The sequence below is a fragment of the Azospirillum sp. NS33 genome (assembly GCF_059703765.1).
Genome location: NZ_BAAKJB010000001.1, coordinates 278,381 through 388,952 on the forward strand (window position 1 = coordinate 278,381; position 110,572 = coordinate 388,952).

Consider the following 110,572-nt stretch of genomic DNA (forward strand, 5'->3'; position numbering starts at 1 on the left):
ACGCCAGTGCCGGAGCAGGCAAGGACCTCGACCTGACCAGCCTCGCGCTGTCGGGCGCCCAGGCCGGGAACTACGACCTGCCCGCCGCGCCGGCCGCCATCACAGGCACCATCGACCGGCGCCCGCTCGACCTCGGCGGGGTTGCCGTCACCACCCGGACCTACGACGGCACGACCGGGGCCGATGTCACCGGCCTCGGCAACCTCATCGGCGCCGACGACGTCACCGCCCGAGGCCAGTACGCCGACGCCGACGCCGGCGTGGGCAAGACGGTGGACCTCGCCGGGCTCGTGCTCTCCGGGGCCCAGGCCGGCAACTACACCCTGCCCGCCACCCCCGGCACCGTCACCGGGACCATCACCCCGCGCCCCCTGTCCATCGGCGGCGCCCTGGCCGCCGCCGACAAGGTCTACGACGGCACCACCGCCACGACGGTGTCCGGCCTGGACGGCATCCTGCCCGGCGACGACGCGCTGGTGGAGGGCCGGTTCGCCGACGCCGGCGTGGGTGCGGACAAGACCATCGACCTTTCCACCCTGTCCCTGTCCGGCACCAGGGCCGGCAACTACGCCCTGCCCGCCACCCCCGGCAGCACCACCGCCAGCATCACGCCGCGCACCCTCGACCTCGCCGGTGCCGGCGTCGCCACCCGGACCTACGACGGAACGGCCGACGCCGCCATCACCGGCCTCGGCAACGTCGTCGGCGGCGACGACGTCACCGCCCGCGGCAGCTTCGCCGACGCCAATGCAGGCACGGGCAAGTCGGTCGATCTCGCGGGACTCGTTCTGTCCGGCGACCAGTCCGGGAACTACCAGCTCCCGGCCGCAGCGGGGTCCGTGGCCGGCACCATCGACCCGCGCCCCCTCGACCTGGGCGGTGCCAGCGCCGTGACGAGGGTCTATGACGGGACGACCGACGCCACCCTGGCCGGTCTTGCCAATGTCGTCGGCGCCGATGACGTCGTGGTGCAGGGGCACTACGTCGACGCCGACGCCGGCACGGGCAAGGAGCTCGACCTGGCCAGCCTCGCCCTGTCGGGGGCGCAGGCCGGCAACTACGCGCTGCCCGGCGCGCCGGCCGTCATCACCGGCACCGTCGGCCGGCGCCCCCTGGACTTGGCCGGCGTCGCCGTCACCACCAGGACCTATGACGGCACCACGGACGCGGCGATCACCGGGCTCGGCAACGTCGTCGGCGTGGACGATGTCACGGCCCGGGGCCGCTACGCCGATGCCGACGCCGGCGTGGGCAAGACGGTGGACCTCGCCAGCCTCGTGCTGTCCGGCACCCAGGCCGGCAACTACACCCTGCCCGCCAGCGCCGGCACCGCGACCGGCACCATCGACCCGCTCACCTTGACCGTTGGCGGCGCCGTGACCGCCGTGGACAAGGTCTATGACGGGACGGTTGTGGCGGCGGTGACCGGGATCGCCGGCATCCTCCCCGGCGACGACGCGGTCGTGGTGGGACGGTTCGCCGATGGCAACGTCGGCGTCGGCAAGGTGGTGGACCTGTCCGGGCTGTCCCTGTCCGGCACCAAGGCCGGCAACTACGTCCTGCCGGCGACCGCCGGAAGCTCCACCGCCACCATAACGCCGCGCACCCTCGACCTGTCCGGTGCCGTGGCGTCCACCCGGACCTATGACGGGACCACCGGCACCGCCATCACCGGGATCGCCAACATCGTCGGCGCCGACGACGTCCTGCTTCAGGGACGCTACGCCGATGCCGACGCCGGCACGGGCAAGACGGTCGACCCGGCCAGCCTCGTGCTGACGGGCGCCACCGCGTCCAATTACCAGCTTCCCGCATCACCGGGGGACCTCACCGGCACCATCGAGCAACGCGCGGTCGACCTCGGCGGCATCACCGTCGTCACAAGGACCTACGACGGCACCGCCGACGCGACCATCACCGGACTCGGCAACCTCGTCGGGGCGGACGAGGTTGCCGCCCTCGGCCGCTTCGGCGACGCCAACGCCGGGACGGACAAGCCGGTCGACCTTGCCGGCCTCACCCTGTCGGGCGCCCAGGCGGCGAATTACCGGCTTCCCGCCACGCCGGGCGTCGCCACCGGAACGATCGTGCCGCGGCCGCTCGATCTCAGCAGCGCCGTGGTCGCCACCAGGATCTACGACGGCACCACCGATGCGACGGTCACCGGGTTCGGCAACATCGTCGGCAGCGACGACGTCGCCGCCCTCGGCCGCTTCACCGACGCCGACGCGGGTGTCGACAAACCCGTCGACCTCTCCGGGATCACCCTGACCGGCGCCCACGCCGGCAACTACAGCGTGCCGGCCGCCGCCGGCAGCGTGACCGGCACCATCGATCGCCGCACCCTCGACCTCTCCCGCGTCTCGGTCGCGTCGCGGGCCTACGACGGCACGACCGTGGCGCCCCTCGCCGGGCTGGGCAACGTCGTCGCCGGCGACGACGTCACGGCTGTGGGGCGCTACGCCGATGCCAACGCCGGCCAGGGCAAGGCTGTCGATCTCTCCGGACTGGCCCTGTCGGGCGCCGGGGCGGGCAACTACCGTCTGCCGGGCGCGGCCGGACTCGTCACCGGAGACGTCAGCAGGGCGCCTTTGACGGTCACCGCGAACGACGCCACGATCCTGGCCGGCGCCCCGTTGCCCACCGGCACACTGAGCTATTCCGGCTGGGTCGACGGTGAGGGCATCGGCAATCTGACCATCGTTCCCATGGTCTCGGTGGCCGTGGGCGGGCCGTTCGCGCCGGGCACCTATGCGCTCACCCCCGGCGGCGGGGAGGCGCTCAACTACGCCTTCGTCTACGTGCCCGGGTCCCTGGTGGTGCTTGCCCAGCCGGCGGTCAGCGTCGAACGGACCCAGGACCTGCCGCCGGTGAGCGCGGGCGTGTCGCCGGTGGAACTGGTCGGCCGGTCCGGGTGGGGCGTGACCCCGGACACCCTTCCGCTGTCCGGCACGCTGCCCCTCAGCGTCGCGCCTGCCATTCTGGAGCGGCTGCCCAACCTGGAAGCCCTGCTGGCACAGGCGGGCGACGACGACTGACCGGCCCCGCCCATTGGCCGCGTCCCCTTGCAGCGGCCGCGGCCGCATCATGGCTGCGCGTTGCCGTGGCGCCGGAGCTGCGCTATGGTGGTGAGGCTGTGCGCGACTGGGCGATGCTGCGGCGGATCGCCTGTTCGTTGACATTTGGATCAATTTTTAGCAAACTCGCGGGACGATTGCGGCCGGGTGACGATCCGGGCAACTCGGCTAAGGAGTGGGCGGCCATGGGCGTATCCATCCCCAACGCGTCGGATTGGAAGTTCTTCCGGCTCTCCGGCGCCACCAGCGAGCTGGGGCGCGGCGGGCTGTCGACCGACTACCGCCAGTTCTCCGTGTCGAAGCCCGGCGAGTTCAACTTCAAGCTCAACAACTCCTACACCAGCGTCCAGATCGTCAACAGCCGCAACGAGGTGATCGTCGACGCGAAGTCCGCCGAGGACATCGCGACCGCCAGCGCCAAGCTGGAGGCCGGCACCTACACCGCGGTCGTCCAGCAGCAGATGCGCGGCGTGAACGGGCGCAAATACGAGCTGGAGGTGTCGCAGCGGTCCACGGCGATGGTGCTGGCGTCGGGGGCGACCCTGACGGGGACGGCGCGCGACGTCGTCGGCAGCGACCCCGGGGTGCAGAAGCACAGTCTGAACGTCGTCCAGGGCGGCGACTTCAACATCGACTTCACCCTGCCCTACAGCCGCTGGGCCATCATGGGCAAGGACGGCAAGGTGGTCGCGGCGGGCGACACCATGAAGCCCGGCGAAGACAACGACTTCCTGAAGAAGACGACGCACAAGCTGGAGCCCGGCCAGTACGAGGTGATCCTGGTCCCGCCGAAGGACACCGGCGGACAGGAGATCCCCTTCCGCATGACCTTCGTGCCGAAATCGGCGGACGTGGAGACGCCGGCGGCCGAGGAGCGGCCCATGGACCGCATCCTGCGCGAGCGCGAGGCGCGCCTGCAGCAGTGGGCCGCCGAGGAGGCCAACGGCACCACCGGCAGCGGCCAGCCCTACAAGATGACGTTCGCGCTGGCGTGAGGGTCGGGCCCGCCCCCAGTGGGTGGGCCGCGAAACCGTAGGCACGCCCAGCGACCTGCGCTATGCTCCGCGCCATGGATTTCACGGACACCCAACTCCACCGGTACGCGCGCCACATCATCCTGCCCGAGGTCGGCGGCACCGGGCAGGCGACGCTGCTGCGGTCGCGAGTCCTGGTGGTGGGCGCGGGCGGGCTGGGCTCGCCGCTGCTGCTGTACCTCGCCGCCGCCGGCGTCGGCACCATCGGCGTGATCGACGACGATGTCGTCGACCTGTCGAACCTGCAGCGCCAGGTCATCCACGACGCCGCATCGCTGGGCCGGCCCAAGGTGGAGAGCGCCGCCGCGCGCATCGCCGCCCTCACCCCCGACGTGCGGGTGGAGGCCCACCAGGCGCGGCTGACGCGCGACAACGCGCTGGATCTGATCGGGCGCTACGACCTGGTGGCCGACGGGTCGGACAACTTCGCGACCCGCTTCCTGCTCAACGACGCCTGCTATTTCGCCGGGCGGCCGCTGGTGTCGGCGGCCATGCTGCGGTTCGACGGCCAGGTCTCGACGTTCAAGGCGCATCTCGGCGGTGCGCACCCCTGCTACCGCTGCGTGTTCCGCGAGCCGCCGCCGCCGGGCATGGTGCCGTCCTGTTCGGAAGGCGGCGTGCTGGGGGCTCTGGCCGGGCTGGTGGGCAGCCTGCAGGCGACCGAGGTGCTGAAGGAGCTGCTGGGCATCGGCGAGAGCCTGTCGGGCAGCCTCCTGATGGTGGACGCCCTCAACGCCGGCTATCACCGCATCGCCGTGAAACCCGATCCGGAGTGCCCGCTGTGCGGCCGGCACCCCACCATCACCGACCTGTCCATCCACTGACGCCGCCCCGCGGAGGCCTGGGATGCAAGGACCCGACAGCCTGTCGATCGTGGTGTTTTCCGGCGGTTTCGACCGGGTGCACTACGCGCTGGTGATGGCCAGCGCCGCCGCCGCCACCAACCGCCGGGTGACCCTGTTCTTCACCGGGCGGGCCCTCCGGGCCCTTGTGCACGAGCACGAGCCCGGCGTTCTCGGCTGGCACGATCTCGACGCCGCCGACGACGGCAGCCGCCCGCTGGAGCGCGACCGCTACTTCGCCAAGCAGGGGCTCGCCACCTTCGAGGAGTTGCTGGACGCCTGCGTCGCGCTGGGGGTGTCGGTGATGGCCTGCGAAATGGGGCTCAAGGCGCTGGGCCTGCCGGCCGACCGCGCCCGCCTGCGCGAGGACGTCCCGGTCCAGCGCGGCGGGGTGGTGACCTTCCTGAACGAGGTCACCCCCGGCGGCGCCACCCTGTTCGTCTGAGGGAGGCCGACCATGCCGGATGCCGCCGACGTCGCCGTGCTCCACGCCGCCAACCGGTTCGAGGCGGTGGCCGCGGCCGCCATGGATCACCCCGCCGACCAGCCCGGCCTCGCCCGGCTGGTCGCCGAGACCCGCGCCCGGGGGCCGGCGTTCGCCGGCGCCGTGGCGCACGCCCTCACCATCATGATCGGCTGGATCGCCGAGGACGACGCCGCCCGCTTCGCGACGAAGATCGCCGTGCTGCGCGACGCGGTGTCACGGCTGGCGTGACGCCCCGGCAGGGTCCAGCGGCAAACCCGGCAGGGTCCAGCGGCAAACGGGCGGTCCGAAGACGGAGGCGGTGTCCCCGGCGGCACCGGCGCGCCGAGCGGCGCTCAGGTCGACTTCATGTCGAGGGCGTAGCCGGCGGAGCGGACGGTGCGGATGAGGTCCGCTTCGGTCTCTTCGTTCAGGGCCTTGCGCAGGCGGCGGATGTGGACGTCGACGGTGCGCGGCTCGACGTAGACGTCGTGGCCCCACACCACGTCGAGAAGCTGCTCACGCGAGAAGACGCGGCCGGGGTGCTGCATGAAGTGGCGCAGCAGCCGGAACTCGGTCGGGCCGAGGTGGACGTCGCGGTTGTTGCGGCGCACCCGGTGGGCCGCCAGATCCATCATGACGTCGCCGAAGCGCAAGGTCTCCTCGGCCAGACCCGGCGCGGCGCGGCGCAGCACGGCGCGCATGCGGGCCACCAGTTCGGTCGGGGAGAACGGCTTGGCGATGTAGTCGTCGGCACCTGAGTTGAGGCCGCGCACCCGATCCGCCTCCTCGCCGCGCGCCGTCAGCATGATGATCGGGATGTCCCGGGTCTTGGGGTTGCGGCGCATCTGCCGGCACACTTCGAGCCCCGACATCAGCGGCAGCATCCAGTCCAGCAGCACGATGTGCGGCGTCTGTTCGTTGGCCAGCAGCAGGGCTTCTTCCCCATCGGCGGCGGAGATCGCGCGAAAGCCTTCCTTTTCCAGGTTGTACTTCAGCAGAGTGACGATGTCGGCTTCGTCCTCGACGACGAGGACCAGCGGCTTCAACGCCGAGTTCATGACTCCCCCACTGTGTCGGCGCCCGTCCAGCGCCCGCGTCTGCTCAAGCATCGTCCGCCTCTTCCGGCGTCACGACCGCGAAACTGCTCGCGTCGTTCTTGGGCCGTTCCATCATCAGGGCCTCCCCCACCACCAGGAAGTGGATGGTTTCCGCCACGTTGGTGGCGTGGTCGCCGATCCGCTCCAGGTTCTTCGCCATGAACAGCAGATGCGCGCACGGCGTGATGTTGCGCGGATCCTCCATCATGTAGGTGAGAACCTCACGGAACAGGCTGGTGTAGAGGTCGTCCAGCTCCTCGTCGCGCTGCCAGGCGGCGATCGCCTTCTCCACGTCGCGCTCGATGTAGGCGTCGAGCACGTCCTTCATGATCTCCTCGACCAACCGCCCCATGCGCGGGATGGCCGCCGCCGGGCGCACCACCGGAACCTGGGCCAGCGCCAGGGAGCGCTTGGCGATGTTGGCCGCGTAGTCGCCGATGCGCTCCAGATCCGCGGCGATCTTCAGCGCCGAGACGATCTCCCGCAGGTCCTGCGCCATCGGCTGGCGCAACGCCAGCAGGCGGATCGCCTCGCCGTCGATGTCGCGCTCGTACTCGTCGAGGCGCAGGTCCGTCTGCATCACCTGGGCCGCCAGCCCGACGTCGCGCCGGGACACGGCCTTCACCGCGGCGCCGACCTGCGCCTCGGCAACCCCGCCCATCTGGGTCACCAGATTTGACAGGCGTTGCAGCTCCTGGGCGAAGGAGCGGACGATGTGCTCGTTGGTCATGGCATTTCCCCCCAACGGCCGCCGGGCGGCGGCCGTGCCCGCCGCCTTGTCTGCCGGCGGCCGTGTCTTCCGCCCCCGTCCCGGCGGCCCGCCGGCCGCGCTCAGCCGTAGCGGCCGGTGATGTAGCCCTGGGTGCGCTCGTCGCGCGGGTTGGTGAAGATCTCCTCGGTGTCGTCGCACTCCACCATGTCGCCCAGGTGGAAGAACGCCGTCTTCTGCGAGACGCGCGCCGCCTGCTGCATGTTGTGGGTGACGATGACGATCGTGTAGTTCTCGCGGAGCTCGTCGATCAGCTCCTCGATGTGCGCCGTGGCGATCGGGTCGAGGGCCGAGCAGGGCTCGTCCATCAGGATCACCTCGGGGCTGACGGCGATCGCGCGGGCGATGCACAGGCGCTGCTGCTGGCCGCCGGACAGGCCGGTGCCCGGCTCCTTCAGGCGGTCCTTCACCTCGTTCCACAGGCCGGCGCGCTGCAGCGACGTCTGCACCACCTCGTCCATCTCGTCGCGGTGGGTGGCCAGGCCGTGGATCTTCGGGCCGTAGGAGATGTTGTCGTAGATCGACTTGGGGAACGGATTCGGCTTCTGGAACACCATGCCGACCCGGGCGCGCAGCTGCACCGCGTCGACCTTCTTGCCGTAGACGTCCTCCCCGTCGATCGCGATCAGCCCTTCGACCCGGCAGTTGTCGATGGTGTCGTTCATCCGGTTGAGGCAGCGCAGGAAGGTGGATTTGCCGCAGCCCGACGGACCGATCAGCGCCAGCACCCGGTGTTCCAGGATCTCGATGTTGATCCCTTTGAGCGCCTGCTTCGCCCCGTAATAGACCTTGACGTCGCGGGCCACCATCTTGGTGCCCGCCGGAGCGGCGTTCGCCGCCATCTTGGCCGGGCTCGCCTGGACGTTCGTCTGGATGTTCATGATTACCACCGCCTCTCGAAGCGTTTGCGCAGGACGATCGCCACGGCGTTCATGGCGATGAGGAAGCCGAGAAGGACCATGATCGCCGCCGACGTGCGTTCGACGAAGGCCCGTTCCGGGCTGTCGGCCCACATGAAGATCTGGACGGGCAGGACCGTCGCGCTGTCGGTGAAGCCGCCGGGGATGTCGACGATGAAGGCGACCATGCCGATCATCAGCAGCGGCGCGGTCTCACCGAGCGCCTGGGCCATGCCGATGATGGTGCCGGTCAGCACCCCCGGCATCGCCAGCGGCAGCACATGGTGCAGCACCGTCTGCAGGCGCGACGCGCCGACGCCGAGGGCGGCCTCGCGGATCGACGGCGGCACCGCCTTCAGCGCGGCGCGCCCGGCGATGATGATGGTCGGCAGGGTCATCAGCGCCAGCACCACGCCGCCGACCACCGGGGCCGAGCGCGGCATGCCGAAGAAGTTGAGGAACACCGCCAGGCCCAACAGACCGAAGACGATGGACGGCACCGCGGCGAGGTTGTTGATGTTGACCTCGATGATGTCGGTCCACCGGTTCTTCGGCGCGAACTCCTCCAGGTAGATCGCCGCGGCGACGCCGATCGGCACCGACAGGCCGAGCGTGACCGCCAGCGTCAGCAGCGAGCCGACCATGGCGCCCCAGATGCCCGCCTGTTCCGGCTCGCGGGAGTCGCCGGCGGTGAACAGCGTGGTGTTGAAGTTGCGCTCCACCGCGCCCTGCGCCGCCAGGCGGTCGAGGGCGGTGATCTGCAGGTCGCTGACGCGCCGCTGGGACTCCGGCACGTCGCGGGGGATGAAGCCCTTGACGAACTGGTCCACGTCGTCCGACGCGTTCAGCCACACCGTCTGCGTCGTCCCGATCAGGTCGGGGTTCTCCAGCAGCATGTTGGTCAGCGTGTACGGGGCGCCCGACGACATCACGTCGGACAGGGCGCGACGCTCCGAGCGGCCGGTGATCTCCGGGAACTGGGCCGACAGGGCGTCGCGGACCAGCTTCATGGTGTTCGCGCGGCCGATCACGGCGGGGTCGCGGGTGCCCTCGGGGTCGATCTCCGCCGGGTCGAAGCTGATCTCCAGACGGACCTGGGTCTGCCAGAAGGCGCTGTACCCCTTGGAGACGATGGAGCCGAGCAGCACCACCAGCATGATCGCCGCCATGGCGACCGCCGCCACGCCGTAAACCTTGAACCGCTGCTCCGCAGCGTAACGGGCGCGCAACCGAGCGGCGAACGCATCGCTCTGGTAGTACGACGTGCTCCGGGTGACGCTCATCGGCCCGGTGCCCTGCTCCACCATGTCAGTCATACTTCTCCCGGTATTTCTGGACCACCCGCAGGGCGATCATATTGAGGCACAAGGTGACGATGAACAGGACCAGGCCGAGCCCGAAGGCCGACAGCGTCTTCGGGCTGTCGAACTCCTGATCGCCGACCAGGAGCGTGGCGATCTGGGTGGTCACGGTGGTCACCGCTTCCAGCGGGTTGGCGGTGAGGTTCGCGCCCAGGCCGGCGGCCATGGTCACGATCATCGTCTCGCCGATGGCGCGGCTGACGGCCAGCATCACCGCGGCGACGATGCCGGGCAGGGCCGCCGGCAGGATCACCTGGCGGATGGTTTCGGACTTGGTGGCGCCCAGCCCGTAGGAGCCGTCGCGCAGCGACTGCGGCACCGAGTTGATGACGTCGTCCGACAGCGAGCTGACGAAGGGGATGATCATCACGCCCATGACGAAGCCGGCGGCCAGCGCCGATTCCGACGAGGTGTCGAGGCCCAGCGACTGGCCCAGGCCGCGCACCAGCGGGGCCATGGTCAAGGCCGCGAAGAAGCCGTAGACCACGGTGGGAATGCCGGCCAGCACCTCGAGCACCGGCTTCAGCACCCCGCGCACCTGCGGCGCGGCGTATTCGGACATGTAGATCGCCGCCAGCAGGCCGACGGGCACCGCCACCACCATGGCGATCACGGTGATCAGCATGGTGCCGGCGAACAGAGGCACGGCGCCGAACGATCCGGAGGATCCGACCTGGTCGGCGCGGATGGCCGTCTGCGGGCTCCACTGCAGGCCGAACAGGAAGTCCAGGATGGGGTAGGCGGCGAAGAAGCGCATCGCCTCGAACACCAGCGAGAGAACGATGCCCAGCGTCGTCAGGATGGCGACCAGCGAGCAAGCCACCAGGAAGATGTTGATCACCCGCTCCACATGGTTGCGGGCGCGCAGGTCGGGGCGGATGTGCTGGCGGGCGTAGGCCAGGCCGGCCACGGCCAGGGCCGCCCCCATCGCGAGCAGCATCCAGTCGGCCAGCGAATGCAGGAAATTGAAATGCTCCGCAGCGGCGAGCACCGCCGGATCGGGCTCGCGCCCGGTGGTGATGCCGGCGGCCAGATTGAGGATGTCCGCCTTGACGAGGTTGAGGGCCTGCTCGCTGCCGTCGGTCAGCCCGGTGGGCAGGGCGCCGACCACCAGCTGCAGGACGACCCAGTTCTCCGCTGCGCTCCACACCAGGAACAGCAGCAGGGCGGGCAGCCCGGCCCAGAGGGCAAGATACGCCCCATAGTAGGCGGGCACGGAATGGAGGGCGGCGATCCGCCCGCCCACGGAGCTCACCGCCGAGGCGCGCCCCATGTAATAGCCGGCCACGGACAGGCCGGCCAGCACCAGGAGAAGAACGGTGATCTGCATGCAAACCCGCCTGTCGCCGGCTTCAAAAATGGTCTAACGAACGATATAGCTGAAACGGACGGCCCTGGGCAGGGCCGTCCGCTTCGGCGACGCGATCAGAGCTTCAGCGGGGTCAGGTTGTTCGCCGAGGAGCGGGCCTCGTCGCGGGCCGCCTGCGGCAGGGCGATCAGGCCCTTGTCGGCCAGGTAGCCGTCCTCACCCATGGCGCGCTCGGAGGTGTACTCGCCGATGAACTCGCGGATGCCGGGGATCACGCCGACATGCGCGTTCTTGATGTAGACGTAGAGCGAACGCGACACCGGGTACTCGCCCGACGAGATCTTCTCGTAGGTCGGCGTCACCTTCTCGACGTTGGCGGCCTGCAGCTTGTCCTTGTTCTGGTCGAGGAAGCTGTAGCCGAAGATGCCGAAGGCGTCGGAGTTGGCGACCAGCTTCTGGACGATCAGGTTGTCGTTCTCGCCGGCCTCGACGTAGGCGCCGTCCTCACGGATGGAGGCGCAGACCTTGCTGAGCTCCTTCTTGTCCGTGACGAGCTTGGCGACCTCCTCGACCTCGCCGCAGCCGTGCTCCATCACCAGCTCGGTGAAGGCGTCGCGGGTGCCGGAGGTCGGGGGCGGGCCGAGCACCTCGATCTCCTTGTTGGGCAGGCTGGGATCGACGTCCGACCACTTCTGGTAGGGGTTCTCGACCATCTTGCCGTCGACCGGCACCTGCTTGGCCAGCGCCTTCCACAGCTGCTCGCGGGTGACGTCCATGTGCTTGGCGTCCTTGGACGACGCCAGCACGATGCCGTCGAAGCCGACCTTCAGCTCGGTGACCTCGGTGACGCCGTTGGCGGCGCACTGCTCGACCTCGGACTTCTTGATCCGGCGCGAGGAATTGGTCATGTCCGGGTGGGACGGGCCGACGCCGGCGCAGAACAGCTTCAGACCGCCGCCCGAGCCGGTGGACTCGACGACCGGGGTCTTGAAGCCGCCGGTCTTGCCGAAGGTCTCGGCGACGGCGGTGGTGAACGGGAACACCGTCGAGGAGCCGACGACGCGGATCTGGTCGCGCGACTGCGCGTTGGCGGCACCCGCGGCGGCGGCGACGGCCACGACCGCGACGGCCGTGAGGGCGAGCTTCTTGGTGATCACGATGATCCCTCCTGAAAACCGGTTTGCCTTGAGGTGGGGCCCTTCAGAGCCCGCAACGTCGCGACGGGATGGGCCCGTCTACGATTGGCGCGGACGTTAGACGCCGTTCGCGACCACCTTATTGCGTTTTGATGACGGTTTCGTGACAGCGCGCGGGGGGGGGTGATGCCCGGGTGGGTCGGCCGGGCCGTCAGGCGGCGTCGCTGCCGACCCGCCGGGCCGGACCGGGCGGCGGCGGGGCCGGCGAGGGGGCCGGGGCCGGCTGGGAGGACGCCTGGGTGGCCGGGGCGGCGTCCGCGGCCGGCAGGTAGACGGTGAAGGTGCTGCCCACCCCCACCTCGCTTTCGATGGTCAGGCGGGCCCGGTGCCGGTTCAGGATGTGCTTGACGATGGCCAGTCCCAGGCCGGTGCCGCCCATCGCCCGCGAGCGCGCCGCGTCGACGCGGTAGAACCGCTCCGTCAACCGCGGCAGGTGGGTGCGGGCGATCCCTTCGCCGCGATCGGTGACCGACACCGCCACCAGGCGCGCCGGCCCGCGCACGGCGCGCCGGACCTGGCCGGGCGGCCCGCCGGCGGCCGCACCGACCATCGCGCCGTCGGTGACCGCGGCGGTCACCGTCACGGCGGTGTCGGACCGCGCGTATTTGATGGCGTTGCCCACCAGGTTCTGGAACACCTGGGTCAGCTGGTCGGCGTCGCCGATCACCTCGGGCAGCGTCTCCGGCGCCTCGAGGCGCAGCGCGATGCGCCGCGCCGCGGCCTTCAGCTCGAAGGCGTCGAGCACCCCCTGCACGCGCTCCACCACGTCGACGCGGTCGGACGGCGGCATGTGCTCGTCCAGTTCGATCCGCGACAGCGACAGCAGGTCCTGGACCAGCCGGGCCATGCGGCTGGCCTGGTCGTGCATGATGCCGAGGAAGCGGTCGTGCGCTTCGGGATCGTCGCGCGCCGGCCCGCGCAGGGTTTCGATGAAGCCGAGCAGGCTGGACAGCGGGGTGCGCAGCTCGTGGCTGGCGTTGGCGATGAAGTCGGCGCGCATCTGCTCGGAGCGCCGCAACGCGGTGATGTCGTGGAGCGTCAGGATGACCATGCGCCCGGTCGGCCCCGGCCCACCCGCCGGCCCGCCTCCCGGCCGCATCGCCTCGGCGGCGCCCGGGGCGGTCCGCCTCTGGAAGGGCTTCACCCGCAGCTCGAACATCCGCTCCACCGGCACCGGCAGGGAGAACTCCACCGTGCGCGACGCCGCCCCGCCCAGCACCGCGTCGACGGATTCCAGCACCGACGGGGTGCGCAGCGAGGCGGCGAGGTCACGCTCCACCATGCGCTCGCCGAACAGGCCGCGCGCCGCCGCGTTGGCGCGCTGCACCTTCCGCGTGCCGTCCACCAGGATCAACGGGTCGTGCAGCGCGTCGAGGATCGATTCGTCGACGTCCAGCAGAAGCTGCGCCTGCTCGCATCGCGCCTCCATGGCGCGGTGCAGCCGGGTCACCGGGCCGACCAGGCCGCGCGCCCCGCCACCGCCCCCGGCCGGCGGCGGCGGCGCGTCCTCGCCCGCCGCCAGACGGTCCAGCCATGCCGTCACGGCGGCGCTGTCGCGGGCGGTCCGGCGAAGCACCGCCAGGGCGAGCGCCACCGCCGCCGCGGCCACGGCGATGGCCACCGCCGGAGTCGTGCCGGCATCGCCGAGCAGCCAGAGCGCCGCGGCCGCCAACACCAGCACGGCGGCGGCGCCGAGAAGCTGGCGCAAGGTCGGTGAGGCCGCGGGTCCCATGGGCATCGTCGTGGCAGGTCGGATCGAGATCCGTAGATCTACACCAACACGGCGCGTCCGGTGAGTGCGTCACGAAAGATTCATGCGGGTGCCGGGACGGCACCGGCCTCTGCGCGCCGGGACGGCGCCGGCCCCTGCGCGCCGGGACGGCGCCGGCCCCTGCGCGCCGGGACGGCGCCGGCCCCTGCGCGCCGGGACGGCGCCGGCCCCTGCGCGCCGGAAACGCGTCAGCCCTGCGCCAGGAAGGTGCGGTACTGGGCGGCGATCGCCTGCACGGCGGCGTCGATCAGCCGGGCGCCGTGCTCCGGGCGCGCCAGCGACGGGGCGGAGCCGATGCGCCCGTCGGGATAGCGGCGGCGGAAATCGCGGGCGTCGTAGAAGCCGCCGGACGGCGCCACGTGAGGCTCCATGCCCACCGCCTTGATCGCCTCGGGGTGCAGGTGCTGCGTCACCGAGACCTCCGACGGCGTCGCGTGGGAGCCTTCGGCGCTGCCGAACAGGTCCTTCGACAGGGCGCCCACCGCCGGGTTGTCCCACCAGTTGACGAACTGGCAGCGCAGCGCCGGGGCGGCGGCACCGAGCCGGGCGCGCTGGTCGGCGTAGATCTCGTAGAAGGCGGCGCGCAGCGTGGCGACGTTGCCGCCATGGCCGTTGACGAAGAGGAACCGCTCGAAGCCGTGCTCGGCCAGCGCGCCGACATAGTCCCGCAGAACGGCCATCAGGGTGGACGGCTTGAGGGTCATGGACCCGGGGAAGTCCATGTGGTGGACCGCCATGCCCACCGGGATGGTCGGCCCCACCATCGCCGAGGCGGCCTCCCCGACGCGGTGGGCGATGGCCTCGGCGCAGATCGCGTCGGTGCCGATCAGGCCGTTGGGGCCGTGCTGCTCGATGGAGCCGATGGGCAGGATGATGCCCGTGGACGTCTTCAGATAGGCCTCGACCTCGGCCCAGGTGCACAGCGCCAACAGCACGGGTCCATCCCCTCGATCAACGGTGTCGTCCCGGGGAACATAGGGCGTGCCCGCCGCCCCCGCCACCGTGGCGGGGCCGAAAGGTGGTGCAGCCGCCCGCCGCTGGCGGCTCAGGCGGCGGGCACGCCGCTGGCGGCTCAGGCGGCGGGCACGCCGCTGGCGGCTCAGGCGGCGCGCACGCCGCTGAGGAAGCCGGCCACCTCGGTGCGCAGCCGCTCGGCCTCCTGCGACAGGGTTCCCGCGGCGCTCTGCACCGCCGCGGCGATGCCCGAGGTCTCCCCCACCGCCTTGTGGGCGGCGTCGACGCTGCCGGCCACCCGGCGGGTGCCGTCGGAGGCCTGCTGGACGTTGCCGGAGATCTCCCGGGTGGCGGCTCCCTGCTGCTCCACCGCGGCCGCCACGGTCGCGGTGATCTCGTTCATCCGCGACACCGTGCCGCCGACGCCCTCGATGGCGCTGACCGCGGTGCCGGTCATGGACTGGATCTCCGTCACCGTGGACTGGATCTCCTCGGTGGCGCGGGCGGTCTGGGTGGCCAGCGCCTTGACCTCGCTGGCGACCACCGCGAAGCCCTTGCCGGCCTCGCCGGCGCGCGCCGCCTCGATGGTGGCGTTGAGCGCCAGCAGGTTGGTCTGGCCGGCGATGCCGCTGATCAGGGCCACGATGTCGCCGACCCGCCGCGCCGAATCGGCCAGCTTGACCATGGCGGCGTTGGCACGCTCGGCCCCCGAGACCGCTTCGGACGCGATCTGGGAGGAATGGACGACCTGGCGGGAGATCTCCTGGATCGACGCCGACAGCTCCTCGGTGGCCGAGGCCACGGTGCTGACGTTGGCGCTGGTCTGCTCGGCCGCGTCGGCCGCCGCCATCGTCTCGCCGTTGGCCTGCCCGGCCGAGGCCGACAGGGAGGTGGCCGAGGTCTCCATGGCGGCCGCCGAGGAGGCGATGGTCTCCACCACGACCTTGACGGTGGTCTCGAACCCGTCGGCCAGGCGGTGCATCGCCTGCTGGCGCTCGCGCGCCGCGTCCGCCTTCAGACGCTCCTGCTCGCCGGCCAGGCGCGCCGCCTCGGCCGAGCGCTCCTTCAGCACGGCGACGGCCTGGGCCATGGTGCCGATCTCGTCGCGGCGCCCGACTCCGGGGATGGCGACCGACAGGTCGCCGTCGGCCAGCCGGTTGGTGCACGACGTCAGGTCCAGGATCGGCCGGGTGATCCGCCGGCCGAGCCACATGGCGGCGCCGAAGGTGACCAGCCCGAGCGCGACCAGGATGCTGGCGGTGAGGACGGTGTTGTCCCAGGCGTCCGCCTCGACGTCGTCGAGGTAGACGCCGGCGCCGATCACCCAGTTCCAGCGCGGCGTCTTCAGGGCGTAGGCGGATTTGCGCACGGGGTCGCCGCCCTTGGCCTTGGCCCAGAGATACTCCGTGAAGCCGCCGCCGGCCTGCGCCGCCGTGATCATGTCGCGGCTGAAGTGGTTGCCGGCGGTGTCCGTCTCGTCGAGCGACCCCTGGCCCTCGCGCGCCTTGTTGACGCCGTGGGCGACGATGACGCCGTCGACGGTGCGGGCCATCACGTACTCGGAGCCGTCGAAGCGGATCGCCCGCAGCGCCTCCTTGGCGACCTCCTGGGCCGCCTCGTCGCCCAAGGCCCCGGCCGCGGCCTTGGCCTCCAGGCTTTCGACGATCTTCGCCGCCGCCTCGACGACGACGCGGGCGCGCGCCCGGTGCTCGTCGATGGTGACGGTGCTGATGGTGCGGATCGACAGGGCGCCGATGACGGCCAGCGCGACCAGGGCGATGATCGGGACAACGGCGATGTGGCTGTTGATGCTGTGGAACGGTGATCGCACGGTCGGCACCCTCTTTGTTCGATTTCGCCCAGACGCCCGATTGCCGGGTCCATGTACTGTGTGTCTCACAGGAAGATGAACTGCGTATTAATGAAGTACACAGCAGGATTATTACGGCCGATTGAAATAATATTTCTGGGGATTATTTCGAAGATTGTGCGATCGGGGGGCGGCCGGCGGATGGGCGCACGGTGCGTGCGCGCTGGCAAAGCCGGGTCCGAGCCCATACACTCGCGTGCAGGCGAGCGATGGACGGTGCGGCGTGGTTGCACGGGTGAACACGGTGGCGTTCCAGGGCATCGAGGTCATGGACATCGACGTCCAGGTGCAGATGTCCGGCGGCATCGTCGCCTTCACGGTGGTCGGGCTGCCGGACAAGGCGGTGGGCGAGAGCCGGGAGCGGGTGCGCGCCGCGCTGCACGCCCTGGGGCTGGCGCTTCCCGCCAAGCGCATCACCGTGAACCTGGCGCCGGCCGACGTGCAGAAGGAGGGCAGCCATTTCGACCTGCCGATCGCGCTGGGCCTGCTGACCATCATGGGCGTGCTGCCCGGCGACGAGATCGGCCGCTTCAGCGCCCTGGGCGAACTGGCGCTGGACGGCGCGGTGACCGCGGTGGCCGGGGTGCTGCCGGCGGCGATCAACGCCCTGGCCGGCGGGCGCGGGCTGATCTGCCCCGAGGCGTGCGGTGGCGAGGCGGCGTGGGCCGGGGCGGATCTGGAGGTGCTGGCGCCGCCGAGCCTGCTGGCCCTGGTCAACCATTTCAAGGGAACCCAGGTGCTCGGCGCGCCGCGGCCGCGCCTGCAGGAGGTCGACCCGCGCACCGCCCCGGACCTGCGCGACATCAAGGGGCAGGAGACCGCCAAGCGGGCCCTGGAGGTGGCGGCGGCCGGCGCGCACAACCTGCTGATGATCGGCCCGCCGGGGTCGGGCAAGTCGATGCTGGCGGCCCGCCTGCCCGGCCTGCTGCCGCCGCTCGACCCGGCGGAGGCGCTGGAGGTGTCGATGATCCACTCCGTCGCCGGCCGCCTCGCCGACGGCAAGCTGCTGACCCGGCGCCCGTTCCGCGACCCGCACCACAGCGCCTCGCTGCCGGCCCTGGTGGGCGGCGGCGCGCGCGCCCGGCCCGGCGAGATCTCGCTGGCCCACACCGGCGTGCTGTTCCTCGACGAGCTGCCGGAGTTCCCGCGGCCGACCCTGGAGGCGCTGCGCCAGCCGCTGGAGACCGGCCACTCCACGGTCAGCCGGGCCAACGCCCACGTCACCTACCCCGCCCGGGTGCAGCTCGTCGCAGCGATGAACCCGTGCCGCTGCGGCCACCTCGACGACCCCGGCCTGGCCTGCGCCCGGGCCCCCAAATGCGCCGCGGAGTACCAGTCGAAGATCTCCGGCCCGCTGTTCGACCGCATCGACCTGCACATCGACGTGCCGGCGGTGTCGGCCGCCGACCTCACCCTGCCGCCGCCGGCCGAGGGCAGCGCCGCGGTGGCGGCCCGGGTCGCCGCCGCCCGCGCCGTCCAGGCCGGGCGCTACGCGGCGCTGGGCGCACAGCCCGGCACCCGGCCCCTGCGCACCAACGCCGACGCCGACGGCGAGGTGCTGGAGGCGGTGGCCGCCCCCGACGCGCCCGGCCGCGCCCTGCTGGCGGAGGCGGCGGAGCGGCTGAAGCTGTCGGCCCGCGGCTACCACCGGGTGATGCGGGTGGCCCGCACCCTGGCCGACCTCGACGGTGCCGACGGCGTGCGCCGCCTCCACGTCGCCGAGGCGCTGAGCTACCGCCGCATGGCCCCAGGGCGGTGAGGGGGACGGTGAGGGAGCGGTGACGGGGCCTGTCGCCGCGCCCGCCGCCGTGGCACCATGGCCGCGACGGCAACGGGTGGAAACGGCGATGGTCACGATGCGCGGTGCGGGGCTGGGTCTTGTCGCGGCATGGCTGGCGGCGGCCCCGGCGGCGGCCCCGGCGGCGGCCAACGACACCATGGCGGTCGGCGCGGCCGGTGGGCTGGAGTTCCGCAGCTCCGCCGACGTCGCCATCCTGTCGGAAGACCTGGCCATCGCGTCCGACGCGATCCGCGTGCGCTACGTCTTCGAGAACCGGACCGACCGGCCGGTCGAGTCGCTGGTCGCCTTCCCGCTGCCCGACGTCGACCACGCGTCCGACCGCATGATGATCCCGGCCGAGGGGCTGCCGGCGGACAACTTCGTCGGCTTCACGGTCACGGTGGACGGCGCGCCGGTCGCGGCGGAGCTGGTCGCCCGGGCCTTCGTCGGCGACCGCGAGGTGACGGGGCTGCTGCGGCGCCACCGGATTCCCCTGTCGCAGTTCCACCGCCATCCCGCCATCGACGAGGTGGTGGAGGTGCTGCCGGAGTCGGCGCGCGCGGCGCTGACGGCGGCCGGAGCCCTGGGGCCGGGCGAGATGGGCGACCACGCCCCCCAATGGACGCTGCGCACCGCCTATGTCTGGACCCAGGTGTTCCCGTCGCGCCGTCCCCTGGTGGTGGAGCACCGCTACGTCCCGGTGGTCGGCGGCGACTGGGTGCTGCCGGAGGATCTGGTGGAGGGCGGGCCGTGGCGGGCCCACTGCCTGGATGCCGAGCGGCGGCGCGCCGTGGCGCCCCTGCTGGAGCCGCACGGCGCGGCCCGCGCCACCCTGATCGACTACGTGCTCGGCACCGGCGCCAACTGGGCCGGCCCGATCGGCCGCTTCCGCCTGACCATCGACCAGGGCCGGGCGGACCGCGTGCTGTCGGTCTGCCTCGACGGGCTGCGGCGCACCGGCCCGACCACCTGGACCTGGGAACGCGACGCCTTCCGGCCGGACGGCGATCTGCGCATCATGCTGGTCGAACCGCCGCCGGCCGAGTGAGGCCGCGGCCATGCCGTGAGGACCCGATGACCGACCTGATCGAGGCGTTGTGGGAGCTGCTGATCGTCAACAGCCTGATGCGCTGGTTCTTCATCGGCCTGCTGATCGGCCTGGGGGCCGTGGGCTGGATGCTGTGGACCGGCACCGCGATGGACGGGGGCGACGCGGTGATGGCCATCGTCGCCAGCGGAGTCGTCGTCCTGGGGTTGCGGCTGGTGGTGTGGTTCGCCCGCGGCTGAGCCGGCCGCGCCCCTCGACACCACCCGTTCCGGCGCCCAAGCACCCCACCAGCGACGCCGCCATGCCCCGCATCCGGGTGGGGTAGAGGTCGGGACCGTCGCGCACCCCGGTGCGGGTCCCGGTGCCCTCCGCGATGGTGGCGACCAGCTTCGGCTCGAACGGCGGCTCGGCGAAGACGCAGACGGAGTCGCGGCCCTCCGGATCCGTGTTCCGGTTCGATGGCGGTTGCGGCCATCAACAGCCACGACCTTGGTTTGCCTTGTCCTCAGACCGCGGCGACGCCACCGTCCACGAAGAGTTCATGACCAGCCACGAAGCTGCTGTCCCCGGATGCCAGGAAGAGCACCGCGCGCGCCACCTCATCCGGTTGCCCCAGTCGTCCAAGCGGAACCCCGGCATTCAACACGTCTTCCGCTCCCGGTCGTGTGTCGAGATAGCTGCGGATCATGCGTGTCTCGGTGCCACCCGGCGACACGACGTTCACGCGAATGCCCCGCTCCTTGAGGTCCGTCGTCCAGCTTCGGGCGAACGAGCGAACCGCCGCCTTGCTCGCGTTGTAGAGCGACTGACCCGGGATGCCCTTGGAGCCGGCGACCGATCCGTTGAGGATGATCGCGCCTCCGCTGCTCATCAGCGGCAGCGCCTTCTGGACGGTGAAGATCATGCCTTTCACGTTTATGCCGAACAGGGAGTCGAAGTGGGATTCGTCGATCGCTTCGAGTGGGACAACTTCATGAATGCCCGCGTTGGCGAACACGACGTCGACCTTGCCGTGGTTGCGCTCGACAAGCTCGTAGAGCCTGGTCATGTCGCCGGGGTTGGTTACGTCCCCTTGTACGCCGATTGCTCCGTGGCCGATATGCGTCGACGCTTCATCGAGCATGTCCTGCCGACGTCCGGTGACGTAGACTTGGCCGCCTTCCTCCGCGAAGAGTTTGGCTGTTGCCAGGCCGATGCCGTCGCTGCCTCCGGTGATTACAACGACTTTATCTTCGAATCGCTTTTTCATCTAAGTACCTTGAATGGAACTGGGAGGTTGTCTCGCCTTTGGGTGGCGATGATTGGGTGATCGCGATCGGCGGGAATGAACCGGCTTCGGATCGTCACGATCCATGCCTCCTCGACCTTGCGATGCCGCTCATAATATACGATGGATATCTGCTATCAAGAACGCACCTGGAGCAGCGTAGATATGGCCGAGGATACCGAACTTGAGGCGCTCTCGCGGCAGGCCATGCTGGACGTGCCACGCATCCGGCCCGTGCTCGACCAGATCGCCGACAAGTGGACGATCATGATCCTGACGGTGCTGTGCCCTCACCCCGCCCGCTTCAACGAAATCAAGCGTCGGCTCAATGGCATAACCCACAAGACCTTGGCTGATGCGTTGAAGCGGCTGGAGCGCAACGGCCTCGTCACCCGGACCGTACTCCCGACGAGCCCGATTGGCGTGGAATACGCGATCACGTCGGTGGGCCACTCCCTTCGTGAACCGTTCCAGGCTCTGTGCGCCTGGGCGTTGGCGCATGAGCGGACACTGGAGGCCGCGTCGGCCACGTACGACCGCGCGCGCCAATCATAGGTGGCCGCGTCCGCTCCCCACGCCGTTGGCCCGGACGCGGACGGTCGGCAAACCACCCGATGCCGTCATGAAGATGTCTTGACGCTGAGCCAGATCTGGGGCCCGCAGCGCCCAGGCCTACGTCGGCTTGTTGATCGGCCTGTTGATCGGCCTGGGGGGCGTGTGCTGGATGCTGTGGACCGGGACCGCGATGGACGGGGGGACGCGGTGATGGCCATCGTCGCCAGCGGAGTCGTTGTCCTGGGGCTGCGGCTGGTGGTGTGGTTCGCCCGCGGTTAGTCCCCACCGCCCCGGCGGGACAGCCGCGACTCCCGATGAAGCCCGTGACGACGCAGTTTGGCGTAGAGGCCCGGCCGCGACGTCCCCAGCAGCTGCGCCGCCCGGGTCAGGTTGAAGGCGCAGGCCTCCACCGCGCGCGCGATGGCGATCCGTTCAGCCTCCTCCAGCGTGAGCACCGAATCGGCCGGCAGGCCCGCTTCCGGTTCGGGCGCCACGGGGCGGGCATCGCGCACCAGCCACTCCGCCGGGATCTCCTCCACCACGTCCTCATCGACGAGGTTGACCAGCCGCTCCATGACGTTCTGCAGCTGGCGCACGTTGCCCGGCCAGTCGTACTGCTCCAGCTGGCGCAGAGCGCCGGCGCCCAGCCGAAGCAGCGGCCGGTGCATGAGGGCGCAGGCGCGCTGGATCGAAAGGCCGGCCAGCTCCGCGATGTCCTCGCGCCGCTCGCGCAGGGCCGGCAGGTCGATGCGCATGACGTTCAGCCGGTAGTAGAGGTCGGCGCGGAAGGTCTTCGCGGCCACCAGTTCCCCCAGGTCGCGGTTGGCGGCGGCGATGACGCGGACGTCGACCGGCACGCTCGACGCCGCACCGATGCGGGTGACCAGGCGCTCCTGCAGGACGCGCAGCAGCTTGGCCTGCACGTCCAGCGGCATTTCCGAGATCTCGTCGAGGAAGATGGTCCCTCCCGAGGCCAGCTCGAAGCGCCCCAGCCGACCGCCCTTGTCGGCACCGGTGAAGCTGCCGGGGCTGTAGCCGAACATCTCGCTCTCGATCAGGTCGCGCGGCAGGGCGGCGCAGTTGACCGCCACGAAGGCCCCCGACGCCCGCGGGCTGTCGTTGTGGATGGCCTGGGCGAACACCTCCTTGCCAGTGCCGCTCTCGCCATAGAGCAGGACGCTGGCGCTGGACCGTGCGGCCCGTTGCGCCACCGCTTTGGCCTCGCGCATCCGCCGCGAGCCGCCCACCACGTCGGCGAAGCGGTACCGGGCCCGGTCACCGGCAAGCCGGTCCGACAGCTTCTTGGCGCGGGACATCTCGTAGAAGGTGTTGACGACGGACACCACCTTGCCGTCGTCGCCGAAGATCGGCACGGCGGTGTCGACGATGTGGGCGTTGACCTTGCTGGAGCGCAGCTGCAACTCCCGGTCGACATAGCCCTGCCCGCTCTCCACGACGGCGGTGATGTAGGGCTCGAAATCCAGCACCTCGCGGAACGGCCGGCCGACGCTGCGTTCGGGCGTGATGCCGAGGATGCGGCCGCCGGGGGCGTTGAGGTAGCGCAGGACACCGGAGCGGTCGATGACGATGAGCCCGTCGGAGATGTTGTCGATGATCGCCTGCTGCTCGCGGAGCGCCTGTTCCAGCAGCACGGTCTGGTGCAACAGGTCCAGGGTGCGCCGCAGCAGGCTCGCCCCCATGCGGGCGAGGCTGGCCAGGGCGTGGGCCGCCATGGTGGCGGAGCAGCAGACCGCCAGCGTGACGTCGGCGTCGCCACGCCCCGGCGGCAGGCGGGCAAAGGCGAGCGCCAGGCTGACATGGACGGGGGGCGCGCCGGCGGCGTCGATGACCGCCCCGACATCCGCGGGAACGCGGGCGGGAAACCCGTCCAGGCCAACCCGGCAGCCGAGCGCGCCGCCGGTGTAGACGGCGATGCCCAGCTCGGCCCCCGGCATCAGGGACCCGAACAGCTCGCACAGTTCGGCGAGGTGCGCGCGCAATGGGTCCTCGCCGCTTCCACCCGCCGTCATCCGCACCCTCGCCGCCGCCGCCCCGCGCGCCGCCGTCACGGACGGCCTGCCCGTGTCAGCACGCGAGGCCTTCCAGATAGGCACTGCGGATCTCCGGAGTCGAGAGCAGTTGCGCCGCCGGCCCGGAATGGACGACCCGGCCGGTCTGCAGAACGTAGCCGCGATGGGCAAGCTGCAGGGCCATCGCCGCGTTCTGCTCGACCAGCAGGACGGCGAGGTCCTCCTCCGCGTTGATGCGGCGGATCGCCTCGAAGATCTGCCGGATGACCAGGGGCGCCAGGCCGAGCGACGGCTCGTCCAGCAGCAGCAGGCGCGGGCGCTGCATCAGGGCGCGGCCGATCGCCAGCATTTGCTGCTCGCCGCCCGACATGGTGCCGGCCCGCTGGGTGCGGCGCTCCCGCAATCGGGGAAACAGGTCGAAGACCCGTTCAAGGTCAGCCGCGAAATGATGCGGGTCGGCGAGGTGGGCGCCGATCTGCAGGTTCTCCAGCACCGTCATCTTGGGCATGACGCGCCGCCCCTCCGGCGCATGGGCAATGCCAAGCGAGGCCACGGCGTGCGGGCCGCAGCCGGCCAGCGAACGCCCCAGCAAGCGGATGTCGCCCCCGGTGGCCTGGGGCTTGCCGGAGATGGTCCGCAGCAGCGTCGACTTTCCCGCACCATTGGCGCCCAGCAAGGTGACGATCTCGCCGCCCCTCACCTCCAGGTCGACGCCGTGCAGGACCTGCACCTTGCCGTAGCCGGACACCACACCGCGCACCTCCAGGACCGCCGGTTCCGGCGTTGCCGCCGGAGGGCGCGGCCGGGCCGGCGGCGGCGGACGCCGGGGCGGTTCGTCCTCCTCCTTGCCAAGATAGGCGGCGAGGACGGCGGGATGGCGGCGAATGAAGTCGGGCGCGCCCTCCGCGATCTTGCGCCCGTATTCCATGACGACGATGCGGTCGGACACGGTCATGACGACGCTCATGTCGTGCTCGATCAGCAGGATGCCGAGGCCGTGCTCACCCTTCAGCCGCTGGATGTCCTCCGCCAGCCGGCCGGACTCCCGGGGATTGAGGCCGGCGGCGGGCTCGTCGAGGCACAGGAAGCGCGGCTCGAGGCACATCGCCCGGGCGATCTCCAGGCGGCGTTGCAGGCCGTAGGGCAGGGCGCCCGCCTCGTCGTCGGCGCGGTCGGCGATCCCCATGCGCTCCAGCCACGCCATCGCCTTGTCGACGGCGGCGCGTTCCGCCCGGCGGTACGCGCCGAGGCCGAACAGGCCACCGAGCTGGAGCAGTCCGCCCCGGCTGAGCGCGTGGTGCTGGGCAACGAGCAGGTTCTCAAGCACCGTCATGCCGGCGAACAGGCGGATGTTCTGGAAGGTCCGGGCGATCCCCGCCTCGGTGACGATGCGGTGCCCGGGCAGGGTATCGACACGCCGCCGGCCATTCTCCCCGTGCACCGTCACGTCACCCGATGTCGGCTTGTAGAAGCCGGTGACGCAGTTGAAGGCGGTGGTCTTGCCGGCCCCGTTGGGACCGATGATGGCGGTCACCCGCCCCGCGTCCGCCGTGAAGTCGAGGCCGTCGACGGCGACGATCCCGCCGAAGCGCATGGTGAGGCCGCTGACGGCCAGGGTCGCGCGCGGGCCGGTCATGGCGCCGCTCCGGACGCCGGCTGGCGACCGGCCGGGCGCGGCGCCCGGACGGAGGGCGAACGCCCCGACACCAAGCCGCGGGGGCGCCACACCATGATGGCGACCATGGCGAGGCCGAACAGCAGCATGCGGAACTCGGCGAACTCCCGCCCCAGTTCCGGCAGGCCGACGAGAACGGCGGCCGCGACCACCACCCCGGCCTGGCTGCCCATGCCCCCCAGCACGACGATGGCAAGAATGATGGCGCTCTCCGTGAAGGTGAAGCTCTCCGGGCTGATGAAGCCCTGGCGCGCGGCGAAGAAGCAGCCGGCGACGCCGCCGAGCATGGCGCCCAGGGCGAAGGCCGACAGCTTCACCAGCGTGGGATTCAGCCCGACGGCGCGGCAGGCCAGCTCGTCCTCCCGCAGCGCCTCCCAGGCGCGGCCGACCGGCAGGCGCCGCAGGCGGCTGGTGAAGGCGAGGGTCAGCAAGGCCAGCGCCAGGATGATGTAGTAGAGCCAGGCGGTCCGCTGGATCGGCGCGTAGGGAATGCCGACCAGGTCGGCAACCGTCAGACCCCCCGCCGGGGCCACGGCCGCCAGCGGAACGCCGAAGAGTGTCGGCTTGGGGATGCCGGAGATTCCGTTGGGGCCGCCGGTGACATCGCCCCAGTTGATGAGCACGATGCGCACGATCTCGCCCAACCCCAGCGTCACGATGGCGAGGTAGTCGCCGCGCAGGCGCAGGACGGGAAAGCCGAGCACCAGGCCGAGGGTTGCCGCAACAAGGCCGCAGAGCGGCAGGGCCAGCCAGAAGTCCACGCCGTACCACACCGACAGCAGCCCGAAGGTGTAGGCGCCGGCAGCGTAGAAGGCGACGTAGCCGAGGTCGAGGAGCCCCGCCATGCCGACCACGATGTTCAGCCCCCAGCCGAGCATGACGTAGATGAGGAAGGTCGTCGCGAGATCGAGGTCGTAGCGGCTGGCGAGCGGCGTCAGGGGAAACGCAAACGCCGCCACCGCCAGTGCCAGCAGCAAGGGCCGGCGCCACGCCACCGGCACCACAGGCATCGCCACGCGCGGCAACCGCTGGATCGGATCGCACCGCCGGACGTGGTCGAGGACGAGGCGGCCGAGGAACACCGCCGCGACGGGCACGAGCACCCAGGCCGGCCGCAGGTCGAGGGAGATCCGGCCGGCGGCGTCGGTGAGCCGGAGGCCGGCCAAGGGCAGCGCGAGCAGCAGGGTCACCAGGGCGCCGACGGCGGCACGGCGCACGGAGCCGGGTTCGGGAAGGAGCGTCATGCCGGTCAGACCTTCTCCACATGGGTGCGCCCGAGCAGTCCGGTGGGCAGGACGGTGAGAACCAGGATCAGAACGGCGAAGACCGAGACGTCCTTGTAGGCGCCCGACACGTATCCCCCCCAATAGGCCTCCACGAGGCCGATCAGCAGCCCGCCGACCATGGCCCCGGGGATGGAACCGATGCCGCCGAGCACCGCGGCGGTGAACGCCTTCACACCGGCGAGGAAGCCGATGAAGAAGTCGATGGACCCGTAGTAGAGGGTGACCATCAGGCCGGCGGCCGCCGCCAGCGCCGCGCCCAGCACGAAGGTCAGGGAGATGGTGCGGTCGACATCGATGCCGGCCATCGCGGCCATGTCCATGTCCTGTTCGCAGGCCCGCTGCGACCGCCCGAAGCGGGTGCGCTCGACCAGTAGGAAAAGGCCCACCATCAGCGCCAGGGTCAGCACGACGATGGCGACCTGGATGTAGGTGGCCTGGACGTCGAAACCGTTTTCGGAGAACAGCACCAGCTTGCCCGTCACCACCGGCGGCAGAGTGCGCATGCGCGCGCCCTGGACGAGCTGGACGTAGTTCTGCAGGAAGATCGACATGCCGATGGCGGAAATCAGCGGTGCCAGCCGGAAGGATCCCCGCAGCGGCCGGTAGGCGACGCGCTCGACCGCCCAGCCATAGGCCGCGGTGAAGACGGCCGCAGCGGCCAGCACCAGGATGATCGCCAAGGGCGCCCAGGAAACCCCGAGCAGGCCGAGGGCGGTGAAGGAGATCAACGACACGAAGGCACCGATCATGTAGATCTCGCCATGGGCGAAGTTGATCATCCCGACGATGCCGTAGACCATGGTGTAGCCGAGCGCGATCAGGCCGTAGATGGCACCCAGCGCCAGGCCGTTGATGGTTTGCTGGAGGAAGTAGGCCACGGGAACTCCTTGACTGCGCGGCACGGCGTCTCGTTGGGGGTGGGCGCGGCAGGGCGCCGCCCCCGCCCCGGTCGGGTTCACTTCAGCGGTGCGTAAGCGCCGTCCTTCCAGGCGTAGAGGACGAAGGGCTCGGTCGAGGGGTCGCCCTTGGCGTCGAAGGTGACGGACCCCAACACGGTGTCGAAGGCCCCCGCATGAAGAGCGCGGGAGACGGCCGCACCCCCCGTCCCCCCGGCCGCCGCCACCGCCTGGGCGTAGGCCTGCAGGGCGGCGTAGGTGTAGAGGGTGTAGCCCTCGGGTTCGTAGCCGGCGTCGCGGAAGGCCTTGACGACCTGGGCCGCGCCCGGGTTTTCCCGGGGGTCGGGGTAGAAGGTCATGAGGTAGCCGTCGGCCGCCGGACCGGCGATCGACGCGAACTCGCTGGAGGCAATGCCGTCGCCACCCATGAAGGTGGCCTGCAGTCCCTGCTCGCGGGCCTGACGGACCAGCAGCCCGCCCTCGGCGAAATAGCCGCCGAAGAAGACAAGGTCGACGGTCTCCGCCTTGAGGCGGGAGATCAGGGTGGAGAAATCCTTCTCGCCCTGGGTCAGCGTGTCGGTGACGACCGGAGTCACGCCGGCCGCCGCAAGCGCCGCCTGGACTCCTTCGGCGAGGCCCTGGCCGTAGGTCGACTTGTCATGGACGATGGCGATCCGCTCGCCCAGCTTGCGCTGGACGATCTCCGCCGCGGCCACGGCCGCCTGCTGGTCATCGCGCCCGGAGGTGCGGAAGACGGTGGCGAGGCCGCGGTCGGTGAGGACCGGGTTGGTGGAGGCCGGGCTGATCATCGGCACGCCGGATTCCGCGTAGACGTCGGACGCCGGGATGGAGGAGGACGAGCAGAAATGGCCGATCACCGCGGCCACCTCCTGGCCCGCCAGCTTGTTGGCGACCGCCACCGCCTGGCGCGGGTCGCAGGCGTCGTCCTCCACCTGCAGCGCCACGGGTTCACCGGCGATGCCGCCGGCGGCGTTGATCGCCGCCGCCGCCGCCTTGGCACCCTGGGTGATCTGGTCGAAGAACGAGGCGTACTGGCCGGTCACCGGCCCAACGACGCCGAGCACGATGTCGGCCCGGGCCGGCACGGTGCCCGCCGAAACGGCGGCGCTGGCGAGAAGAAGAAGCGTTGCAGGGCGCATGGGACGGTCCTTTGTTGAGAAAAGGGCTGCGGGCGCGGGCCCGTGCGGGCACGCCGGCGACCGGCCGCGGCCGGTCGGGAGGAGACGGGGGAGCGGTGGGATCAGCCGGCGGATTTTCGCCGGGCGAACGCGGCGACCCGCGCGGGAACCTCCGGACGGGCGAACGCCTCCACGGTGATCGCCTCCTCCAGCTCGACGGCACGCCAGAGGGCGGTGCCGAGGTCGCGGGTGAGCAGGGACTTGAGCCGGCCGACGGAGAAGCGGGACTTGCCGGCGACTGTCTCGGCAATCGCCAGGGTCCGCGCCTCAAGGTCCTGGCGGGGCACCACCGCGTTGACGAGTCCGAGCCGCTCAAGCCGCTCTGCGGATTGGCGTTCGCCCAGGAGCAGCAACTCCATGGCGCGCTGGTGTCCGACGGCCTGGGGCAGCAGGTGGGTGACGCCGCCGGTGACGAACTGGCCCCACTCCATCTCCGGGAAAAAGGCGACGAGGTCGTCGGCGGCCACCACGAGATCGCAGTTCAACAGCCATTCGAAGCCGCCGCCGACGGCGTAGCCGTGCACCGAGCCGACCACGGGCTTGTCGCATCCCATCAGCAGCCGGGTGATCCGCTGGATCGCGCCGATGTGGGCGGCGATGGCCGCGGGCGATTCGCTCTGGAGGTCGAACTCCTTCAGGTCGTCGCCGGAACAGAACGCGCGCCCGGCGCCGGACAGCACGAGCACCACGACCTCGTCGTCGTCGATGGCCGACCGCAGGGCCGATTCGAAATCGTGGAGCAGCGCACCGCTTATGGCGTTCAGGCGGTCCGGCCGGTTCAGGGTCACGAAGCCGATGGCACCACGCCGCGCGTAGAGGGCAAAGCCCATGGGGTCAGCTCCTTTCGATGAGGGCGGTCTTGCCGTCGGTCCGGGGCAGGCTGTCGGCGGGCACCAGGGTCACCTCCGCCGAGGCGCCGGCATGGGCCTTGATCGCCGCCTCCAGCGCCCGCGCGGCCGTGTCGAAAGCGTCCGGTGCCAGCCCGCGCGCCGCCTCCGCCCGCACCCGCACGCGGTCCCAGGGGCCGGGGCCGTCAAGAAGGATGCGGAACTGGCCCGAGGCGAGGTCGGGCCGGCTGAACACCCCCTGCTGCACCGCGCTGGGGAAGACGTTGATGCCGCGGACGTTGAACATGTCGTCGGTGCGCCCGGTCACCCGGAACCGCCACGCCGTCCGGCCGCAGGCGCACGGGCCGGTCCCGGTCACCGTGATGACGTCCCGCGTCTTGAAGCGCACGAGCGGTTGGCATTCCTTGGCGAGGTGGGTGCACACCAGTTCGCCGGTCGTCCCCTCGCGGATGGGCTGGGAGCGCCCGTCGGCGTCGAGAATCTCGATGAACAGGGCGTCGGCGCCGTGGAAATGCAGGTCGTTGGTGTGCTCGCACTGGCTGGCGAAGTTGCTGAGGATCTCCGACATGCCGTAATTCGCGTTGCGCACGGCGAAGCCCCAGGTGCGCTCCATGGCGGCGCGGAACTCGGCGTTGTCGAGCCCCGCCTCGCCGCCGAACAGGCCAAGGCGCAGCCCCAGATCGCGGGGCGACCGGCCCTCGGCGTGCAGCAACCTCTCCAGGAGCGCGGGATAGGAGGGCGTGCAGGAGATGGCCGTCACACCCAGGTCGGCGATGGTCTCCAGCAGCAGTCTGGAATGACCGACGCCGAAGGGGACGACACAGGCCCCCGCCTCCTCCAGGGTCATGTGGTCGGTGACCCCGCCCGTCCAGATGCAGTAGTTCAGGCAATGGACCACCCGGTCGCCCGGCCGCAGCCCGGCGGAGAACTGGGACCGTCCGCCGACGCGGGCCACCAGGTCGACGTCGCGGCGGCTGTTGGCGAGCTGGAGCGGCTTGCCGGTGGTCCCCGAGGTGCGATGGACGCGGACGACGCGGTCGGCCGGGCAGGCCACGTAGTCGCCGAACGGATGGTGCTGCTGCTGGCTGCGCCGCAGTTCGTCCTTCTCCGTGAAGGGCAGGCTGTCGAGCGCGTCCAGGCCGAGGGACTCGGGCGGCGGCACCTCCCATTTGCCGGCGTAGAACGTCGATGACCCGCGGACGTGCCGCCATTGCCGTGCCCACAGGTCCTCCTGAAGGCGTCGGATCGCCTCCGGAGCCAGCGTCTCGAACTCGGGGTGGAGGAGGCTGGGCATCAGGCGCTCCCGCCACGGATGCGGGCCTGCTCCTCGATGAGCGACAGCTCGACGATGGCCCGGGCGTGCCGCCCCTCCCCGACGACGCCGGCGGCGTCTTCGGCCCAGACATCGAACCAGAAGAGCCGACGGTCCTGGCCGGTGAAGCGGGCGTGGACACGGAGTGTCGCGCCGACCGGCGTGGGCGCCTTGTGACGGACGTCGATCGCCGCGCCGACGCAGACCTGACCGTTCACGAGAAGAGGCTGGAGCAGCGCCGCCGCGGCCCGTTCCATCTCGGTGATCATGGAGGGCGTGCTGAGAACGCCGGCGTACCGCTCCCCCTCGCGTCCGGCGACGGCGCTGGCCGTCATGTCCGGACGGACGAGCGTCTCCTTGCTGGCCGTTTGGCCTTCACTCAGTTGCATGGGCGACTCCCTTGGATGCAGCGGGAGTTCAGCAACCAGCGTGCCAAGACATAGGACGCATCTTAACTATATGAAATGGCTGTACTTCTCTCCCCGGGATCGTTCCGAAGCCAGGACGACCGTAAAGATAAGAGACGTTAGTATTTTTTACGATCGTCTCCATTTCAGACGTCCAGCCGGTGCTGGCGACGGCTCCGCGCCGCCGCCGGCGCGACCCACCCGCGCACCTCTATCCCCAAGGCCGTCAACGGGTTGACAGGACTGGTGGAAGACACACCCTGGCCGTCGCGGTCATGCTGCACGGGCGTGGCACGCCCGTTGCTTTATCCCACCCCTGAGCCGAAGGAGGTCCTGGATCCCCATGACGATCAACCGGAACGTGGCGTCGATCGACGCCCTGCCCTGCCGGCGGGGGGCCTCGATCCTGCTGGAAACCCTGCGCGGGGAGGGGGTCGAGTACATCTTCGGCAACCCCGGCACCACCGAGCTGCCGCTGATCGACGCGTTGGTGGAGGCGCCGGAGATCGGCTACGTCCTCGCCCTGCAGGAGGCGAGCGTGGTGGCCATGGCCGACGGCTATGCCCAGGCGGCGCGGCGGCCCGCCTTCCTCAATCTCCACACCGCCGGCGGGCTCGGCCACGGCATGGGCAACCTCCTGAACGCCGCCGTGTCGCAAACCCCCCTGGTGGTGACCGCCGGCCAGCAGGATTCCCGCCACACCATCTCCGATCCCCTGCTGCTGGGGGACCTCGTCAGCCTGTCGCGCCCGGCGGTGAAATGGTCCCAGGAGGTGCAGCACGCCCACCAGGTGCCGGTGCTCGTCCGCCGCGCCTTCAACGATGCCGTCGCCGCACCGGCCGGGCCGGTGCTGCTGTCCCTGCCCATGGACGTCATGGAGGAGATGAGCGACGTCGCCATTCCGGAACGCTCGACCATCGACCGCCATGTGGTGGCGGGGTCGCTGGAGCCGCTGGCCGCCCGGCTGGCGGCGGTGGCGCCGGGGCGCATCGCCGTCATCGCCGGCGATGAGATCCACTGGAGCGACGCCGGGGCCGGAACGGCCGCCGTCGCCGAGGCACTGGGTGCCCCCGTCTACGGATCCTCCTGGCCCTCGCGCATCCCCTTCCCCACCTCGCACCCCTTGTGGCGCGGCAACCTGCCGACCCGGGCGACCGACATCGCCGAACGCCTCGGCGCCTTCGACGCGATCTTCGCCCTGGGCGGCAAGTCGCTCATCACCATCCTCTACTCCGAAGGGCCGGCGGTGCCGCCGGGCTGCTCCGTCTACCAGATGTCCGCCGACGTCCGCGACCTGGGGCGGACCTTTCCGTCGAAGCTGTCGGTGGTCGGCGAGATCAAGGCGTCGCTGGCGGCCCTGGTTCCCCTGCTGCGCCGCGCGACGGAGCCGCAGCGGGCGGCCCGCGACGCGCTGGTGGCCCAGGCCGGGGCGGCACGGGAACGCGCCCGCGCCGATCTGGCGGAGACGGCCCGCCAGCAGGAGGGGGCGGCGGTGACCACCCCCCTGGTGGCCGCCCGCGAGGTGATGCGGGTGATCCCCTCCCACATGCCGATCGTCGACGAGGCCATCGCCACCTCAAGCCACGTGCGGGCGTTCCTCAACAGCGACCTGGCCACCCAATACTCCTTCCTGCGCGGCGGGGCGCTGGGCTGGGGCATGCCGGCGGCCGTGGGGTGCTCGTTGGGCCTGGGCCGGGCGCCCGTGGTCGCCCTGGTCGGCGACGGGGCGGCGCTCTATTCGCCACAGGCCATGTGGACGGCCGCTCACGAGCGGCTGCCGGTGACCTTCGTGGTCATGAACAACCGCGAATACAACGTGCTGAAACAGTTCATGAGGGGCCAGGCGGGCTACGCCTCCAACCGGGCCGGCCGCTTCATCGCCATGGACGTGGTCGATCCGGCGGTCGATTACCTGGCGCTCGCCGCCGCCATGGGGTTGCCGGCCCGCCGGGTCGAACGGGCGGCGGACATCGCCCCCGCCGTGGAGGCCGGCATCGCGTCGGGCACCGCCAACCTCGTCGAGATCGTGATCGCCGCGACCTGAAGACACCACACCGCACAGCCACGCCATGGGACGGGAATGATGGACTGGGTTAAGGCGATCACCTTCGATTTCTGGGGCACGCTGGTCGACGTCGACGCCAGCGGGCGGGACGGCATGGCGCGGGTCCTCGACCGGGTCGGCCTGGCCGGGCTGGACCCTCTCGAGCACTATCTGAAATGGGACGACGCCACCGTCCGTCGCTACCGGTCCGACCGTTGGCGCCCCTACCTGGAATGGGGCGCGCTGGCCCTGTCCGAAACCCTCGGCCCCCTTGGCGTCGAGGCCGACGCGGACGGCTGGCGGGTGCTGGCGGAGGACCTGATCACCACCATGACGGCGGATGCGAAGCCCCATCCGGAGGTGCCGGCCATCATCGCCGGGCTGAAGGCACGCCATCCCCTGATGCCAATCACCAACATGGACGCCCGCTTCTTCGCCTTGAACCCATTCAAGGCCGCGTTCGACCTGTCGCTGACGGCGGAGGAGGCGGGCGCCTTCAAACCGTCGTCGATCATCTTCGGCAAGGCCATCGCCCGGCTGGGGGTGCCGGCAGACAGCATCCTCCACGTCTCGCTGTCCCAGTTTGCCGACCTGGAAGGCGCCATGCCCATGGGCATGAAGGTCGCCTGGATCAACCGGGCAGGAGAGACGCTGCGGCCGCACACCCCCCAACCGATGTTCGAGTTTCGCGATCTCCGCGGCGTGGCCGGGATCTTCGGCATCCCGCCGTGAGATCCGTCAGCCGTTGAGGCAGCCCACCAGCGACGCCGCCATGCCCCGCATGAGGGCGGGGTAGAGGTCCGGACCGTCGGCGAGGTCGGCGCCGACGGGGTCGAGCACCCCGGTGCGGGCCCCGGTGCCCTCGACGATGGTGGCGACCAGCTTCGGCTCGAACTGCGGCTCGGCGAAGACGCAAACGGCGTCGCGGCCGGCGATCGCCGCGCGGATCTCCGACAGGCGCCGGGCCGAGGGCTGGCGGTCCGGGTTGATCGTGATGGCCCCCAGCGAGGTCAGGCCGTAACGGTCCTGCAGATAGCCGTAGGCGTCGTGGAAAACCACGAAGGGACGCTGCGCCACCGGCGCCAGCGTCGCCCGCAGCTCGGCGTCCAGCGCCTCCAGGGCCGCGGTGGCGGCGGCGGCGTTGGCACGGTAGGTCGCGGCGTTGGCCGGGTCGGCCTCGACCAGGGCGTCCGCGGCGGCGGCGGTGATGGCGATCGCGTTGGCCGGATTCAGCCAGAGATGCCCGTCGACGTCGCCATGGTGATGGTGGTCATCGTCATGGTCATGGTCGTCGGCGTCAGCGTGGTCGTCGTGACCGTCATGCGCGCCATGGTCATGGTCGTCATGATCGCGGTCCTCATGGCCGTCGTGATCGCCCTGGTCGTGATCGCCCTGGTCGTGATCACCATGATCGTGGGCGGCGTGGCGCAGGGTGACGCCCGGCAGGTCCATCGCCTCGACCACCCGCGCCTTGCCGGCGAGGCTGTCCAATGGCTTCTCCAGGAACCCTTCGAGCGCCTCGCCGACCCAGAACACCACCCCGGCCCCCTCCAGCGCCCGGGCGTCGGAGGGGCGCAGCGCGTAGGTGTGGGGCGAGGCGCCGCCGCGCACGATCAGGGTCGGCGTGCCCACCCCCTTCATCACCGCGGCCACCAGGGAGTGCAGCGGCTTGACCGACGCGACCACGGCGGGGGCGTCGGCGCGGGCCGGCGCGGCGGCCAGCAGGGCGGCCGCCAGGCCGGCGGCCAAACTGGTGGCCAAGCCGGTGGCCAAGCTGGTGGCAGCGGGAAGACGGAGAGGGCGCATGGCAGGTCCTTCGGGTGATCGGATCGGCGTGCTCTGGACAGATGCGGCGCAAGGGCGCATAGGAGAACGCGTGCCGAAGTCTGTGATGTTATAACATAACATGTCAAGCCCTTCCCCTCCCCCCTCCCCGTCTTCTGCGTCCCCGGCCCCCCTGGTCGAGGTGCGCGGCCTGTCCGTGGCGCTGGGCGGGCGCACCGTGCTCGACGGCGTGGACCTGACGGTCGCCCCGGGCGAGATCGTGACGCTGATCGGCCCCAACGGGGCCGGCAAGACGACCCTGGTGCGCGCCGTGCTGGGCCTGGCCCGGCCGACCACCGGGGAGGTGCGGCCGCGCAAGGGCCTGCGGGTCGGCTACATGCCCCAGCGCATCACGGTCGACGGCACGCTGCCGCTGACGGTGCGGCGGTTCCTGGGGTTGTGGCGCCGGGTGCCGGCGCCGCGCCTGGCGGCGGCGCTGGAGGAGGCGGGGGTGGCCCACCTCGCCGACCAGCCGGTCCAGGCGGTGTCGGGGGGCGAGATGCAGCGGGTGCTGCTGGCCCGCGCCCTGCTGGCCGACCCCGACCTCCTGGTGCTCGACGAGCCGGACCAGGGGGTCGACGTCCACGGCCAGGCCGACCTGTTCGCCCGCATCGACGCGGTGCGCCGGGCGCGTGGCTGCGGCGTGCTGCTGGTCAGCCACGACCTGCACACGGTGATGGCGCGCACCGACCGGGTGCTGTGCCTGAACGGTCACGTCTGCTGTTCGGGGCGGCCGGAGGACGTGCGCCGCCACCCCCAGTACCACGCCCTGTTCGGCCGCCACGCCGACGCCCTGGCGGTCTACGTGCACCACCACGACCACGCCCACGCCGAGGACGGCCGCGTCGTCCCCGGCCCCGGCCACGACTGCTGCGACCACTGAGGAGGCCCCGGCCATGGACGACTTCATGATCCGGGCGCTGCTCGCCGGCTGCGGCGTGGCCGCCCTGGCCGGGCCCCTGGGGTCCTTCGTGGTGTGGCGGCGCATGGCCTATTTCGGCGACACGCTGGCCCATTCGGCGCTGCTGGGCGTCGCCCTGGGGTTCCTGCTGGACGTCGACCCCATGGTGGGGGTTGTGGCGGTCTGCGTCGTCCTGTCCCTGCTGCTGGTGGCGCTGCAGCAGCGCCGGGCGCTGGCCGCGGACACGCTGCTGGGCATCCTCTCCCACTCGTCCCTGTCGCTGGGGCTGGTCGCCATCGCGTTCCTGGAAAGCCTGCGCATCGACCTCGTCGGCTATCTTTTCGGCGACCTGCTGGCGGTCACCACCGCCGACATCGTGCGGGTCTACGCCGGCGGTGCCGTGGTGCTGGCGGCGCTGGCCCTGCTGTGGAACCGGCTGCTGGCGGTCACCGTCGACGAGGAGCTGGCACGGGTGGAGGGCATGCCGGTGCTGGCGCTGCGCCTTGCCTTCATGCTGCTGATCGCCCTGGTCATCGCGGTGGCGATGAAGATCGTCGGCATCCTGCTGATCACCTCGCTGCTGATCATCCCCGCCGCCGCCGCCCGGCGCTTCGCCCGCACGCCCGAACAGATGGCCACGCTGGCGTCGGTGCTGGGCGTGGTGGCGGTGGTGGCGGGCATGCTGGCCTCCCTGCGCTGGGACCTGCCGGGCGGCCCCAGCGTGGTGGTCGCCGCCGCCGCCCTGTTCCTGGCCAGCGCGCTGCTGCCGGCGCGCGGCGCCTGAGCGACGGCCCCCGCGCCGCCCTTCCTTGCTGGACCGTTGGCGACCACGTATTGTCGGTCGCACCTTCGCCCCTCCGGAGCCGACGCCGCCGCCATGCCCGACACCGCGCCCGCACCGACGCCGCCGCCCCGTGTCGGGCTGTTCGTGACCTGCCTGGTCGACCTGTTCCGGCCGACGGTGGGGTTCGCCGCGGTCAAGCTGCTGGAGGAGGCGGGCTGCGCGGTGGAGGTGCCGGCCGGGCAGACCTGCTGCGGCCAGCCCGCCTACAACGCCGGGCGGCGCGACGACGCCCGCGACCTGGCGCGCCGCACCATCGCCCTGTTCGAGGGGTTCGACCACGTGGTGGTGCCCTCGGGCTCGTGCGCCGCGACCCTCCGGGTGCACTACCCCGCCCTGCTGGAGGAGGACCCGGCGTGGGCGCCGCGCGCCCGCGCCCTGGCGGCGCGCAGCCACGAGCTGGTGTCCTTCCTGACCGACGTCCTGGGCGTCCCGGCGGTGGCCGCCGCACACGCCGGCTCCGTCACCTACCACGATTCCTGCTCCGGCCTGCGCGAACTGGGGGTGCGGGAGCAGCCGCGCCGGCTGCTCGCCTCGGTCGCCGGGCTGGAGCTGCGGGAGATGGCGGATACCGAGGTCTGCTGCGGCTTCGGCGGCACCTTCTGCGTCAAGTATCCGGAGATCTCCGGCCGCATGGCGGCGGACAAGGCCGACGCCATCGCCGCCACCGGCGCCGCCACGGTGCTGGCCGGCGACCTCGGCTGCCTGCTCAACATCGCCGGCACCCTGGCCCGCCGGCGGGCGCCGGTCGCCGTCCGCCACGTCGCCGAGGTGCTGTCCGGGCTCGCCGGGTCGGTGCCGCCGATCACCGCGGCCAAGGGCTGAGGACGCAGCCATGGAGCCGACCGCCCGCCGCTTCCCCGAGAACGCCGCCACCGCCCTGGCCGACGCCCGGCTCCAGACCATGCTCGCCCGGTCGGCCGGCGGCTTCCAGGCGAACCGTGCCCGCGCCGCCGCCCGCCTGCCGGAGTTCGAGGCCCTGCGCGACCAGGGCCGGGCGATCAAGGACCACACCCTGGCCCACCTCGACCTCTATCTGGAGCGCTTCGAGGCCGAGGTGGTCCGCCAGGGCGGCACCGTGCACTGGTGCGCCACCGCGGCCGCGGCGCGCGACACGGTGCTGGCGCTGTGCCGCGGCGCCGGGGCGCGCACCGTCACCAAGGGCAAGTCGATGATCGCCGAGGAGATCGCGATCAACGACCACCTCGAGGCGCACGGCGTGGTGCCGGTGGAGACCGACCTCGGCGAGTACATCGTCCAGCTGCGCAAGGAACCGCCCAGCCACATCATCGCCCCGGCCTTCCACGTGTCCAAGGAGCAGGTGGCCGAGTCCTTCCGCGCCGCCCACGGCGGGCTCCCCGCCGACCGCCCGCTGGGCCAGCCGCACGACCTGCTGGCGGAGGCGCGCGCCGTGCTGCGCCGCCGCTTCCTGGAGGCCGACGTCGGCATCACCGGAGCCAACCTGCTGATCGCCGAGACCGGGCAGACGGTCATCGTCACCAACGAGGGCAACGGCGACCTCACCCAGACCCTGCCGCGCGTCCACATCGTCCTGGCGTCCATCGAAAAGGTGGTGCCGACCCTGGAGGACGCCGCCACCGTGCTGCGCCTGCTGGCGCGCTCCGCCACCGGGCAGGAGTTCTCGGCCTACACCACCTTCTCCGCCGGGGCGCGGCGGCCGGGCGACGCCGACGGGCCGCAGGCCTTCCACGTGGTGCTGCTGGACAACGGACGCTCCGCCCTCATCGGCACCGAGTTCCAGGAGGTGCTGCGCTGCATCCGTTGCGGCGCCTGCATGAACCACTGCCCGGTCTACGGCGTGGTCGGCGGCCACGCCTATGGCTGGGTCTACCCCGGGCCGCTGGGCGCCGTGCTCGATCCCGCGCTGGTCGGCCTGGCCGAGACCGCCCACCTGCCCAACGCCTCCACCTTCTGCGGGCGCTGCGAGGCGGTCTGCCCGATGCGCATCCCGCTGCCCAAGATGATGCGCCACTGGCGCGAGCGCGAGGCCGCGGCCGGCCTCCAGCCCGCCGGCATGCGCCGCGGCCTTTCCGCCTGGGCCTGGGTCGCCCGCCGCCCCGCCCTCTACCATGCCGCCATGCGGGTGGCGGCCCGCCTGGTGCGCTTCGCCGCCCGCCGCGGCGGGGGCGCCGCCGCCGCCCTGCCGCTGGCCGGCGCCTGGACCCGGGCGCGCGACCTGCCCGCCCCGGAGGGCCGCACCTTCCAGGAGCTGTGGGCCCGGGAACGGCGGCGCCCCGAACGGGGGGCCCGGGTGCCGGCAACCGACCCGACGCGGAGCGGCCGCCCGTGACCGCCGGCGACGACGCCCGCGGCCAGATCCTCGGCGCCCTGCGGCGCGGGCTGGGCCGCCCCGAGGCCGAGGCCACGCGCCGCCAGGCGGTGGCGGAGCGGATCGCCGGCCACCCCCGCAACCTGGTGCCGGCCCGTGCCCAGCTGCCGCCGGCCGAGCGCGTCGCGCTGTTCGTGCGGATGGCGACGGAGGCCGCCGCCACGGTCGAGCGCCTGCCCGGCCACGCCGCCGTAGCCGGCGCGGTGGCCCGCCTGCTGGCCGCCCACAACCTGCCTTCGGCGGTGCGCGTCGCCCCCGATCCGCGCCTCGACGCCATCGCCTGGGACGACCACCCGACGCTGACGGTGAGCCGCGGCCCGGCGGGCGACGGCGATCCCGTGTCGCTGACCGGGGCCGCCGCCGGGGTCGCCGAAACCGGCACCCTGGTGCTGTGGTCGGGGCCGGACCACCCCACGACCCTCAACTTCCTGCCCGACACCCACATCGTCGTGCTCGACGCCGCCGACGTGGTCGCCGTCTACGAGGACGCCTGGGACCGCCAGCGCCAGCGCCACCCCGGCGGTCCGCCGCGGGCGGTCAACCTGGTCACCGGCCCGTCGCGCACCGGCGACATCGAGCAGACCATCCAGCTCGGCGCCCACGGGCCACGCCGCCTCCACATCCTCCTGCTGGGGGATGGCGGGGCGGCGGGCTGACGGGGCGGATCATGGTGCGCAAGCGGACCCTCACCGACGACGAGCGCCGGCTGTGGCGGCTGGTGACGCGCGACGCCGAGCCGCTGCCCGGGCGCACCCTGGCCGAGGAGATGACCTCCGCCCCGCCCGCCGCCGCCGCGCCGCCGCCGGCCGACCCGCCGGCGGCCCCGGCCGCGGCCGGCCGCCCGACGCCGGCGGCGCCGCGCGCCAAGCCGGCGCTGCCGCCGCTGCGCCCCGGCGACCACGTCGACATGGACCGCCGCACCGCCGACCGCCTGCGCCGCGGCCGGCTGGAGATCGACGGCCGCATCGACCTGCACGGCATGACCCAGGAGCAGGCCCACGGAGCGCTGGCGTCCTTCGTCCACCGCTGCTGGCACGAGGGGCGGCGCTGCGTCCTCGTGATCACCGGCAAGGGCAGCTTCAGCCCGCACGGCGGGGTGCTGCGGCGCACGGTGCCGCGCTGGCTGGCCGACCCGCCGCTGCGGCCGATGATCCTGGCCGTGCAGCCGGCCCAGCCCATGCACGGCGGGGACGGCGCCCTCTACGTCCTGATCAAGCGGCGGCGGGACCGCTAGACCGGCGATGACCCCGTTCGGCGAGAAGGTCCGCACGCTGCGCGCCGCGCGCGGCCTGACCCTGAAGCAGATGGCCGCCGACCTCCACATCTCCTCGGCCTACCTGTCGGCGCTGGAGCACGGCAAGCGGGGCCAGCCGTCGCCCCAGTTCGTGCGCCAGGTCTGCGGCTATTTCGGCATCATCTGGGACGAGGCGGAGGAGCTGGAGCGGCTGGCCGCGCTGTCCCATCCCCGGGCCACCGTCGACACCGCCGGCCTCACCCCCAAGGCGACCGCCCTGGCCAACCGCCTGGCGGAGTGCATCGGCGCCCTGGACGAGGCGGCGCTCGACGCCCTGCTGGCGGTGCTCGACGACGCGGCGGCCCGCACCGGCCGCCGCCGCCGCCGGCCGGTGCGGCGCTGACCCTCCGGCAACCGGCCGGCGGGAAACCGGCCGGCCGGCAACCGACGGGTGGCCGCGCCCCGCGGCCTGTGCTACAGGCCGTGGGATGGAGAACGCTCACGCGGGGGAGGCGGACATGAAGATCGGCGTGGTCGGGTGCGGTGGCCGGATGGGCCAGATGCTGGTGCGCGAGATCGCGGGCACGCCGGGCTGCACCCTGGCGGGCGGCACCGAGCGGGTCGGCGGGCCCCTGGTCGGAAAGGACGTCGCCGCCGCCGCCGGCCTGGACCCGGCCGGGGTCGCCATCGTCGACGATCCCGTCACCCTGTTCGCGGTGGCCGACGCCGTCATCGACTTCACCACCCCCGACGCCACCGAGCGCCACGCCGCCCTGGCCGCCCAGAGCCAGACCGTGCTGGTGGTCGGCACCACCGGGCTCAACCCGGCCCAGCAGGAGTCGCTGGTCCGGGCGGCGACCCACACCCCGATCATCCAGGCCCCCAACATGTCGGTCGGGGTCAACCTGCTGTTCGCGCTGGTGGAGCGGGTGGCCGGTGTGCTGGCCGAGGACTACGACATCGAGATCGTCGAGATGCACCACCGCCACAAGGTGGACGCGCCGTCGGGCACCGCGCTCGGCCTCGGCCGCGCCGCCGCCGCCGGACGCGGCGTGGACCTGGACGCGGTGTGGCAGAAGGTGCGCGACGGCCACACCGGGCCGCGCGACCCCGGATCGATCGGCTTCGCCACCCTGCGCGGCGGCGACGTGGTCGGCGACCACACCGTGGTCTTCGCTGCCGAGGGGGAGCGGATCGAACTGACCCACAAGGCGTCAAGCCGGCAGGTGTTCGCCAAGGGTGCGGTGCGCGCGGCGCTGTGGGCCAACGCCAAGCCCTCGGGCCTCTATTCCATGCGCGACGTGCTGGGGCTGTAGGCGGATTCGCGCCGACCGCCGGCGGCCGCCACGGAACCGCGACCGGGACGGTGGGGTTGTACGCTGCACCACCGGAAGGGAGGTGCGGCTCCATGCATGTGCTGCCGAGATTCCAGGGCGTCGAGGGTCTGGCCCGCCTCGGCTACGCCGCGCGGGGGCTGGTCTACATGGTCGTCGGCTGGTTCGCCGTGCTGGCCGCCGAAGGGCGTGGCAGCCCGACCGACACCAAGGGGGCGCTGACCGCCATGCTGGCCCAGCCCATGGGGGCGGTCCTGCTGGCCGTCGTCACCCTGGGGCTGGTCGCCTACGCCGTCTGGCGCATCGCCGAGGCCCTGCTCGACGTCGACCGGCGCGGCCACGATGCCAAGGCGCTGGCCACCCGCGCCGCCCACCTGGTGTCGGGTCTCCTGCACGTCGGGCTGGCTGCCGCGGCACTCGGCCTGCTGATGTCCGGGCAGGTCGGCGGCGACGGCGATTCCTCGGCGCAGGACTGGACGGCCTGGCTGATGGCGTGGCCGCTCGGGCGGTGGCTGGTGGCCGGCGTCGGCGCCGTGGTCGCTGCCGCGTCGGTCGCCCATGCCGCCAAGGCCTGGACCGGCGGCTTCTGCCGCCACCTGGTCGTGCCGGGCGCGGCGCGGCGCTACGTCGAACCCCTGGGCCGCGCCGGCTACGCCGCGCGCGCCGTGGTGTTCGCCCTGGTCGGCCTGTTCTTCCTCACCGCGGCGTGGCAGGCCGACGCGTCGGAGTCGGGCGGCCTGGCCCAGGCCCTGCGCACCCTCCAGGAGCAGCCCTACGGGCCCGCCCTGCTGGGCGTGGTCGCCGCCGGGCTGCTGGCCTTCGGCCTGTTCGGCTTCGTCCAGGCCGCCTACCGCCGCATCGACATGGAGCGCGCCGAACGCCAGGCCCGGCAGGCGGTGAGCTGACCCCGCCGCGTGCCCCGCCCGGCCCCTCCTCAGCCCTTGGCCGGGCCGATCATCGCGCCGAGGTCGCGGCCGGCGAACACGTGGATGTGCAGGTGCGGCACCTCCTGGTGGGCGTCGCCGCCGCAGTTGGCGAGGATGCGGTAGCCCGGCTCCGCCGCCCCGGCCTGACGGGCGACCTCGCCGACGGCGCGGAACAGGCCGGCGATCTCCGCCTCCGACGCGGTGGCGGTGAAGTCGTCCATGCCCACATAGGCCCCCTTCGGGATCACCAGGATGTGGGTCGGCGCCTTGGGGTCGATGTCGTGGAAGGCCAGCGCGGTGTCGCTCTCGTAGACCTTCTTGCACGGGATCTCGCCGCGCAGGATGCGGGCGAAGATGTTGGTCTGGTCGTACATGGCTTTCGGCCTCACCCCTTGGTTTTGCGTGCCGTCTTCTCGTCGATGCCGCTGGTGCCCTCGCGCCCCTGCAGCAGCCGCCACACCTCGACCGGCTCGAGTCCGGCGTCGGCCCACAGCACCATCAGGTGGTAGAGCAGGTCGGCCGATTCCGCGGCGATCTTGGCGCGGTCGCCGCGCATCGCCTCGATCACCGTCTCCACCGCCTCCTCGCCCAGCTTCTGGGCGATCTTGGCGGTGCCGCGGGCGTAAAGCTTGGCGGTGTAGGAGGTCGAGGGATCGGCCCCCTTGCGCGCCGCCACGGTGCGGTAGAGGCGCTCCAGCACCGCCGCGGTGGGATCGCCGGCCTCAGCCATGGGCGCGCACCGGGATGCCGGCGGCGGCGAGCGCGGCCTTGGCCTCGCCCACCGTGTGGGTGCCGAAGTGGAAGATCGAGGCGGCCAGCACCGCGGTGGCATGGCCGTCGCGGATGCCTTCCACCAGGTGCTGCAGGGTGCCGACGCCGCCCGACGCGATCACCGGCACCCGCACCGCGTCGGCCACCGCCCGGGTCAGCTCCAGGTCGAAGCCGCTCTTGGTGCCGTCGCGGTCCATGGAGGTCAGCAGGATCTCGCCCGCCCCGTAGCCGGCCATCCGCCGCGCCCACTCCACCGCGTCCAGCCCGGTCTCCTTGCGGCCGCCGTGGGTGAACACCTCCCACCGGCCGGGGCCGGTGCGCTTGGCGTCGATGGCGACGACGATGCACTGGCTGCCGAACTTCTCCGCCCCCTCGCGCACGAACTCCGGGCGGTGCACGGCGGCGGTGTTGATGGAGACCTTGTCGGCCCCGGCCAGCAGCAGCTTGCGGATGTCCTCCACCGTGCGCACGCCGCCGCCCACGGTCAGCGGCATGAAGACATGCTCGGCGGTGCGCCGCACCACGTCGAAGATGGTGTCGCGGTTCTCGTGGCTGGCGGTGATGTCGAGGAAGGTCAGCTCGTCCGCCCCCTCGCGGTCGTAGACCCGCGCCTGCTCGACCGGGTCGCCGGCGTCGATCAGGTCGACGAAGTTGACCCCCTTCACCACCCGCCCGTCCTTGACGTCCAGGCAGGGGATGACGCGCATCTTCATCATCGCCGGACGCCCTCGCCCGCCGGGGCGGACAGCAGGTCGAGCGCCGTCCGCGGGTCGATCCGCCCGTCGTAGAAGGCGCGGCCGCAGATCACGCCCTCGATGCCGGCCGCCTCCTCGCGCTTGAGCGCCACGAGGTCGTCGATGGAGGAGACGCCGCCCGAGGCGATCACCGGGGTGGTGAGGTGGAAGGCGAGGTCGGCCGTGGCCTCGACGTTGACGCCGCCCATCGCCCCGTCGCGGTTGATGTCGGTGTAGATGATCGCGGCGACGCCGCTGTCCTCGAACTTCAGCGCGAGGTCCATCGCCTTCATCTCCGACGTCTCGGCCCAGCCGGCGACGGCGACGTAGCCCTCACGGGCGTCGATGCCGACGGCGACCCGGCCGGGCCACAGGCGGCAGGCCTCCTTCACCAGCTCGGGATCGCGCAGCGCCACGGTGCCCAGGATGACCCGCCGCACCCCCTTCTCCAGCCACGTCTCGACCGTCTTCAGGTCGCGGATGCCGCCGCCCAGCTGCACCGGCATGTCGCCGACCGCGGCCAGGATGCGCTCCACCGCCGCGGCGTTCACGGGATGGCCGGCGAAGGCGCCGTTGAGGTCGACCAGGTGCAGCCACCCGAAGCCCTGCGCCCGGAAGGCGGCGGCCTGGTCGGCCGGATCCGTGTTGAAGACGGTGGCGTGGCTCATCTCGCCGCGCACCAGCCGGACGCAGGCGCCGTCCTTGAGATCGATGGCGGGGTAGAGGATCATGACGGCGTGTCGTCCAGTTGCGGGTTGGAGGTCAGGTCTTTGCAGTAGAAATGGCCGGGCACCGGCTGGCCCTCCACCAGGGCGTAGTAGGGGTGCGTGCCCCAGCGGATGAAGCCCAAGTGTTCATACATGACGATGGCCGCGGCCTGGCTGGCGCGCACGTCCAAGTTCATGATGCGGAACCCCAGATCGCGGGCCGCCCGCTCCACCGCCAGGGTCAGCTTGCGGGCCAGACCGTGGCCGCGCGCCCACGGCGCCACGAAGGCGGTGGTCAGCGAACAGGCGTGGGCCTGCGCCTCGTTGTTGCGGGCCGGGCGCATGAGCTGGGCCGACCCGGCGATCACCCCGTCGAGCCGCCCCACGAACAGGATGCGCTCGGGCACCACCAGGACGCCCTTCCAGTAGCGCTCCATGACGTCGCGCGGCGGCGGCTCCACCCACCCGAAACCGCCACCGCCACGGATCGCCTCGTCGGCGGCGTCGCAGAGGTCGTTGAGGTCGCCCGAGCGCAGGCGGCCCTCCACCCGCTCGACCGACGCGTTGGCCGTCAATCCCGCCATGGCTCAGGGTGCCCAGGTCAGGAAGTTGGCGATCAGGGTCAGGCCGGCGGCCTGGCTCTTCTCCGGATGGAACTGGGTGCCCACCAGGTTGTCGCGGCCGACCACCGCCGTCACCGGCCCGCCATAGTCGACCCGGGCCAGCTCGGTCGCCAGATCGGCGCAGCGCAGCTGGTAGGAATGGACGAAGTAGCCGTGGGCGTCGGCGGGCAGGCCGCGCAGCACCGGGTGGCCCGGCCGCACCAGCTCCAGGTCGTTCCAGCCCATGTGCGGGATCTTCAGGGCGGGGTCGGCGGGCTCCAGCGGCACGACCTCGCCGTCGATCCAGCCCAGCCCCTCGTGCACCCCGTGCTCCAGCCCGCGCGCGGCCATCAGCTGCATGCCCACGCAGATGCCGAGGAAGGGCCGGGCATGGCGGATCACCGCCTCCTCCAGCGCGTCGCGCATGCCGGGCACGGCGTCGAGGCCACGCTTGCAGTCGGCGAAGGCGCCGACGCCCGGCAGGATGACGCGGTCGGCACGGCGCACGGCGCCGGCGTCGGCGGTGACGTCGACCGTGCAGGTCAGGCCGGCCTCGCTCGCCGCGCGTTCCACCGCCTTGGCGGCGGAGCGCAGGTTGCCGGAGCCGTAGTCGATGAGGGCAACCGTTGCCATGGTGGGGACGGAACCTATGGGTTAGAGCGAGCCGCCGAGCGTGCCCTTGGTGGACGGAACGGCGTCGGCCTTGCGCGGGTCGATCGCGACCGCGCCGCGCAGGGCGCGCGCCAGCGCCTTGTAGCAGCTCTCGACGATGTGGTGGTTGTTCTCGCCGTACAGGGTCTCGACGTGCAAGGTCAGGCCGGCGGCGCCGGCGAAGGCCTGGAACCACTCGCGGAACAGCTCGGTGTCCATGTCGCCGATCTTGTCGCGGCTGAACGCCACCTTCCACACCAGGTACGGGCGGTTGGAGAAGTCGAGCGCCACCCGGGTCAGCGCCTCGTCCATCGGCACGTAGGCGTGGCCGTAGCGGGCGATGCCCTTGCGCTCACCCAGCGCCCGCGTCACCGCCTGGCCGATGGCGATGCCGGTGTCCTCGGTGGTGTGGTGGAAATCGATGTGCAGGTCGCCGTCGGCGACCACCGTCAGGTCCATCAGGCTGTGCCGCGCGAGCTGCTCCAGCATGTGGTCGAGGAAGCCGACGCCGGTGCGGACGTCGTAGACGCCGCTGCCGTCCAGGTTCACCGCCACCCGGATGCGGGTCTCGGTGGTGTTCCGCTCGATCGTCGCGCGGCGGGCGGGGCCGCTCTGGGAGGTGTCCATGGCCGATGGTTTAGCACCATGCCCCGGCATATGCCATAGCCCGGCGGCGGCGGCCGGGCCGGCCGCCACCCCGGCGGCCGCGGAACCGCTTGCACGGGCCGCGATCCGCGCTATGCTGGATTGCATCCTAGGCGTGCATATTATCCTATGCGCATCCCGCTCCTGACCGCCGCCCTGCTGTCGTCCGCCTGCGCCCTCTCGACCTGGGAGCCGCCGCCGCGCACCCCGGTGGCCGCCGCGGTGGCGCCGGGGAGCACGGAGGCGCTGCGATTCGCCGGGCTGAGCCTCGGCGCCATGCGCCGCGGCACCGAGATCGGCCGCTATGTCTGGGGCATCGACTGCGCGGCACCCTACGGGCGGACCTTCTGGACCAGCGGGCGGCGCCTGCACGCCGGGGCGACGTGGGAGGACCGCTTCGCCGAAATCATGGGCGACGCCGGCTTCGCCGTCGCCGGCGGTGCCGACCACTTCTTCACCGCCCGGGCGCAGCGCCGCGACGCCCGCTACGCCGTGGCCGGCCAGCTCACCGAGGTGCGCCTGGAGCTGTGCCGGCGCGAGGACTGGATCACCGGGGCCGACCGCGGGGTCAGCGGCTACGGCACGGTGACGGTGGACTGGGCGCTCTACGATCCCGTCACCGAGCGGCCGCTGCACCGGGTGTCGACCACCGGCAGCGCCACCATCGACGCCGGGGTGCCGGAGGGCGACGTCCTGCTGATCGAGGAGGCCTTCGCCACCGCGGTCGAGGGACTCGCCGCCGACGACGGCTTCCGCGCCGCCGTCGCCATCGGCGGGGCGCCGCCCGCTCCGCCGCTGTTCGCTCCGCCGGCCGCGGCCGGACCGCCCGTCACTCCCTCGCCCCTCCCGCCGCTGGCCATCGCCCAGCCCGCGGTTGCCGCGGCGGCCATGGCGGCGGCGGGAGGGCGGCTGGAGATCGCCACGCCACGGCCGCTCTCCGGCGGCCTGGCGGCGGCGCCGGCACGGCTCGACGCCGCCCGGGTCGCGGTCGGCGCCGGCCATGGGCTGGTGGTGGGGGAGGCCGCCGGCGGTGCGGTGCTGCTGGCGCCCGACTCGGCGGTCGGCGGCGGGGCGCGCGTGGTGGTGCGGCCGGCCGCCGGGATCGCCCTGGACGGCGTGGTGGAGGCGCGCGCACCGCGCCTCGGCCTTGCGCTGGTCCGGGTGCCGGCGCGTCTCGCCGCGCTTCCCGTGCGCACCGACGCGATCGCGGTCAGCGCGCCGGTGCACGCCGCCGGCGGCCCCGCGGGCCGGCTGTGGGAAGGCATCGTCGGCGCCGTCCGCGCCGACGCCGCGACCGGCACCCGGGTGGTGCTGGCCGACGTCGACGGGCCGCCGCCGCGACCGGGCGATCCGCTGCTCGACGGCGCCGGCAACCTCGTCGGGCTGGCGTTGCCCGACGCCGGCGCGCCGCCCGGCGGCGGCGCCCTGCCGGCCTTCGTGCCCGCCGCCGACGCGCTGGCGGCGCTGGGCGCGGCGCTGCGCTGAGACGGGGCGCGCGGGGGTGCGGGGTTGACCGGCCCCTCCCCCTCCCCCACATGGACACCCAGCCTTCCGGCACCGCAGCCCGGTGCGCGAAGCCCCTTCCCACACCGGCGCGCGGATTCCATGACGACCCACGATCCCATCCAGTGGCACGGCACCACCATCCTGTCGGTCCGCAAGGGCGGTCGCGTGGTGGTCGCCGGCGACGGCCAGGTCTCGCTCGGCCAGACGGTCATCAAGCACAACGCGCGCAAGGTCCGCCGTCTGGCCGGCGGCGCGGTGATGGCGGGGTTCGCCGGGGCCACGGCCGACGCCTTCACCCTGTTCGAGCGCCTCGAGGCCAAGCTGGAACAGCATCCCGGCCAGCTCACCCGCGCCTGCGTGGAGATGGCCAAGGACTGGCGCACCGACCGCTACCTGCGCCGGCTGGAGGCGATGATGGCCGTCGCCGACCGCGACGTCAGCCTGGTGCTGACCGGCAACGGCGACGTGCTGGAGCCCGAGGACGGCCTGATCGGCATCGGCTCGGGCGGGGCCTACGCCCTCTCCGCGGCCCGCGCGCTGGTCGACATCGACGGCCTCGACGCCGAGGCGATCGCCCGCAAGGCCATGCGCATCGCCGCGGGCATCTGCGTCTACACCAACGAAAACGTCGTCGTGGAATCCATGTGATGACCGCCTTCAGCCCCCGCGAGATCGTCTCCGAGCTCGACCGCTTCATCGTCGGCCAGCACGACGCCAAGCGCGCCGTCGCCATCGCCCTGCGCAACCGCTGGCGCCGCCAGCAGCTGCCCGAGGCGCTGCGCGAGGAGGTGCTGCCCAAGAACATCCTGATGATCGGCCCGACCGGCGTCGGCAAGACCGAGATCGCCCGGCGCCTGGCCAAGCTGGCCCAGGCCCCCTTCCTGAAGGTCGAGGCGACCAAGTTCACGGAGGTCGGCTACGTCGGCCGCGACGTCGAACAGATCGTGCGCGACCTCGTGGAGATCGCCATCGCCCTGACCCGGGAGCGCCTGCGCAAGGAGGTGGTGGCGAAGGCCGAGGTGCGGGCCGAGGAGCGGGTGATCGACGCCCTGTGCGGCGACAGCGCCAGCGCCGAGACCCGCCAGAAGTTCCGCAAGATGCTGCGCGAGGGCACCCTGAACGACAAGGAGATCGAGATCCAGGTCGTCGACAGCACCATGGGCGGCATGCTGCCGACCTTCGACGTGCCGGGCATGCCGGGCGCCCAGATGGGCATGCTCAACCTCAACGACATCTTCGGCAAGGCGTTCGGCGGCCGCACCAAGCCGCGGCGCATGACGGTGTCGGAGAGCTACGGCGTGCTGGTGGCGGAGGAGTCGGACAAGCTGCTGGACCAGGAGAAGGTGGTCGGCGAGGCGATCCGCGCGGTCGAGCAGAACGGCATCGTCTTCCTCGACGAGATCGACAAGATCTCGGCGCGTTCCGACACCCGCGGCGGCGGCGACGTCAGCCGCGAGGGGGTGCAGCGCGACCTGCTGCCGCTGATCGAGGGCACCACCGTCAACACCAAGCACGGGCCGGTCAAGACCGACCACATCCTGTTCATCGCGTCGGGCGCCTTCCACCTCGCCAAGCCGTCCGACCTGCTGCCCGAGCTGCAGGGCCGCCTGCCCATCCGGGTCGAGCTGAAGCCGCTGACCCAGGACGACTTCAAGCGCATCCTGACCGAGCCGGAGGCCAGCCTGATCACCCAGTACAAGGCGCTGATGGCGACCGAGGAGCTGACCCTGGAGTTCACCGCGGACGCCATCGACGAGCTGGCCCGCCTGGCCGCCGAGATCAACACGGCGGTGGAGAACATCGGGGCGCGGCGCCTCCACACGGTGATGGAGCGCCTGCTGGAGGAGATCAGCTTCACCGCCGGCGACCGCTCCGGCCAGAGCGTCACCATCGACGCCGCCTATGTGGCCGAGCGGGTCGGCAGCCTCGCCAAGAACGCCGACCTCTCGAAGTTCATCCTGTAGACGCCTCCGCCCGACACCGGACCGGGTGCGGAACGATCACCGCGCGACGAAGCGCGGAGCCGTTCCGGCGCCGGGGCAGTCCTTGACCGCCGCCGCATCCGGGATTGCCACGAAGGCCACCGCGCGGTCGAGCGCGCACGGATCCGCCGCCGTGACGATGTGCCCGGCGCCGCGGAACAGCAGGTGCCGGCTGTTGGGCAGGGTGGCGGCGGCGCGGGCACCCCAGGACGGCGGGGTGAAGGGATCGTAGGCCCCCGACAGCAACAGCACCGGCACCGGGCTGGCCACCGCCAGCCGCTCGGACGGGTCCTGGCGCCCCGCCGGCCAGTGGTCGCAGACCCGGCGCCCCGCCTCGGCGTCGGCCGCCGCGCCGAACGGCAGGGCGCGGCGGCGGGCGGCGGCGACGCGGACCGGGTCGGCCGGGACGACGGTCTCGCGGCATTCGATGGCGAAGGCCATCCCGTCGGCGGTGTCCGGGTCGCCCAGCCAGGGCTGCGGCGCGAACAGCGCCAGGTCCTCCAGGCCGCCGCGGGCGGCGCGGTCGAGCATGGCCGGCAGCAGAGGCAACGGCTCGGTCTCCGCCATCGCCTCGAGCGCCGCGGCCAACGCACCGGCGCCGTCCAGGCGCACGGTGCGCGGCGCGCCCGCGGTGTCGCTGCCACCGACCACCACGTCGGCCGGCGCCAGGTCGAGGCGCGCGACGAGGCGGGCCACCCGGCGCTCCAGGCCGGGAAAGGCGGTGCGGCAGCGCCGGCTGGCGGCGCAGTCCTCGAACAGGCGCGCGAAGGCGGCCGCGGCGGTCGCCGGCTGCTCTTCCAGCACCGCCACCCCCGGGGGATAGACGCCGTCGAGCACCGCCGCCCGGACCAGCCCGCCGTGGCGGCGCAGCGTCTCCAGCGCCACCCGGGTGCCGTAGGACACCGCCAGCAGGTTGATCCGCGCCGCGCCGAGGGCGGCGGCCAGATCGGCCAGATCGTCGGCCAGGGCGGCGGTCGAGAACGCCGTCAGGTCGACCCCGGCGGCCTGCAGCCGTTCGGCGCAGACCCGCAGCGCCACCGCCTCCAGAGCCGCCCGGCGGTCGCCCGCGACCGGCGCGATCGTCGGAGCGGCCGCCAGGTCGTCGAGTTCCGGGCAATCGGTGTCGGGCTCGGCGAGGCCGGTGCCACGGGCGTCGAACAGCACCAGGTCGCGCTCCCGGCGGAAGGGCGCCGAGGTGTCCCACCAACCCTCCATCCGCTCCTCGACCGCCGTGCCCGTGCCGAACACCGCCGCACCCGGGCCGCCCTCCACGAACACCAGCGGGTCCGCCGCCGGCGACTCGGCGGTGCTGCGCAGGATGGCCACGGGCAGCGCCAGGGTGCGCCCGCCCGTCCCGTCGCGGTGCTCGGGAACCTGCAGCAGGGCACAGTCCGCGCGTTCCCCCTCCGGAACCGTGAACCAGCACGGGGCCGGCTCCAGCCGCGGCGCCGCCGCCGCCGGCGCGAGGGTCAGGGCGGCCAGCATGGCGGCGACCGCGGACGGGGGCAGACGGAACGCTGACACGGCGGGCCCGGGTGAGGGGAGGGGCGGGGGATCGGTCGGACGCCCCTGTTTGGCGCGAAAGGGGTGGTGGAGTCCAGGGGCGCCCGTCGACCCGCCGGAACACCCCCTTGATTTTTTCGTGTGGGAATGATCAATTTTCGTGGAACGATAATCCGTCCGGCCCGGGCCGGAGCGAACGCGACCGGAGGTCGAGCATGCCACCCCCCGTCTCCTCCACCCTCCACTGCGGCGACGACGATGGCCTGCGCCGGTCCAGCCGGCGGCTGGCGCTGGGCTGCGCCGGCCTGGCGGCGGGGCTTCCCCTGGCCGCCGCCTATGGCTGGTGGTCGGCCGATCCGGCGGCGCTGATCGCCGCCGCGGGCGCACCGCCGCACACCGCCCCCGCGGCGTGGCAATGGGGACTCGCCGGCGTGCTCGCCCTCTGCCCCGCCACCCTGTTCGCCGCGGCGCTGCTGGCGGCGCGCCGCTGCTTCGCCGTGTTCGCCGGGGGCGCCTTCCTCAGCGCGGCGGCGGTGCGGGCGCTGCGGGCCTTCGCCGGTCGCGCCGCCGCCGCCGGCCTGGCCGGGCTGCTGGTGCCGACGCTGCTCGGGCTCGTGCTGACCGCCACCAACCCGCCGGGCAGCCGGGTGCTCACCCTGGCGGTGGGCAGTTCGCCGCTGCTGGCGCTGCTCTTCGGCACGATCGTGTGGGCGATCGCCGCCGTTCTCGCCCGGGCCGTGGCGATCGCCGACGACCACGCCCAGATCGTCTGATGCCGGTCGTCGTCACCCTGGACGTCATGCTGGCGCGCCGCAAGATGCGCTCCAAGGACTTGGCGGCACGCATCGGCATCACCGAGGCCAACCTGTCGCTGCTGAAGCAGGGCCGGGTGAAGGGCATCCGCTTCGAGAGCCTGGCGCGGATCTGCGCCTGCCTGGGCTGCCAGCCCGGCGACCTGCTGACCTACCAGCCGGAGAGCGACCATGAGAGCCCTGCTGTTCCTGGCGGCGCTGCCGCTGCTGAGTAGCTGCGACACCCTGGACTGGCGACGCTCCGGCGCTGCCTGGCTGGAGCAGGCGTGCCGCGGCGCGCGGAACTGCGCGCCACCCTGCGTCAGCGGCAATCCCGGCGCCGGCGACGGGCCGGCCGCGGAACCCGCCGCCGGCTGCCCGACCGCCCCGCGCTGACCGCGCCGCCGCCCGCAATGCGGGTTGACGAAATCCATCCGATGTTGGATTGATTGCGTGCTTGCATTGAAGGAGCCTGTCATGGAAAGCCTGTGGCAATCCACGTGGCGGCGCTGGCTGGACGCCCGCAGCCGGCGCGGCATCGACCACCTCAGCGACCACCTGCGCCGCGACATCGGCGTCGACGACCCGGCGGCGCTCGCCGATGGCGACCGCACGGCGCCCGAATCCATCCGCACGCGCATCTTTTCGGCGGATCGTTCATTCAGCCTCTTGCACGAATAGCCGGGACCGGCGATACCGGGACCGTCGTCCATCGACCCACACGCACAGGAGCGCATCATGAAATCCGTGATTCCCACCGTCCGAGTTCCCACCGCGCAGACGGCGACCGGCCGAGCTCCGATTCCGCATTCGCGAAATTGGTATCGATGCCTTGAACCATCGTCCTGCGGCCACCGGATATCGAGGGGATCCAATGAGCGTTTTTCTGGGTTTGTGCGGTCATCGAGTCTTCGTTGAACACGCCCGCTGGGCAACTCCGGCCGGTCGCTTCGACCTCCGGCGGGAAAACGGGGAATACGTCGTATGGCTGGGACGCCTGAACATCATCTACACGCCGGCCCGCTGGGTGCCGCCACCGCCGGGTCCGGCGCGGGCGTGCCTCGGAGGGTCCGCTGATGCCGGCCCGCGCCCGCCCTGACGCGGTCGGGACCGTCGTCCGCGTGCTCGAGGCGTTCCGCGCCCTCGACCCCGACCTGCCGATCCAGTACGCGCTGTCGTTCCTCACCATCGCGCAGAACGAAGGCATCTCGATCGGCGAGCTGGCGGAGCGCCTCGGCATCGCCCAGTCCTCAGCCTCGCGCAACGTCGCGGCGCTGAGCCGCTGGCATTCCTTCGGCAAGGCCGGGCTCGACCTGGTGCAGTCGCAGGAGGATCCGCGCGAACGCCGCCGCAAGATCGTCACCCTGACCGACAAGGGCCACAGTTTCCTGGGCGAGATGCGCGCCATCGTCGGCAGCGAGCGCAAGCCGCCGGCCGCCCGCGCCGAACCGCGCCGCGCCCGCACCGCCTGACCACCCGGCGCCCCCGGCGCCCATCATCCATCGCCCGGCGCGGGGCGGTCCCATCGCAAATCTTGCGAATGACACTTGTTCGCAATTCCGACTGGCCTTATAAGGCTTGGGCGCCGCCGCCGGCCGCCGAGTCGCCGCGGCCGCGCGACCGACGCGACGAGAAAGCCCGGCCCATGACCTTCCAACCGAGCATGCAGAGCCAGATCGAAGGGTTCACCCTTCTGGAGGATCTGAAATGGCGGGCCTGGGACGGTGTGATCGCCGATGTCTGGCACGTCGCCTGCCGCGACGGCGCCCGGGGCGAGTACATCGCCCCCTACCCGCGGCTGGTGGTGATGCTCGACCAGGACGGCGACGGCGACATCGAGCTGACCATGAGCCGGACGCCCAGGGGACCGGACCCGACCATCGCGCGCCATCCCCTGTGCTACGTTCCGGCCGACGTGCGGGTCTGGTCGCGGATGGCCCGCATCCGCCGCCTGCGCCACCTCGACCTGCACCTCGACGCCGACGCGCTCGGCCGGCGCTTCGGCGACCGCGTCGACGGCGCGGCGCTGGAAACACCGCGCCTCACCTTCGCCGACGACGCCCTTCTCCACCTCGCCCGGCTGATCGCGGCGGAGTGCACGGCCCCCGGCGGGCTGCACGACCTCTACGGCGACAGCCTGATCACGGCCCTGCTGGTCTCGCTCCTGCGCGTGGCGCCGCGCGCCGACCGCAAGCGGGGCGGCCTGCCGCCGCGCCAACTCCGCCGGACCATCGAGTTCATCGAGGACAACTGCATGCGCACGATCCGCCTGCAGGAGCTGGCCGACCTCACCGGCCTGTCCCAGTCCTATGTCTGCTCGGCCTTCAAGGCGTCGACCGGCATGCCGCCGCACAAGTGGCAGATGCGCGCGCGGGTCGCCCGGGTGAAGGCGATGCTGCACCGTCCCGACGTCACCCTGGCCGATGCGGCGGTCGCCGTCGGCTTCGCCGACCAGGCCCACCTCACCCGCGTCTTCCGCCAGGTCGTCGGCACGACACCGGCCGCCTGGCAGCGCAACCGTGCCGCCTGAACGATCGTCACAAAATCGTCCAAGGCAGGACAAGAGGGTTCAAGCCCGCGGCGAGGCCCCCGTGCTACCCCGACGACCAATCGCTGGCACCGCGTCTCGGCATCCGTCCCCGGACGACACAACGCCCTGCGGCCGTTCCTGATTGGTGGGGTTAAGCAATGCTTTCTGTTCGCAAGAGCCGCATCGGGCTCGTTCTCCTGCAAACCACCGCGATCGCCGGGCTCGTCGTCCCGGCCGTGGCGCACGCCCAGAGCGCGGGCAACACCATCGTGCTGGACCGCGTCACCGTCGGCGGCGCGGCGCCGGCCGAAAGCGCCACCGGCCCGCTGGACGGCTACACCGCCACCCGCACCACCACCGGCTCCAAGACGGCGACCCCGCTGGAGGAGGTGCCGCAGTCGGTGTCGGTGATCGGCCGCGAGGAGATGGACGACCGCGGCGTCGACAAGGTCGACGAGGCGCTGCGCTACACGCCCGGCGTGTTCACCCAGCCCTTCGGGTCCGACAGCGACACCAACTGGATGTTCATCCGCGGCTTCCAGGCGACGCAGACCGGCGTCTACCAGGACGGGCTGCCGCTCTTCAGCTACGGCTTCGGCGGCCTGTTCGTCGACAGCTACCCGCTGGAGCGCATCGAGGTGCTGCGCGGCGCCTCGTCGGTGCTCTACGGCGCCAGCAACCCCGGCGGCCTCGTCAACCTCGTCACCAAGACCGCCGACGGCCGGCGCGTGCGCCACGCCGAGGTGGGCATCAACGACGCCGGCAACGCCGATTTCGGCTTCGACCTCGGCGACCGTTTCAACGACAAGCTGGACTACCGGGTCACCGGGCGGATCGCCGGCGGCGACACCTACAGCGACCACGCCGATGGCCTGCGCGGTACCCTCCAGACCAGCCTGCGCATCCGGCCCAGCAACGACACCCGCCTGACGCTGCACGCCAACTACACCGACATCGACGAAACCCATGTCGGCGGCGCCTTCCTGCCCTATGTCGGGACCGTGGTCGACGCCCCCTTCGGCACCATCGACCCCGAGGCCAACTTCACCGAGCCCGGTATCGACGAGTACAGCCGCCGCCAGGTGTCGGTCGGCTACACCTTCGAGCACGCCTTCGACGACACCACGGTGTTCCGCCAGAACGCCCGCTACGCCTACAGCGACGTCCGCGAGGTGTCGCTCTACGCCTACGGCTACAACGGCTTTTCGGCGACCCCGACCGACCCCGACAACCGGCTGACCCGGATCAACTTCGAGCACGAGTCCGACGTCAACACCGTCCTCATCGACAACCAGCTGGAGACCGGGTTCAAGACCGGGGCGGTCGACCACACCCTGCTGGTCGGCATCGACTACCGCTACTTCCGCCTCGACCAGATCCAGCTCACCGGCTCGGCCACGCCGATCAGCGCCACCAACCCGGTCTACGGCGCCGACCAGGGGGCCCGGTCGCGCTACATCGACCAGGTCCTCACCCTCAACCAGGTCGGCGCCTATGTGCAGGACCAGCTGCGCTTCGGCGGCTGGGTCGCCACCGTGAACGGGCGCTACGACCACGCCTCGACCAAGGCCGAGGGAACGCCGGAGTACGAGGGCGAGGACGGCAAGCTCAGCGGCCGCGGCGGGCTGGCCTACCGGTTCGCCAACGGCGTGACGCCCTACGCCAGCGTCTCCACCTTCTTCAACCCGGTGATGGGGTCGTCCGCCGCCACCGGCGCGTTCGAGCCGGAGACCGGCCACCAGGTCGAGGTCGGCGTCAAGTACGCGCCCGATTGGATCGACGGCATCTTCACGGTGGCCCTGTTCGACCTCACCCGCAAGAACGTGGTGAGCGGCCCCTACCTGGCCGAGACCCAGATCGGCGAGGTCAGCTCCAAGGGCATCGAGCTGGAGGCCAAGGTCGACATCACCCGCAGCCTGCGCGGCACCGCGTCCTTCACCACCATGGACGTGGAGATCGAGAACGACGAGAACGCGGCGATCATCGGCAAGACCCCTTACATCGTGCCCGAGACCATGGCGTCGCTGGGCCTCGACTACACCGTCCGCGACGGGATGCTCGACGGGCTGGCGGTGGGCGGCGGCGTGCGCTACATCGGCTCGTCGTGGGCGGACAACGAGAACACCCTGGAGGTGCCGTCCGCCACGGTGTTCGACGCCCACCTCGGCTACGACCTGGGCAATTGGGGCGCCGACCTCAACGTGACGAACCTGTTCGACAAGACCTACGTGGCCAGCTGCCAGACGCAGTTCTCCTGCGGCTACGCCGAGGGCCGGGTGGTCAAGCTGAACCTGCACATGACGTGGTGACGGCGTCGCCCCCCGCGGTCCGGCCGCGGGGGGCGGCCGGCCGTTCGAGGACATCCGCCGATGCACCGTGATGCCGCGCCCGCGACGCCCGCGCACCCGCTCTACCAGCTCGACCGCGTGGCGGTCGACGCGGGCGGGCGGCGCATCCTGTCGGAGCTGTCCCTGGCCCTGCCGGCGGCGCGCATTTTCGGCCTGGTCGGGGCCAACGGTTCGGGCAAGAGCACCCTGGTGCGGGTGCTGGCCCGCCAGCAGCAGCCCAGCCACGGCAGCGTGCGCTTCCAGGGGGCGCCGATCGCCGCGACGGGCGACCGCGCCTTCGCCCGCGCCGTCGCCTACATGCCCCAGTTCACCCCGCCCGCCGAGGGCATGACCGTGCGCGAGCTGGTGGCGCTCGGCCGCTTCCCGTGGCACGGGGCGCTCGGCCGCTTCGGCGCCGAGGACGCCGCCAAGGTGGCCGAGGCGATGGCCGAAACCGACCTGGACCGCTTCGCCGACCGCCTCGTCGACAGCCTGTCCGGCGGCGAGCGGCAGCGGGCCTGGCTCGCCATGATGCTGGCCCAGGACACCCGCTGCCTGCTGCTGGACGAGCCGACCTCGGCGCTCGACATCGCCCACCAGGTGGAGATGCTGGACCTGGTGCGCCGGCTCAGCCGGTCGCGCGGCATCGGCGCCGTCGTCGTGCTGCACGACATCAACATGGCGGCGCGCCTGTGCGACGAGATCCTGGCGCTGCGCGACGGCCGCCTCGTCGCCCGCGGCGCGCCGGCCGCCATCATGGCGCCCGAGGTGCTGCGCACGGTCTATGGCATCGCCATGGGCACCGTGGCCCACCCGCGCACCGGCGCCCCCATCGGGTTCGTCCAATGACCGCGCCGCCGCGCCTCACCCGCCGCCGCGCGCTGGCGTGGGCCGGCGGCGGCGCGCTCGCCGCGGCCGCCGGCACGGCCCGGGCCGGCGCCGCCGTCCCGCGGGTGGCGGTGATCGACTGGGCGGCGCTGGAAACGCTGCTGCTGCTGGGGGTGACGCCGGTGGCGGCGGCCGAGCTCCGGCAGTTCGCCCGGGTCGCGGTCGAGCCGGCGGTGCCCGGCACGGTCGCCGACCTCGGGCTGCGCGGCACGCCGAACTACGAGATGCTGCGCATCGCCGACCCCGACCTCGTCCTCATCTCCAATTTCTACGAAGTCCAGCGGGCCAATCTCGAGCGTGTCGCGCCGACCCTGTCCCTGCCGGTCTATCGGCCCGGCGAGGCGCCGTATGCGCTGGCCGTCGCGGCCACCCGGACCCTCGGCCGGCGGCTCGGCCGCCCGGCGGCGGCGGATGCGGCGATCGCCGCCGCGGACGCCGCGATCGCCCGCCACGCCGCCGGCCTGCGCGGCGCCGCCGCCCGGCCGGTGTTCGTCGTGAACTTCGGCGATTCCCGCCACGTCCGCGCCTTCGGCACCGACAGCATGTTCGGCGACGTGCTGGCGCGGCTCGGCCTGCGCAACGCCTGGTCCGCCGGCACCCGCTACGCCGCGGCCGCACCGGTCGGCATGGAGGCCCTGGCCCGGGTGCCCGAGGCCACGATCGCCGTGGTCGAGCCGACGCCCCCCGAGGTCCGCTGGTCCCTGGGCGACAGCGCCCTGTGGAACGCCCTTCCCGCGGTGCGGGCCGGACGGGTGGTGACCGTGCCGCCGGTCAACCCGTTCGGCGGCCTGCCGGCGGCACGGCGCTTCGCGCGCCTGCTGGCCGGCGCGCTGGCCGCGGCCGGAGCCGACCGTGGCTGAGGCCGCGGCGGCGAGGCCGGGGCGGCGCCACCGGCTGGCCCTGTGGGGCGGGCTGGCGGCGCTGGCGGCCGCGCTCTCCGGGCTCGCCGTGGTGGACCCCCTGCCCGGTGTCGCCGGCGCGCCGGCCGGCGGCCCCGACCTCGAGGCCGTCGCCCTCCACCACATGGTCCTGCCACGCCTCGCCATGGCCCTGGTGGCCGGGGCGGCGCTCGGCCTGTCGGGGCTGCTGCTGCAGCGGGTGCTCCGCAACCCGCTGGCCGAGCCCTCGACGTTGGGAATCTCCGCGGGGGCGCAGCTCGCCATGGTCGCGGCGACGCTCTACGCGCCGGCCCTCATGGCGCAGGCCCGCAGCGGGGTGGCGCTCGCCGGCGGCCTCGCCGCCGCCGCGCTGATCCTCGGCCTGACCTGGCGGCGCGGGCTGGAGCCGGTGTCGGTGGTGCTCGCCGGCATGATGGCGGCGCTGACCGCCACCGCGGCCAGCGCCGCCCTGATCCTCGCCAACGGCGACTACCTCTTCTCGATCTTCATCTGGGGCGGCGGTTCCCTGGCCCAGCAGAGCTGGGGGCCGACCCTCTCCATCGCCGCGCGCCTGGCCTGCGGCCTCGCCGCCGCCCTCCTGCTGGCCCGCCCGCTGGCCGTCCTCGGCCTCGACGACGCCAGCGCCCGCGGCCTCGGCCTGGCGCTCCACGCCAGCCGCCTGCTGGTGATCGCCGTGGCGGTCTGGCTGGCCGCCTCGGTGACGGCCGAGGTCGGGGTGATCGGCTTCGTCGGGCTGGCGGCCCCGGCGCTGGCCCATCTCGGCGGCGCGCGCACGCCGGGCGCCCGCCTGGCCGCGACGACGCTGATCGGCGCGCTGCTGCTGTGGCTGACCGACGGGCTGGTGCAGGCGCTGGCCGCCACCGGCGGGGAACGCGTGCCCGCCGGCGCGGCCACCGCCCTGCTCGGCGGGCCGCTGCTGCTGTGGCTGCTGCCGCGCCTGCGCATGATCGAATGGCCGTCGCTCAACGCCCGCCCGGCGCCGTCGCGCCGCAGCGCCCGGCCCGGCCGGACCCTCGCCACCCTGCTCGCGCTCCTGGCGGTCGCCGCCGCCGCGGCGCTGGTGGTGGGGCGCGCGCCGGACGGCTGGCACCTCGCCAGCGGCGCCGTGTTCGCCGATCTGCTGCCCTGGCGCGCGCCGCGCGTCGCCGTGGCGCTGGCGGCCGGGGCCATGCTGGCGGCGTCGGGCTGCCTGCTCCAGCGCATCACCGCCAACCCCCTGGCCAGCCCGGAGATCCTCGGGGTCGCCACGGGCGCGGGGGTCGGGCTGGTGATCATCCTGTTCGCCCTTCCCGGGGCGGGCATGATGCTCCAGACCGGCGCGGCGGCGGTGGCGGCGGTGGCCGCGCTGGCCGCCATCCTCGCGGTCGCCGCGCGCGGCGGCTTCGGGCCGGAGCGCCTGCTGCTGGGCGGCGTCGCCATGGGGGCGCTGTGCAGCGCCGTGCTGACGGCGGTGATCGCCACCGGCAGCCGCCAGGCCTTCGACCTGCTGCGCTGGATCAGCGGCTCCGTCAACGACGTGGCTCCGGCCACCGCGGGGTTCGCCGTGGCCGCGGCGCTGTGCCTGCTGGCCCCGTTGCCGCTGGCGGCGCGCTGGCTGGAGATCCTGCCGCTGGGCGGGGCCATGGCGCGCAGCCTGGGCCTGCCGGTCGTCCGCTGCCGGATGCTGCTGGTGGTGCTGGCCGGCGTGCTGGCCGCCACCGCCTCCCTGTTCGTCGGCCCCTTGAGCTTCGTCGGGCTGATCGCGCCGCACCTGGCGCGGCTGCTCGGCCTCACCCGCCCGCTGGCCCAGGGCGCCGGGGCGATGGCGATCGGCGGTGCGCTGATGATACTGTCCGACTGGCTCGCCCGCACGCTGGCCTTTCCCTACCAGTTGCCGCTCGGCCTGTTCGTCGCCCTGCTGGGCGGCCCCTACCTGATCTGGCTGCTCGGCCGGGGAGTCCTGCGCCCGACCTGACCCCCGGCCGATCCGCCCCGCTGCCGCCACACCACGTCCCCCACCGGTGGAATGGACCCGATGCTTCGCCGCTTCTTCGCCTACTACGAACCCTACAAGGCCCTGTTCGCCCTCGACATCGTCTGCGCCGTGCTGTCGGGGCTGCTCGAGCTCGGCTTCCCCATGGCGGTGCGGTCGTTCGTCGACCAGCTCCTGCCGACCCAGGACTGGGGCCTCGTCGTCCTCGCCTCCATCGGGCTGCTGGTGATCTACCTGGCCAATGGCGGGCTGATGGCGGTGGTCGTCTACTGGGGCCACAAGCTGGGCATCAACATCGAGACGGAGATGCGCCGGCGCGCCTTCGATCACCTGCAGAAGCTGTCCTTCAGCTTCTACGACAACAACAAGACCGGCCACCTCATCGCCCGGGTGACCAAGGACCTGGAAGAGATCGGCGAGGTCGCCCACCACGGGCCGGAGGACCTGCTGATCGCGGTGATGACCTTCGTCGGCGCCTTCGCGCTGATGGTCATGGTCCACCCGCAGCTGGCCCTGATCACGGCGATCATCGTGCCGGTGGTGGCCTGGGTGACCAGCCGCTACGGCGGCCGCATGACCCGCACCTGGCAGTCCCTCTATTCCCGGGTCGGCGCCTTCAACGTCCGCATCGAGGAGAACGTCGGCGGCATGCGGGTCGTCCAGGCCTTCACCAACGAGGACCACGAGCGCTCCCTGTTCGACCACGACAACGAGCAGTACCGCCGCACCAAGCTCGACGCCTACCGCATCATGGCGATGTCGACCACGCTCAGCTACATGAGCATGCGGCTGATCCTGATCGTCGTCATGCTGGCCGGCGCCCATTTCGTGCTGACCGGCGGGCTCAGCCACGGCGGCTTCTTCGCCTTCCTGCTGCTGGTCAACGTGTTCTTCCGGCCGATCGAGAAGATCAACGCGGTGATCGAGACCTACCCGCGGGGCATCGCCGGCTTCCGCCGCTACCTCGACCTGCTGGAGACCCAGCCGGACATCGCCGACCGGCCGGGCGCGGTGCCGGCGCCGCCGCTGAAGGGCGAGATCCGCTTCGAGGGCGTCACCTTCGGCTATGGCGGGCCGCGGCCCGTCCTGAACGGGATCGACCTGACCATCGAGGCGGGCCGCACGGTGGCGCTGGTCGGCCCGTCGGGGGCCGGCAAGACCACGGTCTGCTCGCTGCTGCCCCGCTTCTACGAGGTGGAGGGCGGGCGCATCACCATCGACGGCATCGACATCCGGGCCATGACCCTGGCGTCGCTGCGCCGGCAGATCGGCGTGGTCCAGCAGGACGTGTTCCTGTTCGGCGGCACCATCCGCGAGAACATCGCCTATGGCCGGCTCGGCGCCAGCGACGCCGAGATCCTGGAGGCGGCGCGGCGCGCCCGGCTCGACACCCTGATCGCCGCCCTTCCCGGGGGACTCGACACCGTCGTCGGCGAGCGCGGAATCAAGCTGTCGGGTGGCCAGAAGCAGCGGGTGACCATCGCCCGCATGTTCCTGAAGAACCCGCCGATCCTGATCCTCGACGAGGCGACGTCGGCGCTCGACACCCGGACCGAACGCGAGATCCAGCAGTCGCTGACGGAGCTGTCGCAGGGACGCACGACCCTGGTGATCGCCCACCGCCTGGCGACCATCCGCAACGCCGACAAGATCGTCGTCATCGACGGCAGCGCCGGGGTCCGCCAGCGCAGCTACGCCGAGATCGCCGACGCCGACGACCTCCGCAGCGCCTGACCGGGGTCAGGCGCGTTCGCACATGGGCGCCTGACCGGGGTCAGGCGCGTTCGCACATGGGCGCCTGACCGGGGTCAGGCGCGTTCGCACATGGGCGCCTGACCGGGGTCAGGCGCCTTCGCCCAGGGCGCTCCGCACGGTGGCGGCGAGGGTGCGCACCGCCCGCTCGAGCCGGTCCACGGTCAAGCCGGTGCGCCCGCTCTGGTCGGCCACCTGCTCGGGCAGGGGCGGCACGTGGATGAACGCCATCGGCAGGTCGAGGCCGGCCGCCTCGATCCCGTGCCGGGCGCGGTAGTAGAGGTGGTTGCAGACGAAGCCGCCGGCGTGGTCGCTGATCGCCACCGGCACGCCGGCCAGCGCCAGGGTGCGCACCAGCAGCGGCACCGGGATGCCGCAGCCGTAGGCGGTGGGACCGCCGGGCACGATCTCCGCGCCCGCGCGCACGACCCCGCCATTGTCGGGCGTGTCGCTCTCGTCGCGGTTCCAGGCGAGCCGCTCGACCAGCACCGATTCCGCGCGGGCGGCGAGGCCGAAGGCCAGCGCGGCGATCGGCGCGTGGCGGGCGACCAGCGCGGCGAACTCCTCGGCGCAGGCGTCGTAGACGACCGGAAGCACGGCGGTCACCACCCCCTCCGCGCCGGCCAGGCGCTCCATCAGCTGGGCGGTCGGGTTGACCGCATGCCCGCCGAAGGCCTGGAAGCCGGTGAGGAGGATGGGGCCGGCCATGCCCGGCCTACGCCCCGGGCCGCAGCAGGCCGATGATGTCCTTGACCTCCGCCAGATGGGTCTCGGCCAGCGCCGCGGCACGCTCGCCGCCCTTGCGCAGCAGCCGGTCGATCTCCGCCTTGTCGCCCATCAGCTCGTTCATGCGCGCGGTGATCGGCGCCAGCTGGGCGACCGCCACGTCGACCAGCGCCCCCTTGAAGACGGAGAACTGGGCCCCGCCGAAGCGGGCCAGGGTGTCGGCCCGCGATTCCCCGGCCAGGGCGGCGTAGATGGTGACGAGGTTGTCGGCCTCGGGCCGGGACTCCAGCCCCTCGACGCTGTCCGGCAGCGGCTCGGGGTCGGTCTTGGCCTTGCGGATCTTCTGGGCGATGGTGTCGGCGTCGTCGGTCATGTTGATGCGCGAGTACTCGGATTCGTCCGACTTGCTCATCTTCTTGGTGCCGTCGCGCAGCGACATCACCCGGGTGGCCTCGCCGAGGATCTGCGGCTCGGGCAGCGGGAAGTACTCCACGTCGTAGCGGCGGTTGAAGGCGCCGGCGATGTCGCGGGCCAGTTCCAGGTGCTGCTTCTGGTCCTCGCCCACCGGCACGTGGGTGGCCTTGTACAGCAGGATGTCGGCGGCCATCAGCACGGGGTAGGCGTAGAGGCCGAGATTGGCCATGTCGCGCTGCTTGCCAGCCTTCTCCTTGAACTGGGTCATCCGGTTCAGCCAGCCGATCGGCGTGTGGCAGGACAGGATCCACGACAGCTCCGCGTGCTGGGGCACGAAGGACTGGTGGAACAGGGTGTTGCGGTCGGGGTCGATGCCGGCGGCGATGTAGGCCGCGGCGACCTCGCGGATGTTGTTGCGCAGCACCTCCGGCGCCTGATCCTGGGTCAGGGCGTGCAGGTCGACGACGCAGAAGATGCACTCGTACTGGTCCTGCAGGGCGACCCAGTTGCGCAGCGCGCCGAGGTAGTTGCCGAGGTGGAGCTGACGGGTCGGCTGCATGCCGGAGAAGATGCGGTTCAAGGCACTGTCCTCGCGCGTCTGTCGCGAATTCCTGGGAGGCGGCTGTTATCGCGCCGCCACGGCGGCGGGTCAAGCCGCGCGCGACCGCCTCACCGGCCGCGCCGGAGCAAGGCTCTGACCTCGCCCAGGCCGGCCGCCCCGATGCCGTGGGCGAGCGCGGCGTAGAACACCCCGCCGCCGGCCACCAGGAGCGCCAGGGCAGCCAGGCGGACGGCGCCCGACGCCGCGAACAGCCAGGGGTCGAGCAGCGCGGCCCCCGCGGCCAGCGCGGCCCCCAGCGCCAGCGCCGCCAGGGCGATCCGCGGGGCGCGCCGCCGCGCCCGCTGGTCGATCTCCAGCAGGCCGCGGCGGCGCAGCGCCCGCGCCAGCAGCGCCACGTTCAGCCAGGCCGTCAGGCCGGTCGCCAGGGCGATGCCGACCTGCTCCAGCGCGAACAGCAACGCGAAGGCCAGCAGGCCGTTGGCCAGCGTCACCGCCACCGCGATGCGCACCGGGGTGGCGGTGTCCTGGCGGGCGAAGAAGGCGGCGCTCAACACCTTGGTGACCACGTAGGCGGGGATGCCGACGGCGTAGGCGGCCAGGGTCCAGGCCGTGGCCCGCGCCTCGTCGGGGCCGAAGGCGCCGCGCTCGAACAGCACGGCGACGATGGGGTGGCCGGCGGCGACCAGGGCGGCCGCCGCGGGCAGCCCCAGCAGCAGGCTGAACTCCAGCGCCCGGCTCAGGTCGTGGCGCGCCGACTCGCGGTCGCCGGCGGCGACGTGGCGCGACAGCACCGGCAACAGCGCGGTGCCGATGGCGATGCCGATGATGCCCAGCGGCAGCTGGTTGAGCCGGTCGGCGTAGTAGAGGTAGGACACCGCCCCCGAGGGCAGCAGCGACGCCAGGATGACGTCGACGAACAGGTTGATCTGCATGACGCCGGCGCCGATCGCGCCGGGGCCGATCAGGCGGAACAGGCGGCGGATGGCCGGCGACAGGCGCGGCCGCGGCAGGCGGACGGCGATCCCCGCGGCGTGGCACGCCCAGGCCATCCAGGCGAGCTGCACCACCCCCGACACGGTGACCCCCACCGCCATCGCCGTGCCTCGGTCGAGGTCCAGCGCCGGCGCCAGCAGCAGGGCGGCGATCAGCGTGAGGTTGAAGGCGATGGGAGCGGCGGCGAACGGGCCGAAGCGGCCCAGCGCGTTCAGCACGCCCCCCAGCAGGGCCACCACCGACACCAGCATCAGGTAGGGGAAGGTGAGCCGCGCGTAGCCGACGGCCAGCGCGAACTTGGCGGGCTCGTCGGCGAAGCCGGGCGCCAGCAGCACCATCGCGTGGGGCATCGCCACCACGGCCAGAACGGTGAAGGGGACCAGCACGCACAGCAGGACCGCCAGCGCCTCGCCGGCGAAGGCCACCGCCGCCGCCCGGCCGTCCCGTTCCAGGCGTTCGGAGAACAGCGGGACGAAGGCGACGGAGAACGCCCCTTCGGCGAACAGGCGGCGGAAGAAGTTGGGCAGCTTCAACGCCACGAAGAAGGCGTCGGCCACCGGCCCCGCCCCCAGCAGGGCGGCGGTCAGGATGTCGCGGACGAAGCCGGCGACCCGGCTCAGCATGGTCAGGCCACCGACGGTGGCGACGGATCGCGCAAGGCTCATGGGGCCGGGGGTATAGCCCGGCCCCACCTGGATGGAAAGGCCGTTACTGGCCCTCCTCGCCGATCACCGCGTCCTCGTCGCCCTGGTAGGCGAAGGTGGGCATGCCGCGGATCTCCTCGGCGTCGCGGTCGGCCATCAGGGTGCGCTCGCCGGGGCGGACACGAAACGCGTCCAGCGGCACCCGGACCATGCGGTCGTTCTCCGCCAGGGTCAGCACCAGCGCCTCGGGCTGGCCGTCGTCGCCACGCAGCACGTCGCGCACGTCGCCGATCACCTCGCCCGACCCGGTGCGCACCGAGGTGCCGATGGCGTCGCGCGCCTCGCCGGCGAAGGCGGCGGGGTCGAGCGGCTGGCCGGCGGCGGCCACCTGCTCGCCGCCGGTGGCGCCGCTGCCGGACCCGGCCGATGCGGAGCCGCCGGCGGTGGCGCCCTCCTCCTCGGGCGGCCGCACGACCACCACCTCGGCCCCGCCGGTCGCCGGCGGCTGCACGGTCACCTCGGCCTCCGCCGCGCCGGCCTCGGGTGCGGCCTCGGGTGCGGCGGCCACCGGGGTTTCCGTCGCGGCGCCGGGCATCGGGGGTGCCGGTTCGACGACGGCGGTCTCCTCCTCGACGACGGCCGGCGCCTCCGACACCTCGGTTTCGTCGCCGCACGCCGCCAGCATCAGCAGCGCGGCCGAGCCCATCAGGGCGGCGCGCCACGGCGATCCCTCGCGTTGGTGGATGGCGTTCATCGGGTTCCTCGCGGTCTGTCAGGGTGGGATCGGCCGGCGTGACGCCGTCGCCGATCCCCCGCCTCAACCGAACCGCGCCAGGGGGGTTCCATCGGCGCACCCGCCCCGCGGCCAACCGGCCCCGCCAGGGGACGCCAGCCCCCTACGGAAGGGCAACGCCCCGGGAGACCCGCGGGAGCCTCAGCCGGCCGCCTTGGCGGCGCGCCGGCTGGCCGCCACCTTGGCCCGCACGGTGCGGCTGCCGCGGTGCTGGGTCGGCGTCTCGCCGGCGGGGTCGGCCAGGGCGTGCAGCAGGCGTTCGCGGACCTGGGCCAGCTTCGCCTCGTGGCCGACCTTCAGGCCGAACACGTCCTTGACGTAGAACACGTCGATGGCCTTCTCGCCGTAGGTGGCGATCTTGGCCGAGGAGATCTGCAGGGCCAGGTTCGACAGGGCCCGCGTCAGGTCGTACAGCAGCCCCGGCCGGTCGCGGCCGTTGACCTCGATCACCGTGTGGGTGGTGGAGCAGTTGTTGTCGATCAGCACCCGCGGCGGCACGTGGAACACCCGGGTGCGGCTGGGTTGCGAGGTGCGGCGGTCGCCCAACTCGCGCAGCGGCTTGAGCTGCCCGCCCAGCACCTTCTCGATGGTGACGGCCAGCCGGGCCAGCTTGTCGCCGCCCTCGAACGCGCCGCCGCCGGCGGCGTCCTGAACGGAGAAGACGTCGAGCGCCATGCCGTTGGTCATGGTGAAGATCTTCGCGTCGACGATGTCCGCCCCGCACGCCGCGAAGGCGCCGGCAAGGCGGGAGAACAGGCCGTGGTGGTCGGTGGTGTAGATCGTGACCTCGGTGATGGCCCGGCTGCGGTCGACCCGCGTCTCCACCGTCAGCGGGCGCCGGTCGCGTTCGGCGCCGCGCAGCATGCGGGCGTGGTAGGCCAGGGTCTCCCGCTCGAAGGTCAGCCAATAGGCGGGGTAGCCGAGAGCGACGTGGCTGTCGAACTCGTCGCCCGTGAAGTCGTCGAGCAGCTCGCGCAGCGCCCCCTGGACGGTGGCGATGCGCCGGCTGCGCCCCTCGGCGGAGAAGCCGCCGGTCATCAGCTCCTCTGAACGGTTGTAGATCTCCCGAAGGAGCGTCGCCTTCCAGTTGTTCCAGCGCCCCGGCCCAACCGCCCGCACGTCGCAGGCGGTGAGCACCAGAAGAAGCCGCAGCCGCTCCGGCGACTGCACCAGCGCGGCGAAGTCGCGCACGGTCTTGTCGTCCTCCAGGTCGCGCTTGAAGGCGGTGAAGGACATGGCGAGGTGCCAGCGCACCAGCCAGGCCACCGTCTCCGTCTCCTCCGCCGACAGGCCGAGGCGCGGGCACAGCTTCTCCGCCACCCGGGCGCCGAGCACGGAGTGGTCGCCGCCCCGCCCCTTGGCGATGTCGTGCAGCAGCAGCGCCACATAGAGGGCGCGGCGCGACACCACCTTGTGGATGATCTCGCTGCTCAAGGGCAGCTCGCCGGCCAGCTCGCCGGCCTCGATGCGGTGCAGGATGCCGATGGCGAACAGGGTGTGCTCGTCGACGGTGTAGACGTGGTACATGTCGTACTGCATCTGCGCGACGACGCGGCCGAAATCGGGGATGAAGCGGCCCAGCACGCCGGCCTCGTTCATCCGCCGCAGCGCCAGCTCGGGATCCTTGCGGCCGGCCAGCATCTCCAGGAACAGCCGGTTGGCCTCGGGGTCGTTGCGCACCTTGGGGCCGATCGCCCCGAGGGCCCGGGTGATCGCCCTGAGCGCGTTGGGGTGGATGTCGATGTCGTGCTGCTGGGCGACGTGGAACAGCCGGATCATGTCGACGGGCTGTTCCTTGAACTGCTTGTCGTGGCGCACGTTGAGCCGCTCGCCGTCGACGACGAATCCTTCCACGTCGCGCCGCCGCGCCACGGCGGCCAGGCGCAGCAGGTTGAATCGCGGCGGCCGCTTGGATTCCGCCTCCAGCGCGGCGCAGAAGATGCGGGTGAGGTCGCCGACGTCCTTGGCGACCAGGAAGTAGTGCTTCATGAAGCGCTCCACCCCCTTGGTCCCGGCGTGCTCGGTGTATCCCATGCGGGCGCCGATCTGCGCCTGGACATCGAAGGTGAGGCGGTCCTCCATGCGGCCGGCGAGGTAGTGGAGGTGGCAGCGCGCCGTCCACAGGAAGTTCTGCGCCTTGGCGAACCGCTGCGCCTCCTCGGGCAGCAGCACGCCCTTCTCCACCAGCTCCTCCACCCCCTCGACCCGGTAGAGGTATTTGGCGATCCAGAACAGGGTCTGCAGGTCGCGCAGGCCGCCCTTGCCGTCCTTCAGGTTGGGCTCCAGGACGTAGCGGCTGTCGCCCAGCTTCTGGTGGCGGCTGTCGCGCTCCGCCAGCTTGGCCTCGACGAACTGCGGGCCGGTGCCGGCGACGACCTCCTTGTCGAACCGCTTCTTCAGCTCGGTGCACAGCTTGCGCTGGCCCCACAGGAAGCGCGCCTCGAGCACCGCGGTGCGGATGGTGATGTCGGCCTTGGACTGGCGGATGCACTCGTCGACGCTGCGCACGGCGTGGCCGACCTTGATGCCGAGGTCCCACAGGATGTAGAGCATGTACTCCACCACCTGCTCGACCCGGGCCGTGCGCTTGTAGGGCAGCAGGAACAGCAGGTCGATGTCCGACGACGGCGCCAGCTCGCCGCGGCCGTAGCCGCCGGTGGCGGCGATGTCGAACTGCTCCCCGGTGGTGGGATTGGCGCTGGGAAACATGTGCGTCACGGCGAAATCCGCCAGGGTGCGCACCAGCCGGTCGGCGAGGTAGCAGTTCTGGCGCACGCAGTCCTCCCCCGACCCGCCCGCCTCGAACCGCGCCCGCACCTCCTCGCGCCCGGCGTTCAGGGCGTCGCGCAGGCAGGCCATGACGTGGGGGCGCAGGGCGTCGCCGGTGCCGTGCTCGGCCACCAGGTCGTCGAGACAGCCGATCAGCTTGCGCCGGGAGATGATGGCGCGCCGGTTGGGGATCTCCGGAGCGGCGGCGGGCTCGGGGGCGGAGACGCGGGGAGACAGCATCGGGCGGACTCGCGCAGCGGGAAACGATCGACTCATGTGGGGCGCGCCGACCATACCCCCAACCGGCGGCCGACGCACGGAAGTCTCGCCAGCCATACCGAAACGCCGCCCCGCCCGCCCGTCGCGGCCGGCTTGGGAAGAGTGTTGCCTGCCCCTGGAAACGGCGCCGCGGGCAGGGTAGGATGCCGCGCATTTTTCGGTCGCACCCTCGACACAAGGCGTCGCATGCGCATTCTCGTGGTCGACGACTCCCGGTTCAGCCGAAGGGTCCTGTGCGATCAGCTCATCAAGCTCGGGCACGAGGTCACCGGCGTCACCCACGGCAGCGAGGCCCTGGTGCGCTGCCAGGAGGAGCGCTTCGACCTGGTGTTCGTCGACTTCAAGGCCGGCGACATGGAGGGGCAGGAGGTGTGCTGGCACCTGCGCTGCGGCCAGGCCGGCACCCACCACGTCTACCTCATGCTGATGGTGCCGGGCAGCATCACCAGCCAGTTCGCCGACATCATCGAGAACGGTGCCGACGAGCTGCTGCGCAAACCGCTCGACGAGGCGTGGGTGCAGGCCCGCCTGCTCGCCGCGTCCCGGGTGGTGCGGATGCAGCGGGAGCTGGAGCGGCTGGCGACCACCGACGGTCTGACCGGTGCCCTGAACCGCCGCCACTTCCTGGCGCGCGGGGCGGAGGAGGTGCAGCGGGCGCGCCGCCATGGCCGCGCCCTGGCGATGCTGATGCTGGACATCGACCATTTCAAGGCGATCAACGACACCCACGGCCACGCCATCGGCGACGATGCCATCCGGAGCTGCGTGCGGACCTGCCGGACGATGATCCGCCAGACCGACGTGCTGGGCCGGCTGGGCGGCGAGGAGTTCGCGGTCCTCCTGCCGGAGACCGACCGCCCCGGCGCCATGCTGGTGGCCAACCGGGTGCGCGGCGCCATGGCCATCACCGGCGTCCTGCTGCCGACCGGCGGCAGCTTCCAGTTCACGGTCAGCATCGGCGTCGCCCTGCTGCACGACGGCGACCAATCGGTGGAAACCGTGATGGCGCGCGCCGACGCCGCCCTCTACCGCGCCAAGCGTGGCGGCCGGAACCGGGTGGAGATCGAGGACAACGACGGCCCGCCGGCCGTGACGGTCACCTGAAGCCCGGGAAGGCGCTCCACCAGGTGGTCTGGCGCCGTTCCAGACGGCGGGCGTTGGCGCTGGCCCGGCGGTGCATCGGCAGCAAAGCCGCGCCGCCCAGCGCCGCCGCGGATTCCGCGAAGCGCATGCCGGCGGCGACCCCCGAGGTGAGGCTCTCCTCCATCCACCGCCGCTGCACCTCGATCAGGTCGAACGGGGTGCGGCAGGCGCCGACACCGCTCATCGCCATGGCCGCGGCCTGGGCCGGGCCGGTCAGCAGGGCCACCCAGGCGTCGTGCAGATCGGCGATGCCGGCGGCCAGCGCCGTGGCGGACTCCGCCGCGGCCTCCACCTTCTCGGCGCCCATGCGCACGAACTCCGGATCGGTCAGCGTCTGCGGGTCCTGCAGGGCGCCGGCCATCATCGCGGTGCGGTAGCCGATGGTCCGGGCCGCCGCCACGCCCAGCTCGCTCTGAATCGCCGCCGTGCGCATGAGATCGTCGACCATCGCCGTCAGCCGCCGCGCCGTCCTCGTCCGATCGGTGTCCCGGGATCCCGCCATGCCCATGCTCTCCTGTTCGGCGGTGCTCCGCCACGTCCGCGGTTGCGGAGCGGGGGACATAGACCAGCCGGCTCCGAAATGCAACGTCAGACCGATTTCAGCGCCCGGTCCAGGTCGTCGACGATGTCCTGGACATCCTCCAACCCCACCGAAAGGCGTATCAGCGCCGGTCGGATTCCCGCCCTCGTCTTGTCCTCGTCGCTGAGGCGGGCGTGGGTGCTGGTCGCGGGATGGGTGATGAGCGACTTGGAGTCACCGAGATTGTTCGAGATCAGCACCATCTTCAGGGCGTTCATCAAGCGGAAGGCCTCGGCCTTGCCGCCCGCGACCTCGAAGGACACCATGGTGCCGCCGCCGCCCATCTGCCGGCGCGCCAACGCGTGCTGGGGATGGCTTTCCAGCATCGGGTAGACGGTGCGGGCGATCTTCGGGTGGCCGTCGAGGAAGGCCGCCACGGAGGCGGCGGCCTGGGTCTGGGCACCGACCCGCAACTCCAGCGTCTCCAGCCCCTTGAGCAGCACCCAGGCGTTGAACGGACTGATGGTGGGTCCGGTGTTGCGCACGAAGGGGTGGATGACGTCGGCGCCATAGGCGGCGTCGGCCGCCAGGATCATGCCGCCCAGGCACCGCCCCTGGCCGTCGATGTGCTTGGTGGCGGAATAGACCACGATGTCGGCGCCGTAGGTGAAGGGCCGCTGCAGCACCGGCGTGGCGAAGGCGTTGTCCACCACCACCCGTGCGCCCGCGGCGTGGGCGAGGTCGCACACCGCCTGCAGGTCCACCAGCTCCAGCGTCGGGTTCGACGGCGTCTCCAGGAACACCATGGCGGCGGGCTCGGACAGGGCGGCACGCCACTGCTCCAGATCGGGGCCGTCCACCAGCACCGGCACGATGCCGTAGCGGGGCGCGATGGTCTTGACGATGTGCAGGCAGGAGCCGAACAGGCCCCAGGGTGCCACGATGCGGTCGCCGGCCTTGAGGTGGCACATCAGCGCGGCGAACACCGCGGCCATGCCGGTGGTGGTGGCGTAGGCCCAGGCCGCCCCCTCGTAGGACGCCAGGCGGTCCTCGAACATCGCCGCGGTCGGGTTGCGGAACCGCGAGTAGACGTGGCGCAGGCCGTCGGTCTGGAACGCCGCCTCGGCCTCCTCCGCCGCCCCGTAGACGAAGCCGGAGGTGAGGTACATGGCCTCGGCCGTCTCGTCGAACGACGAGCGCTGGATGCCGCCGTGCACGAGCTGGGACCGCGGCCGCAGGGCGCTGACGTCGGGTTTGCGATGGGACGGGGTGTCGGACGAGGGCATGGCCGCTGTCTCCTGGCGCCGGTGGGACCGTTGAGGTCGAGGCGCGGGACGGCCAGGACCACTTTAGCGGATTTTTTAACGTGGTCCGCAAGCCGGTCGGTCAAATCACCACGGGGTGAGGTTTTAGGACGGGGCCGCGGACGGCGTCAAGAGGCGTTCCGGGGCCGGCCCGGCCTCGGGGACGCACGCCCGGCCGGCGCCCCCGCGGCCGGCGCCCTCACCCGGTCGCCGCCAGCAGGCCGGTGTGGACCGGCACGTTGCGCACGCGCAGGCGCTTGATCCGGCGCGGGTCGGCCTCGACGATCTCGAACTCCAGCCCCGACGGGTGCTTGAGGAGCTCGCCGCGGGCCGGCACCCGGCCGGCCAGGGACACCACCAGCCCGCCCAGCGTGTCGATGTCCTCGCGCTCGTCCTCGGCCAGGACCGGGCCGACGCGCTCCTCGAAGTCCTCGATGGCCACCCGGGCGTCGGCCATCAGCGACCCGTCCGGCCGCTCGACGAGACGCGGCGAGCTGGCCTCGTCGTGCTCGTCCTCGATCTCGCCGACGATCTCCTCCACCAGGTCCTCGATGGTCACCAACCCGTCGATGCCGCCGAACTCGTCCACCACCAGGGCCATGTGCTGGCGGGTCTGGCGCATCTGCACCAGAAGCTCCAGGACCGGCATGGAGGGGGCGACGATCAGCACGTCGCGCACCAGTTCGCGCAGGGTGCAGCTGCGGGTGCCGGCGATGCAGGTGAGGACGTCCTTCATGTGGATCATCCCGACCACGTCGTCGAGCGTCTCCCGGTAGACCGGCATGCGCGAGTGCTGCTCCTCGGACATGCGCTGGATCAGGGTCGGGATCTCGGTGTCGACGTCGACGCCGATGATGTCGGCGCGGGGCACCATGACGTCGACGACGGTGCGGTCGCGCAGCTTGAGGATGTTGCCGAGGAGCGCGCGTTCGCTCGCCGCCATGGACCCTTCGGTCTCATCCTCCTCCTCGATCAGCTCCTCGATGGTGTCGCGGAGCGTCGTGTCGCCGCGGCCCCGGATCACGGAACGCAGCCATCCCCGGAAGAGATGGCCCAGCGAATTCTGGTCTTCGGCCCCGTCCTCACGGGGCATTCGACTGTCGGAGGTCTCGGTCATTGTCCTGGCGGTTGCGGTTGCGACGAAAGCGGCGGATCCGACGGTCCCGCGGGGGTGTCGGCATAGGGATCGGCGATGCCCAGCCCGGCCAGGACCGCCACCTCGCGGCGCTCCATGACCTCGGCCTCGGCGTCGTCCTCGTGATCGTGGCCGAGCAGGTGCAGGGTGCCGTGCACCACCAGATGGGCGAGGTGGTCGCGCACCGGCTTGCCCTGCTCGGTGGCCTCGCGGAGCACCGTCTCCCAGGCGAGGATGACGTCGCCCAGCAGGGTCGGCGCCGCCGGATCGGGGTCCGGCCCCTCGGCCTCGGTCAGGGCGAAGGACAGCACGTTGGTCGGCTTGTCCTTGCCGCGGTACTCGCGGTTGAGACGGTGCACCAGCGCGTCGTCGGCGAGCACCAGCGACAGCTCGGCCGGGCCGTCGCCGTCCCAGGCGGACGCCAGCGCGGCCAGGCAGGCGCGCTCGGCCAGCCACTCCGCACCGTCCGGCCAGTCGCCGGACTCGCGGGTGACGATGACCTCCACATCGCTGGCCGACGGTTCGCTCATCGCCCGCTCCCCGCCGCGCCCGCATCGCCGCCGCCGTCACCACTGCGCAGGCCCGCCGCAGGCCCGCCCTGGGCGCGGCCCTGGGCACCCTCGTGGCGGTCATAGGCGCGGATGATGCGGCTGACCAGCGGGTGGCGGACCACGTCGGCGTCGCTGAAATGCACGAACCGCACGCCCTCCACCGGCTGCATGCCGGGCCCACCGCCGAGGATCTGCACGGCGTCCTTGAGGCCGGAGCGCACCCCCGACGGCAGGTCGATCTGGGAGGTGTCGCCGGTCACCGCCATGCGTCCACCCTCGCCCAGCCGGGTCAGAAACATCTTCATCTGCATGGGCGTGGTGTTCTGCGCCTCGTCGAGGATGACGAAGGCGTCGGCCAGGGTCCGCCCGCGCATGAAGGCCAGGGGCGCGACCTCGATCTCGCCCGAGGTCAGCCGCTTCTGCACCTGCTCGGCCGGCAGCATGTCGTGCAGCGCATCGTAGAGAGGCCGCAGGTAGGGGTCGACCTTCTCGCGCAGATCGCCGGGCAGGAAGCCAAGCCGCTCCCCCGCCTCGACCGCCGGGCGCGACAGGACGATACGGTCGACCTGCCCGGTGGTCAGCATCGACACCGCCTGGGCGACCGCGAGATAGGTCTTGCCCGTGCCGGCGGGGCCCAGGCCGAACACCAGCTCGCACTCGGCCAGCGCCTGGAGATAGGTCGCCTGGGCCGGCGACCGTGGGGTGATGGCCCCCTTGCGGCGGGTGCGCACCGCGAAATCCGGCCGGCTGATGGCGGCCATCGCCTGGTCGCGCGCCTGCGGGTCGGGGGCGGCGGCCATGCGCAGAGCGGCGTCCACCTCCGCCGGGCCGACCGGCAGGTTGCCCTGCAGGCGGGCGTAGAGGGCGTCGATGGCCGACCGGGCGGCGTCGGCGGAACCCGCCGGCCCGGCGATGGTCAGGGCGTTGCCGCGCGAGATCAGCGACACGCCGAGCTGGGTCTCGATCCGGGCCAGATTCCGGTCGTGCTCACCATAGAGCAGCGGGACGAGGCGGTTGTCGTCGAAGCGGAGGTCGATGCGGTGGTCCGGCAGCGCGGTCAAGCCGGCATCTCCATGATCTGGTCGGCATCGATCGGTCCGACGCCGGGGCCGAAGCCGGCCCCGGAGGTGTGGATGCCGGTCGCCACGCGACCGGCGAGGCTGTTGGGGTGGGCCGCCTCCACCGTCACCAGGGCGACGCTGCCCATCAGGCGGGTGGCGGCCTCGGCGTGGACGGACTGCATATAGGGGCTGCGCCCCAGGAGCTGGCCGGCGCGCTTTCCCGGCCGGTCGAACAGCACCGGCACGGTGCGGCCGACGAAGCCGTGGTTGAACGCCTGCTGCTGGGCGTCGAGCAGCTGCTGCAGGGCGGCCAGCCGCTCGGCCTTCACGCCCTCCTCGACCTGGGCGCCCTCCGCCGCCGCCGGCGTGCCGGGGCGCGGGCTGTACTTGAAGGAGTAAGCCTGGGCATAGCCGATGTCGGTCACCAGGCGCAGGGTCGCCGCGAAGTCGGCGTCGCTCTCGCCGGGAAAGCCGACGATGAAGTCGCCCGACAGCGCCAGGTCGGGGCGCGCCGTGCGCAGCCGGTCAACCGTCCGGCGGTAGTCGTCGGCGGTGTGCTTGCGGTTCATCGCCGCCAGGATGCGGTCCGAGCCCGCCTGCACCGGCAGGTGCAGGTAGGGCATGAGCTGCGCCACCTCGCCGTGGGCACGGATCAGGTCCTCGTCCATGTCGCGCGGGTGCGACGTGGTGTAGCGGATGCGCTCCAGCCCCTCGATCCCCGCCAGGGCGCGGATCAGCCGGCCCAGCCCCCAGGTGCCGCCGTCCGGCGCCGTGCCGTGCCAGGCGTTGACGTTCTGGCCCAGCAGGGTGATCTCGCGGACCCCGCCCGCGACCAGACGCCGCGCCTCGGCCAGGACCTGGGCGGCGGGGCGGGAGAACTCGGCACCGCGGGTGTAGGGGACGACGCAGAAGGTGCAGAACTTGTCGCATCCCTCCTGCACCGCCAGGAAGGCGGCGACACCGCCCGGCGCGGCCTCGTCGGGCAGGAAGTCGAACTTGGATTCCGCGGGGAAATCGGTGTTCAGCACCGCACCGGCGGCGCGGTGGGCGCGCGCCACCATCTCCGGCAGGGTGTGGTAGGTCTGCGGCCCGAAGACGATGTCGACGAAGGGGGCGCGGGCGACGATCTCCTCGCCCTCCGCCTGGGCGACGCAGCCGGCAACCGCCAGCACCATGCGGCCGCCCTCGACGGTTTCCTTGCGGTCCTTCAGGACGCGCAGCCGGCCAAGCTCGGAGAAGACCTTCTCCGATGCCTTTTCGCGGATGTGGCAGGTGTTGAGAATCACCATGTCGGCGCCGTCCGGCTCGTCGACCGGTCGGTAACCCAGTGGCGCCAGAACGTCCGCCATGCGGGCGGAGTCGTAGACGTTCATCTGGCAGCCCCAGGTCTTGATGAAGAGTTTCTTGCCCAACCCCTTTCCTTCCGCGCCAATGACAACAGGCGCGCCAGCCCCCCTGCGCCAGCGCGCCGCGCCGGTCTGCCGGCCGTTCAGTACTCGCGCCATGGTATCGCAGGGGACCCGGGGCGCGTCAATCGCGTCGCGCACCCCCTCACCTTTCGGGCACGCGCGGCAGCCGCGATCAGGACACCACCGCCTCGGCGTCGGTGGCGCCGCCCTCCGCGGGCCGGGCCGCCGCCGGGGGGGCCGCCGGGGAGACCACCGGCGGGACGACCGGCGCGGCGCGGCCGCTCACCGCGCGCGCCACGCCGCCGGCCACCGCCCGCGCGCAGTGATCGGCCAGGGCCTTGCGGCTGGGAAAGGCATCGAGGGTGACCGGCTCGTGGAACTCCACCTCGACCGTGATGCGCCCGAGCGTGAAGACCCGCCACAGGTGCGGCGCCAGGTCCATGTCGCCGTACCAGGCGTAGACCGGGCGGAAGGCCAGGCCCATGGGGATGCCGTCGAGCCGCGTGGCGGTGACGCTGACCGGCTGCACCGTCAGCGGCCGCCCGTCGACGCGGGTGGCGGCCACCGCGAACAGCGCCGTCTTGAAGGGCAGCGTGCGGTTGCCGTCCGACGACGTGCCCTCGGGGAACAGGATCAGGGTGTCGCCATGCTCCAGGCGGCCGCGCATGTCGTCGCGCTGGCGTCCGGTGGTGCGGCGGTCGCGGCGTTCGACGAACACGGTGCGCTGCAGCTTGGCCAGCAGGCCGAACAACGGCCACCCCGCCACCTCGGTCTTGGCGACGAACGAGCCGGGGATCAGCCCGCCCAGCACCGTGATGTCGAGATAGGAGGAGTGGTTGGCGACGACCAGCACCGGCCGTTCCCGGGCCATCGCGCCGCGCACCTCGACGTCGAAGCCGAGGATGCGCCAGCACGAGGCGTGGTAGAACAGCGGCAGCCGGGTGCGCAACGGCAGGCGCAGCGCGACCGCGAGCGCCTGCACCGGGATCAGCAGGGCCGTCCAGGCGAGATAGACCGCCAGACGGACGAGGCCGAGGACCGGCGAACCCATGGGGCGTTTCCTCCGAGCGTCCGGCCTCACGCGCCGGGAGCGTCGCTGCGCCGCCGCTCGTAATGCTTGGAGTACTTCTCCGTGATCAGGTCGGTCTTCACCACGACGCAGACGTCGGTGGTGTTGAACTGCGGGTCGATCACCGCCCCGTCGCCGACGAAGCCGCCCAGACGCAGGTAGCCCTTGATCAGCGGCGGCAGCTCGCCCAGCGCCCGCTTGGCGTCGATCGCCGCCACGTCCATCAGCCGCATGTCAACGTGCAGCTCCGGCAGCGCCACCGGGCGCAGCGCCGGCGGCGCGAGGTGATGGTGGTAGAGGTACGACAGCGGTTCGGCCAGCGCCGTCACGTCGTTGCCGCGCAAGCTGGCGCACCCGAACATGACCTCGATCTGGTGCTCGAACACGTAGGCGGCAATGCCCCGCCACAGCAGCTGCATCGAGCCGCGGGTGCGGTAGGCGGCGTCGACGCAGCTCCGCCCCAGCTCCAGCACCTCGCCCGCCAGGGACACCAGCGGGGCGATGTCGTACTCGCTGGCGGAATAGAAGCGGCCGGCGCGCGCTGCCATGGGGCGGCGGATCAGCCGGTAGGTGCCGACCACCGCCTCGGGGCCGGAGCCGCGGGCGTGGTCGATGACCAGGAGGTGATCGCAATGGGCGTCGAAATCGTCGAAGTCGCGCCGCCGCACCGCCATCTCGGGCGACGGCTTGGCCGCCATCTCCTCGTAGAAAACGCGGTAGCGCAGGGCCTGCGCGCTGTCCACCTCGGCGGTCGACCGCGCCAGGCGCACCTCCAACGTCCCCGTCCGCAGGTCGCCTGCGACGCCCTGGTCCGCAATGATGTCCGACATGGCCTGCATCGTGCTGCCTGGATCGTTCTGGTCGCTACGGCGGCGGACCCACCCCACCCTTAGGGCTGGGGTGATCCAGGCCACAGGCATACCACGAAGCGCCGGAGGCGGGTCAACCATGACATCCGCGTTCACCAAACCGTCACGGATCCTGCACCGGCCGGAGCCGGCCAGCCGCGCGCCCGCGCCCGGGACGCACCCTCGGGCGCGTCCCCGGGATCGCGCGATCCCCCGGGCCGTGGGCGCCGAGGGGGCCGGCCGGGCGCCGGCCGGGCCGCCGCCCGGTCAGGCGGCGCCGCGGCGCGCCCGGGTGCCCAGGCCGATCTGCTTGGCCAGCGAGCTGCGCTGGCGGGCGTAGTTCGGCGCCACCATCGGGTAGTCCGCCGGCAGGCCCCAGCGGTCCCGATACTCCTCGGGAGTCATGTTGTAGGCCGTCTTGAGGTGGCGCTTCAGCATCTTCAGCTTCTTGCCGTCCTCGAGGCAGACGATGTAGTCGGGGGTCACCGACTTCTTGATCGGCACCGCGGGCTGCGGCCGCTCCTCGGCCGGGGCGGGTTCGGCACCGACGTTCGACAGCGACCGATACACCTGTTCGATCAAGGTCGGAAGATCGCTCAGAGCCACTGTATTGTTGGAGACGTGTGCTGCCACGATCTCCGTCGTCAGAGACAACAGCTCGGTGGAAGGGGACCCATTGCTCATGTATGATTGCTCCACGGCTTGGCGTTCGCACCTCATATAAAGTGGTTCGCAGCCGGGTGCAATATCCAAACTTTGAAAGGAAGTGGAGGACGTGCACGAAGAAAGGACCGCCGACTTCTATTTGGACATCACCGCCGAGGTGTGCCCGTTGACATTCGTCAAAACGAAGTTGTCGGTGGAGCGCATGGCGGCGGGGCAAACCCTCGAAGTGCGGCTGAACGCGGGCGAGCCCTTGGTCAACGTCCCGCGTTCCTTGGCCGAACTGGGGCACGCGGTGCTGGCGGTGGAGGCCGAGGACGCGGCATGCCCGGGCGGCATCCACCGCCTGTGGGTGCGCAAGCGCTAGGGCCCGCCGTCGTACGAACGACGCAGGACCAGGGCCGCGGCGCGGCCATCCCGGCGCTTGTAGTATCCCGGGCGCCGGCCCACCGGCAGGAAGCCTGCGGTCGTGTAAAGCGCACGCGCCGCCATGTTGTCCTCGGCCACTTCCAGGAACACCGCGCTGGCCCCGGCGCTTTGCATTTCCGCCAGTGCTTCGGCCAGCAGGCGCCGGGCGGTGCCGGCACGGCGGTGCGCCGGCGGCACCCCGATGGCGAGGATTTCGCCGTCCTCCCCGGCGACGCGCGCCAGGACGAAGCCGATCGGCCGGGGCGCCGCGGGGTCCCCGGCCACAGCCAGGCGCCCGAAGGTCCCGGGCTGCCCCAGCAGCGTGGCGATGAACCCGTCCGACCACGGCTCCTCGGGGAAGCAGGCCCCTTGCAGCGCCGCCACCACGGCGGCGTCGAACGGGCCGGCCGGGCGCAGCGCCGGCGCGCCGGGGGCGTGCTCGGCAGCCGTGTCCCCGGCCCTGTCCCCGGCCCTGTCCCCGGCCGTCCCGCCGGCCGTTTCGCCGGCCGCCCCGCCGCTCATCGGGCGGCCGCCGCACGCGGCTTGGGCAGGGTGACATCGGGCGCCCGCAGGTAAAGGGGCTGCGGCGCCAGCCCGGCCGGCCGCGTGGCGCCCAGGGCGGCGACCACGGCCGCGTCGGGCACCCCGGGGCCGGCGGCGAACACCGTGCCGGCCCGCCGCTCCAGCAGCGGGCGCAGCGCCGCCGCCCCATCGCCGGCGACCAGCAGGGGTTGCCCATCCGCCGGCCAGGCGTCGTCCAGCCAGCCGGGCACCGCGGCGGGCGCCAGCATCGCCGGGTCGCCCGCCGGCACCAGCCCGCCGTCGAATCTCTGGAGGAAGGGCTCGGCGCGACGGGAATCGACGGCCACCAGAACCGCCCGCCCGGCCCGTTCCCCGGACGGCAGCCCGTGCGCCACCGCCTCGAAGGTGGTGAATCCGACGACCGGGACCCCGAGGGCCACGGCGAAGCCGCGCGCCGCCGCCAAGGCGATGCGCAGGCCGGTGAACGCCCCCGGCCCGACGGTGACGGCGATGCGGTCCAGCGCCGCGAAGCCGATGCCGGCCTCGTCCAGCACGGCCCGGGCCATGGGCACCAGCGCCTCCGCCTGGCCACGCGCCATCGGCGGCGCGCGATGCACGACCACCCGCCCGTCGTCCCACAGCGCCGCCGAGCACCCCGACGTTGCGGTGTCGAGACCCAGTACCCTCATTACCCCGCCTTCCCTTGCCGCCATCCGCCGCCGCGTCCTGCCCCGGCCGGCCGCGGACAGCGAAGATAACCCGTGTGGTGCGGCGGCGAAGCGTGTAATCGGTCCACGGTTCCGGCCCATGCCGGCCTCCCCCTCGTCACAGCCGGCCCGCAGATGCTGATCGAGATTGCTCCTCCGGCGTACGACGTCGATGTCGACCTGGTGTACGCGACCGCCGCCAACCTGGCGGGACACCCGGTCTACCGCCGCCCGGTGTGCCTTCTCCACCCCGACGCCGCCCGGCGGCTCACCGCCGCCGCCGACCTCGCCCGCGGGGCCGGGGTGCGGCTGCGCGTCTACGACGCCTTCCGGCCGGTCGAGGCGCAGTGGGAGCTATGGCACGCCTGTCCCGATCCGGTCTACATCGCCGACCCGCGGCGGGGGTCGACCCATTCCCGCGGCGTCGCGGTCGACCTGACCCTGGCCGGCGCCGACGGGCGGCCGCTCGACATGGGCACCGGCTTCGACACCATGACGGAGCGGTCGCACCACGGGCGCACCGATCTGCCGGCGGCGGTGCAGCGCAACCGTGCCCTGCTGCTGGGCATCATGGTCGCGGCGGGCTGGCGCCACTACGAGGCGGAGTGGTGGCACTACCAGGTGCCGGATGCCGACCGCTACCCGCTGTTGAGCGACAGCGCGGCCGGCGGCCGGATGATGGGGTGAGGGCGACGCCGCCCGCACTGTTGCCGATGGGCACCACCACCCCGGCGAAGCATGGCCGCGGCCGTTCGCCGCTTGTTCCGCGCCGGTGGCTCGTGCGACATGCGGCGAAGGGCCGACGCACGATGCCGGCCAACGGGTGCGTCCTGCCGCCATGTCGCTTCGCCGAGCCATCCTGATCCTGGTCACCGCCGCCGGCGCCGTGTGCCCCGCTGCCGGCCGCGCGCCGCGCGCCGCGGAACCGGCCAGCAGCGCCGTGGTGTTCGCCTACAGCCGCTTCGGCGAGGACGAGGCGCCCGCCAGCAGCATCCGGGTCGACCAGTTCGAGGCCCATGTCGACGAGCTGGCGTCGGGCGACTATGCGGTCCTGCCCCTGCCGGACATCGTCGATGCCCTGCGCGCCGGGCGCCCCCTGCCCGACCGCACCGTCGCCGTCACCGTCGACGACGCCACCCGCTCCTTCTTCACCCAGGCGTGGCCACGGCTGCGCGACGCCGGGCTGCCCTTCACCCTGTTCGTGGCCACGGATCCCCTCGACCGCGGCGCCGCCACCCACATGAGCTGGGACGAGCTGCGCCGCCTGTCGGGCCAGCGCGGCGTCACCATCGGCGCCCTCGGGGCGTCGACCCAGTCGCCGGTGGGCCGCCCGGCGGCGGAGCTGGAGGCCGACCTGCGGCGCATGGAGGCGCGTCTGGCCGCCGAACTCGGCCGCGTGCCGACGCTGTTCGCCTACCCCCAGGGGGAGCATTCGGCCGCGGTGCAGGAGGCCGTGGCCCGGACCGGCGTGGCCGCCGCCTTCGGCCTGCAGTCGGGGGTGCTGCACGCCGGCGCCGACGTTCGCGCCCTGCCCCGCTTCATCATGACCGAGGCGTTCGGCAGCGCCGAGCGCTTCCGCCTCGCCGCCAACGCCCTGCCGCTGCCGGTGGTCGAGGTCACGCCGGACGACCCCGTTCTGGCCGCCAACCCGCCTCTGGCCGGCTTCACCGTGTCGGCGGACGTCGGCGACCTGTCGCATCTCGCCTGCTTCGCGTCGGGCCAGGGCCGGGCCACGCTGGAGCGCGTCGCCGAGGCCCGCGTCGAGGTGCGCATCGCCGAGCCGTTCGCCCCCGGACGGGCGCGCCTGAACTGCACCCTGCCCACCGCCGAGGGACGCTGGCGGTGGTTCGGCATGCTGTTCGTGGTGCCGGAGGACTAGGCAGGCCTCACCGCACCGGGCCGGCGCCCGCGGGTCAGCGGACGGCGCGGACCTCCTGCACCTCGGGCACGTAGTGGCGCAGCATGTTCTCGATGCCCGCCTTCAGCGTCGCGGTCGAGCTGGGGCAGCCGGCGCAGGCGCCCTTCATGTGCAGGTACACGACGCCGCGCTCGAAGCCGTGGAAGGTGATGTCGCCGCCGTCCTGGGCCACCGCGGGTCGCACGCGGGTGTCCAGCAACTCCTTGATCTGCTGCACCACCTCGTCGTCGTCCTCGCTGGCGCCGTGATCGTCGGCGGTGCCGGTCAGCACCTCGCGGCCGGCCGTGAAATGCTCCATCACCACGCCGAGGATCGACGGCTTCAGCAGGTACCAGTCCTTGTCCCCGGATTTGGTGATGGTGATGAAGTCGGCGCCGAGGAAGACGCCCTCCACGCCGTCGATCTCGAACAGGCGCTCGGCCAGCGGCGATCGCCCCGCCTCGGCGCGCGTGGGGAAGTCGGCCGTGCCGTGTCCGAGCACCTCGCGCCCCGGCAGGAACTTGAGGGTGGCCGGATTGGGGGTCTGCTCGGTCTGGATGAACATGGTCCTCGGTCCTTTCATGGTGCGCCGAAGAGCACTGGCGGCGCCCAGGAAACTTGGGCAGACTCCGGGTGGAGATCAAGCGTGGCGTCAGCAGGGACACAGCCGTGGACATGAGCCCGCCCGGGGGCGGCGGCCCCCCCGACCCCGTGGCCGCCAGCGCCGCCGCGGCCGAACCGCTGTCCGCCGGCGCGGCCCCGGTGGTGGAATGGCTGCTCACCCAGGGCCGGCGGCGCACCGACATGGGCGACTTGCTGGGCGCCCTGTGCCGCCGCCTGCGCGAGGCCGGCGTGCCGCTGGCGCGCTGCTCCATCGCGCTGAACCTGCTGCACCCGCAGATCCGCACCATCGGCTACACTTGGCGCGCCGACCACGGCGAGGTGGAGGCGGTCGAGCGGGCCCACGGGGTCGAGACCTCGGCCGATTATCTGACCAGCCCGGTGGCCGCGATCATGGACCAGGGAGCGGAGGCCCTGCGCTTCCGCCTGGAGCGGATGGCGCCGCCGTGGCCCTACCCGGTGGTGGGCACCCTGCACGCCCGCGGCTTCACCGACTACGCCGTGATGACGCTGCGCTTCGCCAGCGGCCGCCCCAACGTCGCGACCTTCGCCACCGACCGCCCCGGCGGCTTCACCACCGCCGACCTCGCCACCATCGACGGCACCCTGCCGGCGATGGGCGCGGTGCTGGAGACGATGGCCCTGCGCCGTCTCGCCACCACCGTGCTCGACACCTATGTCGGCCGCCGCACCGGGGCGCGCATCCTGTCCGGCGACATCCGCAGGGGCACCGGCGCCGCGATGCGCGCCGTGCTGTGGCAATGCGACCTGCGCGGCTTCACCGCGCTGGCCGACCGGCTGCCGCGCGAGGAGCTGATCGCGCTCCTGAACGGCTATTTCGAGGTGATGGGTGGTGCCGTCGAAGCGTGCGACGGCGAGATCCTGAAATTCGTCGGCGACGCGCTTCTCGCGGTGTTTCCGCTGCCCGACGGCCCAGCCGAGGCAGGCCACGACCACGAGACGTGCAACCGCGCCCTCGACGCCGCGGAGGCGGCGTTGGAGGGCATGGCGCACCTGAACGCCGAGCGCGCCGGCTGGGGCCAGCCGGTGCTGCACTGCGGCATCGCCCTGCACCTCGGCGACGTCATGTACGGCAACATCGGCGCGCCCAACCGCCTCGACTTCACGGTGATCGGTCCGGCGGTCAACCTGGTCAGCCGCATCGAGAGCCTGTGCAAGATCCTCGACCAGCCGGTCCTGGCGTCGGCCGCGGTGGCCGCCTGCTGCGGGGAGCGCCTGCGCAGCATGGACCGCCACCCCGTGCGCGGCCTGCGCGATCCCGTCGAGGTCTTCGGGCTGGCCGCGGGCGCCCGGCCGTGAGCGGCCCGCACGGCCGCATCGCCCTCCCCGCCGCCGCCTTCGGCGCGGGATGGGGCCTGATGATGCTGGAGATCCTGGGCGGGCGGCTGATGGCGCCCCATTACGGCTATTCCGTCTACCAGTGGGGCGCGGTGATCGGCGTCGTGCTGGGCTTCATGGCCGCCGGCTACTGGAAGGGGGGGCGGGTCGGCGACGGCACGGCCGCCCTGCCGTTCCTGCGCGGCGCGCTTCTGGTCGGCGCGCTGTGGGCGGCGGCGACGCCGTGGATCGGACCCGCCGCGCTGGGCAGCGCGGCGGGCGACCTGGACCCGGGGGCCGGGTCGGTGCTCGGCGCGGTCATCCTGCTGGGGGTGCCGTCGTTCGCGCTGGCCACGGTCTCGCCGATCTGCACCGGCCTGTCGGAGTCCGGCGGCGTCGCCGCCCGGGCCGGGCGGATCTACGCCGTGGGCACGCTGGGCAGCATCGGCGGGACGTTCTTCGCCGCCTTCTACGCCATCCCCACCATCGGCGTCTCCGCCGGCTACGCCGTCGCCGCGGGGGTCCTGGCCGCCGCCTGCGGCGTCCTCCCGGGGGGCCGCCGCCACGCCGTGGCGGCGGCGGCGCTGGCCGCCGCGGCCTGGGGAGCCGGGGCCACGGGCGGCAGCGGGTTCGCGGTCTATCGCGAGACGCCGCACAACACCATCTACGTCCGCGAGGACGACCACGAGGTCCGCCTGCACCTCAACGTGCTGTGGGCGGTGCAGTCGCGGCTGCGCAAGGACGGCGGCCCCACCGGGATGTACTACGACCTGTTCGCCGCCGGGCCGGCGCTGGCCCGGGGCCGGCGGGTGCTGGTGCTGGGGCTGGCCGGCGGGGTCGCGGCGACCCAGATCGCCGCGGCCTGGCCCGGCGCCGAGGTTGTGGGCGTCGAGCTCGACCCGGCGGTGGTGGAGGTGGCGCGGGAGCGCTTCGGGCTGGACGGCGTCCGGGTGGTGGTGGGCGACGCCCGCCGCTACGTCGAGCGCGCCGACGCCACGTACGACGTCATCGTCGTCGATCTCTACGCCACCGCCATCATTCCCTTCTTCACGGCGACGCGGGAGTTCTTCGCGGCGGTCGCCGACCGGCTGGCGCCGGGGGGCGCGGTGATGATGAACGTGGCGGCACCGGCCGACCGCGACGCCCTGATCGGCCCCCTCGGAGCGACCATGGCGGCGGTCTTCCCGTCCGTGTTCCTGGCCGACGCCGGGCGCGGCAACTGGCTGCTGATCGCCACGCCGGACGCGCGCTCCGCCGCCGCCGTACGTGTACGTCTGGAGCAGGCGCCAGGCCCGGCGCTGTACGCCGCGCGGCGCGTGGCCAATGGCCTCGTGGCCGCGGACACGGCGGGGCAGCCGGTGCTCACCGACGACCGCAGCGACATCGACCTGCGCAGCCTGCGCGCGCTGTACGGCGGGTGACCGGGCTGCGGGTGACCGGGCTCAGGTGATCGCGTCGAGCTGCTCGTCGTTCAGCCCGCCCGGCACCACCGTCAACGGGATGCCCAGCTTGGCGATGCCGCGCCCGGTGAAGAAGGAGATCAGCGGCCCCGGCCCCTCGGGGCCGACGCCGGCGCCGAGCACCAGGATGGAGATGCCCGGCTCCTCCTCCATCAGCGCCATCAGCTCGTCCCGCCGGTCGCCCTCGCGGATGTAGAGGACCGGCAGGGTGTCGGTGATGGCGACCACGTCGCGGGCCAGCTTGTGCAGGGTCTGCTCTGCCTCGGTGCGCTGCTCCTCGCGCATCAGGTTCTCCACCGCCAGCCAGTGCTGCATCTCGCCCGGCTCGATCACGTAGAGGAGGGCGACTCGCCCGCCCGACTTCCTGGCACGCAGGCAGGCGTAGCGCAGCGCCACCTTGAGCTCCTGGCTCTCGTCGACGACGACCAGGAAGATGCGCTGCGGCTTGGACGGCGGCGGGGCGTCGGGGGTGTGGGATCCGGTCGCTTCGCTCATCGCTACACCTTTCGGAAAAGGGCGCCGGCCAGCCAGCCGGCGGACACCGCACCGATCACCGCGACCACCCCGTACAGCAGCGGCTGGCCGCGCGCGAAGTCGGTGACGTCGGCGCTGAAACCCACCTTCGACACCACCAGCGGCGTGGTCTGGGCGCTGACCACCTCGCCGCTGCGGATCAGGAAAACCTCGACGTTGTAGAGACCCGTGGGCACGTTCGCCGGGAAGTAGATGTTGGTGCGGAACAGCCGCTCGCCAAGGAAGTTGACGGCGCCCATTTCGGTCCCGTACAGCCCCTCGCGCTGCTTGTTGCGGATCAGCGCCGCGCGGAAGGCGACCAGGTCGGCCGGCGGCAGCGGCTCGGCCGGCTCGAGGACGAGGTTGGTGGCACCGATCTGGTGGCGCTCCAGCACGGGATCGCCGGCGAACTCCTCCAGCGGCCGGCTGGTCGCCACCCCGTAGAAGCTCGGCACCTGCTGGAACACGGCGCTGGAGCGGTTGATCCAGATGCCGGCGGTGCGCGCCTTGCGCCGGACGGTGACGTCGGCGCGCGGCCCGGAAACGACCACGGCGACGTCGCCGTCGCCGCCGGTGGAGCCGAACAGCACCACCTCCGTTCCGGTGAAGCCGGTGGTGATGGCGATGAGGTGGCTGGAGAGGTCGGCGACGAGCTGCTGGGCGCGGGCGGTCACGGCGGCGGTGGCCACCGCCGCCAGCACCGCGCCGGCCAGAGCCGCGCCGGCCAGGGTGGCCCCGGCGCGGCCGCGGTGGCGCGCCACCCTCACGGTCCCACCCCGCTGGTCACGGTGAACAGGTCCTGGGGGGTGACCACCAGGTCCCAGGCGAGGCGCAGCGCCACCGCCACCACCAGCAGCCCGAGCAAGGCGCGCGCCTGCTCGCCGCGCAGATAGCCGCCGGCCTTGGTCCCGAACTGCGCCCCGATCACCCCGCCGACCAGCAGCAGCAGCGCCAGCATGACGTCCACCGTGTGGTTGGTGGCGGCGTGCAGCAGGGTGGCGATGGCGGTGGTGAAGATGATCTGGAACAGCGAGGTGCCGGCGACCAGCGCCGTCGGCATGTTCAGCAGATAGATCATCGCCGGCACCAGCATGAACCCGCCGCCGATGCCCATGATCGCCACCAGCATCCCGCCGATGGCGCCGATACCGGCGGGCAGCAGGGCCGAGATGTAGAGCTTGGAGCGGTGGAACCGCATCTTCAGCGGCAGCCCGTGCAGCCAGATGTGGTGGTGGAGCTTGCCGCGGCTGGCGGTCGGGCTGCGCCGGCGCAGCAGGGCCCGGGTGCTTTCCACCAGCATCAGCGAGCCGATGGTGCCGAGGAAGAAGACGTAGCTGAGGCCGATGGCGATGTCGATCTGGCCCAGGCGCTGCAGGATGCCGAAGATCCAGACGCCGATCGAGGTGCCGACCAGGCCGCCGATCAGCATGACGACGCCCAGCTTCACGTCGACGTTGCCGCGCCGCCAGTGCGCCAGCACGCCGGACACGCTGGCCGCCACCAGCTGGTTGGACTGGGTGCCCACCGCCACCGCCGGCGGCACGCCGATGAAAATCAGCAGCGGCGTCATCAGAAAGCCGCCGCCGACCCCGAACATCCCCGACAGGAACCCGACCAGCCACCCCATGACCAGCACGACACCGGCGTTGACCGACATCTCCGCGATCGGCAGATACACTTGCATGAGGCTGGTCCGCGGTGGGCAGGGCGGAGGAGGGCGCCGCGAACCTTAGCGCAGGTGCCCTCCCCACCCAAGGCTTTACAGCACGCCCTTGGCGCGCATCAGCTCGGCCAGCGAGACCTCGGGGCGGGCGCCGACATGGGAGATGATCTCCCCCGCGGCGACCGCGCCGAGCCGGCCGCACACCGCCGGGGCCAGGCCGCGGGTGTAGCCGTAGAGGAAGCCGGCGGCGTAGAGGTCGCCGGCGCCGGTGGTGTCGACGACCCGGGCCACCGGATCGGCGGCGACCTCGTGGACCTCGCCGCCGGCGACGATCACCGCCCCCTTCTCGCTGCGCGTCAGCGCCGCCACCTTGCCGAGCCGGCGCACCGCCGCCAGCGAGTCCTCGAAGCGGTCGGTGCCGTAGAGGGCGCCGATCTCGTGCTCGTTGGCGAACAGCACGTCGACGTGACGCTCCACCAGGTCCACGAACTCGGCGTGGTGGCGGTGGACGCAGAAGCTGTCCGACAGGGACAGCGACACCGCGCGCCCGGCCCCGTGGGCGATGGCGGCGGCCTTGCGGAACGCCTCCTTGGCGCGGGGCGGATCCCAGAGATAGCCCTCCATGTAGGTCACCTGCGATCCGGCGATCAGGGCCTCGTCGATGTCCTCGGGGCCGAGCTCGACGCAGGCGCCGAGATAGGTGTTCATGGAGCGCTGGGCGTCCGGCGTGACCAGGATCAGGCAGCGCGCCGTCGGGGCCCCGGCCTGCAGCGGCGCCGTGGTGAACGCCACGCCGGCGGCGCGGATGTCGTGGCGGAAGACGGTGCCGAGCTGGTCATCGCGGACCTTGCCGATGTAGGCGCCACGGCCGCCCAGGGAGGCGAACCCGGCCATGGTGTTGCCGGCCGACCCGCCGGAGACCTCGATGCCCGGCCCCATGCGGCCGTACAGCTCCTCCGCCCGGGCCGCGTCGATCAGGGTCATCGCCCCCTTTTCGATCGCGTTGGCGGCAAGGAAGCCGTCGTCGGCATGGGCAATCACATCGACGATGGCGTTGCCGATGCCGGTGACGTCGTACGTTGCGGCGGCCATGAACACTCCTGACATGTGTGAAGAACCGATCGGGCGGCCGGGCGAGTATAACGGTGCCGGCGGTCATCTCAAGGCCGGGGCACCCTTGCCGCGGCGCGGCGGCGCGGCTAGAACCTGTGGGGTCCTGTGTGTCCGCGTATGCGAGGAGAGGCCGTCGGCATGGTTCGCGCCCTGGTTCTCGGGTTTTCCCAACTGACGGATCCGGCGTCGCGCCGCGTCGCCCTGATCGGCGTCGCCGGTGCGGTGGCCGCGTTCATCGGCCTGTTCCTGACGGTGGAGTGGCTGCTGCTGGGCACCGCGCTGACCGACTGGGGGTGGGTCGACACCGCCATCGACGTGCTGGGCGGGCTGTTCGTCCTGATCGCCGCCTGGGTGCTGTTTCCCGGCGTGGTCGCGGCGGTCTCCAGCCTGCTGCTGGACACCGTGGTCGACGCCGTGGAGCACCGCCACTACCCGCAGCTTCCGCCGGCACGGTCGCCGGGCTGGGCGGTGGAGCTGGCAACCGCCTTGCGTTTCCTGGCGGTGGTCGTGGCGGTGAACCTCGTGGCGCTGCCGTTCTACATCGCCGCACCGGGGCTCAACCTGGTCGTCTACTACGGCATCAACGGCTATCTGCTGGGCCGTGAGTACTTCGAGCTCGTGGCGATCCGCCGCCTCGGCCGCGACGGTGCCAGACAGGCGCGCCGCAGCGCTGGGTTGAAACCTTTTGTGGCCGGCGTCACAATTGCCTTCCTTTCGACCGTTCCCGTGCTGAATCTTTTCGTCCCGGTGATCGCAACGGCCTTCGTGACGCATGTCTTTCATTCCATCAATGGCCACTTGCGGTTGGCGGGACGACCGTGATAACCCGCTTTATTGGTACTTCGCGCGGGCCATGGCGCGGTCGCCGAAGACACCCTTCGACCTGACCTGAACCAGGGGACTTTCTTCATGCAGCTGTTCGGACGCAGGACCCCGCCGGCCGGCTCGCCCAAGCCCGCGGGCACCGAAACGGGCGGTGGCACGCCGCCGGAGGCGACGCCCGCCGCACCGGCGCTTTCGCCCATCCCGGCCTCCGGAACTCCGGGCGCCGGAACTCCGGGCGCCGGAACTCCGGGCGCCGGGACGCCGTCCGACGGGACGCCCTTCCTGGGGACGCCGGCGCCGGACGGCCGGGGCGCGGACCACGGCCCGGCGTCGGCCGCGCCCCCCGCGCCATCGTCTTTCCCGGCATCGCCGCAGCCGACCCTGGCGCCGACGCTCCGCCCGCCCCCATCCGACAAGGCACCCGACATGAACACCACACCGCCCAAGCCGCCGACCCCGCCCGTCGCCCCGGCGTTCAAGGCCGACATCCCGCGCCGCATGGTCGACATGCCGGGCGCGGTGCCGCGCCGGCCGGACGTGCCGTCGCCGGTTGCCACGGCCGCCCCCGCCCCGATCCCGGCCCCCGCCCCCGCGCCGATCGCCCCGGCACCGGCGGTGGAGCAGCGCCGCCTGACGGTGGGCCGCGACATCTCCCTGTCGGGCGAGATCGCATCGTGCGACGTGCTGGTCGTCGAGGGCACGGTCGAGGCGAAGCTGCGCGACGGCCGCAACATCGAGATCGCCGAGTCCGGCCTGTTCAAGGGCTCGGTCGAGATCGACGACGCCGACATCGCCGGCCGCTTCGAGGGCGACATCACGGTGCGCGGCCGCCTGCGGGTGCGCTCCACCGGCCAGATCAACGGCTCGATCCGCTACGGCGAGCTGGAGGTCGAGGCGGGCGGCCGGCTGATCGGCGACATCCAGGTGTACACGTCGGCCGCCGCCGCCGTCCCTGCCGCGTCGAGCACTCCGACCCCGGCGGCCGCCCCGCAACCGGAGATGGCGCCCGCCGAATAGCGGCCGCGCCGCACCGTTCCCGGCATCAGCCCGGCCCGGCCACCGCCGCGCCGGGCTTTGTCTTGCCGACGGCCACCGTCTTGTCGGGCCAGGCGCAGAGATCGCGGATCGGGCAGTCCGGGCAGTCCGGGCGGCGCGCCTTGCAGACGTAGCGGCCGTGCAGGATCAGCCAGTGGTGGGCGTGGCGGCGGTAGGGCTGGGGCACCGCCGCCAGCAGCCGGCGTTCGACCGCGTCCGGGGTCTTGCCGGGGGCGAGGCCGGTGCGGTTGCCGACGCGGAAGATGTGGGTGTCGACCGCCATGGTCTCCTCGCCCCAGGCCACGTTCAGGACCACGTTGGCGGTCTTGCGGCCGACCCCGGGCAGGGCCTCCAGGGCCGTGCGGTCGCGCGGCACCTCGCCGCCGTGCGCGCGCTCGAGAATCGCCGACAGCGCGATGACGTTCTTGGCCTTGGTGTTGAAGAGGCCGATGGTCTTGATATGCTGGCGCAACCCCTCTTCGCCCAGGTCCAGCATCTGGCGCGGCGTGCGTACCCGCTCGAACAGCGCGCGGGTCGCCCGGTTGACCCCGGCGTCGGTGGCCTGGGCCGACAGCACGACGGCCACCAGCAGGGTGTAGGGGTTGACGTACTCCAGCTCGCTCTTCGGGTCCGGGGTGGCGGCGGCGAGGCGGCGGAACAGTTCTTCTGTGTCGGCGGTTTCCATGGGGAGCGACTGTAGCGGGCTCCACGGGAAACGCAATCGGGGGGAGAGCGGCGACCATGACCGACGGCGACGGGTCCATCCGCGTCTTCTTCGACGCGGTCCTGCATCCCCACCGCAGCCTGGGGCGCACCGGATTCCGGGTGCTGATGGCGGTGGTGGTGGCGGTCAGCGCCGCCGTCGGAACGCTGTTCCTGGTGCAGGGGGCGTGGCCGGTCACCGGCTTCTTCGGCCTCGACGTGCTGCTCCTCTACTGGGCCTTCCGGGCCAACTACCGCTCCGCCCGCCGGTTCGAGCGGGTGCGCCTGACCGAGCGCGACCTGACCGTCCAGCGGGTGGCATGGAAGCAGCCGGAGCGGCTGTGGCGCTTCCAGCCGAGCTGGCTGCGGGTGACGATGGACGACCCGCCGCGTCACGAGAGCCAGGTGACCTTGTCGTCGCACGGCCAGTCGGTGATCGTCGGCTCGTTCCTCAGCCCCGACGAGCGGGCCGATTTCGCGCGCGCCCTGCGCGGTGCCCTCGACGCCTGGCGCCGCCCGCCCTGCCCGGCCAATCCGGTGGCGTAGCGGCCGGCGCAAGATTCGGGTTGGAGGGCGGCCGCGGCCGCGCCACTCTCGACGGCGAACCGGGAGATCCGCCCATGCCCTGCCTCGATCCGATCCACGACGCCGCCGACGCCCGCCACCACCGCGCCATCGCCGGCGCCATCCGCCACGTCGTGGAGAACTGGGCGGACCAGCCGACTCTGGAGGACCTCGCCGAGCACGCCGGGATGAGCCCCTTCCATTTCCAGCGGCTGTTCAGCCGCTGGGTCGGCATCAGCCCCAAGCGCTTCGTCCAGTTCCTGACCCTGGACCACGCCAAGCGCCTGCTGGAGGAGAACCACAGCGTCCTCGACACCGCCCTCGACGTCGGCCTGTCGGGACCGTCGCGCCTGCACGACCTGTTCGTGGCCTGCGAGGCGATGACGCCCGGCGAGTACAAGGCGCTGGGCGGCGGCCTGACCATCCGCTGGGGGGTGCACGACTGCCCCTTCGGCCGGGCGCTGGTCGCCACCACCGCACGGGGGGTGTGCTGGCTCGGCTTTTCCGACCAGGAGGACGGCGCCGACGCCCGCGCCGAGTTCGCCGCCGCCTGGCCCGCCGCCCGCCTGGTCGAGGACGCTGCGGCCACGGCCCCGCTGGTGGCCCAGGTGTTCGCCAGCGGCGGGGCGGGGCCCGGGCCGCTCCGTCTGCTGCTGCGCGGCACCAACTTCCAGATCAAGGTGTGGGAGGCCCTGGTGCGCATCCCCGAGGGCGCGGTGGTCAGCTACGAGGACGTCGCCCGCGCCATCGGCCAGCCGACCGCGTCGCGCGCCGTCGGGGCCGCGGTGGGGCGCAACCCGGTGTGTGTGCTGATCCCCTGCCACCGGGTCATCCAGAAATCCGGCATCGTCCACAACTACCGCTACGGCGTGCCGCGCAAGCGCGCCCTCCTGGCCTGGGAACAGGCGCGCTGCGAGACCGCCGGCGCCGCGGCGTGAGTCACGCCGGCGGCGCCGCCGTCCCGGGATCGACGCCGCGGGGCAGCAGGAGGAAATAGCCGCCGCGGCTCTTCATCGCCCCGGCCCGGGCCTCGGCGTCCGGGCCATGGCCCCAGAACAGATCACCGCGCACCGGACCGCGGATGGCGCCACCGGTGTCCTGGGTCACCACCAGGCGCTGCACCCGGCCGGTCCGGTCCAGCGGGTCCTCCGCGTCAAGCCACACCGGCACCCCGTAGGGCACGAAGCGGTGGTCGACGGCGAGGCTGCGCCCGGCGGTCAGGGCCACCCCCTGGGCCCCGGTCGGCCCGTCGCCCTCCAGCTCGCGGAAGAAGACGTAGGACGGGTTCAGGTTCATCACCCCGTCGGCCTCGTCGGGATGGGCCCGCAGCCAGTCGCGGATGGTCTGCAGCGACACCTCGTCCCGGGTCAGGGCGCCGCGGTCGATCAGGGCCCGGCCGATGGCGAAATACGGATGGCCGTTCTGCCCGGCGTAGCCGACCCGGATCTCCGATCCGTCGCGCAGGGTGATGCGGCCGGATCCCTGGATCTGGAGGAAGAACGCGCCGATCGGGTCGTCGACCCACAGCAGCTCCAGACCGCGGCCGGCCAGGGCCCCGGCCTCGATGGCGGCGCGGTCGTCGTAGGGACGCAAGGCCCCGTCGACGACCCGGCCGGCCAGCCGCTCGCCCTTCCAGCGCTCGGCGAAGGCGCCGAGATCCACGGTCACGAGGTCGGGCGGGCGGCGGTAGAGCGGCGCCGGGAAATCCAGGTTGGCAACGCGCGAGCCGCGCAGCTCCACCTCGTAGTAGCCGGTGAACAGCCCGTCACGGGGGACGCCGGCGGCGGCCCCGTTGGCCGCCGCATAGGGAACGAACCACTCCTCGAAAAAGGCGCGGGCGGTGGCGTCGTCGCCGGGGGGAAGGGCCGCCAGCCGTTCGCACGGGGCCCGCCAGTCGGCCACCGTGCCGGCGACCCCGGCGGGGCCGACCGGCCGGTCGTCGGACGTGCCGTCCAGGGTGGCGCAGGACCGGGCCAGGGCCGGCACCGCCGCGGCGACGGCGTCGCGCTCCCACCCGGGCAGGGCGTCGAAGCCGGTCCGCTCCAGGGTCAGGCGGTCCGCGGCCGGCGGGCCGCCGCCGCCATCCCCGGCGCGCTCGCATCCGGCCAGACCGGCCAGACCGGCGGCAAGGAGCACGGCGGCCGCGCGGCGGCGGCGCGGGCGATGGACCGGAACGGCGGCCCCGGGGTGGCGGTCAGCCCGGGGCCGCCCGGACGCGGGTGCGGTCATGTCGGCAGGAGCCCGTCGGTCGGCGGGTCAGGTGGGCGTGCGGGTCTCCACCAGGACCCAGTTGGGATCCCGCGACCGAGTGTCGCGGGCGAAGGTCCAGATGTCGACCACCTCCACCGCGGCGGCCGGGTCGCCGTCGACGATGGCGCCCTGGGGGTCGCGGGTGACGTTCACCTGCTGCGAGGTGACCTTCACGGTCATCAGGGCGGTGCGGCCGTCCAGCCGGGCCTCGGCGATGTCGACGTCGTCGATCGCCTCGATGCGGGTCTCGAGCGTCTCGCCGGCCGACTCGCGTTCGCCGATCGCCCGGCTGAAATTCTCGTAGACGTCGTCGGACAGCAGCGGCCGCAACGCCGTGGTGTCGCCCCGGGCGAAGGCGTCCACGATCATCTCGAAGGCGGCGCGGGCACCGCGCAGGAAGGTCTTCTCGTCGAACGTCGGATCGGCGCTGGCGACCTGGGCGATGGAGGCGGCGAGCGACAGCGGCTCGTCCGGGGACGCCGCGTCGGCCGGCTGGCCGCGCGGACGGCCGGGCATCGTCACGACGTTGTCGGTGCGCGCCGGCTCCGGGCGCGCCGCATACGGGTTCGGCCGCTGCCGTTCCTCGCCGTTGCGGCGGCCAAGCACGCTGCGCAGCCGGTAAACCAAGAAGGCCGCGATCATCGCGAATATGACGATCTCGATGAACACGAATCCATCACCCATCAGCGCGGTCCTTGTGGGTTTGCCCTGGACCCCCCGGCAGGCCGTGATTAAGTGTACCCATGCAGGGCGCCCGCCAGTGGAGGTGCCCGGTATCGGTGCGGGCCGGTGTTTCCTCCCGACTACATAGGGGCTTGGGTCCGAAAGAGCAAGGATTGGCATGAATCCGCTGTTGCTGTTCCTACTACTCCCGCTGGTGGAGATCGCGGTGTTCATCCAGGTCGGCTCGTGGATCGGGGTGCTGCCGACCATCGGGCTGATCCTGCTCGCGGTCCTGGCCGGAACCGTGCTGCTGCGCCGGCAGGGGCTGGCCGTGCTGCGCGAGGCGCAGGTCGCCGCCGACCGTGGCGAGCTTCCCGTCGGTGCGGTGTTCCGGGGATTCTGCGTCGTCGCCGCCTCGATCCTGCTGATCGTGCCGGGCTTCGTCACCGACGTCGTCGCCGGGCTGCTGCTGGTTCCCCAGCTGCGCGCCGCCATCGGCCGGTGGATGCTGCAGCGCATGCAGCGCCACGACGGCGCCGCGACGTGGGCGCAGCCGGGTGCGGCGGACGCGCGCCGGCGCCCGCCGGGCACGGTCATCGACGTGGAGTACGAGGAGGTGCCGCCCGGCGGCGACCAGCGGCCGGACACCCCGTCGCTGGAGGAGTCGCGCTGGCGCCCCGACGGTCGGCCGGACGATCGCCGCCCCTCCTGAGGCGCCGCCCCTCCTGAGGCGCCGTCCGCGCTGTGCCGCCGCGCCGCGGGGCGGACGGCGGGCGCGCCCGGCAGCGGGTTGCCGCGTTCCGCGATCCGTGCTAGCCAGCCCCAGGCTCAACCCCAGGAAATGGCCGGCCCGGGAAATCGCCGGTTGCCGGCCAGGAGTCCCACCATGTCCGACCAACCGACGACCCCCGGCGGCAACGGCGCCGCAGAGACCGCCCAGGGCGGTCCGACCGCCCTGCCGGTGCACATCCTCGCCCAGTACATCAAGGACCTGTCGTTCGAGAACCCGAACGCGCCGCAGAGCCTGATGCCCGGCCAGCCGCAGCCGCAGGTCAACATCGGCGTGGACGTCCAGGCCCGGCCCGCCGCGGAGAACGTCTACGAGGTGGTTCTCCACCTGCGCTGCGAGGCCAAGCAGAATGAGAACACCGCGTTCCTGGTCGAGCTGGCCTATGGCGGCCTGTTCCAGCTGCCGGGCCTGGCGCCGGAGCACCATCGCCCGGTTCTGATGATCGAGGGTCCGCGCCTGCTGTTCCCGTTCGCCCGGGCCATCGTCGGCGAGGCGACCCGCGACGGCGGCTATCCGCCGCTGATGATCAACCCGATCGACTTCGCCGACCTCTACCGCCGCCAGCTCGCCGGCCAGGCGCCCCAGGGGCAGGGCGACGCCGCCCCGGCCGGCGGCCCGGCCGGCGGCCCGGAAGGCCAGCCGCCGTTCTGATGCCGTCCGCCGCGGCGGCGGCGGGGCAGCCCGCCCGCCCGGCCTCCCGGATCCGGTCACGAGAAAGCCGCCCTCCCGGCCGGGAGGGCGGCTTTCTCGTCCATGGGACCCGTCAAACCCGGGGCCGTCAAACCCGGGCCCGGTGACCGGCCTACTGGTTCATGGATTCGAAGAAATCCGAGTTGGACTTGGTGTACTTCAGCTTGTCGACCAGGAAGTCGACGGCGTCCGTCACCCCCATGGGCATCAGGATGCGGCGGAGAATCCACATCTTCGACATGGTGCCGCGGTCGACCAGGAGCTCCTCCTTGCGGGTGCCGGACTTGGAGACGTCGATGGCCGGGAAGGTGCGCTTGTCGGAGAGCTTGCGGTCCAGGACGATCTCGGAGTTGCCGGTGCCCTTGAACTCTTCGAAGATCACCTCGTCCATGCGGCTGCCGGTGTCGATCAGCGCCGTGGCGATGATGGTCAGCGAGCCGCCCTCCTCGATGTTGCGGGCGGCGCCGAAGAAGCGCTTGGGCCGTTGCAGCGCGTTGGCGTCGACGCCGCCGGTCAGCACCTTGCCGGAGCTGGGCACCACCGTGTTGTAGGCGCGCGCCAGGCGGGTGATGGAATCCAGGAGGATCACCACGTCGCGCTTGTGCTCGACCAGACGCTTGGCCTTTTCGATCACCATCTCCGCCACCTGGACGTGGCGGGCCGCCGGCTCGTCGAAGGTCGAGGAGATGACCTCGCCGTGCACCGAGCGTGCCATGTCCGTGACCTCCTCCGGCCGCTCGTCGATGAGCAGCACGATGAGGTAAGCCTCGGGGTGGTTGGTGGCGATGGAGTGCGCGATGTTCTGCAGCATCACCGTCTTGCCGGTGCGCGGCGGCGCCACGATCAGCCCGCGCTGGCCCTTGCCCAGGGGGGCGACCAGGTCGACGATGCGGCCGGTGAAGTTCTTCTTGGTCGGGTCCTCGACCTCCATCCGCAGCCGCTCGTCGGGGTAGAGGGGCGTCAGGTTGTCGAAGTTGATGCGGTGACGCACCTTCTCCGGCGCGTCGAAGTTGATCGTGTTGACCTTCAACAAGGCGAAGTAGCGCTCGCCGTCCTTCGGCGCGCGGATCTGTCCTTCCACCGTGTCGCCGGTGCGCAGGCCGAAGCGCCGCACCTGGCTGGGACTGACATAGATGTCGTCAGGACCCGGCAGATAGTTGGCCTCGGGCGAGCGCAGGAAGCCGAACCCGTCCTGCAGCACCTCCAGAACCCCGTCGCCGAAGATCGGAACGTCATTCTCCGCCAGCTGCTTGAGAATGGCGAACATCATGTCCTGCTTGCGCAGGGTGCTGGCGTTCTCGATCTGAAGCTCCTCCGCGAACGCCAGAAGCTCTGCGGGGCTCTTGCACTTCAACTCTTGGAGATGCATCGGTGGCCTATGGACATGATCGTTCGGGGAGTCTGGGAAGGGGGACCCTGGCACGGCGGAAGGCGTGCCGGTGGTGCGTGGCAACGCCGCGGAGCCGACGAGGTCGGCCGCAGGATCCGACGGGGAAGGCGAGGACCGGGGGTCCGAAGCCTGTGCCGGAAGCGTGATGTCGCCGGGTGGGATGGAACGCCCGCGGGTCGTGGAGCCCCGCAGTACACATTGGGTAGCGGATCATTCTCCGCAAGTCAAACGAAAGCGGCGGCGTCCGGGCCGCAATCCCGTCGTCGCTCACCGGGTGATCGGCGGCGGCGGCGTGCGGATCTCCGGCGGACGCGGCAGGGCGTCCGCCGGGTTGGACGGGCGGGTCGCCTCCTGCAGCGCATCGCCGGTGCCGATGGCGGCGGGGGCGCCCGCGCCCGGCGGCGAGTCCCGGCCGACCCCGGGGATCCCGGCGGTGCCCGGCGGCGGCGGCGCACCGCCGGCGCCCACCGCCGGAGACGCCGCACCGCCCTCCGTCGCCCGCCCGCCACCGGTGCGGGCCGGCGCGCGGGCCTCGCCGCCGCCCGGGCGGCCCAGGGCCACCGGCGGCGCGGGCTCGCCGCCGGCGGGCGACGACGACGCGGAGGGCGGTGGCGGTGCGCCGGCGCCCGGCAGGTTGGCGCCCGGCAGGTTGGCGGACGGCGGATCGGACGGCGCCGCACCCGCCGACACCGGCGTCCCGGGCCGCAGGCTCTGCAGGTTGCTGACGACCACGCGGTCGCCGTCCGACAGCCCCGCGGTGACCACCGTGAAGCGGCCGTAGCGGCGCCCGGTGGCGACGGGGCGCGGCTGGGCCCGGCCCGCCGCGTCGACGGTGTAGACGATCCGGCGGTCCTGATTGGCGGCCAACGCCTCGGTCGGCACCAGCAGCGCCGCCGATCGGCCGAGCATCACCCGCACCCGCACGAACTGGCCCGGCAGCAGCCGCCGCTCCGGGTTGGGCAGGACCCCCTTGGCCACCACCGTTCCCGTGCGCCGGCCGACCTGGTTGTCCAGGGTGACCAGCCGGCCGTCGTGGGCGTAGCGGCGGTCGCCGTCCAGAAAGGCGATCAGCGACGGGCGGTCCGCGCCGCGGAGCGCGGGCTGGACCGCCGGCAGGTCGTCGGTGCCGATGGGAAACCGCACCTCCATCGGGTCCAGCTCGACCAGCGTCACCAGCGGTTCCCCGCCGGCGGCCACGAGGTCGCCGACGTCGACCGCGCTGAGGCCGATGCGCCCGGCGAAGGGGGCCTCGATGGTGGCGTAGCCGAGGTCGAGGCGCGCGCTGTCGATGGTCGCCTCCAGGCGGGCGATCTGGGCCTGCGCCTCGGCCCGGCGGCTGCGCGCCTCGTCGAGGTTCTCCCCCGTGGCGAAGCCGCGGTCGGCCAGCGGCTCCAGCCGCGCCACCTGGGCCTCGGCGAAGGCCAGCGTGGCCTCGGCCGCCCGGCGGTCGGCCTGGGCCTGGGCCAGTCGCGCCTCGAAGGGCCGGGGGTCGATGCGGTAGAGCACCTGCCCGTCGCGGACGGCGTCGCCGTCGTCGAAGGTCTGCGCAACCAGATAGCCGGAAACCCGCGCCCGCACCTCCACCGAGCGCGGCGCCACGGTGGTCGCGGTGTAGTCCCGGTACACCGGCACCGCCCGGCGCTCCACCGTGTGGACCGCCACCGGCACCGCCTCCTGGCCGGCGCCGGACGTGGTGCCGCCATCGGCGGATGCGCCGGTCGCCCTGCCGGTGCCGTCCCCGCCGGGCAGCACCCCGAACGCCCACAGCCCGGCCGTCACCACGGCGGCGGCGAGCAGCGCGCCGGCAACGAGGACGGTGGTGCGACGGGTCATGGACGCATTCCTTCGACGGCGGGGCGCCGGCCGGCCGGCCGGCGGCGGCTATGGATCTGCACCAGGAAACCTTCCGCCCCGGCGTGGTGTTCCCGAAGCAACGGAACGACCGGGCACGGCCATCCCCGGAGGGTCAGGGCGGGCGCGGCAGGAGGCGGGTGGCGTGATCGCGTTCTTCATCCGACGGCCGGTCTTCGCGGCCGTTCTGTCGATCGCCGTGGCGCTGGTGGGCGCCGTGGCCAGCCTGCTGCTGCCGGTGGCCCGCTTTCCGGTGATCGCCCCGCCGGTGGTGCAGGTCAGCGCCACCTACACGGGTGGCAGCGCCCAGGCGGTCGCCGACACCGTCACCCGGCCGCTCGAACAGGCGATCAACGGGGTCGACGGGCTGATCCACATCTCCAGTTCCAGCTCCAACGATGGCCGCGCCACCATTCGCGCGACCTTCGAGGTCGGGTACGACGTCGACATCGCGGCGATGGACGTGCTGAACCGGGTCAACCAGGCGCGGCCGCGCCTGCCCAGCTCGGTGCTCGCGCTCGGCGTGACGGTGGAGAAGACGTCCCCCCAACTGGCGGCGGTGGTGTCGTTGAGCGCCCCGCAGGCCGCCTACGACACGCTGTTCCTCAGCAACTACGCCGACATCAACCTGATCGACCGGCTGAGCCGCCTGCCGGGAGTCGGCTCGATCCAGAACTTCTCCGAACGCACCTACGCCATCCGGGTGTGGCTCGAGCCCGACCGCATGGAGCATCTCGGCGTCAGCCCGGAGGAGGTGGTCGCGGCCATCCGTGCCCAGAACGCGCCGGTGGCCGCGGGCACCATCGGTGGCCCTCCGGTGCCGGCGGGCCAGGCCTTCGAACTCCAGGTCCAGGCCCCTCAGCGTCTCGACGACGCCCGCGGCTTCGAACAGATCGTGGTGCGCACGGGGTCCGACGGCTCCGCGGTTCGCATCGGCAACCTGGGACGGGTCGAGTTCGCCGCCGAACGCTACGGCTCGGCGGCGCGGTTCTCCGGCGCGCCGAGCGCCCAGCTCGGCATCTTCCAGTCTCCCGGCGCCAACGCCATCGAGGTGATCGGCAACGTCCGGGCGGAGCTGGACCGGATGGCGCCGCGGTTTCCGGCCGGTGTCGAGTGGACGATCCCGTTCAGCACCGCCACCTTCGTCGAGGCGTCGATCCGCGAGGTGGTGGTCACGCTGGGCATCGCCATCGCGCTGGTCGTCGCGACGGTGTTCGTGTTCCTGCAGGACTGGCGGGCGACGCTGATTCCCTGCCTGACCATCCCCGTGGCGCTGGTCGGATCGTTCGCGGTGATGCTGCTGTTCGGCTTTTCGATCAACACGCTGAGCCTGCTCGGCCTGGTCCTGGCGGTCGGTCTGGTGGTCGACGATTCGATCGTCGTGGTGGAGAACGTCACCCGCAACCTGGACCTCGGCACGCCGCCCCGGGAGGCGGCCCGCACGGCGATGGGCGAGGTCGCCGGGCCGGTGGTGGCCACCACCCTGGTGCTGGTCGCGCTGTTCGTGCCGGTGGCCTTCATCCCCGGCCTGACCGGGCAGCTCTACAACCAGTTCGCCCTGACCGTGGCCATCGCGGTGGTGCTGTCGTCGGTGATGGCGCTGACCCTGGCGCCGTCGCTGGCCGCCATCCTGCTGCGTCGCCGCCAGAGCCCCCCCCAACCGGGCCTTCGGGGCCTTCAACCGGGGCTTCGAGCGGACCGCCGGGGCGTACCAGGGCACCGTGCGCCGGCTGATCCGGTGGTGTATCCCGGTGGCCCTGGTGTCCGCGGCCCTGCTCGCCGTGACGGTCGCCCTGTTCCTGACACGGCCCACCGCGTTCGTGCCCCAGGAGGACCAGGGCTATGTCTTCGTCAACGTGCAGCTTCCCGACGCGGCCTCGCTGGAGCGCACCGAGGCGGTGGTCGCCGACGTCGCCCGCACCCTGCGCGCCGAGGCCGCGGTGGCCGACACCATCGCCATTTCCGGTTTCAGCCTGATCGCCAACGCCGCGGCGAGCCATTTCGGGTTCCTGATCCCCGCGCTGAAACCGTGGGGGGAGCGCGCCGAGACCGTCTCGGCCTTCGTCGAGCGGATGAACGGCCGGCTGTCCGGCTACCCCCATGCACGGGTGCAGATCATCAATCCCCCTGCCCTGCCCGGCATCGGCGCCGGTGGCGGCCTGACCCTGCAGATCGAGGCGCTGGAGAACCAACCGGTCGACCGCCTCCAGGAGGTCGCGCGCGCGTTCCTCGCCGAGGCCAACGCCCTGCCCGAGGTCGGCCAGGCCTTCACCACCTTCTCGGCGGCGGTGCCCCAGCTCCGGCTGAGCGTCGACCGCACCCGGATCGAGCAGTACGGCGTCGGTCTGGATCGGCTCTACGCAGCCGTGCAGGCCTATCTCGGCTCGACCTTCGTCAACGAGTTCACGCGGTTCGGGCGCACCTACCGGGTCTTCGTCCAGGCCGAAGGCGACGCCCGCGACGCCCCCGCCGACATCGGACGGCTGTCCGTGCTCAACGCCGACGGCGAGCGGGTGCCCCTGGGCGTCCTGGTGGACGTCGCCTTCGCCACGGGGCCCCAGTCGATTCCCCACTACAACCTGTACCCCTCGGTCGCGGTCCTTGCCCAGCCCGCGCAGGGCGCAAGCTCGGGCCAGGTGGTGGCGGCGCTGGACGCCCTGGCCGCCCGCGCGCTGCCCGACGGGTTCGCCCACGAGTGGACCGGCTCCGTCCACCAGCAGAAGGAGGCGGGCAGCCTTGCCCCGGTGATCTTCGGCCTGGCGATCGTGCTGGTCTATCTCGTTCTGGCGGCCCAGTACGAGAGCTGGCTGCTGCCGGTCTCGATCATGCTGGCGGTGCCCACGGCGATCCTCGGGGCGCTTCTCCTCCTGGCGGCGCGCGGCCTGCCGCTGGACGTCTTCGCCCAGATCGGCCTGTTGATGCTCGTCGGCCTGGCGGCGAAGAACGCGATCCTGCTGGTGGCGTTCGCCGACGCGGCGCGGGCGGGCGGCACCAGCCCGGCCGACGCCGCGGGGCAAGCCGCCCGCCTGCGCCTGCGGCCGATCCTGATGACCGCCCTGTCCTTCGTGCTCGGCGTGCTGCCCCTGGTCTTCGGCAGCGGCGCCGGTGCCAACGCGCGCGCGTCCCTCGGCACCACGGTGGTCGGCGGGATGGTGGTGGCCACGGTGCTGACCCTGTTCGTGACTCCGGTGGTCTACGTCCTGGTCGAACGCCTGCGTCGCCGGCGTGCCACCCCCGGCCGCCAGGAGGACCCGGCGCCGGACGACGACGCCGCGCGGTAGCGCCGGGCACCCGGAACACAGGTCTTTTTGGTCGCAGGATCTGGACCCGCCCGGCGGTCGTCCCGACGTACGGGGGGCCGATCCCCCCGTCCCGCCCCCCCTGAGGAGCCGCACCATGAGCCCGCTCGACGCCGGCCCGGCCGACCGCCCCTGGCACGCCCTCGACGCCGCCGACGCGCTGCGCGCCCTCGACAGCCCGGACGGCGGGCTGACCGCCGACGAGGCGGCCCGCCGCCGCGCCCGGTTCGGCCCGAACCGCCTGACCCCGGCCAAGCGCCGCTCGGCCCTGGTGCGCTTCCTCGTGCAGTTCGACAACGTGCTGATCTACGTCCTGATCGCCGCCGGGCTGGTCAGCCTGATGCTGGGCGAAGTGATCGACGCCGGCGTCATCGCCGGTGTGGTCCTGATCAACGCGGCGATCGGCTACATCCAGGAGGGCAAGGCGGAGCAGGCCCTCGACGCCATCCGCGACATGCTGTCACCCCAGGCGACGGCCCTGCGCGGCGGCCACCAGGTGACCGTGCCGGCCGAGGACCTGGTGCCCGGCGACCGCGTCGTTCTGGCGTCGGGCGATCGTGTGCCGGCCGATGTCCGCCTTCTGCGGGCCAAGGGGCTGCGCGTGCAGGAGGCGGCGCTGACCGGGGAATCCCTGCCGGTCGCCAAGACCATCGGCGCGGTGGCCGAGGACGCCGCCCTCGGCGACCGCGTCGGAATGGCCTATTCCGGCACCCTGGTTGCTCAGGGCCAGGGCCTCGGCATCGTCGTGGCCACCGGCGACCACACCGAGCTCGGCCGCATCGGCGCCATGCTGGCGGAGGTCCAGACCATGACCACACCGCTGCTGGCGCAGATGGCGGTGTTCGGGCGCTGGCTGTCGGCCATCATCCTGGCCACCGCCGGGGCGACCTTCCTGTACGGCACGCTGGTCGGCGGCGAGCCATGGCCGGAGATGATCATGGCCGCGGTCGGCCTCGCCGTCGCCGCCATCCCCGAGGGGTTGCCGGCGGTGATGACCATCACCCTGGCCATCGGCGTCACCCGCATGGCGCGGCGCAACGCCATCATCCGGCGGCTGCCGGCGGTGGAGACGCTGGGGTCGGTCGGCATCGTCTGCTCGGACAAGACCGGCACCCTCACCCGCAACGAGCTGATCGTCCAGACCGTCGCCACCGCCGGCCGCACCGTCACGGTGGACGGCGTCGGCTACCGCCCCGACGGCCGGTTCCTGTCGGACGGCCAGCCCATCGCGGTCGGCGACGACCGCGTCCTCCTGGACATCGCCCGCGCCGCCCTGCTCTGCAACGACGCCGACCTGCACCGCGACGGCGACGGCGAATGGCAGCTGGCCGGCGACCCCACCGACGGCGCGTTGCTGGCGCTGGCGCTGAAGGCCGGGCTCGACCCGGCGCACGAGCACGGGCACCGGCCGCGCACCGACGTCATCCCCTTCGAGTCCGAGCACAAGTTCATGGCGACCCTGCATCACGACCACGAGGGCCACGGCGTGGTCTACCTCAAAGGGGCGCCGGAGCGGGTGCTGTCGATGTGCCGCCAGGCGCTGGGCCCTGACGGTCCGCAGCCGCTGGAGCCCGACGCCTGGCACGCCCGCATCGACGCCCTTGCCGACGGCGGGCAGCGGGTGCTGGCGCTGGCCTGCCGCCCCGCCCTGCCCGGCATCACCGAGCTGGAGATGGCAGACCTGGAGGACGGGCTGATCCTGCTCGGCCTGTGCGGCCTGATCGACCCGCCGCGCGAGGAGGCCATCGCCGCGGTGGCGGCCTGCCGTGCCGCCGGCATCCGGGTCAAGATGATCACCGGAGACCACGCGGTCACCGCCCGCGCCATCGGCCGCCGCTTCGGCCTGGCCCTCGACGGGCGCGCCCTGACCGGCCCGGAGCTGGACCGCATCGCCGACGCCGACCTGGCCCGGGCGGCCGAAACGACCGAGGTCTTCGCCCGGACCACGCCGGAGCACAAGCTGCGCCTGGTCAGGGCCCTGCAGGGCGCCGGCCACACCGTGGCGATGACCGGTGACGGCGTCAACGACGCCCCGGCCCTGAAGCGCGCCGACGTCGGCGTCGCCATGGGCCGCAAGGGAACGGAGGCCGCCAAGGAGGCGGCGGCCATGGTCCTGGCCGACGACAACTTCGCGTCCATCGCCCACGCCGTGGAGGAGGGCCGCACCGTCTACGACAATCTGCGCAAGACGATCCTGTTCATGCTGCCGACCAACGGCGGCCAGGCCTTGGTGATCCTGGTGGCGGTGCTGATCGGGCACACCCTGCCGATCACCCCGGTGCAGATCCTCTGGGTGAACATGGTGACCGCGGTCACCCTCGGCCTGGCGCTGGCGTTCGAGAAGCCCGAGGCCGACGTCATGCGCCGCCCGCCGCGCCCGCGGGACGAAGGCATCCTGCCCCGTTTCCTGGTGGTCCGGATGGTGGTGGCCGCCCTGCTGCTGCTGGCGGTCAGCTTCGGGTTCTTCCTCTACGAGGAGGCCCGCGGCGCATCGCTGGAACGGGCCCGCACCATGGCGGTCAACGCCCTGGTGCTGGGGGAATCGTTCTTCCTGCTGAACGCCCGCGCCGTCCACGCCTCGGTGCTCAACACGTCCGGCCTGTTCGGCAGCCGGCCGGTGTGGATCTCCATCGCCCTGATCGTGGTGATGCAGATGGCGTTCACCTACGCGCCGCCGATGAACGTCCTGTTCGGCACGGCGCCGGTGGGTCCGGCCGACTGGCTCGCCATGGTCGCGGCCGGCGCCGTGGTGTTCCTGGTCATCGAGGCCGAGAAGGCGCAGCGCCGGCGTCTGGTGTCCCGCCGGTAGCCCTCAGAAGGGCTTGACGATGACCAGGATGACGATGCCGATCATCAGCAGGGTCGGCACCTCGTTCATGATGCGGAAGAAGCGCTGCGGCCGGGTGTTGCGGTCCTCGGCGAAGGCGCGGCGCCAGCCCGCCATCATCCCGTGCATGGCGGTCAGCAGGACCACCAGCAGCAGCTTGCCGTGCAGCCAGCCGTCGCTCATCCAGCCCGGCAGGATGACCAGCATCCAGATGCCGAAGACGTAGGAGGCGATCATCGCCGGCGTCATGATGGCGCGCAGCAGCCGCCGCTCCATCACCTTGAACGTCTCGGACGCCTCCGAGCCTGGCGCCACGGCGCAGTGATAGACAAAGAGGCGTGGCAGGTAGAGCAGTGCCGCCATCCAGGCGATGATGCTGATGACGTGCAGCGCCTTGACCCATTCGTACACAGATCTTCTCCCCTGAGCGTTGCGGACCGGTCACCCCTTGGCCGACCAGGCACGGATTTGGCGGGCCAGCGCGTCGACATGCTCCGGCGGGGTGCGCTGGGTGATGCCGTGTCCGAGATTGAAGACGAAGGGCCGTCCGGCAAGGGCGTCGAGGATCTCGGCCACCGCGGCGGCCTGGGCGTCGCCGCCGGCCACCAGCATGATGGGGTCCAGGTTGCCCTGCACCGGCAAGCGCGGCTGCAGCGTACGGGCCGCCCACAGGGGCGGGACCGTGGTGTCGAGGCCGACCGCGTCGACCCCGCTGGCGGTGACGTAGTCCTCGTAGAGCAGGCCGGCCCCGCGCGGGAAGCCGATGATCGGGACCGTGGGATGGCGCGTCCGGATGCGTGCGACGATGGCCCGGGTCGGCTCGATCACCCAGCGGCGGAAGCCGCCGACCGGCAGCACCCCGGCCCAGCTGTCGAACAGCTGCACCACCTCGGCCCCGGCGTCCACCTGGGCGCTGAGGTAATCGGCGGTGACCTCGACCAGCAGGTCGATCAGCGCGGCGAAGCCCCGGGGGTCCTGGTAGGCCCAGGTCTTGATGGCCGCGAACTCCTTGCTGCCGCCGCCCTCGACCATGTAGGTGGCGACGGTCCATGGCGCTCCGGCGAAGCCGATGAGCGTCACCTCCGGCGGCAGCGACCCGGACAGCCGCCGCACCGTCTCGTAGACCGGGGCGAGCCGTTCGTGGAAGCGGTCACGGCTCAGCCGGCCGAGCTCGGCGGCGCTGCGCACCGGATCCAGCTTCGGCCCTTCGCCTTCGAGGTAGTCCAGCGGCTGGCCCAGCGCATGGGGCACCACGAGGATGTCGGAGAACAGGATCGCCGCGTCCATGCCATAGCGGCGGATCGGCTGGAGGGTCACCTCCTCGGCCAGCGCCGGGTTGTAGCAGAGATCGAGGAAGCTGCCGGCCTGGGCACGCGCCGCGCGGTATTCGGGTAGGTAGCGGCCGGCCTGACGCATCAGCCAGAACGGCGGGCGTGGACAGGGCTCTCCGGCGAGGGCGGCGAGGAGCGGCTTGCGGGATTCCGGCACCGGTTGGTCCTTGGTCGGGGGGCGGGAAACGCGGCGTGGGTGTCTCCTCTATCTCACTATTCTTTTTAAGAAGGGATTGGAAGAGGTTGAGGATCCCTGTGGATAGCGGTGATCCCGGATGCCCCCGGATCCGTCCACAGCCACGTGCGGTGCGCCGGGGGCGGTCCGCCGGCTGTGGACGACGGCCGCGGCAACGGCGTCGCAGCGTTGGATCCGCTTGGGCTGGCACGACGGGAGTCTCGGGGATAAAGTGGGCGCCCGCAGCCGCTGTTCCCAGGATGCGGTCCGGTCGGCGGATCCGTTCCACCGGGTGTGGCTCGGGGGATGGAAGGCGGCGCAGCGGAGATGGATTCACCCGGCACCGGGTTGTCCACAGGTTGCTCCACGGTTTCCCACAGGATGTTGGGGATGATGAAAGAGTTCCACCTACATCTGGTATCGGACGCGACGGGCGAGACGATCAACAGCGTCGCCCGCGCCTGCGTGATCCAGTTCGACCAGGTGCGCCCGATCGAGCATTTCTGGAACCTGGTGCGCACCGAGCGTCAGCTCGACATGGTGATCGACGGGATCACCACCCATCCCGGGCTGGTGATGTTCACCCTGGTCGACGAGCCCCTGCGCCGGCGGCTTCAGGATGTCTGCCGTGAGCTGCAGGTCCCCTGCATTCCCGTGCTGGACCCGCTGATCAACGCGCTGGCCGCCCATCTGGGCCTGGAGTCGCAGCGCCAGCCGGGACGCCAGCACGCGCTGGACGCCGAGTATTTCGGGCGGATGGACGCCATGGAGTTCGCCCTGTCCCACGACGACGGGCAGTCGACGTGGGACCTCCACGAGGCGGATGTGTTGCTGATGGGGGTGTCGCGCACCTCCAAGACGCCGACTTGCATCTATCTCGCCAACCGCGGGATCAAAGCGGCGAACATCCCGATCGTCCCGGGCTGCCCCTTGCCGCCGGAGATCGAGAAGCTGACGCGGCCCCTGGTGGTGGGGTTGACCAAGGACCCGGACCGCCTGATCCAGATCCGTCGCAACCGCCTGAAGCTGCTGAACCAGGGCGAAACCTCCACCTACGTCGACCCCGAGGTGGTGCGCCGCGAGGTTCAGGAGGCACGCCGCATGTTCACCCGGCGGGGGTGGCCGGTGATCGACGTCACCCGGCGCTCGATCGAGGAGACCGCGGCGGAGATCATGATGCTGCTGGCGCGGCGTGACGGCGGCGCCGTCGTGCCGGGCGGAGGCTGAGCGGTGGAACCGCCGGACGGGGACGGACCGGAGGTCGCACCGGCGCCGGTGCCGCTGGTCCTGGCGTCGGCCTCCGTGGCCCGGGCCCGGATGCTCGGCCAGGCCGGGCTGACGGTGATCGGTGACCCGGCCGATGTGGACGAGGGGGTCGTGAAGCGGTCGTGCCGTGCCAATGGCGTCAGCGTCGAAGCCGCGGCCGAGGCGCTGGCCGAGCTGAAGGCCCGGCACGTGGCCCGCCGCCATCCGGGCGTGATGGTGCTGGGGGCCGACCAGATGCTCGATTGCGACGGGGTGTGGCTGGACAAGCCGGGAACCCGGGACGAGGCGCGCACGCAGCTTCGCACCCTGCGCGGCCGCACCCACCGCCTGGTCAGCGCGGCCGCTGTGGTGCGGGACGGACAGCGGATCTGGCACTGCGTGGACGGGGCCCGGCTGACCATGCGGGCGTTCAGCGACCGTTTCCTCGAAGACTACCTCGACGCGGCCGGCGCCGCCGCGCTGACCTCGGTCGGCGCCTATCATCTCGAAGGGTTGGGGGCCCAGCTGTTCGAGCGCGTCGAAGGGGATTTCTTCACCATCCTCGGGCTGCCGCTTCTGCCGGTGCTCGGGTTCGCACGGGCACAAGGACTTCTCGCGGCATGATGATCAGTGGCAAGGCACGGCTGGCCGGCGTCATGGGGTGGCCGGTCAGCCATTCCCGCTCGCCCCGGGTGCACGGGTTCTGGCTGGAGCGGTATGGCATCGATGGCGCCTATGTGCCGCTGGCGGTGCCGCCGCAGCGGACGGCGGAGGCGATCCGCGCCCTTCCGACGCTCGGGTTCCGCGGCTGCAACGTCACGGTGCCGCACAAGGGGGCGGCGGCGGCGGCGGTGGACCGCCTCGACGCAACGGCGCGCCGGATGGGGGCGGTCAACACCGTTGTCGTCCTGGAGGATGGCACCCTGGAGGGGCGCAACACCGACGGATTCGGCTTTCTGGAGAATCTGCGGGCGGGCGCTCCGGGATGGCGGAGCGCGGCCGGACCGGCGGTGGTGATCGGCGCCGGTGGTGCGGCCCGTGCCGTCGTCGCATCGTTGCTCGACGACGGCGCGCCCGAGGTGGTGGTGGTCAACCGCACCCGGGCGCGCGGGGAGGCCCTGGCCGCCGACCTCGGCGGGGCCATCCGG

At 72.3% G+C, this 110,572-nt stretch carries 105 protein-coding genes, 3 pseudogenes and 1 riboswitch (2 of these 109 cut by a window edge); of the genes and pseudogenes, 52 read left to right on the forward strand and 56 right to left on the reverse strand.

Translation table 11 applies throughout. The annotated features are described in order from the left end of the window. The 5 genes from AC6H2I_RS01270 to AC6H2I_RS01290 all read left to right on the forward strand — a co-directional run. On the forward strand, nt 1-3,038 hold the end of the coding sequence (locus AC6H2I_RS01270; protein WP_497498702.1) for a YDG domain-containing protein. 5,125 nt of this gene lie to the left of the window's left edge; only the last 3,038 of its 8,163 coding nucleotides appear in the window; its start codon lies off the left edge, out of view; it ends in the stop codon at nt 3,036-3,038. Nucleotides 3,039-3,262: 224 nt separating this feature from the next. Then, the gene (locus AC6H2I_RS01275) at nt 3,263-4,072 is read left to right on the forward strand and encodes a hypothetical protein (protein ID WP_497498703.1); all 810 of its coding nucleotides are present in this window, start codon (nt 3,263-3,265) and stop codon (nt 4,070-4,072) included. Nucleotides 4,073-4,146: 74 nt separating this feature from the next. After that, nucleotides 4,147-4,935, forward strand: a complete 789-nt coding sequence (locus tag AC6H2I_RS01280) for a HesA/MoeB/ThiF family protein (RefSeq protein WP_497498705.1) — start codon at nt 4,147-4,149, stop codon at nt 4,933-4,935. A 22-nt stretch (nt 4,936-4,957) separates the two neighbouring features. Further along, nucleotides 4,958-5,398, forward strand: a complete 441-nt coding sequence (locus AC6H2I_RS01285; protein ID WP_497498706.1) for a DsrE family protein — start codon at nt 4,958-4,960, stop codon at nt 5,396-5,398. A gap of 12 nt (nt 5,399-5,410) precedes the next feature. Next, nucleotides 5,411-5,668: a hypothetical protein gene (locus tag AC6H2I_RS01290; protein ID WP_497498708.1), complete on the forward strand. Its 258-nt coding sequence runs from the start codon at nt 5,411-5,413 to the stop codon at nt 5,666-5,668. A 104-nt stretch (nt 5,669-5,772) separates the two neighbouring features. On the opposite strand, the gene phoB is transcribed toward AC6H2I_RS01290, so the two are convergent. The 9 genes from phoB to AC6H2I_RS01335 form a co-directional block, all read right to left on the reverse strand. Then, on the reverse strand, nt 5,773-6,477 hold the full coding sequence (gene phoB / locus AC6H2I_RS01295; protein WP_497499003.1) for a phosphate regulon transcriptional regulator PhoB: 705 nt from the start codon (nt 6,475-6,477) through the stop codon (nt 5,773-5,775). A gap of 43 nt (nt 6,478-6,520) precedes the next feature. After that, nucleotides 6,521-7,246 carry a phosphate signaling complex protein PhoU gene (phoU, locus tag AC6H2I_RS01300; protein ID WP_497498709.1) on the reverse strand — a complete coding sequence of 242 codons (726 nt, stop codon included), beginning with the start codon at nt 7,244-7,246 and terminating at the stop codon, nt 6,521-6,523. Between the two features lie 101 nt (nt 7,247-7,347). Then, the gene (gene pstB / locus AC6H2I_RS01305; protein ID WP_497499004.1) at nt 7,348-8,127 is read right to left on the reverse strand and encodes a phosphate ABC transporter ATP-binding protein PstB; all 780 of its coding nucleotides are present in this window, start codon (nt 8,125-8,127) and stop codon (nt 7,348-7,350) included. 41 nt (nt 8,128-8,168) lie between these two features. Further along, entirely contained in the window at nt 8,169-9,500 is a 1,332-nt protein-coding gene (gene pstA, locus AC6H2I_RS01310; protein ID WP_497498711.1) for a phosphate ABC transporter permease PstA, read from the reverse strand. Then, on the reverse strand, nt 9,493-10,875 hold the full coding sequence (gene pstC / locus AC6H2I_RS01315; RefSeq protein WP_497498712.1) for a phosphate ABC transporter permease subunit PstC: 1,383 nt from the start codon (nt 10,873-10,875) through the stop codon (nt 9,493-9,495). Before pstC ends, pstA begins: the two co-directional genes overlap by 8 nt. Nucleotides 10,876-10,970: 95 nt before the next feature. Beyond that, on the reverse strand, nt 10,971-12,011 hold the full coding sequence (locus AC6H2I_RS01320) for a PstS family phosphate ABC transporter substrate-binding protein (RefSeq protein ID WP_497498714.1): 1,041 nt from the start codon (nt 12,009-12,011) through the stop codon (nt 10,971-10,973). Between the two features lie 190 nt (nt 12,012-12,201). Continuing rightward, nucleotides 12,202-13,782, reverse strand: coding sequence for an ATP-binding protein (locus tag AC6H2I_RS01325; protein ID WP_497498715.1), 1,581 nt, complete (start codon nt 13,780-13,782; stop codon nt 12,202-12,204). A gap of 227 nt (nt 13,783-14,009) precedes the next feature. Then, complete coding sequence (locus AC6H2I_RS01330) at nt 14,010-14,756, reverse strand: creatininase family protein (protein WP_497498716.1); 747 nt, start codon at nt 14,754-14,756, stop codon at nt 14,010-14,012. A 164-nt stretch (nt 14,757-14,920) separates the two neighbouring features. Continuing rightward, nucleotides 14,921-16,606, reverse strand: a complete 1,686-nt coding sequence (locus tag AC6H2I_RS01335) for a methyl-accepting chemotaxis protein (RefSeq protein WP_497498718.1) — start codon at nt 16,604-16,606, stop codon at nt 14,921-14,923. Between the two features lie 262 nt (nt 16,607-16,868). Here AC6H2I_RS01335 and AC6H2I_RS01340 point away from each other — a divergent pair, with 262 nt between their 5' ends. The 3 genes from AC6H2I_RS01340 to AC6H2I_RS01350 all read left to right on the forward strand — a co-directional run bounded on the left by AC6H2I_RS01340 (nt 16,869) and on the right by AC6H2I_RS01350 (nt 19,712). Continuing rightward, entirely contained in the window at nt 16,869-18,404 is a 1,536-nt protein-coding gene (locus AC6H2I_RS01340; protein WP_497498719.1) for a YifB family Mg chelatase-like AAA ATPase, read from the forward strand. Between the two features lie 88 nt (nt 18,405-18,492). Continuing rightward, nucleotides 18,493-19,473 carry a DUF4424 family protein gene (locus AC6H2I_RS01345; protein WP_497498720.1) on the forward strand — a complete coding sequence of 327 codons (981 nt, stop codon included), beginning with the start codon at nt 18,493-18,495 and terminating at the stop codon, nt 19,471-19,473. A gap of 26 nt (nt 19,474-19,499) precedes the next feature. Then, nucleotides 19,500-19,712 carry a hypothetical protein gene (locus AC6H2I_RS01350; RefSeq protein WP_497498721.1) on the forward strand — a complete coding sequence of 71 codons (213 nt, stop codon included), beginning with the start codon at nt 19,500-19,502 and terminating at the stop codon, nt 19,710-19,712. 266 nt (nt 19,713-19,978) lie between these two features. Here the strand turns inward: AC6H2I_RS01350 and AC6H2I_RS01355 are convergent, their stop codons facing one another. After that, nucleotides 19,979-20,722, reverse strand: a complete 744-nt coding sequence (locus AC6H2I_RS01355) for an SDR family NAD(P)-dependent oxidoreductase (protein WP_497498722.1) — start codon at nt 20,720-20,722, stop codon at nt 19,979-19,981. Nucleotides 20,723-20,905: 183 nt separating this feature from the next. Between AC6H2I_RS01355 and AC6H2I_RS01360 the strand changes: the two genes are divergently transcribed. Next, the gene (locus tag AC6H2I_RS01360) at nt 20,906-21,295 is read left to right on the forward strand and encodes a winged helix-turn-helix transcriptional regulator (protein WP_497498723.1); all 390 of its coding nucleotides are present in this window, start codon (nt 20,906-20,908) and stop codon (nt 21,293-21,295) included. Between the two features lie 275 nt (nt 21,296-21,570). Here AC6H2I_RS01360 and AC6H2I_RS01365 read toward each other — a convergent pair whose 3' ends face one another. The 9 genes and pseudogenes from AC6H2I_RS01365 to AC6H2I_RS01405 all read right to left on the reverse strand — a co-directional run bounded on the left by AC6H2I_RS01365 (nt 21,571) and on the right by AC6H2I_RS01405 (nt 30,930). Further along, nucleotides 21,571-23,325, reverse strand: coding sequence for a sigma-54 interaction domain-containing protein (locus AC6H2I_RS01365; RefSeq protein WP_497498725.1), 1,755 nt, complete (start codon nt 23,323-23,325; stop codon nt 21,571-21,573). Nucleotides 23,326-23,380: 55 nt separating this feature from the next. Beyond that, nucleotides 23,381-24,091 (reverse strand): ABC transporter ATP-binding protein, encoded by a 711-nt coding sequence (locus AC6H2I_RS01370; RefSeq protein WP_497499005.1) that lies wholly within the window; start codon nt 24,089-24,091, stop codon nt 23,381-23,383. Nucleotides 24,092-24,175: 84 nt separating this feature from the next. After that, a pseudogene (locus AC6H2I_RS01375) lies at nt 24,176-24,961 on the reverse strand (ABC transporter ATP-binding protein); the annotation flags it as partial. Continuing rightward, nucleotides 24,958-26,244: a high-affinity branched-chain amino acid ABC transporter permease LivM gene (gene livM, locus AC6H2I_RS01380; RefSeq protein ID WP_497498726.1), complete on the reverse strand. Its 1,287-nt coding sequence runs from the start codon at nt 26,242-26,244 to the stop codon at nt 24,958-24,960. The gene livM and the pseudogene AC6H2I_RS01375, both read right to left, overlap by 4 nt. A 5-nt stretch (nt 26,245-26,249) precedes the next feature. After that, a complete protein-coding gene (locus tag AC6H2I_RS01385; protein ID WP_497498727.1) occupies nt 26,250-27,164 on the reverse strand; it encodes an ABC transporter permease subunit in 915 nt (304 codons plus the stop codon). A 77-nt stretch (nt 27,165-27,241) separates the two neighbouring features. Next, nucleotides 27,242-28,342 (reverse strand): branched-chain amino acid ABC transporter substrate-binding protein, encoded by a 1,101-nt coding sequence (locus AC6H2I_RS01390; protein WP_497498728.1) that lies wholly within the window; start codon nt 28,340-28,342, stop codon nt 27,242-27,244. Nucleotides 28,343-28,443: 101 nt separating this feature from the next. After that, a complete protein-coding gene (locus AC6H2I_RS01395; protein ID WP_497498729.1) occupies nt 28,444-29,211 on the reverse strand; it encodes an enoyl-CoA hydratase/isomerase family protein in 768 nt (255 codons plus the stop codon). Nucleotides 29,212-29,215: 4 nt separating this feature from the next. Further along, the gene (locus AC6H2I_RS01400; RefSeq protein ID WP_497498730.1) at nt 29,216-30,523 is read right to left on the reverse strand and encodes a phenylacetate--CoA ligase family protein; all 1,308 of its coding nucleotides are present in this window, start codon (nt 30,521-30,523) and stop codon (nt 29,216-29,218) included. Next, nucleotides 30,523-30,930 carry a thioesterase family protein gene (locus AC6H2I_RS01405; protein ID WP_497498732.1) on the reverse strand — a complete coding sequence of 136 codons (408 nt, stop codon included), beginning with the start codon at nt 30,928-30,930 and terminating at the stop codon, nt 30,523-30,525. Before AC6H2I_RS01405 ends, AC6H2I_RS01400 begins: the two co-directional genes overlap by 1 nt. A gap of 361 nt (nt 30,931-31,291) precedes the next feature. Here AC6H2I_RS01405 and AC6H2I_RS01410 point away from each other — a divergent pair, with 361 nt between their 5' ends. Together AC6H2I_RS01410 and AC6H2I_RS01415 are read left to right on the forward strand one after the other, a co-directional pair. Further along, entirely contained in the window at nt 31,292-32,992 is a 1,701-nt protein-coding gene (locus AC6H2I_RS01410) for a thiamine pyrophosphate-binding protein (protein ID WP_497498734.1), read from the forward strand. Nucleotides 32,993-33,028: 36 nt separating this feature from the next. Beyond that, entirely contained in the window at nt 33,029-33,724 is a 696-nt protein-coding gene (locus tag AC6H2I_RS01415; protein ID WP_497498736.1) for an HAD family hydrolase, read from the forward strand. A 6-nt stretch (nt 33,725-33,730) separates the two neighbouring features. On the opposite strand, the gene znuA is transcribed toward AC6H2I_RS01415, so the two are convergent. Further along, complete coding sequence (gene znuA, locus AC6H2I_RS01420; protein ID WP_497498738.1) at nt 33,731-34,798, reverse strand: zinc ABC transporter substrate-binding protein ZnuA; 1,068 nt, start codon at nt 34,796-34,798, stop codon at nt 33,731-33,733. 160 nt (nt 34,799-34,958) lie between these two features. Here znuA and AC6H2I_RS01425 point away from each other — a divergent pair, with 160 nt between their 5' ends. The 9 genes from AC6H2I_RS01425 to AC6H2I_RS01465 all read left to right on the forward strand — a co-directional run bounded on the left by AC6H2I_RS01425 (nt 34,959) and on the right by AC6H2I_RS01465 (nt 42,381). After that, the gene (locus tag AC6H2I_RS01425) at nt 34,959-35,699 is read left to right on the forward strand and encodes an ATP-binding cassette domain-containing protein (RefSeq protein WP_497498739.1); all 741 of its coding nucleotides are present in this window, start codon (nt 34,959-34,961) and stop codon (nt 35,697-35,699) included. A 13-nt stretch (nt 35,700-35,712) separates the two neighbouring features. Further along, nucleotides 35,713-36,501 carry a zinc ABC transporter permease subunit ZnuB gene (znuB, locus tag AC6H2I_RS01430; protein WP_497498741.1) on the forward strand — a complete coding sequence of 263 codons (789 nt, stop codon included), beginning with the start codon at nt 35,713-35,715 and terminating at the stop codon, nt 36,499-36,501. Nucleotides 36,502-36,594: 93 nt separating this feature from the next. Continuing rightward, the gene (locus AC6H2I_RS01435; protein ID WP_497498743.1) at nt 36,595-37,383 is read left to right on the forward strand and encodes a (Fe-S)-binding protein; all 789 of its coding nucleotides are present in this window, start codon (nt 36,595-36,597) and stop codon (nt 37,381-37,383) included. Nucleotides 37,384-37,393: 10 nt separating this feature from the next. Next, complete coding sequence (locus AC6H2I_RS01440; RefSeq protein ID WP_497498744.1) at nt 37,394-38,869, forward strand: lactate utilization protein B; 1,476 nt, start codon at nt 37,394-37,396, stop codon at nt 38,867-38,869. Beyond that, nucleotides 38,866-39,564: a LutC/YkgG family protein gene (locus tag AC6H2I_RS01445; RefSeq protein ID WP_497498746.1), complete on the forward strand. Its 699-nt coding sequence runs from the start codon at nt 38,866-38,868 to the stop codon at nt 39,562-39,564. The genes AC6H2I_RS01440 and AC6H2I_RS01445 overlap by 4 nt, the downstream gene beginning before the upstream one ends. 11 nt (nt 39,565-39,575) lie before the next feature. Next, complete coding sequence (locus AC6H2I_RS01450) at nt 39,576-40,142, forward strand: Smr/MutS family protein (protein WP_497498747.1); 567 nt, start codon at nt 39,576-39,578, stop codon at nt 40,140-40,142. Between the two features lie 7 nt (nt 40,143-40,149). Beyond that, a complete protein-coding gene (locus AC6H2I_RS01455; RefSeq protein WP_497498749.1) occupies nt 40,150-40,545 on the forward strand; it encodes a helix-turn-helix domain-containing protein in 396 nt (131 codons plus the stop codon). A gap of 115 nt (nt 40,546-40,660) precedes the next feature. Beyond that, complete coding sequence (gene dapB, locus AC6H2I_RS01460) at nt 40,661-41,458, forward strand: 4-hydroxy-tetrahydrodipicolinate reductase (protein WP_497498750.1); 798 nt, start codon at nt 40,661-40,663, stop codon at nt 41,456-41,458. 92 nt (nt 41,459-41,550) lie between these two features. Next, entirely contained in the window at nt 41,551-42,381 is an 831-nt protein-coding gene (locus tag AC6H2I_RS01465) for a DUF1206 domain-containing protein (RefSeq protein WP_497498751.1), read from the forward strand. Between the two features lie 29 nt (nt 42,382-42,410). On the opposite strand, the gene AC6H2I_RS01470 is transcribed toward AC6H2I_RS01465, so the two are convergent. From AC6H2I_RS01470 to hisB, 7 genes are read right to left on the reverse strand one after another with little or no spacing between them, the layout of a single operon-like run. Then, the gene (locus AC6H2I_RS01470; RefSeq protein ID WP_497498752.1) at nt 42,411-42,776 is read right to left on the reverse strand and encodes a histidine triad nucleotide-binding protein; all 366 of its coding nucleotides are present in this window, start codon (nt 42,774-42,776) and stop codon (nt 42,411-42,413) included. A gap of 11 nt (nt 42,777-42,787) precedes the next feature. Then, entirely contained in the window at nt 42,788-43,132 is a 345-nt protein-coding gene (locus AC6H2I_RS01475) for a phosphoribosyl-ATP diphosphatase (protein ID WP_497498753.1), read from the reverse strand. Continuing rightward, nucleotides 43,125-43,889 (reverse strand): imidazole glycerol phosphate synthase subunit HisF, encoded by a 765-nt coding sequence (gene hisF / locus AC6H2I_RS01480; protein WP_497498755.1) that lies wholly within the window; start codon nt 43,887-43,889, stop codon nt 43,125-43,127. The genes AC6H2I_RS01475 and hisF overlap by 8 nt, the downstream gene beginning before the upstream one ends. Then, on the reverse strand, nt 43,886-44,638 hold the full coding sequence (hisA, locus tag AC6H2I_RS01485) for a 1-(5-phosphoribosyl)-5-[(5-phosphoribosylamino)methylideneamino]imidazole-4-carboxamide isomerase (RefSeq protein ID WP_497498756.1): 753 nt from the start codon (nt 44,636-44,638) through the stop codon (nt 43,886-43,888). Before hisA ends, hisF begins: the two co-directional genes overlap by 4 nt. Next, nucleotides 44,635-45,198 carry a GNAT family N-acetyltransferase gene (locus AC6H2I_RS01490; RefSeq protein ID WP_497498758.1) on the reverse strand — a complete coding sequence of 188 codons (564 nt, stop codon included), beginning with the start codon at nt 45,196-45,198 and terminating at the stop codon, nt 44,635-44,637. Before AC6H2I_RS01490 ends, hisA begins: the two co-directional genes overlap by 4 nt. Nucleotides 45,199-45,201: 3 nt before the next feature. Beyond that, complete coding sequence (gene hisH, locus AC6H2I_RS01495; RefSeq protein WP_497498759.1) at nt 45,202-45,849, reverse strand: imidazole glycerol phosphate synthase subunit HisH; 648 nt, start codon at nt 45,847-45,849, stop codon at nt 45,202-45,204. A 21-nt stretch (nt 45,850-45,870) separates the two neighbouring features. Then, on the reverse strand, nt 45,871-46,494 hold the full coding sequence (hisB, locus tag AC6H2I_RS01500) for an imidazoleglycerol-phosphate dehydratase HisB (protein WP_497498760.1): 624 nt from the start codon (nt 46,492-46,494) through the stop codon (nt 45,871-45,873). Nucleotides 46,495-46,641: 147 nt separating this feature from the next. Here hisB and AC6H2I_RS01505 point away from each other — a divergent pair, with 147 nt between their 5' ends. The 3 genes from AC6H2I_RS01505 (at nt 46,642) to hslU (ending at nt 49,982) form a co-directional block, all read left to right on the forward strand. After that, nucleotides 46,642-47,997, forward strand: coding sequence for a serine protease (locus AC6H2I_RS01505; protein ID WP_497498762.1), 1,356 nt, complete (start codon nt 46,642-46,644; stop codon nt 47,995-47,997). A gap of 120 nt (nt 47,998-48,117) precedes the next feature. Then, nucleotides 48,118-48,666 carry an ATP-dependent protease subunit HslV gene (gene hslV / locus AC6H2I_RS01510; RefSeq protein WP_497498764.1) on the forward strand — a complete coding sequence of 183 codons (549 nt, stop codon included), beginning with the start codon at nt 48,118-48,120 and terminating at the stop codon, nt 48,664-48,666. Continuing rightward, entirely contained in the window at nt 48,666-49,982 is a 1,317-nt protein-coding gene (gene hslU / locus AC6H2I_RS01515; protein ID WP_497498765.1) for an ATP-dependent protease ATPase subunit HslU, read from the forward strand. Before hslV ends, hslU begins: the two co-directional genes overlap by 1 nt. A gap of 36 nt (nt 49,983-50,018) precedes the next feature. Here the strand turns inward: hslU and AC6H2I_RS01520 are convergent, their stop codons facing one another. After that, nucleotides 50,019-51,485: an alpha/beta fold hydrolase gene (locus tag AC6H2I_RS01520; protein ID WP_497498767.1), complete on the reverse strand. Its 1,467-nt coding sequence runs from the start codon at nt 51,483-51,485 to the stop codon at nt 50,019-50,021. 233 nt (nt 51,486-51,718) lie between these two features. On the opposite strand from AC6H2I_RS01520, the gene AC6H2I_RS01525 reads away from it, so the two are divergent. The 11 genes from AC6H2I_RS01525 (at nt 51,719) to AC6H2I_RS01575 (ending at nt 62,644) form a co-directional block, all read left to right on the forward strand. Next, nucleotides 51,719-52,276, forward strand: a complete 558-nt coding sequence (locus AC6H2I_RS01525) for a DUF2975 domain-containing protein (RefSeq protein ID WP_497498769.1) — start codon at nt 51,719-51,721, stop codon at nt 52,274-52,276. Beyond that, nucleotides 52,276-52,530 (forward strand): helix-turn-helix domain-containing protein, encoded by a 255-nt coding sequence (locus AC6H2I_RS01530; protein ID WP_497498770.1) that lies wholly within the window; start codon nt 52,276-52,278, stop codon nt 52,528-52,530. Before AC6H2I_RS01525 ends, AC6H2I_RS01530 begins: the two co-directional genes overlap by 1 nt. Continuing rightward, complete coding sequence (locus AC6H2I_RS01535) at nt 52,487-52,690, forward strand: hypothetical protein (protein WP_497498771.1); 204 nt, start codon at nt 52,487-52,489, stop codon at nt 52,688-52,690. The genes AC6H2I_RS01530 and AC6H2I_RS01535 overlap by 44 nt, the downstream gene beginning before the upstream one ends. Nucleotides 52,691-52,771: 81 nt before the next feature. Continuing rightward, entirely contained in the window at nt 52,772-52,975 is a 204-nt protein-coding gene (locus AC6H2I_RS01540) for a hypothetical protein (protein ID WP_497498772.1), read from the forward strand. Nucleotides 52,976-53,370: 395 nt separating this feature from the next. Next, the gene (locus tag AC6H2I_RS01545; protein ID WP_497498774.1) at nt 53,371-53,766 is read left to right on the forward strand and encodes a MarR family winged helix-turn-helix transcriptional regulator; all 396 of its coding nucleotides are present in this window, start codon (nt 53,371-53,373) and stop codon (nt 53,764-53,766) included. 173 nt (nt 53,767-53,939) lie between these two features. Next, nucleotides 53,940-54,824: a helix-turn-helix domain-containing protein gene (locus tag AC6H2I_RS01550; protein ID WP_497498775.1), complete on the forward strand. Its 885-nt coding sequence runs from the start codon at nt 53,940-53,942 to the stop codon at nt 54,822-54,824. 158 nt (nt 54,825-54,982) lie between these two features. After that, complete coding sequence (locus AC6H2I_RS01555; RefSeq protein ID WP_497498776.1) at nt 54,983-57,133, forward strand: TonB-dependent siderophore receptor; 2,151 nt, start codon at nt 54,983-54,985, stop codon at nt 57,131-57,133. 60 nt (nt 57,134-57,193) lie between these two features. Further along, entirely contained in the window at nt 57,194-58,000 is an 807-nt protein-coding gene (locus AC6H2I_RS01560; protein ID WP_497498777.1) for an ABC transporter ATP-binding protein, read from the forward strand. Beyond that, entirely contained in the window at nt 57,997-58,899 is a 903-nt protein-coding gene (locus tag AC6H2I_RS01565; protein ID WP_497498779.1) for an ABC transporter substrate-binding protein, read from the forward strand. Before AC6H2I_RS01560 ends, AC6H2I_RS01565 begins: the two co-directional genes overlap by 4 nt. Further along, on the forward strand, nt 58,892-60,892 hold the full coding sequence (gene fhuB, locus AC6H2I_RS01570) for a Fe(3+)-hydroxamate ABC transporter permease FhuB (RefSeq protein ID WP_497498780.1): 2,001 nt from the start codon (nt 58,892-58,894) through the stop codon (nt 60,890-60,892). The genes AC6H2I_RS01565 and fhuB overlap by 8 nt, the downstream gene beginning before the upstream one ends. Nucleotides 60,893-60,952: 60 nt before the next feature. Beyond that, on the forward strand, nt 60,953-62,644 hold the full coding sequence (locus tag AC6H2I_RS01575) for an ABC transporter ATP-binding protein (protein WP_497498782.1): 1,692 nt from the start codon (nt 60,953-60,955) through the stop codon (nt 62,642-62,644). Nucleotides 62,645-62,752: 108 nt separating this feature from the next. Here the strand turns inward: AC6H2I_RS01575 and AC6H2I_RS01580 are convergent, their stop codons facing one another. The 5 genes from AC6H2I_RS01580 to AC6H2I_RS01600 all read right to left on the reverse strand — a co-directional run bounded on the left by AC6H2I_RS01580 (nt 62,753) and on the right by AC6H2I_RS01600 (nt 69,803). Continuing rightward, nucleotides 62,753-63,370, reverse strand: coding sequence for a pyroglutamyl-peptidase I (locus tag AC6H2I_RS01580; RefSeq protein ID WP_497498784.1), 618 nt, complete (start codon nt 63,368-63,370; stop codon nt 62,753-62,755). 7 nt (nt 63,371-63,377) lie between these two features. Further along, the gene (trpS, locus tag AC6H2I_RS01585) at nt 63,378-64,382 is read right to left on the reverse strand and encodes a tryptophan--tRNA ligase (protein ID WP_497498786.1); all 1,005 of its coding nucleotides are present in this window, start codon (nt 64,380-64,382) and stop codon (nt 63,378-63,380) included. A gap of 89 nt (nt 64,383-64,471) precedes the next feature. Next, nucleotides 64,472-66,022 carry a murein biosynthesis integral membrane protein MurJ gene (gene murJ, locus AC6H2I_RS01590; RefSeq protein WP_497498787.1) on the reverse strand — a complete coding sequence of 517 codons (1,551 nt, stop codon included), beginning with the start codon at nt 66,020-66,022 and terminating at the stop codon, nt 64,472-64,474. Between the two features lie 43 nt (nt 66,023-66,065). Further along, entirely contained in the window at nt 66,066-66,755 is a 690-nt protein-coding gene (locus tag AC6H2I_RS01595) for a PRC-barrel domain-containing protein (RefSeq protein WP_497498788.1), read from the reverse strand. A 180-nt stretch (nt 66,756-66,935) separates the two neighbouring features. Further along, nucleotides 66,936-69,803, reverse strand: coding sequence for a [protein-PII] uridylyltransferase (locus tag AC6H2I_RS01600; RefSeq protein WP_497498789.1), 2,868 nt, complete (start codon nt 69,801-69,803; stop codon nt 66,936-66,938). 225 nt (nt 69,804-70,028) lie between these two features. Between AC6H2I_RS01600 and AC6H2I_RS01605 the strand changes: the two genes are divergently transcribed. Further along, nucleotides 70,029-70,946: a GGDEF domain-containing response regulator gene (locus tag AC6H2I_RS01605; protein ID WP_497498790.1), complete on the forward strand. Its 918-nt coding sequence runs from the start codon at nt 70,029-70,031 to the stop codon at nt 70,944-70,946. Here the strand turns inward: AC6H2I_RS01605 and AC6H2I_RS01610 are convergent. The 9 genes from AC6H2I_RS01610 to AC6H2I_RS01650 all read right to left on the reverse strand — a co-directional run bounded on the left by AC6H2I_RS01610 (nt 70,939) and on the right by AC6H2I_RS01650 (nt 79,566). Then, the gene (locus tag AC6H2I_RS01610) at nt 70,939-71,487 is read right to left on the reverse strand and encodes a phasin family protein (RefSeq protein ID WP_497498792.1); all 549 of its coding nucleotides are present in this window, start codon (nt 71,485-71,487) and stop codon (nt 70,939-70,941) included. The genes AC6H2I_RS01605 and AC6H2I_RS01610 overlap by 8 nt on opposite strands. An 86-nt stretch (nt 71,488-71,573) precedes the next feature. Next, on the reverse strand, nt 71,574-72,791 hold the full coding sequence (gene metZ, locus AC6H2I_RS01615) for an O-succinylhomoserine sulfhydrylase (RefSeq protein ID WP_497498793.1): 1,218 nt from the start codon (nt 72,789-72,791) through the stop codon (nt 71,574-71,576). 42 nt (nt 72,792-72,833) lie between these two features. Further along, nucleotides 72,834-72,913: riboswitch (SAM riboswitch) on the reverse strand. A 95-nt stretch (nt 72,914-73,008) separates the two neighbouring features. Then, nucleotides 73,009-73,926: a hemolysin family protein gene (locus AC6H2I_RS01620; protein WP_497498795.1), complete on the reverse strand. Its 918-nt coding sequence runs from the start codon at nt 73,924-73,926 to the stop codon at nt 73,009-73,011. Further along, nucleotides 73,923-74,474, reverse strand: coding sequence for an rRNA maturation RNase YbeY (gene ybeY, locus AC6H2I_RS01625; protein ID WP_497498796.1), 552 nt, complete (start codon nt 74,472-74,474; stop codon nt 73,923-73,925). The genes AC6H2I_RS01620 and ybeY overlap by 4 nt, the downstream gene beginning before the upstream one ends. After that, a complete protein-coding gene (locus AC6H2I_RS01630; RefSeq protein WP_497498798.1) occupies nt 74,471-75,556 on the reverse strand; it encodes a PhoH family protein in 1,086 nt (361 codons plus the stop codon). Before AC6H2I_RS01630 ends, ybeY begins: the two co-directional genes overlap by 4 nt. After that, complete coding sequence (gene miaB / locus AC6H2I_RS01635; RefSeq protein ID WP_497498799.1) at nt 75,553-76,968, reverse strand: tRNA (N6-isopentenyl adenosine(37)-C2)-methylthiotransferase MiaB; 1,416 nt, start codon at nt 76,966-76,968, stop codon at nt 75,553-75,555. Before miaB ends, AC6H2I_RS01630 begins: the two co-directional genes overlap by 4 nt. Nucleotides 76,969-77,137: 169 nt before the next feature. Continuing rightward, the gene (locus AC6H2I_RS01640) at nt 77,138-78,016 is read right to left on the reverse strand and encodes a lysophospholipid acyltransferase family protein (protein WP_497498800.1); all 879 of its coding nucleotides are present in this window, start codon (nt 78,014-78,016) and stop codon (nt 77,138-77,140) included. Between the two features lie 26 nt (nt 78,017-78,042). Further along, nucleotides 78,043-78,864, reverse strand: coding sequence for a GNAT family N-acetyltransferase (locus AC6H2I_RS01645; protein ID WP_497498801.1), 822 nt, complete (start codon nt 78,862-78,864; stop codon nt 78,043-78,045). 285 nt (nt 78,865-79,149) lie between these two features. Continuing rightward, entirely contained in the window at nt 79,150-79,566 is a 417-nt protein-coding gene (locus AC6H2I_RS01650; RefSeq protein WP_497498803.1) for a Ros/MucR family transcriptional regulator, read from the reverse strand. A 91-nt stretch (nt 79,567-79,657) separates the two neighbouring features. On the opposite strand from AC6H2I_RS01650, the gene AC6H2I_RS01655 reads away from it, so the two are divergent. Continuing rightward, nucleotides 79,658-79,912 carry a sulfurtransferase TusA family protein gene (locus tag AC6H2I_RS01655; protein ID WP_497498804.1) on the forward strand — a complete coding sequence of 85 codons (255 nt, stop codon included), beginning with the start codon at nt 79,658-79,660 and terminating at the stop codon, nt 79,910-79,912. On the opposite strand, the gene AC6H2I_RS01660 is transcribed toward AC6H2I_RS01655, so the two are convergent. Next, complete coding sequence (locus AC6H2I_RS01660; RefSeq protein WP_497498805.1) at nt 79,909-80,475, reverse strand: GNAT family N-acetyltransferase; 567 nt, start codon at nt 80,473-80,475, stop codon at nt 79,909-79,911. The genes AC6H2I_RS01655 and AC6H2I_RS01660 overlap by 4 nt on opposite strands. Next, nucleotides 80,472-81,164: a tRNA (adenosine(37)-N6)-threonylcarbamoyltransferase complex dimerization subunit type 1 TsaB gene (gene tsaB, locus AC6H2I_RS01665; RefSeq protein WP_497498806.1), complete on the reverse strand. Its 693-nt coding sequence runs from the start codon at nt 81,162-81,164 to the stop codon at nt 80,472-80,474. Before tsaB ends, AC6H2I_RS01660 begins: the two co-directional genes overlap by 4 nt. A gap of 153 nt (nt 81,165-81,317) precedes the next feature. Here tsaB and ddpX point away from each other — a divergent pair, with 153 nt between their 5' ends. Both ddpX and AC6H2I_RS01675 read left to right on the forward strand, forming a co-directional pair. Then, nucleotides 81,318-81,869, forward strand: a complete 552-nt coding sequence (gene ddpX, locus AC6H2I_RS01670) for a D-alanyl-D-alanine dipeptidase (protein WP_497498807.1) — start codon at nt 81,318-81,320, stop codon at nt 81,867-81,869. A 151-nt stretch (nt 81,870-82,020) separates the two neighbouring features. Beyond that, a complete protein-coding gene (locus AC6H2I_RS01675; RefSeq protein ID WP_497498808.1) occupies nt 82,021-83,061 on the forward strand; it encodes a polysaccharide deacetylase family protein in 1,041 nt (346 codons plus the stop codon). A gap of 34 nt (nt 83,062-83,095) precedes the next feature. Here AC6H2I_RS01675 and AC6H2I_RS01680 read toward each other — a convergent pair whose 3' ends face one another. Then, nucleotides 83,096-83,644 (reverse strand): NifU family protein, encoded by a 549-nt coding sequence (locus tag AC6H2I_RS01680; RefSeq protein ID WP_497498809.1) that lies wholly within the window; start codon nt 83,642-83,644, stop codon nt 83,096-83,098. 110 nt (nt 83,645-83,754) lie between these two features. Between AC6H2I_RS01680 and AC6H2I_RS01685 the strand changes: the two genes are divergently transcribed. Then, nucleotides 83,755-85,020 (forward strand): adenylate/guanylate cyclase domain-containing protein, encoded by a 1,266-nt coding sequence (locus AC6H2I_RS01685; protein WP_497498811.1) that lies wholly within the window; start codon nt 83,755-83,757, stop codon nt 85,018-85,020. Then, complete coding sequence (locus AC6H2I_RS01690) at nt 85,017-86,459, forward strand: fused MFS/spermidine synthase (protein WP_497498813.1); 1,443 nt, start codon at nt 85,017-85,019, stop codon at nt 86,457-86,459. Before AC6H2I_RS01685 ends, AC6H2I_RS01690 begins: the two co-directional genes overlap by 4 nt. Before the next feature lie 21 nt (nt 86,460-86,480). Here the strand turns inward: AC6H2I_RS01690 and AC6H2I_RS01695 are convergent, their stop codons facing one another. From AC6H2I_RS01695 to AC6H2I_RS01710, 4 genes are all read right to left on the reverse strand, one after another. Beyond that, on the reverse strand, nt 86,481-86,993 hold the full coding sequence (locus tag AC6H2I_RS01695; RefSeq protein WP_497498814.1) for a universal stress protein: 513 nt from the start codon (nt 86,991-86,993) through the stop codon (nt 86,481-86,483). Between the two features lie 2 nt (nt 86,994-86,995). Then, nucleotides 86,996-87,772, reverse strand: a complete 777-nt coding sequence (locus AC6H2I_RS01700) for a TIGR02186 family protein (RefSeq protein WP_497498816.1) — start codon at nt 87,770-87,772, stop codon at nt 86,996-86,998. A 2-nt stretch (nt 87,773-87,774) separates the two neighbouring features. Next, nucleotides 87,775-88,695, reverse strand: a complete 921-nt coding sequence (locus AC6H2I_RS01705; RefSeq protein ID WP_497498817.1) for a sulfite exporter TauE/SafE family protein — start codon at nt 88,693-88,695, stop codon at nt 87,775-87,777. 75 nt (nt 88,696-88,770) lie between these two features. After that, nucleotides 88,771-89,766, reverse strand: coding sequence for an adenosine kinase (locus AC6H2I_RS01710; protein WP_497498818.1), 996 nt, complete (start codon nt 89,764-89,766; stop codon nt 88,771-88,773). A 159-nt stretch (nt 89,767-89,925) separates the two neighbouring features. Here AC6H2I_RS01710 and AC6H2I_RS01715 point away from each other — a divergent pair, with 159 nt between their 5' ends. Then, nucleotides 89,926-90,609, forward strand: a complete 684-nt coding sequence (locus tag AC6H2I_RS01715) for an EI24 domain-containing protein (protein WP_497498820.1) — start codon at nt 89,926-89,928, stop codon at nt 90,607-90,609. A 429-nt stretch (nt 90,610-91,038) separates the two neighbouring features. Next, nucleotides 91,039-91,629, forward strand: coding sequence for a bactofilin family protein (locus tag AC6H2I_RS01720; RefSeq protein ID WP_497498821.1), 591 nt, complete (start codon nt 91,039-91,041; stop codon nt 91,627-91,629). Nucleotides 91,630-91,654: 25 nt separating this feature from the next. On the opposite strand, the gene nth is transcribed toward AC6H2I_RS01720, so the two are convergent. Then, nucleotides 91,655-92,332, reverse strand: a complete 678-nt coding sequence (nth, locus tag AC6H2I_RS01725; protein WP_497498823.1) for an endonuclease III — start codon at nt 92,330-92,332, stop codon at nt 91,655-91,657. A gap of 56 nt (nt 92,333-92,388) precedes the next feature. On the opposite strand from nth, the gene AC6H2I_RS01730 reads away from it, so the two are divergent. Together AC6H2I_RS01730 and AC6H2I_RS01735 are read left to right on the forward strand one after the other, a co-directional pair. Beyond that, a complete protein-coding gene (locus tag AC6H2I_RS01730) occupies nt 92,389-92,895 on the forward strand; it encodes a DUF2244 domain-containing protein (RefSeq protein ID WP_497498825.1) in 507 nt (168 codons plus the stop codon). A gap of 74 nt (nt 92,896-92,969) precedes the next feature. After that, nucleotides 92,970-93,851, forward strand: a complete 882-nt coding sequence (locus AC6H2I_RS01735; protein ID WP_497498826.1) for a bifunctional transcriptional activator/DNA repair enzyme AdaA — start codon at nt 92,970-92,972, stop codon at nt 93,849-93,851. A 1-nt stretch (nt 93,852) separates the two neighbouring features. Here the strand turns inward: AC6H2I_RS01735 and mltA are convergent, their stop codons facing one another. After that, on the reverse strand, nt 93,853-95,142 hold the full coding sequence (gene mltA / locus AC6H2I_RS01740) for a murein transglycosylase A (protein WP_497498827.1): 1,290 nt from the start codon (nt 95,140-95,142) through the stop codon (nt 93,853-93,855). 27 nt (nt 95,143-95,169) lie between these two features. Then, nucleotides 95,170-95,847, reverse strand: coding sequence for a Tim44/TimA family putative adaptor protein (locus AC6H2I_RS01745; RefSeq protein ID WP_497498828.1), 678 nt, complete (start codon nt 95,845-95,847; stop codon nt 95,170-95,172). Nucleotides 95,848-96,004: 157 nt separating this feature from the next. On the opposite strand from AC6H2I_RS01745, the gene AC6H2I_RS01750 reads away from it, so the two are divergent. Both AC6H2I_RS01750 and secB read left to right on the forward strand, forming a co-directional pair. Further along, nucleotides 96,005-96,538 (forward strand): FxsA family protein, encoded by a 534-nt coding sequence (locus tag AC6H2I_RS01750; RefSeq protein ID WP_497498829.1) that lies wholly within the window; start codon nt 96,005-96,007, stop codon nt 96,536-96,538. 174 nt (nt 96,539-96,712) lie between these two features. Further along, the gene (secB, locus tag AC6H2I_RS01755; protein WP_497498831.1) at nt 96,713-97,267 is read left to right on the forward strand and encodes a protein-export chaperone SecB; all 555 of its coding nucleotides are present in this window, start codon (nt 96,713-96,715) and stop codon (nt 97,265-97,267) included. Between the two features lie 151 nt (nt 97,268-97,418). Here secB and rho read toward each other — a convergent pair whose 3' ends face one another. Then, nucleotides 97,419-98,675: a transcription termination factor Rho gene (rho, locus tag AC6H2I_RS01760; RefSeq protein ID WP_497498832.1), complete on the reverse strand. Its 1,257-nt coding sequence runs from the start codon at nt 98,673-98,675 to the stop codon at nt 97,419-97,421. Nucleotides 98,676-98,963: 288 nt separating this feature from the next. After that, a complete protein-coding gene (locus AC6H2I_RS01765; RefSeq protein WP_497498834.1) occupies nt 98,964-100,529 on the reverse strand; it encodes an efflux RND transporter periplasmic adaptor subunit in 1,566 nt (521 codons plus the stop codon). Between AC6H2I_RS01765 and AC6H2I_RS01770 the strand changes: the two are divergent. From AC6H2I_RS01770 to AC6H2I_RS01780, 3 genes and pseudogenes are all read left to right on the forward strand, one after another. After that, nucleotides 100,528-102,147 (forward strand): annotated as a pseudogene (locus AC6H2I_RS01770) (efflux RND transporter permease subunit); the annotation flags it as partial. The gene AC6H2I_RS01765 and the pseudogene AC6H2I_RS01770 overlap by 2 nt on opposite strands. A gap of 73 nt (nt 102,148-102,220) precedes the next feature. Continuing rightward, nucleotides 102,221-103,828, forward strand: a pseudogene (locus AC6H2I_RS01775) (efflux RND transporter permease subunit); the annotation flags it as partial. 115 nt (nt 103,829-103,943) lie between these two features. Then, nucleotides 103,944-106,655: a cation-transporting P-type ATPase gene (locus tag AC6H2I_RS01780; protein ID WP_497498835.1), complete on the forward strand. Its 2,712-nt coding sequence runs from the start codon at nt 103,944-103,946 to the stop codon at nt 106,653-106,655. A 3-nt stretch (nt 106,656-106,658) separates the two neighbouring features. On the opposite strand, the gene hemJ is transcribed toward AC6H2I_RS01780, so the two are convergent. Together hemJ and hemE are read right to left on the reverse strand one after the other, a co-directional pair. Beyond that, a complete protein-coding gene (gene hemJ, locus AC6H2I_RS01785) occupies nt 106,659-107,084 on the reverse strand; it encodes a protoporphyrinogen oxidase HemJ (protein ID WP_497498836.1) in 426 nt (141 codons plus the stop codon). Nucleotides 107,085-107,114: 30 nt separating this feature from the next. Continuing rightward, the gene (gene hemE / locus AC6H2I_RS01790; protein ID WP_497498837.1) at nt 107,115-108,161 is read right to left on the reverse strand and encodes a uroporphyrinogen decarboxylase; all 1,047 of its coding nucleotides are present in this window, start codon (nt 108,159-108,161) and stop codon (nt 107,115-107,117) included. A gap of 411 nt (nt 108,162-108,572) precedes the next feature. On the opposite strand from hemE, the gene AC6H2I_RS01795 reads away from it, so the two are divergent. The 3 genes in view from AC6H2I_RS01795 to AC6H2I_RS01805 are tightly spaced (at most 3 nt apart) and all read left to right on the forward strand, a layout consistent with a single transcriptional unit that may run on beyond the window. Further along, nucleotides 108,573-109,406 carry a pyruvate, water dikinase regulatory protein gene (locus AC6H2I_RS01795; protein ID WP_497499006.1) on the forward strand — a complete coding sequence of 278 codons (834 nt, stop codon included), beginning with the start codon at nt 108,573-108,575 and terminating at the stop codon, nt 109,404-109,406. Between the two features lie 3 nt (nt 109,407-109,409). Continuing rightward, nucleotides 109,410-110,048 (forward strand): Maf family protein, encoded by a 639-nt coding sequence (locus AC6H2I_RS01800; protein ID WP_497498838.1) that lies wholly within the window; start codon nt 109,410-109,412, stop codon nt 110,046-110,048. Then, a protein-coding gene (locus tag AC6H2I_RS01805; RefSeq protein WP_497498840.1) for a shikimate dehydrogenase crosses the window boundary here: on the forward strand, nt 110,045-110,572 show its 5' portion. It continues 312 nt past the right edge of the window; the window shows 528 of its 840 coding nt (coding positions 1-528); its start codon is at nt 110,045-110,047; the stop codon falls past the right edge of the window. Before AC6H2I_RS01800 ends, AC6H2I_RS01805 begins: the two co-directional genes overlap by 4 nt.

Excerpts from the sequence above, each read along its gene's own strand:
- AC6H2I_RS01545 (WP_497498774.1), top strand. The coding sequence starts at position 53,371 with ATGCCGGCCCGCGCCCGCCCTGACGCGGTCGGGACCGTCGTCCGCGTG.
- AC6H2I_RS01660 (WP_497498805.1), bottom strand. The coding sequence starts at position 80,475 with ATGAGCGGCGGGGCGGCCGGCGAAACGGCCGGCGGGACGGCCGGGGAC.
- AC6H2I_RS01605 (WP_497498790.1), top strand. The coding sequence starts at position 70,029 with ATGCGCATTCTCGTGGTCGACGACTCCCGGTTCAGCCGAAGGGTCCTG.
- AC6H2I_RS01780 (WP_497498835.1), top strand. The coding sequence starts at position 103,944 with ATGAGCCCGCTCGACGCCGGCCCGGCCGACCGCCCCTGGCACGCCCTC.
- znuA (WP_497498738.1), bottom strand. The coding sequence starts at position 34,798 with ATGCGCCCTCTCCGTCTTCCCGCTGCCACCAGCTTGGCCACCGGCTTG.
- AC6H2I_RS01675 (WP_497498808.1), top strand. The coding sequence starts at position 82,021 with ATGTCGCTTCGCCGAGCCATCCTGATCCTGGTCACCGCCGCCGGCGCC.
- hisH (WP_497498759.1), bottom strand. The coding sequence starts at position 45,849 with ATGGCAACGGTTGCCCTCATCGACTACGGCTCCGGCAACCTGCGCTCC.
- AC6H2I_RS01720 (WP_497498821.1), top strand. The coding sequence starts at position 91,039 with ATGAACACCACACCGCCCAAGCCGCCGACCCCGCCCGTCGCCCCGGCG.
- znuB (WP_497498741.1), top strand. The coding sequence starts at position 35,713 with ATGGACGACTTCATGATCCGGGCGCTGCTCGCCGGCTGCGGCGTGGCC.
- AC6H2I_RS01325 (WP_497498715.1), bottom strand. The coding sequence starts at position 13,782 with ATGGGACCCGCGGCCTCACCGACCTTGCGCCAGCTTCTCGGCGCCGCC.
- phoU (WP_497498709.1), bottom strand. The coding sequence starts at position 7,246 with ATGACCAACGAGCACATCGTCCGCTCCTTCGCCCAGGAGCTGCAACGC.
- AC6H2I_RS01405 (WP_497498732.1), bottom strand. The coding sequence starts at position 30,930 with ATGCAACTGAGTGAAGGCCAAACGGCCAGCAAGGAGACGCTCGTCCGT.
- AC6H2I_RS01710 (WP_497498818.1), bottom strand. The coding sequence starts at position 89,766 with ATGGCCGCCGCAACGTACGACGTCACCGGCATCGGCAACGCCATCGTC.
- phoB (WP_497499003.1), bottom strand. The coding sequence starts at position 6,477 with ATGAACTCGGCGTTGAAGCCGCTGGTCCTCGTCGTCGAGGACGAAGCC.
- pstC (WP_497498712.1), bottom strand. The coding sequence starts at position 10,875 with ATGCAGATCACCGTTCTTCTCCTGGTGCTGGCCGGCCTGTCCGTGGCC.
- AC6H2I_RS01350 (WP_497498721.1), top strand. The coding sequence starts at position 19,500 with ATGACCGACCTGATCGAGGCGTTGTGGGAGCTGCTGATCGTCAACAGC.
- AC6H2I_RS01535 (WP_497498771.1), top strand. The coding sequence starts at position 52,487 with ATGAGAGCCCTGCTGTTCCTGGCGGCGCTGCCGCTGCTGAGTAGCTGC.
- AC6H2I_RS01695 (WP_497498814.1), bottom strand. The coding sequence starts at position 86,993 with ATGAGCGAAGCGACCGGATCCCACACCCCCGACGCCCCGCCGCCGTCC.
- AC6H2I_RS01580 (WP_497498784.1), bottom strand. The coding sequence starts at position 63,370 with ATGGCCGGCCCCATCCTCCTCACCGGCTTCCAGGCCTTCGGCGGGCAT.
- AC6H2I_RS01650 (WP_497498803.1), bottom strand. The coding sequence starts at position 79,566 with ATGAGCAATGGGTCCCCTTCCACCGAGCTGTTGTCTCTGACGACGGAG.
- AC6H2I_RS01455 (WP_497498749.1), top strand. The coding sequence starts at position 40,150 with ATGACCCCGTTCGGCGAGAAGGTCCGCACGCTGCGCGCCGCGCGCGGC.
- AC6H2I_RS01280 (WP_497498705.1), top strand. The coding sequence starts at position 4,147 with ATGGATTTCACGGACACCCAACTCCACCGGTACGCGCGCCACATCATC.
- pstB (WP_497499004.1), bottom strand. The coding sequence starts at position 8,127 with ATGGCGGCGAACGCCGCTCCGGCGGGCACCAAGATGGTGGCCCGCGAC.
- nth (WP_497498823.1), bottom strand. The coding sequence starts at position 92,332 with ATGGAAACCGCCGACACAGAAGAACTGTTCCGCCGCCTCGCCGCCGCC.
- AC6H2I_RS01285 (WP_497498706.1), top strand. The coding sequence starts at position 4,958 with ATGCAAGGACCCGACAGCCTGTCGATCGTGGTGTTTTCCGGCGGTTTC.
- AC6H2I_RS01680 (WP_497498809.1), bottom strand. The coding sequence starts at position 83,644 with ATGTTCATCCAGACCGAGCAGACCCCCAATCCGGCCACCCTCAAGTTC.
- hslV (WP_497498764.1), top strand. The coding sequence starts at position 48,118 with ATGACGACCCACGATCCCATCCAGTGGCACGGCACCACCATCCTGTCG.
- AC6H2I_RS01575 (WP_497498782.1), top strand. The coding sequence starts at position 60,953 with ATGCTTCGCCGCTTCTTCGCCTACTACGAACCCTACAAGGCCCTGTTC.
- AC6H2I_RS01610 (WP_497498792.1), bottom strand. The coding sequence starts at position 71,487 with ATGGCGGGATCCCGGGACACCGATCGGACGAGGACGGCGCGGCGGCTG.
- AC6H2I_RS01750 (WP_497498829.1), top strand. The coding sequence starts at position 96,005 with ATGAATCCGCTGTTGCTGTTCCTACTACTCCCGCTGGTGGAGATCGCG.
- AC6H2I_RS01360 (WP_497498723.1), top strand. The coding sequence starts at position 20,906 with ATGGCCGAGGATACCGAACTTGAGGCGCTCTCGCGGCAGGCCATGCTG.
- rho (WP_497498832.1), bottom strand. The coding sequence starts at position 98,675 with ATGCATCTCCAAGAGTTGAAGTGCAAGAGCCCCGCAGAGCTTCTGGCG.
- murJ (WP_497498787.1), bottom strand. The coding sequence starts at position 66,022 with ATGAGCCTTGCGCGATCCGTCGCCACCGTCGGTGGCCTGACCATGCTG.
- AC6H2I_RS01410 (WP_497498734.1), top strand. The coding sequence starts at position 31,292 with ATGACGATCAACCGGAACGTGGCGTCGATCGACGCCCTGCCCTGCCGG.
- AC6H2I_RS01365 (WP_497498725.1), bottom strand. The coding sequence starts at position 23,325 with ATGACGGCGGGTGGAAGCGGCGAGGACCCATTGCGCGCGCACCTCGCC.
- hisB (WP_497498760.1), bottom strand. The coding sequence starts at position 46,494 with ATGGACACCTCCCAGAGCGGCCCCGCCCGCCGCGCGACGATCGAGCGG.
- dapB (WP_497498750.1), top strand. The coding sequence starts at position 40,661 with ATGAAGATCGGCGTGGTCGGGTGCGGTGGCCGGATGGGCCAGATGCTG.
- tsaB (WP_497498806.1), bottom strand. The coding sequence starts at position 81,164 with ATGAGGGTACTGGGTCTCGACACCGCAACGTCGGGGTGCTCGGCGGCG.
- AC6H2I_RS01355 (WP_497498722.1), bottom strand. The coding sequence starts at position 20,722 with ATGAAAAAGCGATTCGAAGATAAAGTCGTTGTAATCACCGGAGGCAGC.
- AC6H2I_RS01765 (WP_497498834.1), bottom strand. The coding sequence starts at position 100,529 with ATGACCCGTCGCACCACCGTCCTCGTTGCCGGCGCGCTGCTCGCCGCC.
- AC6H2I_RS01715 (WP_497498820.1), top strand. The coding sequence starts at position 89,926 with ATGGTTCGCGCCCTGGTTCTCGGGTTTTCCCAACTGACGGATCCGGCG.
- AC6H2I_RS01540 (WP_497498772.1), top strand. The coding sequence starts at position 52,772 with ATGGAAAGCCTGTGGCAATCCACGTGGCGGCGCTGGCTGGACGCCCGC.
- secB (WP_497498831.1), top strand. The coding sequence starts at position 96,713 with ATGTCCGACCAACCGACGACCCCCGGCGGCAACGGCGCCGCAGAGACC.
- hisA (WP_497498756.1), bottom strand. The coding sequence starts at position 44,638 with ATGATCCTCTACCCCGCCATCGATCTCAAGGACGGCGCCTGCGTCCGG.
- AC6H2I_RS01735 (WP_497498826.1), top strand. The coding sequence starts at position 92,970 with ATGCCCTGCCTCGATCCGATCCACGACGCCGCCGACGCCCGCCACCAC.
- AC6H2I_RS01745 (WP_497498828.1), bottom strand. The coding sequence starts at position 95,847 with ATGGGTGATGGATTCGTGTTCATCGAGATCGTCATATTCGCGATGATC.
- ddpX (WP_497498807.1), top strand. The coding sequence starts at position 81,318 with ATGCTGATCGAGATTGCTCCTCCGGCGTACGACGTCGATGTCGACCTG.
- AC6H2I_RS01470 (WP_497498752.1), bottom strand. The coding sequence starts at position 42,776 with ATGTACGACCAGACCAACATCTTCGCCCGCATCCTGCGCGGCGAGATC.
- hslU (WP_497498765.1), top strand. The coding sequence starts at position 48,666 with ATGACCGCCTTCAGCCCCCGCGAGATCGTCTCCGAGCTCGACCGCTTC.
- AC6H2I_RS01275 (WP_497498703.1), top strand. The coding sequence starts at position 3,263 with ATGGGCGTATCCATCCCCAACGCGTCGGATTGGAAGTTCTTCCGGCTC.
- AC6H2I_RS01620 (WP_497498795.1), bottom strand. The coding sequence starts at position 73,926 with ATGACCGAGACCTCCGACAGTCGAATGCCCCGTGAGGACGGGGCCGAA.
- AC6H2I_RS01550 (WP_497498775.1), top strand. The coding sequence starts at position 53,940 with ATGACCTTCCAACCGAGCATGCAGAGCCAGATCGAAGGGTTCACCCTT.
- AC6H2I_RS01435 (WP_497498743.1), top strand. The coding sequence starts at position 36,595 with ATGCCCGACACCGCGCCCGCACCGACGCCGCCGCCCCGTGTCGGGCTG.
- AC6H2I_RS01465 (WP_497498751.1), top strand. The coding sequence starts at position 41,551 with ATGCATGTGCTGCCGAGATTCCAGGGCGTCGAGGGTCTGGCCCGCCTC.
- AC6H2I_RS01400 (WP_497498730.1), bottom strand. The coding sequence starts at position 30,523 with ATGCCCAGCCTCCTCCACCCCGAGTTCGAGACGCTGGCTCCGGAGGCG.
- AC6H2I_RS01290 (WP_497498708.1), top strand. The coding sequence starts at position 5,411 with ATGCCGGATGCCGCCGACGTCGCCGTGCTCCACGCCGCCAACCGGTTC.
- AC6H2I_RS01490 (WP_497498758.1), bottom strand. The coding sequence starts at position 45,198 with ATGGCGGGATTGACGGCCAACGCGTCGGTCGAGCGGGTGGAGGGCCGC.
- AC6H2I_RS01520 (WP_497498767.1), bottom strand. The coding sequence starts at position 51,485 with ATGCTGGCCGCCCTGACCCTCGCGCCGGCGGCGGCGGCGCCGCGGCTG.
- AC6H2I_RS01395 (WP_497498729.1), bottom strand. The coding sequence starts at position 29,211 with ATGGGCTTTGCCCTCTACGCGCGGCGTGGTGCCATCGGCTTCGTGACC.
- hisF (WP_497498755.1), bottom strand. The coding sequence starts at position 43,889 with ATGATGAAGATGCGCGTCATCCCCTGCCTGGACGTCAAGGACGGGCGG.
- AC6H2I_RS01390 (WP_497498728.1), bottom strand. The coding sequence starts at position 28,342 with ATGCGCCCTGCAACGCTTCTTCTTCTCGCCAGCGCCGCCGTTTCGGCG.
- AC6H2I_RS01345 (WP_497498720.1), top strand. The coding sequence starts at position 18,493 with ATGGTCACGATGCGCGGTGCGGGGCTGGGTCTTGTCGCGGCATGGCTG.
- AC6H2I_RS01565 (WP_497498779.1), top strand. The coding sequence starts at position 57,997 with ATGACCGCGCCGCCGCGCCTCACCCGCCGCCGCGCGCTGGCGTGGGCC.
- AC6H2I_RS01685 (WP_497498811.1), top strand. The coding sequence starts at position 83,755 with ATGAGCCCGCCCGGGGGCGGCGGCCCCCCCGACCCCGTGGCCGCCAGC.
- AC6H2I_RS01730 (WP_497498825.1), top strand. The coding sequence starts at position 92,389 with ATGACCGACGGCGACGGGTCCATCCGCGTCTTCTTCGACGCGGTCCTG.
- AC6H2I_RS01555 (WP_497498776.1), top strand. The coding sequence starts at position 54,983 with ATGCTTTCTGTTCGCAAGAGCCGCATCGGGCTCGTTCTCCTGCAAACC.
- AC6H2I_RS01415 (WP_497498736.1), top strand. The coding sequence starts at position 33,029 with ATGATGGACTGGGTTAAGGCGATCACCTTCGATTTCTGGGGCACGCTG.
- AC6H2I_RS01560 (WP_497498777.1), top strand. The coding sequence starts at position 57,194 with ATGCACCGTGATGCCGCGCCCGCGACGCCCGCGCACCCGCTCTACCAG.
- AC6H2I_RS01705 (WP_497498817.1), bottom strand. The coding sequence starts at position 88,695 with ATGCAAGTGTATCTGCCGATCGCGGAGATGTCGGTCAACGCCGGTGTC.
- mltA (WP_497498827.1), bottom strand. The coding sequence starts at position 95,142 with ATGACCGCACCCGCGTCCGGGCGGCCCCGGGCTGACCGCCACCCCGGG.
- AC6H2I_RS01795 (WP_497499006.1), top strand. The coding sequence starts at position 108,573 with ATGAAAGAGTTCCACCTACATCTGGTATCGGACGCGACGGGCGAGACG.
- livM (WP_497498726.1), bottom strand. The coding sequence starts at position 26,244 with ATGACGCTCCTTCCCGAACCCGGCTCCGTGCGCCGTGCCGCCGTCGGC.
- AC6H2I_RS01600 (WP_497498789.1), bottom strand. The coding sequence starts at position 69,803 with ATGCTGTCTCCCCGCGTCTCCGCCCCCGAGCCCGCCGCCGCTCCGGAG.
- AC6H2I_RS01525 (WP_497498769.1), top strand. The coding sequence starts at position 51,719 with ATGCCACCCCCCGTCTCCTCCACCCTCCACTGCGGCGACGACGATGGC.
- ybeY (WP_497498796.1), bottom strand. The coding sequence starts at position 74,474 with ATGAGCGAACCGTCGGCCAGCGATGTGGAGGTCATCGTCACCCGCGAG.
- metZ (WP_497498793.1), bottom strand. The coding sequence starts at position 72,791 with ATGCCCTCGTCCGACACCCCGTCCCATCGCAAACCCGACGTCAGCGCC.
- pstA (WP_497498711.1), bottom strand. The coding sequence starts at position 9,500 with ATGACTGACATGGTGGAGCAGGGCACCGGGCCGATGAGCGTCACCCGG.
- AC6H2I_RS01640 (WP_497498800.1), bottom strand. The coding sequence starts at position 78,016 with ATGGGTTCGCCGGTCCTCGGCCTCGTCCGTCTGGCGGTCTATCTCGCC.
- AC6H2I_RS01530 (WP_497498770.1), top strand. The coding sequence starts at position 52,276 with ATGCCGGTCGTCGTCACCCTGGACGTCATGCTGGCGCGCCGCAAGATG.
- AC6H2I_RS01475 (WP_497498753.1), bottom strand. The coding sequence starts at position 43,132 with ATGGCTGAGGCCGGCGATCCCACCGCGGCGGTGCTGGAGCGCCTCTAC.
- AC6H2I_RS01440 (WP_497498744.1), top strand. The coding sequence starts at position 37,394 with ATGGAGCCGACCGCCCGCCGCTTCCCCGAGAACGCCGCCACCGCCCTG.
- AC6H2I_RS01505 (WP_497498762.1), top strand. The coding sequence starts at position 46,642 with ATGCGCATCCCGCTCCTGACCGCCGCCCTGCTGTCGTCCGCCTGCGCC.
- AC6H2I_RS01595 (WP_497498788.1), bottom strand. The coding sequence starts at position 66,755 with ATGAACGCCATCCACCAACGCGAGGGATCGCCGTGGCGCGCCGCCCTG.
- AC6H2I_RS01645 (WP_497498801.1), bottom strand. The coding sequence starts at position 78,864 with ATGTCGGACATCATTGCGGACCAGGGCGTCGCAGGCGACCTGCGGACG.
- AC6H2I_RS01450 (WP_497498747.1), top strand. The coding sequence starts at position 39,576 with ATGGTGCGCAAGCGGACCCTCACCGACGACGAGCGCCGGCTGTGGCGG.